General features: G+C 50.5%; 87 protein-coding genes and 2 tRNA genes (2 of these 89 cut by a window edge). 21 read left to right on the top strand and 68 right to left on the bottom strand.

Annotation, left to right across the window (positions count from 1 at the left end; genetic code table 11):
- From B7988_RS05280 to dxr, 3 genes are all read right to left on the bottom strand, one after another.
- On the bottom strand, positions 1-956 hold the 5' portion of the coding sequence (locus tag B7988_RS05280; RefSeq protein WP_088657097.1) for a glycoside hydrolase family 9 protein. It extends 880 nt beyond the left edge of the window; only the first 956 of its 1,836 coding nucleotides appear in the window; its start codon is at positions 954-956; its stop codon lies beyond the left edge, outside the window.
- 102 nt (positions 957-1,058) lie between these two features.
- Positions 1,059-2,327 carry an alpha/beta hydrolase gene (locus B7988_RS05275; RefSeq protein ID WP_249268858.1) on the bottom strand — a complete coding sequence of 423 codons (1,269 nt, stop codon included), beginning with the start codon at positions 2,325-2,327 and terminating at the stop codon, positions 1,059-1,061.
- Positions 2,328-2,431: 104 nt separating this feature from the next.
- Positions 2,432-3,580 carry a 1-deoxy-D-xylulose-5-phosphate reductoisomerase gene (dxr, locus tag B7988_RS05270; protein WP_088657096.1) on the bottom strand — a complete coding sequence of 383 codons (1,149 nt, stop codon included), beginning with the start codon at positions 3,578-3,580 and terminating at the stop codon, positions 2,432-2,434.
- 55 nt (positions 3,581-3,635) lie between these two features.
- Between dxr and B7988_RS05265 the strand changes: the two genes are divergently transcribed.
- Positions 3,636-4,106, top strand: a complete 471-nt coding sequence (locus tag B7988_RS05265) for a hypothetical protein (protein WP_088657095.1) — start codon at positions 3,636-3,638, stop codon at positions 4,104-4,106.
- A gap of 115 nt (positions 4,107-4,221) precedes the next feature.
- Here the strand turns inward: B7988_RS05265 and dacB are convergent, their stop codons facing one another.
- The 3 genes from dacB to aroA are packed head-to-tail and all read right to left on the bottom strand — an operon-like array spanning position 4,222 to position 9,299.
- Entirely contained in the window at positions 4,222-6,357 is a 2,136-nt protein-coding gene (dacB, locus tag B7988_RS05260; protein ID WP_088657094.1) for a D-alanyl-D-alanine carboxypeptidase/D-alanyl-D-alanine-endopeptidase, read from the bottom strand.
- A gap of 4 nt (positions 6,358-6,361) precedes the next feature.
- Positions 6,362-7,933, bottom strand: coding sequence for an extracellular solute-binding protein (locus B7988_RS05255; protein WP_088657093.1), 1,572 nt, complete (start codon positions 7,931-7,933; stop codon positions 6,362-6,364).
- Between the two features lie 34 nt (positions 7,934-7,967).
- Entirely contained in the window at positions 7,968-9,299 is a 1,332-nt protein-coding gene (aroA, locus tag B7988_RS05250; RefSeq protein WP_088657139.1) for a 3-phosphoshikimate 1-carboxyvinyltransferase, read from the bottom strand.
- 50 nt (positions 9,300-9,349) lie between these two features.
- Here aroA and B7988_RS05245 point away from each other — a divergent pair, with 50 nt between their 5' ends.
- On the top strand, positions 9,350-10,111 hold the full coding sequence (locus tag B7988_RS05245) for an acyl-ACP thioesterase domain-containing protein (RefSeq protein WP_088657092.1): 762 nt from the start codon (positions 9,350-9,352) through the stop codon (positions 10,109-10,111).
- 24 nt (positions 10,112-10,135) lie between these two features.
- Here B7988_RS05245 and B7988_RS05240 read toward each other — a convergent pair whose 3' ends face one another.
- Positions 10,136-10,969 carry a hypothetical protein gene (locus B7988_RS05240; RefSeq protein ID WP_141225566.1) on the bottom strand — a complete coding sequence of 278 codons (834 nt, stop codon included), beginning with the start codon at positions 10,967-10,969 and terminating at the stop codon, positions 10,136-10,138.
- A 382-nt stretch (positions 10,970-11,351) separates the two neighbouring features.
- Entirely contained in the window at positions 11,352-12,299 is a 948-nt protein-coding gene (locus B7988_RS05235) for an MBL fold metallo-hydrolase (protein WP_088657090.1), read from the bottom strand.
- Between the two features lie 130 nt (positions 12,300-12,429).
- Here B7988_RS05235 and B7988_RS05230 point away from each other — a divergent pair, with 130 nt between their 5' ends.
- Complete coding sequence (locus tag B7988_RS05230; protein WP_073056119.1) at positions 12,430-12,795, top strand: hypothetical protein; 366 nt, start codon at positions 12,430-12,432, stop codon at positions 12,793-12,795.
- Between the two features lie 81 nt (positions 12,796-12,876).
- Positions 12,877-12,950: transfer RNA gene (locus B7988_RS05225), tRNA-His, on the top strand.
- 62 nt (positions 12,951-13,012) lie between these two features.
- On the opposite strand, the gene B7988_RS05220 is transcribed toward B7988_RS05225, so the two are convergent.
- From B7988_RS05220 to B7988_RS05210, 3 genes are all read right to left on the bottom strand, one after another.
- Positions 13,013-14,617 (bottom strand): hypothetical protein, encoded by a 1,605-nt coding sequence (locus B7988_RS05220; protein ID WP_088657089.1) that lies wholly within the window; start codon positions 14,615-14,617, stop codon positions 13,013-13,015.
- Between the two features lie 220 nt (positions 14,618-14,837).
- Entirely contained in the window at positions 14,838-16,625 is a 1,788-nt protein-coding gene (locus B7988_RS05215; RefSeq protein WP_088657088.1) for a hypothetical protein, read from the bottom strand.
- A complete protein-coding gene (locus B7988_RS05210) occupies positions 16,615-17,478 on the bottom strand; it encodes a TIGR02147 family protein (RefSeq protein ID WP_073321308.1) in 864 nt (287 codons plus the stop codon). Before B7988_RS05210 ends, B7988_RS05215 begins: the two co-directional genes overlap by 11 nt.
- Positions 17,479-17,709: 231 nt before the next feature.
- On the opposite strand from B7988_RS05210, the gene B7988_RS05205 reads away from it, so the two are divergent.
- Positions 17,710-18,828, top strand: coding sequence for an ATP-binding protein (locus B7988_RS05205; protein WP_088657087.1), 1,119 nt, complete (start codon positions 17,710-17,712; stop codon positions 18,826-18,828).
- 45 nt (positions 18,829-18,873) lie between these two features.
- Here the strand turns inward: B7988_RS05205 and B7988_RS05200 are convergent, their stop codons facing one another.
- The 11 genes from B7988_RS05200 to B7988_RS05150 form a co-directional block, all read right to left on the bottom strand.
- Positions 18,874-21,084, bottom strand: coding sequence for a fibrobacter succinogenes major paralogous domain-containing protein (locus tag B7988_RS05200; RefSeq protein ID WP_170930535.1), 2,211 nt, complete (start codon positions 21,082-21,084; stop codon positions 18,874-18,876).
- Between the two features lie 17 nt (positions 21,085-21,101).
- Entirely contained in the window at positions 21,102-21,959 is an 858-nt protein-coding gene (locus B7988_RS05195) for a TIGR02147 family protein (protein ID WP_088657085.1), read from the bottom strand.
- 251 nt (positions 21,960-22,210) lie between these two features.
- On the bottom strand, positions 22,211-23,956 hold the full coding sequence (locus B7988_RS05190; protein WP_088657084.1) for an FISUMP domain-containing protein: 1,746 nt from the start codon (positions 23,954-23,956) through the stop codon (positions 22,211-22,213).
- A gap of 1 nt (position 23,957) precedes the next feature.
- Positions 23,958-24,812 (bottom strand): TIGR02147 family protein, encoded by an 855-nt coding sequence (locus B7988_RS05185; RefSeq protein WP_083564511.1) that lies wholly within the window; start codon positions 24,810-24,812, stop codon positions 23,958-23,960.
- 196 nt (positions 24,813-25,008) lie between these two features.
- A complete protein-coding gene (locus B7988_RS05180) occupies positions 25,009-30,900 on the bottom strand; it encodes a GLUG motif-containing protein (RefSeq protein WP_088657083.1) in 5,892 nt (1,963 codons plus the stop codon).
- Between the two features lie 161 nt (positions 30,901-31,061).
- On the bottom strand, positions 31,062-32,222 hold the full coding sequence (locus B7988_RS05175) for a sodium ion-translocating decarboxylase subunit beta (RefSeq protein ID WP_073056321.1): 1,161 nt from the start codon (positions 32,220-32,222) through the stop codon (positions 31,062-31,064).
- A gap of 13 nt (positions 32,223-32,235) precedes the next feature.
- A complete protein-coding gene (locus tag B7988_RS05170) occupies positions 32,236-32,595 on the bottom strand; it encodes an acetyl-CoA carboxylase biotin carboxyl carrier protein subunit (RefSeq protein ID WP_073056323.1) in 360 nt (119 codons plus the stop codon).
- 47 nt (positions 32,596-32,642) lie between these two features.
- Positions 32,643-33,491 carry a hypothetical protein gene (locus B7988_RS05165; protein ID WP_141225565.1) on the bottom strand — a complete coding sequence of 283 codons (849 nt, stop codon included), beginning with the start codon at positions 33,489-33,491 and terminating at the stop codon, positions 32,643-32,645.
- A 92-nt stretch (positions 33,492-33,583) separates the two neighbouring features.
- A complete protein-coding gene (locus tag B7988_RS05160; RefSeq protein WP_141225564.1) occupies positions 33,584-35,194 on the bottom strand; it encodes a histidine phosphatase family protein in 1,611 nt (536 codons plus the stop codon).
- Positions 35,195-35,201: 7 nt separating this feature from the next.
- Complete coding sequence (locus B7988_RS05155) at positions 35,202-37,595, bottom strand: histidine phosphatase family protein (protein WP_088657081.1); 2,394 nt, start codon at positions 37,593-37,595, stop codon at positions 35,202-35,204.
- Positions 37,596-37,735: 140 nt separating this feature from the next.
- A complete protein-coding gene (locus B7988_RS05150) occupies positions 37,736-39,223 on the bottom strand; it encodes an acetyl-CoA hydrolase/transferase C-terminal domain-containing protein (RefSeq protein WP_088657080.1) in 1,488 nt (495 codons plus the stop codon).
- A 113-nt stretch (positions 39,224-39,336) separates the two neighbouring features.
- On the opposite strand from B7988_RS05150, the gene B7988_RS05145 reads away from it, so the two are divergent.
- Positions 39,337-39,747 carry a GtrA family protein gene (locus B7988_RS05145; protein ID WP_088657079.1) on the top strand — a complete coding sequence of 137 codons (411 nt, stop codon included), beginning with the start codon at positions 39,337-39,339 and terminating at the stop codon, positions 39,745-39,747.
- A gap of 204 nt (positions 39,748-39,951) precedes the next feature.
- Here B7988_RS05145 and B7988_RS15390 read toward each other — a convergent pair whose 3' ends face one another.
- On the bottom strand, positions 39,952-42,318 hold the full coding sequence (locus tag B7988_RS15390) for an OmpA family protein (protein WP_088657078.1): 2,367 nt from the start codon (positions 42,316-42,318) through the stop codon (positions 39,952-39,954).
- A gap of 150 nt (positions 42,319-42,468) precedes the next feature.
- On the opposite strand from B7988_RS15390, the gene B7988_RS05135 reads away from it, so the two are divergent.
- The 4 genes from B7988_RS05135 (at position 42,469) to B7988_RS05120 (ending at position 48,620) form a co-directional block, all read left to right on the top strand.
- On the top strand, positions 42,469-43,218 hold the full coding sequence (locus B7988_RS05135) for an ABC transporter ATP-binding protein (RefSeq protein ID WP_170930534.1): 750 nt from the start codon (positions 42,469-42,471) through the stop codon (positions 43,216-43,218).
- 152 nt (positions 43,219-43,370) lie between these two features.
- Positions 43,371-44,576 (top strand): ABC transporter permease, encoded by a 1,206-nt coding sequence (locus B7988_RS05130; protein ID WP_073321347.1) that lies wholly within the window; start codon positions 43,371-43,373, stop codon positions 44,574-44,576.
- Positions 44,577-44,662: 86 nt separating this feature from the next.
- Entirely contained in the window at positions 44,663-47,860 is a 3,198-nt protein-coding gene (locus B7988_RS05125) for a glycoside hydrolase family 9 protein (protein WP_088657076.1), read from the top strand.
- Positions 47,861-47,990: 130 nt separating this feature from the next.
- A complete protein-coding gene (locus tag B7988_RS05120) occupies positions 47,991-48,620 on the top strand; it encodes a bifunctional 4-hydroxy-2-oxoglutarate aldolase/2-dehydro-3-deoxy-phosphogluconate aldolase (RefSeq protein WP_088657075.1) in 630 nt (209 codons plus the stop codon).
- Positions 48,621-48,860: 240 nt separating this feature from the next.
- Here the strand turns inward: B7988_RS05120 and B7988_RS05115 are convergent, their stop codons facing one another.
- On the bottom strand, positions 48,861-49,724 hold the full coding sequence (locus B7988_RS05115; RefSeq protein WP_073321755.1) for a diguanylate cyclase: 864 nt from the start codon (positions 49,722-49,724) through the stop codon (positions 48,861-48,863).
- A gap of 63 nt (positions 49,725-49,787) precedes the next feature.
- Positions 49,788-50,603 carry a menaquinone biosynthesis protein gene (locus B7988_RS05110; protein WP_088657074.1) on the bottom strand — a complete coding sequence of 272 codons (816 nt, stop codon included), beginning with the start codon at positions 50,601-50,603 and terminating at the stop codon, positions 49,788-49,790.
- Between the two features lie 86 nt (positions 50,604-50,689).
- On the opposite strand from B7988_RS05110, the gene B7988_RS05105 reads away from it, so the two are divergent.
- Positions 50,690-50,980: a hypothetical protein gene (locus B7988_RS05105; RefSeq protein WP_072798334.1), complete on the top strand. Its 291-nt coding sequence runs from the start codon at positions 50,690-50,692 to the stop codon at positions 50,978-50,980.
- A 35-nt stretch (positions 50,981-51,015) separates the two neighbouring features.
- A complete protein-coding gene (locus B7988_RS05100) occupies positions 51,016-52,089 on the top strand; it encodes a glycoside hydrolase family 5 protein (RefSeq protein ID WP_088657073.1) in 1,074 nt (357 codons plus the stop codon).
- A 144-nt stretch (positions 52,090-52,233) separates the two neighbouring features.
- Here B7988_RS05100 and B7988_RS05095 read toward each other — a convergent pair whose 3' ends face one another.
- The 8 genes from B7988_RS05095 to lptC form a co-directional block, all read right to left on the bottom strand.
- Positions 52,234-52,704 (bottom strand): TraR/DksA C4-type zinc finger protein, encoded by a 471-nt coding sequence (locus tag B7988_RS05095; RefSeq protein WP_073321360.1) that lies wholly within the window; start codon positions 52,702-52,704, stop codon positions 52,234-52,236.
- 84 nt (positions 52,705-52,788) lie between these two features.
- Positions 52,789-53,706, bottom strand: coding sequence for an MlaD family protein (locus B7988_RS05090; RefSeq protein WP_088657072.1), 918 nt, complete (start codon positions 53,704-53,706; stop codon positions 52,789-52,791).
- Complete coding sequence (gene hprK / locus B7988_RS05085) at positions 53,699-54,676, bottom strand: HPr(Ser) kinase/phosphatase (RefSeq protein ID WP_283160527.1); 978 nt, start codon at positions 54,674-54,676, stop codon at positions 53,699-53,701. Before hprK ends, B7988_RS05090 begins: the two co-directional genes overlap by 8 nt.
- A gap of 66 nt (positions 54,677-54,742) precedes the next feature.
- A complete protein-coding gene (raiA, locus tag B7988_RS05080) occupies positions 54,743-55,060 on the bottom strand; it encodes a ribosome-associated translation inhibitor RaiA (protein WP_072979834.1) in 318 nt (105 codons plus the stop codon).
- A gap of 178 nt (positions 55,061-55,238) precedes the next feature.
- Positions 55,239-56,864 carry an RNA polymerase factor sigma-54 gene (rpoN, locus tag B7988_RS05075; protein ID WP_073321369.1) on the bottom strand — a complete coding sequence of 542 codons (1,626 nt, stop codon included), beginning with the start codon at positions 56,862-56,864 and terminating at the stop codon, positions 55,239-55,241.
- Positions 56,865-56,866: 2 nt separating this feature from the next.
- On the bottom strand, positions 56,867-57,604 hold the full coding sequence (lptB, locus tag B7988_RS05070; RefSeq protein WP_088626871.1) for an LPS export ABC transporter ATP-binding protein: 738 nt from the start codon (positions 57,602-57,604) through the stop codon (positions 56,867-56,869).
- Between the two features lie 11 nt (positions 57,605-57,615).
- Entirely contained in the window at positions 57,616-58,905 is a 1,290-nt protein-coding gene (locus tag B7988_RS05065) for a hypothetical protein (RefSeq protein WP_073321375.1), read from the bottom strand.
- Positions 58,902-59,765, bottom strand: coding sequence for an LPS export ABC transporter periplasmic protein LptC (gene lptC, locus B7988_RS05060; protein WP_249268856.1), 864 nt, complete (start codon positions 59,763-59,765; stop codon positions 58,902-58,904). The genes B7988_RS05065 and lptC overlap by 4 nt, the downstream gene beginning before the upstream one ends.
- Positions 59,766-59,804: 39 nt before the next feature.
- On the opposite strand from lptC, the gene B7988_RS05055 reads away from it, so the two are divergent.
- Complete coding sequence (locus tag B7988_RS05055) at positions 59,805-61,823, top strand: alkaline phosphatase family protein (RefSeq protein ID WP_088657070.1); 2,019 nt, start codon at positions 59,805-59,807, stop codon at positions 61,821-61,823.
- Between the two features lie 157 nt (positions 61,824-61,980).
- Here B7988_RS05055 and B7988_RS05050 read toward each other — a convergent pair whose 3' ends face one another.
- From B7988_RS05050 to B7988_RS04980, 14 genes are all read right to left on the bottom strand, one after another.
- Complete coding sequence (locus B7988_RS05050) at positions 61,981-64,623, bottom strand: MMPL family transporter (protein ID WP_088657069.1); 2,643 nt, start codon at positions 64,621-64,623, stop codon at positions 61,981-61,983.
- Between the two features lie 25 nt (positions 64,624-64,648).
- Entirely contained in the window at positions 64,649-65,479 is an 831-nt protein-coding gene (locus B7988_RS05045; RefSeq protein WP_073321384.1) for a glycosyltransferase, read from the bottom strand.
- A gap of 6 nt (positions 65,480-65,485) precedes the next feature.
- Positions 65,486-66,922, bottom strand: coding sequence for a polysaccharide biosynthesis C-terminal domain-containing protein (locus B7988_RS05040; protein WP_088657068.1), 1,437 nt, complete (start codon positions 66,920-66,922; stop codon positions 65,486-65,488).
- A 36-nt stretch (positions 66,923-66,958) separates the two neighbouring features.
- Positions 66,959-68,977, bottom strand: a complete 2,019-nt coding sequence (locus B7988_RS05035) for a sulfatase-like hydrolase/transferase (RefSeq protein ID WP_249268855.1) — start codon at positions 68,975-68,977, stop codon at positions 66,959-66,961.
- A 47-nt stretch (positions 68,978-69,024) separates the two neighbouring features.
- Positions 69,025-70,188, bottom strand: a complete 1,164-nt coding sequence (locus B7988_RS05030) for a glycosyltransferase (protein WP_088657067.1) — start codon at positions 70,186-70,188, stop codon at positions 69,025-69,027.
- Positions 70,185-71,222, bottom strand: a complete 1,038-nt coding sequence (locus B7988_RS05025; protein WP_073056366.1) for a hypothetical protein — start codon at positions 71,220-71,222, stop codon at positions 70,185-70,187. The genes B7988_RS05030 and B7988_RS05025 overlap by 4 nt, the downstream gene beginning before the upstream one ends.
- Before the next feature lie 80 nt (positions 71,223-71,302).
- On the bottom strand, positions 71,303-71,644 hold the full coding sequence (locus B7988_RS05020) for a hypothetical protein (RefSeq protein WP_072798295.1): 342 nt from the start codon (positions 71,642-71,644) through the stop codon (positions 71,303-71,305).
- 282 nt (positions 71,645-71,926) lie between these two features.
- Positions 71,927-73,231 carry an ATP-binding protein gene (locus B7988_RS05015; protein WP_088657066.1) on the bottom strand — a complete coding sequence of 435 codons (1,305 nt, stop codon included), beginning with the start codon at positions 73,229-73,231 and terminating at the stop codon, positions 71,927-71,929.
- Between the two features lie 174 nt (positions 73,232-73,405).
- Positions 73,406-74,188, bottom strand: coding sequence for a hypothetical protein (locus tag B7988_RS05010; protein ID WP_088657065.1), 783 nt, complete (start codon positions 74,186-74,188; stop codon positions 73,406-73,408).
- Between the two features lie 276 nt (positions 74,189-74,464).
- Positions 74,465-76,873 carry an FISUMP domain-containing protein gene (locus B7988_RS05005; RefSeq protein ID WP_141225563.1) on the bottom strand — a complete coding sequence of 803 codons (2,409 nt, stop codon included), beginning with the start codon at positions 76,871-76,873 and terminating at the stop codon, positions 74,465-74,467.
- 20 nt (positions 76,874-76,893) lie between these two features.
- Positions 76,894-79,173 (bottom strand): hypothetical protein, encoded by a 2,280-nt coding sequence (locus tag B7988_RS14840; RefSeq protein ID WP_141225562.1) that lies wholly within the window; start codon positions 79,171-79,173, stop codon positions 76,894-76,896.
- Position 79,174: 1 nt separating this feature from the next.
- The gene (locus tag B7988_RS04990) at positions 79,175-79,831 is read right to left on the bottom strand and encodes a hypothetical protein (RefSeq protein WP_088657061.1); all 657 of its coding nucleotides are present in this window, start codon (positions 79,829-79,831) and stop codon (positions 79,175-79,177) included.
- Complete coding sequence (locus B7988_RS04985; RefSeq protein ID WP_088657060.1) at positions 79,821-80,657, bottom strand: TIGR02147 family protein; 837 nt, start codon at positions 80,655-80,657, stop codon at positions 79,821-79,823. Before B7988_RS04985 ends, B7988_RS04990 begins: the two co-directional genes overlap by 11 nt.
- A 211-nt stretch (positions 80,658-80,868) precedes the next feature.
- Positions 80,869-80,957, bottom strand: a tRNA-Ser gene (locus B7988_RS04980).
- 137 nt (positions 80,958-81,094) lie between these two features.
- Between B7988_RS04980 and B7988_RS04975 the strand changes: the two genes are divergently transcribed.
- Positions 81,095-84,352: a transglycosylase domain-containing protein gene (locus B7988_RS04975; protein ID WP_088657059.1), complete on the top strand. Its 3,258-nt coding sequence runs from the start codon at positions 81,095-81,097 to the stop codon at positions 84,350-84,352.
- Positions 84,353-84,400: 48 nt separating this feature from the next.
- The gene (locus B7988_RS04970; protein ID WP_088657058.1) at positions 84,401-85,612 is read left to right on the top strand and encodes a hypothetical protein; all 1,212 of its coding nucleotides are present in this window, start codon (positions 84,401-84,403) and stop codon (positions 85,610-85,612) included.
- Positions 85,613-85,687: 75 nt separating this feature from the next.
- Here the strand turns inward: B7988_RS04970 and B7988_RS04965 are convergent, their stop codons facing one another.
- The 7 genes from B7988_RS04965 to B7988_RS04935 form a co-directional block, all read right to left on the bottom strand.
- The gene (locus B7988_RS04965; protein ID WP_088657057.1) at positions 85,688-86,146 is read right to left on the bottom strand and encodes a hypothetical protein; all 459 of its coding nucleotides are present in this window, start codon (positions 86,144-86,146) and stop codon (positions 85,688-85,690) included.
- A 151-nt stretch (positions 86,147-86,297) separates the two neighbouring features.
- Entirely contained in the window at positions 86,298-87,449 is a 1,152-nt protein-coding gene (locus tag B7988_RS04960; protein ID WP_088657056.1) for a glycosyltransferase family 2 protein, read from the bottom strand.
- A complete protein-coding gene (locus tag B7988_RS04955; protein ID WP_249268854.1) occupies positions 87,446-87,943 on the bottom strand; it encodes a thioredoxin family protein in 498 nt (165 codons plus the stop codon). The genes B7988_RS04960 and B7988_RS04955 overlap by 4 nt, the downstream gene beginning before the upstream one ends.
- Positions 87,940-88,425, bottom strand: a complete 486-nt coding sequence (locus B7988_RS04950; protein ID WP_088657055.1) for a hypothetical protein — start codon at positions 88,423-88,425, stop codon at positions 87,940-87,942. The genes B7988_RS04955 and B7988_RS04950 overlap by 4 nt, the downstream gene beginning before the upstream one ends.
- 12 nt (positions 88,426-88,437) lie before the next feature.
- Positions 88,438-89,358 carry a signal recognition particle-docking protein FtsY gene (gene ftsY, locus B7988_RS04945; protein ID WP_088657054.1) on the bottom strand — a complete coding sequence of 307 codons (921 nt, stop codon included), beginning with the start codon at positions 89,356-89,358 and terminating at the stop codon, positions 88,438-88,440.
- A 21-nt stretch (positions 89,359-89,379) separates the two neighbouring features.
- The gene (locus B7988_RS04940) at positions 89,380-89,961 is read right to left on the bottom strand and encodes an ATP-dependent Clp protease proteolytic subunit (protein WP_088657053.1); all 582 of its coding nucleotides are present in this window, start codon (positions 89,959-89,961) and stop codon (positions 89,380-89,382) included.
- A 115-nt stretch (positions 89,962-90,076) separates the two neighbouring features.
- Positions 90,077-90,601, bottom strand: a complete 525-nt coding sequence (locus B7988_RS04935; RefSeq protein ID WP_141225561.1) for a hypothetical protein — start codon at positions 90,599-90,601, stop codon at positions 90,077-90,079.
- 220 nt (positions 90,602-90,821) lie between these two features.
- Between B7988_RS04935 and B7988_RS04930 the strand changes: the two genes are divergently transcribed.
- The 5 genes from B7988_RS04930 (at position 90,822) to B7988_RS04910 (ending at position 95,594) form a co-directional block, all read left to right on the top strand.
- Complete coding sequence (locus B7988_RS04930; RefSeq protein WP_088657051.1) at positions 90,822-91,118, top strand: type II toxin-antitoxin system RelE/ParE family toxin; 297 nt, start codon at positions 90,822-90,824, stop codon at positions 91,116-91,118.
- Positions 91,119-91,421 carry a hypothetical protein gene (locus B7988_RS04925; RefSeq protein WP_088657050.1) on the top strand — a complete coding sequence of 101 codons (303 nt, stop codon included), beginning with the start codon at positions 91,119-91,121 and terminating at the stop codon, positions 91,419-91,421.
- A 92-nt stretch (positions 91,422-91,513) separates the two neighbouring features.
- Positions 91,514-92,257, top strand: a complete 744-nt coding sequence (locus B7988_RS04920) for a lysophospholipid acyltransferase family protein (protein ID WP_088657049.1) — start codon at positions 91,514-91,516, stop codon at positions 92,255-92,257.
- Between the two features lies 1 nt (position 92,258).
- The gene (locus tag B7988_RS04915) at positions 92,259-94,658 is read left to right on the top strand and encodes an RNB domain-containing ribonuclease (protein WP_088657048.1); all 2,400 of its coding nucleotides are present in this window, start codon (positions 92,259-92,261) and stop codon (positions 94,656-94,658) included.
- Positions 94,659-94,661: 3 nt separating this feature from the next.
- Entirely contained in the window at positions 94,662-95,594 is a 933-nt protein-coding gene (locus B7988_RS04910; protein WP_212668292.1) for a hypothetical protein, read from the top strand.
- 66 nt (positions 95,595-95,660) lie between these two features.
- Here the strand turns inward: B7988_RS04910 and B7988_RS04905 are convergent, their stop codons facing one another.
- Genes B7988_RS04905 through rpmH form a run of 4 tightly spaced genes read right to left on the bottom strand, consistent with a single transcriptional unit; the run spans position 95,661 to position 98,285 of the window.
- Positions 95,661-97,529, bottom strand: coding sequence for a YidC/Oxa1 family insertase periplasmic-domain containing protein (locus B7988_RS04905; protein ID WP_088657047.1), 1,869 nt, complete (start codon positions 97,527-97,529; stop codon positions 95,661-95,663).
- Complete coding sequence (yidD, locus tag B7988_RS04900; RefSeq protein ID WP_073321444.1) at positions 97,526-97,783, bottom strand: membrane protein insertion efficiency factor YidD; 258 nt, start codon at positions 97,781-97,783, stop codon at positions 97,526-97,528. The genes B7988_RS04905 and yidD overlap by 4 nt, the downstream gene beginning before the upstream one ends.
- Positions 97,761-98,111, bottom strand: a complete 351-nt coding sequence (locus B7988_RS04895) for a ribonuclease P protein component (protein ID WP_249268853.1) — start codon at positions 98,109-98,111, stop codon at positions 97,761-97,763. Before B7988_RS04895 ends, yidD begins: the two co-directional genes overlap by 23 nt.
- Before the next feature lie 18 nt (positions 98,112-98,129).
- On the bottom strand, positions 98,130-98,285 hold the full coding sequence (gene rpmH / locus B7988_RS04890; protein WP_072979488.1) for a 50S ribosomal protein L34: 156 nt from the start codon (positions 98,283-98,285) through the stop codon (positions 98,130-98,132).
- 234 nt (positions 98,286-98,519) lie between these two features.
- On the opposite strand from rpmH, the gene B7988_RS15155 reads away from it, so the two are divergent.
- Positions 98,520-99,728 carry a hypothetical protein gene (locus B7988_RS15155; RefSeq protein WP_073321447.1) on the top strand — a complete coding sequence of 403 codons (1,209 nt, stop codon included), beginning with the start codon at positions 98,520-98,522 and terminating at the stop codon, positions 99,726-99,728.
- On the opposite strand, the gene B7988_RS04880 is transcribed toward B7988_RS15155, so the two are convergent.
- The 10 genes from B7988_RS04880 to B7988_RS04835 all read right to left on the bottom strand — a co-directional run.
- A complete protein-coding gene (locus B7988_RS04880) occupies positions 99,712-100,470 on the bottom strand; it encodes a methyltransferase domain-containing protein (protein ID WP_088657046.1) in 759 nt (252 codons plus the stop codon). The genes B7988_RS15155 and B7988_RS04880 overlap by 17 nt on opposite strands.
- 24 nt (positions 100,471-100,494) lie before the next feature.
- Positions 100,495-101,733 carry a hypothetical protein gene (locus B7988_RS04875; RefSeq protein WP_088657045.1) on the bottom strand — a complete coding sequence of 413 codons (1,239 nt, stop codon included), beginning with the start codon at positions 101,731-101,733 and terminating at the stop codon, positions 100,495-100,497.
- On the bottom strand, positions 101,733-102,596 hold the full coding sequence (locus B7988_RS04870; protein ID WP_233247946.1) for a TIGR02147 family protein: 864 nt from the start codon (positions 102,594-102,596) through the stop codon (positions 101,733-101,735). Before B7988_RS04870 ends, B7988_RS04875 begins: the two co-directional genes overlap by 1 nt.
- A gap of 193 nt (positions 102,597-102,789) precedes the next feature.
- Positions 102,790-104,757, bottom strand: a complete 1,968-nt coding sequence (locus B7988_RS04865; protein WP_088657044.1) for an AAA family ATPase — start codon at positions 104,755-104,757, stop codon at positions 102,790-102,792.
- Complete coding sequence (locus B7988_RS04860; protein ID WP_088657043.1) at positions 104,754-108,332, bottom strand: UvrD-helicase domain-containing protein; 3,579 nt, start codon at positions 108,330-108,332, stop codon at positions 104,754-104,756. The genes B7988_RS04865 and B7988_RS04860 overlap by 4 nt, the downstream gene beginning before the upstream one ends.
- Positions 108,319-111,843 (bottom strand): exodeoxyribonuclease V subunit gamma, encoded by a 3,525-nt coding sequence (locus tag B7988_RS04855; protein ID WP_088657042.1) that lies wholly within the window; start codon positions 111,841-111,843, stop codon positions 108,319-108,321. Before B7988_RS04855 ends, B7988_RS04860 begins: the two co-directional genes overlap by 14 nt.
- 23 nt (positions 111,844-111,866) lie before the next feature.
- Complete coding sequence (locus tag B7988_RS04850) at positions 111,867-112,883, bottom strand: hypothetical protein (protein WP_088657041.1); 1,017 nt, start codon at positions 112,881-112,883, stop codon at positions 111,867-111,869.
- Between the two features lie 93 nt (positions 112,884-112,976).
- Positions 112,977-114,143, bottom strand: a complete 1,167-nt coding sequence (locus B7988_RS04845; protein WP_088657040.1) for an HD domain-containing protein — start codon at positions 114,141-114,143, stop codon at positions 112,977-112,979.
- A 24-nt stretch (positions 114,144-114,167) separates the two neighbouring features.
- The gene (locus tag B7988_RS04840) at positions 114,168-115,079 is read right to left on the bottom strand and encodes an MBL fold metallo-hydrolase (protein WP_088657039.1); all 912 of its coding nucleotides are present in this window, start codon (positions 115,077-115,079) and stop codon (positions 114,168-114,170) included.
- Positions 115,080-115,105: 26 nt separating this feature from the next.
- Positions 115,106-115,343 carry the 3' end of an HD domain-containing phosphohydrolase gene (locus tag B7988_RS04835; protein WP_212668291.1) on the bottom strand. The gene runs 659 nt beyond the window's last position, so the window shows 238 of its 897 coding nt (coding positions 660-897); its start codon lies beyond the right edge, outside the window — the gene reads right to left on this strand; it ends in the stop codon at positions 115,106-115,108.

Genomic DNA, 115,343 nt, shown 5'->3' with positions numbered 1-115,343 from the left:
GCCACATCGGACGGGTTCTTGAAGGCCTTGTTGGAATTCTGCGCACCCCAGGCATAAGCCTTCTTGGCAGCTTCGAGGCACTTACTAGCATAAGTTGCATCGAACGGCTTGTACACACGGGCGGCTACAGCCATCACTGCGGCAAAGTCAAATGTGGCAGCAGTACCCTTGCCGATTACGTAAATCGGATCGATATCGTCTGCCGGCATCACGTCACCCGGGAATCCGAGAGAAGTCAGCTTATGGTAAACGCCACCATCAGAGGCCTGCATGGTAAGCATCCAGTCCAAGTTGTACTTGATTTCGGCGAGCAAATCCGGGAGAGTTCCGTCAGCCGGAATGTTCCACTTGAGCGTCTTGAAATATTCCGGGAAATGTTCGTACAACGAAAGGAGCGTGTAAGTGGTAATGCCCGAGTTCACAATGTAGCGACCGTAGTCACCGGCATCGTACCAGCCCTTGGACGAATTGATGGAACCGGATTCACCGGTAGAGCTATGGAGCTGCACGCTTGCATTGGTATGACCGGCGGCACGCTTCCACTGACCGGCGTAGGTTTCTTCCAAAGCCATGGAAGCACGCTGGTAGTAATACCACTTCAAAGAAGCCTTGGTGACATCTTCATAAGTGTTAGCGGCAATCTTGAGATCCTTACGAAGTTCCTGACCACCCACCTTAATGGAATAGGTGCCCGGAGTGTTCAAGTCCGAGATATCGACCAGCTGGACATTCTGACCGCTGGGTTCCCAATTCGAAGCCGCAGACGGAGTCACCTTCAAAACGGTCGCACCACTTGCGTCCACAATTTCAACATCGCCGTTACCGTCAGCCAGGGTAAATTCCTTAGCATCACCTACGCGGTAACCAATTTGGTTGATATATGCTGTAGCAGCAGAAGCCGCCGTCGTAAGAGAAAGTACGACAGCCGCATACTGTTTTAAGCCAAATTTCAACATCTCGGACTCCTTAATGATTATTATGCAACTACAAATATACCCCAAAAAAAGCGTAAGAGAGTTCTCTTACGCCAGAAATTGGACACAAGTGTACCCATTGTGTTATTTTTTCGCAAATTTGAGCCTTTTTTGTATTCCAGACGGGAATGTCACAACAACGGCATACGTCCCGGAAGGCAGCCAAGACAGGTCCAGGGTGCCGCGGAAGTCGCCCCGCCAGGTTACAGAGCCGTTCATGGAGACGATGGCGCAACGGTATTCGCCGCCATTCCCGAAGGCAACCAACTTGTTACCGACCAAGCCGACATGAGCCAGCAGTTTCCAGTTCGAAGGCAGACGAGTCTGCATGGAATCGTTATCCAAAGTATCGGTAACCGAGGTATCCGTTACGGAGGTATCTACCTTCGCCGTATCCAAAGGTTCGACAATCTGCGATTTTGCTTCACGAGCCGTATTGAAGAAACTGATCATTTTGTTCAAGTTTTCGTCGACATACATTTCGTTGCCGCCATGGGTTCCTCCCGACACCGAAACAAGTTCCGTCACGACATTATGCTTTTTCAGAGAATCATAAAGTTCCTGGCTTTGTTCCTTGTTTACAATTTGGTCCGATGTTCCATGGAACAAGATAATAGGCGGGTCGTCTTCGCTGGCATAGTACGGCGAACTGGCTACCATCCACTTATCCTTGTTGCCTTCGCGCTCGGCTCCGATAAAAGCACCTTCGTAAGTTCCGCTGCCCATGAAATTATTGATAGGATTCATGGTGTAAATATCGGTCGGGGGCGACCACAGCGACGCCGCATCGATACAGCTACTGAACTTGGTGAACTCCCCCAGGGAGCCCACCAAGTCCACCGTTACGGAACCGGACTTGCCTTCTTTCAAGCCACAGGTTGTAGCGACCAAACTGGAGAGATGTCCGCCCGACGAAAATCCGGACATAGCGATAAACGATGTATCGATTTTGTATTTCGCCGCATTACCACGAATAAAGCGCACTACGGCCTTAAGATCATGCAACTGCGCCGGGTAAATGGCATCGCTTGCAGAACGGTGATTCGGAGTCACCACCGCATAGCCTGCCTTCAGGAGCGCCGCGCAAATCGTATTCAAATCGGCAGAACCCTTGTAGTTGTTCATGCTCCAGGCGCTCCCGTAGGTATGGATTACCACCGGGTAACTATCCTTCTTCTCCTTCGGGAGGTAGATATCCATGTTGTGGAATCTCATGCCGTCGCCCGCGTAGTTCACGTCAGCGAACTTCTCGGAATACTCCATCTTGTCGTTACCCGACTGTTGTCCCCCAAAGCCCTGCGCAAACGCTGCAACTGCGACAGCGAGGCATGAAGCCGCAATAATTTTGTTCATACTCAATCCTTTCCAAACAGGCAGTAACGCCCATAAAATAATATAAATCAAAAAAGTCGCCCCATTCCGGAGCGACTCAAAATTCTGTTGTACAAGATTACAACTTACTTAATCAGGTCAAGCGTCAGGCGACGGGCTTCGGCGTCGGCTTCGAGCACCTGGTCGAGCGTCAGGTGACCCGTCACGTTCGGGGCACCGGCCATAATGGTTTCCACATGGCGCGGGATATCCGTAAACTTGAGGTTACCTTTGAGGAAGGTGTCAACGAGAACTTCGTTTGCAGCATTCATCATGGCAGGCACGATACCGCCGCGGCGGCCCGCTTCAAATGCCAAGGCAAGGCAGCGGAACTTGTTGAAGTCCGGTTCAAAGAAGGTCAGCTTCGCAAGCGTCGGCAGATCAATGCGCTTGGTATCGAGCGGCAGACGGTCGGGCCACGTGAGCGCCACCTGAATCGGAATGCGCATGTCGGGAGCACCGAGCTGGGCCATGAGGGAACCGTCGCGGAACTGCACCAGCGAATGCACCATGGACTGCGGGTGAACCACCACCTTGATCTGGTCGTACGGAATGTGGAAGAGGAAGTGAGCTTCCAAAACTTCGAGACCCTTGTTCATCATGGAAGCAGAGTCGATGGTAATCTTCTTGCCCATGCTCCACACCGGGTGATTCAAGGCATCGGCCACGGTGATGTTTTCAAACTTTTCAACGGGCCATTCGCGGAACGGGCCACCGGATGCCGTAATTTCGAGGAATTCCACTTCGTGTTCGCGCTTGCCGCCTTCGAGACACTGAAAGATAGCGCTGTGTTCGGAATCGATCGGCGTGATGAAGGACTTCGGATTTTCGGCAAGCTTGTCCCAAATGACGGGGCCTGCCATGACCATTGTTTCTTTGTTTGCAAGAGCCACATGCTTGCCGTGTTCAATAGCAGTAATCGTCGGGAGGCAACCTACGGCACCCATCAACGAGTTGATGATGATGTCGGCCTTCGGGTCGGCTGCGAGTTCGCAAAGGCCTTCCATGCCCACGAGCACCTTCATGCCGAGTACACTCTCGAGTTCCTTGGCGGCATTCGGGTCGAACATGCACACGCGTTCAACCTTGTACTTGCGCACGATTTCGGCAACTTTGGCCACACTGCTGTTGGCGGCAACGGCGTAAAGATTGAAGATATCGGAATGCTGATGAATGACATCGACGCTAGAAGTACCGATAGAACCGGTCGCACCGAGAAGAACTACGTTTTTCATTTTGAAGCCTCTTTTTTATACAGGTAAAAAGATAAAAAATATCTATAATTTAAACATGCTCGCAAACGAAGTTAACGCCCTGATTAAAAAGCTCTCCCCGTTCATGGAAGAGGATTCGGAAATTTTCCGCGAGCTCATGACGTTTTTCGGGCAAGGTTCCAAGATTGACGTTCACCACGGCGACCTCTCTAAATTCCTGGGTCACAAGCGCCTTTACCGCGTGATCCGTCTGAAAGGCGAAAGCTACAAGGACTGCGTTTACCAGCTGGTGGACAACTATCCAGAATCGATGGAAGCGCTCGGAATGCTGCGCTACTACAAGGCGCCAACAGGTCCCGTGCGCTGGGAAGAGGTAGAAGCCGCCGAAATTGCCATTGGCAAGGAACTCACCATGGCTGCCTACGGCTGGATGCCGGATGCATGGACTTTGTTCGAAAAGGAGCCGCAGGGTGATGAAGGCGGCGAGCACACTAACGCGGGCGAGCACGAACTCGTCGCGATTCTTGCGTTTGATTTAGGCGAATAATCGCGACTTATAAAAGGAGATGACTCCCCGTTGCCGAGGATCATATCCACTAAGCAGCAAAGCTGCAAGTGGCTATTGAGGTCAAGCCCGGCATGACAAAGAAAGAACACTCGACTTATTGCTTCAGGAATTCGAACAGCGTAATTCCCGGAAGCTTGCCCTTGCGGCTCACCAAGTAGTCTTTCAGCGAAAGTTCAACCACTTGCTTTTTCCACGCAGCATGGCGCAGCTTCGGGAGTTCCCCGTTGCGGAAAATCACGAAGCCCGTATGCGTCGCATCCAAGTCATTTGCACTTGCGACAAAGGCGACCCCCGTCACCATCAAAGGGCCGGCATAAGGTTTTGAAGCCATTTCTACCGCACGACTGTAAGGCAAGTAGCGCAAGTCCATCGGAGCATCCGGAGTTTCGTACTTGATCTTTTTCGCCTTGAAGAAATTCTGCTTGGGCATCGTGCGCTTTACGACCGTATCGCCCGGCACCTGCATCACGCGAGCAAACTTGCTATCGCTCACCCAGTCGGCCAGCAGGTAATGTTTGCGGTTCACGTAACCGATTTTACCGCCCTTGTAGCGGATCTTTTGGAGCGTATTGAAGATTTCGTTTTCGTTCGGCGACAAGGCCATCGCAAGAACATGTTCCAAATACGTCACGCAGTCGACCGAATCCATGTACACCAGCGGTTTGTTTTCGATAGAATCCAGATAGCTTTCGCCCATGGGGCCAAGTTTGTATGGGGTTCCCTTCATGAGGCGGGAGAAATATTCGAGCCTTGCGGTAAGTCCTGCCACATTTTGAGCACCGAGCCACATCTGTTTCATTTTCATGAACGAAGCGTAACTGTCATTCGCACGATAAACGAGACGGGTCCACAAAGTATCGAGCGCATCTTTGAGTTGCGCGTCAGGATTCTTGCCCGTTTCGTTCAAGTACATGGCCACCGCAAGGGTATCGCCATCGAGCGTATAAATGTAGCCTACCAGGCCGTGGACTTCGCCGATAAAGCCAGTCTTGAATCGAGTGAGCCAGGGGTACGGCAAATCAAGCATGCGCTTGCCGCCGGTACCGATTCCGGGGCCCGCAAAACTGTTGATGTAGTAGCTACCCTTGGGGTGGCGAGCCATCTTTGCAAGCAACTTGGTTTCAGTAGAAGGCTTCACCTTGTTCTTGGGCGAAAGTCCGCAACCGTCCCAGACTTCGAAGTCGGTAGAATCAATTCCCATTTCGGCAAGGAATTTCATTTCCATGGCGCGGCCGCTTTCAACGCTACCCACGCCCGTCTTTTGGGCGCCTAAATTGCGGAAGATCGTTTCGGCATGCAAGTTCTGGCTGCGTTGATTGATTTCGTCGAGAATGCTGAGGAACGGCGCCGCCGAATAAGTGTAAGAGGCAATCTGGATTCCCTCCTGCACATTGGGCTGCTCCTTGAAGGCAATTCCGCGTTCCTTGAGAGCGTGAATGAAGGCAGCCTTAAAGTACGCAATCGGGTTACGCACCGGGAGCACCAGCTGGCTAGAATCCACGCCGATACCGATGGCGCCACCAATCGTGATTTCGGGCTTTACAGAATCGAGCGCCCAAGTCCACTTGCGCTTTTTACCCGGAACCGTCACCATTTCATTTTTCAAAACGACATAGCCAACGTCAGGCACCACTTCGGCACGGGCCAGCTCGCCCACCTTTGTGCCCGGCTTAAAGCGAATCATGGTGCAGTTGTCGTTAAATCCGAGCGGAGCAATTTCGGCACCGTACCACGCATCATAAAAATTCTTGCGCCAGTGTTCAGCGCGCCACGGCCCCTTGTAATAGCTGGAATCCAAATTAATCTTGCCCGAAACGGAATCTATGCCCAAGGCATGAATGGAATCGGCCATTGCATACAGCATGTGGAACGGGTCTGCGTAATAGCGGCCCGAAAAATTCGGATCGCCCGCACCGCGGACATTGATAGAGCCGACAAAAGTCTTTTTGCGCACGCTACCGTTCAGAGAAACTTCGGTCTTGGGCGCGTAATCGAGCGGCAAGTAGTGAACCGCCGCCGCAGTCGTCAAAGTCTTGAGCGTACTTGCAGGCGTGAACTTTTCATCTCCGCGAATGTTACCTAATTCTTGGCCCGTTTTAATCGATCGTATCGAGAGTCCGTAACGGGCGCCAGGCACCACCGAATCCACGTACACCTGGAATGAATCCAATTGAAAATTGGCTAGAGCGACAGTTGTAAAGAATCCAATTAAGGCAAAAATATTTCGCATAATTCTAGCGCTTGCGGAACCGACGAATAGAGAACACCAACAATAGCACGACCGCAACAGCTCCCAAAGAAATCACCACAATAAGCCGCAAGCTAAATTCAGGCTGCACGCTGACCGAACCGAAACCCTTTTCGTACTTGATTTCTTCGACCGGGGTTTCCAAAGCCGCAAGAATACGGTGCTTTACAGCGGATTCCGTTTCGGGGTCTTTGTACCCCAAAATGCCATTGATTTTCTGGTGAGCATCAAACACGTGACTCGCAATTTCTTCGTTCACGGAAGAATCTTGCTTGAGCAATGTACTCGCAATGGCAGACACCATGCTGTTCACCGTCATTTCGATTTCGCTCCATTCCGGAATGTTCTGGCTACTACGGCCATGATTTTCGAGACCGTCAATCAAATGATTGTAGCGAGGATCCTGCATCCAGATTCGAATCAAGCTCTTGTCGGGCGGAATGAAGCCGCACTGTCTAGAATAGAAATCGATATTGTCTGCACGGAGCATGAACAGGAACAAGTCGCGGGCCTTTGCATGCTTGATCGGGTTGCTGTTCTTCGGGAGCGTCAAATGGCTTCCGCCCACAAACGAGAAATTGCCGTACGGGCCCTTGGGACCGGTCACCGTAATCAAGCCGTCTTTGGCGAGCGGGCTATCTCTCAAGCCGCCCATTTCCGTGTCGAATTCAATTTTGCGGATCAATTCGGACGTACCAAAAATCATCAACTGTTCGGAACGCACAAAGCGGTCTGCACTCTGGGCCGAATTTTCCTTGAGGTTGTACGGCGATACGTCATGGTCGCGCAACAATTTCAAATAAAAACAAAGTCCCACCAGCGTCAATGGGTCTGCTAGGGCACTGCGGTAACCGCTATCGACTTCTGCAACGAAGTCACCGCCGTAATTCCAGAGGAACGGAGACATCTGCTGATAGCCCGTCCAGTCGTCCTTCACGCCAAATTCAAACGGCACCACCTCAACATCTTGCCGGTTAGTCACCTTGGCTTCCGAAATGGCCCGGAGCACGCCAAAGAACTGCGGGTAAGTTTCGATTTCGGAATCATGCAGCCCCAGTTCCAACCAAATGCGTTCGTTCGCGAAGAATCCACGAATGTCGAGGAACCACGGAATCGAGTACACCAGAGTATCGCGACCGATATGGCCAGATTTCATGGCCTCCGGATAAAAGCGACTTGTATCGACAGCGTCTAACAATTCTGTGACAGGGTTAATCATGCCCGCCTTGGCAAAATACGGCACCCAGCTCGAGCCCAGCTGCAACACATCCGGAAAATCGGTCCCCGGGCCAGCTTCGGTTACCAAGACCTTGTTGAGTTCGGCGAAGGCGACTCCCCAATCCACGAATCGGATCTTGACCGGAGTTCCGCTTTGGCGCGTGTACTTTTTCATGAGTTTCTGGAGAGCGGCGCCAGCATTGATATCCTGGTCCATCACCCAAAGCACAAGCGTATCGGGAGGTGTCGGCATGGCCTTCAGTTCCGGCATAGCATGAGCAATCCCGCACAAGGCGAGTGTCATCACAAATAAAGCTATGCCGCAAATACGCTTCTTCATGGTTTTCTCTAAAATACTAATTCACCGTTGTCAGCTAGTGGGCAATTCTCAAAAAGTCTTCAAAGTAGCGCGGATACGTCTTATTAATGCAAGCCGGATCCATAATCTTGATCGGAACACCGCCCAAGGCGACCAAACTAAAGCACATGGCCATGCGGTGGTCATTGTAGGTTTCAATTGTTGCAGGCTGCAAGTGTTCCGGAGGCGTAATCGTAATGGAATCCGTCGTTTCGCGGACTTCGGCACCCACCTTGCGCAGTTCAGCCGCCATGGCCGCAATACGGTCGGTTTCCTTGACGCGCCAGCTGGCAATGCCCGTAATGGTCATGGGGGCGTCGGCGAACAGGGCGAGTACCGCAACCGTCATGGCCGCATCGGGAATCTCGATTGCGTTGAATTCGCCCAGGCTCTTGAGCTTGCCACCCGTGCCAGAGCATTCTGTCCAGTCGGGACCCATGGTAATGTTTGCGCCCATTTTCTTGAGCACGTCGACAAAAGCGATATCGCCCTGACGGCAATCGCTACCCACACCGAGCACGCGCACCTTGCCGCCCGCAATGGCGGCGGCAGCCAGCGGATAACTTGCAGAGCTTGCATCACCTTCGACCATGTAGTCGCCCGGAGTCTTGTACACACCCTTGGGCACATAAAATTCCTTCAGATCGGCATGTTTGACTTCGATACCGAACTGTTTCATGACATCGAGAGTCAAAAGAATGTACGGCGCCGAAATCAGTTCGCCTTCTACATGAATATGGAGCGGGGATTCTGCATAGGGGGCACAAATCAAAAGCGCCGTGAGGTACTGGCTAGAGATGTTCCCGCGGACAGAGACCGAGCCGCCCTTTAAACCGCGGGCGTTAATACATACCGGCGGGAAGCCTTCGGTTTCCATGTAGTCGATGTCGGCACCAAGCGAGCGAAGCGCTTCGACCAAGTCGCGAATCGGGCGTTCCTTCATGCGTTCTTCACCGCTCAGGTGGAACACGCCGCGACCGAGAGCCAGGGCCGCACACAAAGAGCGCATGGCCGTGCCCGCATTGCCCAGATAGAGACCTGTCACGTAGTTGTCGTTTTCCATCAGGACCGACGGAGCATCGATAGGAGCCCCGTTGCCTTCGATTACGGCTTCGGTAAAGTCGTCGGTCATTTCAGCCTTGACCCCGAGCGCCTTCAAGGCCTCGCCCATGTAGCGCGTATCGTCGCTTTTCAACAAGTTATGCAAACGGGTAGTACCTTCGGCCAAGGCAGACACCAAGAGCACTCGATTGGTAATGCTTTTGGAACCCGGCACGCGAAGTTCTCCGTTATAAGACGACAAAGCAGGAATCTGAATATGACTAGGGCGAATAAAGGGTGTATCCATGGTCATAAATTTATAAATTAAATAAGCTATTAGACTTTATGGAGCATTAAATGATGAGCGAAATCACAGAACTCAAATTCACCGTACGCTTTTCGGACTGCGACGAATATGGCAGACTCAAGCTTTCGCGCCTGTTCCAGTTTATGGAAGAGGCCGCCATCGCTGACGCCGAACGCGGCGGATTTGGCCTGTGGCGTATGATCAAGGCCGGCTACACCTCGGCCATTACGCGCATGAAGGTCCGCATCAATCACACTCCGCTCATGGGCGAAGACCTTCGCGTTTCCACCTGGATCAAAGAGATTTACAAAGACAAAGTTGTCTTGAAGGACTACGCCGTTGTCGACAGCCAGGGTCACGCCTTGGCCGAAGGCACGTCTTCTTGGATTCTGGTAAACTTGAAGACCGGCTTTGCAGAACCGCCGTCAAACAGTCCGTACCCCTTCCCCATCCAGCTTGAAAAGAGCGCCATGCCCGAAATGCTCTCGGTTTTGCCCATGGGCGAAGACCCGCAATTAGTTTATACGGAACATGCCCGCAACAGCGACCTAGATTTGAACCATCATGTAAACCACTGCCGCTACGTGGAATGGATTCTCGACTGCCTGAGCAAAGAAGAAATCAAGGAACGCGGCATCCGCTCGCTGCAGCTGAACTTTGTAAACCAGGTGCCGCTCGGCGCGAACGTAAACATTATCCGCTTCAAGGATACAAACCATCACGTCGTATTCTTCGGCATGAACGCCGACATGGAAAAGAGCCCCACCACCAACCGCTGCCACTTTCAGGCCCGCGTAGGTTTCAGGGAATAATTCCAGGGAACAACAAGCCCTAATTTAAAGCAAATACTGCATAGCAATCTTTTCAATTCTCGTTGCATCCAGCGGGATTTCAGAAGATTCCATTGACACGATCAAGTTTTTTCCTAGAAAATACCCATTGCCTTCAAAACAAGTCACCTTCCACGCCACCTGCGAAGAATAATCCGCATCATCCATCATCCCAAAATGTTCCCACACGAATTCCTGCCGCAAGCGAACATTTAAGCAAGTGAAATCAGGATATACCGTCATCGTATTGCGAGACGTTCCCTTTTTATGCCTAATGGCCAAGGGACATTCATACTTGTAAGGGATTTTCAGTCTATACAATGTATCCGCAATCATCGCCTCGGATTTCGAGCGCACCCGTTCGCCGCGAAGAGTCATAATTTCAGGGACATCATCCTCAATTTTTTTGCCCTCATATACACCGGCAAGCCATTGCGCAATATAAGTTTCATCTGACTCATATACAGGCGACACCAGTTTCTGACGGCCTTCGTGCATACAAGCGTACAGGTTTTCCAAATTCTGCAGTCGGAAACGATTCAAAAAGGAATCAATTAAAAGCCGCCACTTTTTCAATTCGGGCAAGGCCTTCTGGTCATATTCTTTTTGAGCAAGGGCTTTCGCCCGCCCAATTTCATTTACCGGGATATACTTTCCATGTACAGTTGTTCCCTTTGTTACATGAAACCACTGAACTTGATTTTTTCTTCTTGAAAGGCGAAGGCGACCCGCCGGAGCTTTCTTCAAAGCTTTTTCCTTTGCAGAAATCAACGATTGAAGTTGGTCCGCTGCCGTTTGAAGCACCGGCAGAACATTTGCGACACTCAAAATTTCATTCATTTGCATTTTCCTCTTTGAAATTACGAATCTATGGGGGTGAATACAGGCTAAATGAGCCACAAAGAGACATTTAACCCGTACAAATCCACGATTTTAAACAAATTCACGCTCTTTTTTCCGACGGCGTACAGGCCACGCAAGCGCAAACCACTCATTTAACCTGTACGCCAAGGCATTTTTAAGACATTTCATCCATTCTCCTTGCAATTTGTACAGGCCAAATGAGCATTCCACTCCTCCTTGGCCTGTACGCAGCCTCCTTTTTTACAACAACACCCCTCCCTAAGCGCGATTTGTACAGGCTAAAGAAACATTTCACATCTCTTTGGCCTGTACAACCACCATTTCGCCTTCATTTTACCACCATTTCGCCTTCCAGAGCCTAATTCTCCGGAACAAGCCCGACTCCTGGCCACATTTCAAAGCCGAAACTCCCGTGCAAGTCGGTGCGATACACCGCCGTTGAATCGCCTGTGACAAGCCGGAGCTTGTTGACCACCTCGTCTTTGGGGTGGCCATAGCGGTTGTTTTTACCGACCCCGATGCCTGCGTACCTGGGGGCCACCCGCGCGAGGAACAGAAGCCCGCTACTGCCCGCCGAGCCATGGTGCCCGACTTGCAGTAAGTCTGCAGACAAGTCGCGCGAGAGTTCCATCAAGCGGCTTTCGCCCGCGGTATCCAAGTCGCCTGTAAGCAAGAATGCGCTTTCACGCCCCGCCTGCGAACCGACCATAGAGCCCATGAGGACCACACTCGCCCGATTTTCGCCAAAGCGCCCGTAGCTTACAGGCCACAGGCATTCGAGCCTTAGCCCCTCGGCAAAGTACACCGTGTCGCCGCGTTCCAGCGTATCGACGGGAATCTTGTACCGCCGCGCCACCGTGTAAACGCTATCGCTCACAAAGCCCACCGCGGTGTCCAGCCCCACCAAAAGGCGCCCGACCTCGAGCCGCCCCGACTCGATTGCCGCGCCCATTTCCATAAACCCACCGCCGTGGTCCCGGTGAAAGTGGCTCACCAGCACCCAGTCGAGCGACTTGACGCCCCTCGACGCAAGCGTATCAGCAAGCCCCGCCGAATCGGGCCCGGAATCGTACAGGGCATATCGCCCCTCATGCTCCAGGAGCACCGCGAGCCCCTGCCCCACATCCAAAAACGTGATTCGCACGGGCACCGGCTCGCCGTCCCAGCCGCTCTCATAAGTGCAGCCCGACAGCAACAGGCTGAACAAGGCTCCCCAGCAGCAGGCACAGAGCAGAATCCACAGATAAACCCAACGATTCGTATTTTTTGGCACAGGATTTCTAGAAACGAGCATTTTATCGAACATACGACGACATCCTTTTTTGGAAAAGCCTCTCTTTCCTATACGCCAAAATCGGCAAAACTGTCTGATTTTACCCCCAAAAATGAAAAAGACGGCAAACTTTACTATATTTACCCTTAAACCGAGGTTTTTTATGCAATTACCCAAGTACAAAAAGAAAAAGCGTATCAAGCTGAAAGTCTGTCAGGAACCCGGCTGCGGCCGCGAATTCTGGGGCCACCCGATCGCCAAGTACTGCGAATTGCACCGCGACATCAAGCAGCGCCAGAAGCAGAAGAAGGACGTGGACAACATCGAGTCCAAGAACATCATCTTCCGCCACAACTACACGGAATCCATGGACCTCACCTTCAAGTGCTGCCTCGAAGGCTGCAACGAGATGTTCACTATCCGCGTGTTCCCGAAGCAGTACATTTACCCCCGTTTCTGCGAAGAACACCGCAACGATTTCAAGCGCGCAAACTACCTGCGTATCATTTCCAAACTGAAAAACGACTAAAAATCGGGCTTTTTCGTAAAAAATTGGACCGCCACCCTTGAAAATCGGGGTGGCTTTTTTATATTTGGGCTCACAATCATGGTGGGTGTAGCTCAATTGGTTAGAGTCCCAGATTGTGATTCTGGATGTTGTCGGTTCGAGTCCGGTCACCCACCCTTAAAAAACCTCGCTAGCAAACTAGCGAGGTTCTTTTTTTTAGTGAGGAGACAAAAGAGCTTTAGTCGTCTTCTTTCTTGGGCGGATTGTAGGGTATATCAAGCGCATTGAGCTTGATGTGGACACTTACATAAGCGATACGCTCTTCTTCATCCGGAGCCTCCCCAACAGTATATCGAATCATATATTCCGCAACAGCACTAATCTTATCCGAATCATACTCGTATGCTTCCCCTACACACGTCGTGTCTAGCCAGACTTCATAATGAACGTTCGGATATCGAGGATCGTCCCATTCATCGCCATCCCATATTCTAGCATCATTCCTCACTTTGGAACTCCCCAACCATTCTATGTCACTCATATTACTTTTGTCATCAAAATTATATTCTGCTTTAAAGGCATCTAGATCCATCAAGTATTCTTCTAAATTCGTTTCTTCATCTTCTCGATCAATTCCTTTGCAACATCCTTTATCCAAGGTTTCAGGAGTATTTTCTTCTAGAACATAATGGTAAACAAGGTCATGAAGTTCGTGCCATTCCTTCGGATGAGAATACTCCTTTGAAGATTCCTCATTTTCTGGGTTGGAGAATTTTTCGCCAAATGATTCTACATATTTTTCGAACTCGGGAACCGCTTCTACGTTTTTCCACCCGGCCACATTTTTGCGAATCGTTTCCAGTTGACCGTTTGCCTTGGCTGATTTAGCCCAGTTGGCAATTTTGGTTTTCATTTCGTTATCCCACTCACCCGTTTTAGCATAAGAATCCCCCAACGAGTCTATGCTATAAGTAAGATAAGCTTTCTTGTCTAAATTGGTCTGTGCCGACAAGAGCACACTTGCAGCCAAAAGTGCTGCGTTGCCCTCTCCAGGCTTAAGGATATCCAAATCAGCAAAATCACCGACATCGTCTTTAATATCAAACAGCGCAAGGATCTCCTTTTTCGCCAGAGCCCTTGCTTCTGCCACAGGCATTTTCTTTTCTTCCACAAGATACATTATGCGGTCGTATTCAAGCTGCGTAAACACGTTAATATTCACGGTGCTACGTTTTTCCAAATTAACAAAGGCGTGTAGTCGAATGTCTTTGTTCGACTTTTTCCCAGTATGTTCATCTAGATAATTGCCCCACACACTGATTTCAATACATGGAGAAATCGTGTTGAGATTTTCAAGATTATACACTCCATTTTCCACACTACCTTTATAAACATACCCATTGCTTGTTATTCTTAACGTTTTGCAATTAAGTTCCCTGTATTCGACTATAGATTCAACGAACGGGCCTTTCTGCGCTACGCCAGTTAAAGTCATATTCTTAATTGCATATTCTTCGACACTAGAAGAATCCGCTTTTTCGGAGCTTGAAGATTCCACCCTTGTTGTATCAGAAGATCCATTATTTTCCGAGCTTGAAGATATTGCGACTTCTTCAGAGCTCGAGGACTTCGCTTTTTTATCTTTGCTTGCAACCGAAGACGAAGAAGCGCCCTCGTCGCCACCGGATTCCACGTCCTCGATATATTCTTCCGAGTCTTCCCCGGCAACACTGCTGCTTTCGCTGGAGCAGCCCGTTACCACCAGAGACGTGCAGAGGTACATTGCCGAAACAGACAACAGGCCCGCGCCAAGAACTTCATACCATTTGTTTTTCTTTTTCATTTTCCCTTCTTTGTTGGAGTGTTTTTCACATCCCTCACACCTACAAATATAGGTAGATTTCAAGATGTTGGAACACAAAATTAGTGTTTTTCTTTAAATTTTACAGTTTTTATAGAAATTGCTAAAAATTTAATAAACTAGAATACAACGCAAGTATTCCAGGAATACAAAAAACCCTGCCATTTCTGGCAGGGCCGCTTTTTTTGAGAGTGAGGAGAAATTACTTTGTTATGTAGTAGCTGTATACATCCAGAATAAATCCATAACGTATTGTGCGCACACTACTTGTTTCCATTATCACTTCCGTCATCGGGTAAGCGACAACCGTATATACAAAATTCTTCAACCTTTTCGAGTAATAGTAAACACGAACCTTATCACCAATCCGAGAGATGTCCGCATCCACATCCGTATATGAATAGCCCCACAAGAATTCCATCAGGTCATTTCGGCTGTATTCAAAGTTGCGAACGGCTACGTACCCGTAAGTAGTATCCAGCCATTCCTCTCTAAATTTGGTCAGGCTGTCGGTCGCTTCTTGATCTTCGTCTGCCGCCAACACATAGTTTCTAAGAAGAGTATCCTCATATTCTTTAGTCGTGTGGCGGATTCTCCAATTGACGACAATGGTATCTTCATCGCAACGAAGGGCCAATCTTTCCACGCTGTTTCCTAACAAGTTTTCCAATTCCCAAGGAAAGTCTTCATCAGCGCAAGCCGCAGAATCCTTTACAGAAACAGGGTTCGACGGTTCTCGCTTGGTGGACCTTATGGAATCGATCATTCTGTAAATTGCAGGATCAATCGAATCATAAACCGAGGAATCTCTTTTTACGGAATCCTGTATATCCGTTTTCGAAGTATCCTCTACAAAAGAGCTCGAGGATCTAATCGTATCGCGCTCCAGGGAATCCGCCTTCGCGGAACTATCCGCCTTTGCAGAACTAGACAGCACCGTATCGGCAACGGCCCCGCTGCTGCTAGAAGTTACAACGCTGTCGCGCGAGTCCTGCTTACTGCTGCTCGATTGCTTCGTGGAGTCAATCTTAGGCTCGCTTTCGGAACTTGTAATGACGTCGCTGGAAGACGACTCTTCGACAGAAGACGAAGATTCATCGCTAGAAGAAGATTCTTCTTCGATCGAATCAGCCGGTTCTACAGCGGGAATGTACTTTTCGAATGCGGCCACATTCTCGCCGTCGTTCATGCTTTCGATATTCTTGCGAATGGAATCAAGCTTGCCGTCTGCGGCGACAGAGGCGGCCCATTCAGCAATTTCGGCCTTGGTCGTAGAATCTTTCCACTTGCCGCTTTCGGCAAAGGAATCGTCAAACTTGTCGAGGCGCTTTGCAAGTCCGTCCGCATCGGTGTCGCCCTGCATCATGACGCTTACCGCCAAGAGTGCGGCGTTACCGTCGCCCGACTCAAAGATATTCAGGTTTTCGAATTCTTCAAAGTCGCCCTTGATATCGAAGGCGGCAAGCACTTCGCTTTCGGCCTGGGTCTTTGCCTTGGCCAAGGACTTGTTCTTTTCTTTCACGAGGTGCATCACGCGTTCGTATGCCAGGTTCGTGAGCAAGTTGACGTTCACGTTATCGCGATCCTTGAGGTCGGTCAGCGCACGCAGCGTCAATTCATTCTTCGTCTTTTTGCCCGAGACTTCGTTCAAGTACTTACCCGAAACTTCAATAACCGCGCAAGACGCATCGAGAGCAACGCTATCGAAAGCAAAGTCGCCCTTGTCGCTCTTGATCGAACTTTCAAAAAACTGATCCGTAAATTCCAGCGTCTTACAGTCGACACCGCGCACCGTCACGGCAGTCCCCTTCAAGAACGGGCCCTTCTGGGCAACGCCCTCCACATCGGCCACAAAGCCGGCATCTTCCGAGACGCCGCCTGCAACGCCCTTGTCATCGGTACTGGAGCATGCAGCAAAGAGCGACATGCCTATAAATGCAGAAGCAAAGGCCAAGTTTTTCTTGGTCATCTTGCACAAGTTATTTTTCATTGTCTCCTTCCTTCTTAACTGAAGTCTTGCTTTCTTTTGCCAAAGGTTCACTCAGCGGGAACAGTTGCAAATTCAATCGGTAAACCTGTTCCGTCTCGTCGTCTTCCGAGGCAATCGCGATAATTCGGCGGCGGCAATCTGCGAGTTCCTTACGAATCCGTTCGTAAGATTTACGGGTGAGGCCCATGGTAAGGCCCGACATGTCGCGTTCCGAAAGCGGTAAATTGATTGCCTTTACGGCGAATTCGCCCATCTGGCGCTGCAAATCGCGGGCAGCCACAGGCACGGCGTCTACAGAGCCCATCGAAATCGCCTTGTCCGTCTGCTGGTAATTTCCGTTTTTGTCTTTTTTCAAGAGCTTTGCCCGCACCAAAAAGTCGAGCGTCTCCGTGACTTCGGCAGCGGTAATCGCAGGCTTTATCGCATGAGCCATTTCTAGCGGCTTTGCGCCGGGCATATTTGGCGCAAGTTCTCGCAGCACCACGTTTTTCCACGATTTAAAATAATTGAACTCTTCGACCCCTAGCACACGCACCTTGTGAGCATTCGCAAGCGCACAGCGTTCCTCGAACGCGGCTCGTTTCGCCTCGTCCCCCTTCGCATGCGCGTACGAAACCATCAGCACAAAGTACGTGTGTTCGAACCCCACCAACCCCATAGCACTCGCTACGGAACCTGCAGCCCCTACGCTCAGGTTTTTCTTCCCCTCGCAGACATACTTCAGATATACCGCCGACGAAAACCCCGCGTCTCGCGCAAAGTCTCGCCAGGTAAACGCCGAAGTACGCTTGCGTTCATCGTAGTAATCCTGGATGAACTTGCGGTAATCTGTGTATTCTATAATCTCCTTCATGGTTACAAATATAGACTAATTTCATTGTTTAGGAATACAAAACAACGAATTTTATCCATATTTTACCTTTTTTCACATTTTTATATAAATTTCACGAATATACAGAATACATCCCGTATTCTAAGAACACACAGTTCTGAGCGAGGCAACCCTAATTAAATCTTATTGACATTTCACTTTACTTTTGGTATATTACTAAAAGTAAAATACTAAAGGTATAATGAGGATATAATGATAAACCCGTTTTTGCTAGAACCCTACACATCAAAAGAACTGTTCTGCGACCGCGAACAGGAACTGAAAGATATAACATCGTTCCTAAAAAACGGCTCCAACGTGACACTCATTTCGCCAAGGCGTTACGGAAAAACAGGCCTCATTTTTAGAACATTCGACGACCTTCGCAAAAAAAAATTCATCTGCATATACGCCGATATTTTCTCGGCACAAAATCTGGATGACTTTATCAAGATATTATCCGAAGCCATCGTAAGCAACCTCGCAAGCGATTCGTTGATAAAAAAATTCTTCAACGCCCTCAAGAACGCAAGGCCCCTGCTCAGCTACGACCCCATTTCCGGGAGTCCGCAAGTCACGCTATCGTTCCAGACAGATTCGCAAAAACAGCCGACGTTAAAATCCATTTTCGACTTCCTCGAAAAGCAAGGAAAGCAAATCGTTTTTGCCATTGACGAATTCCAGCAAATTAGAGAATTTAAAGAAACAAACATCGAAGCCCTACTGCGGACGTATATCCAGCAGCTGCACCACGTGAAGTTTATTTTCAGCGGCAGCAAAAAGCATTTGATGGCCGACATGTTCGTGAACGCCAAGAAGCCATTCTACGAAAGTTCCAGGACCGTCTATATCGACCGAATCGATTTAGAAAAATACAAGGCGTTCATTACGGGACTCTTCAAAAAAGCCGGAAAATCCATTGACGAAGATGCCGTTGATTTTATTTTAGATTGGACAAAACGGCATACCTATTACACGCAATTTTTATGCAACCAGGTATTTGCAGATTCCGCAGCAAAAATTTCATTGGAAGACGTAAAAGCAACGGTTTCGAAAATCATGCGATTTGAGATTCCAAACTTCATTGAACGTCGCAATCTGATTACAGAAAAGCAGTGGAAATACCTTATCGCCGTCGCAAAAGAAGGCGAAGTCAAGAAACCGACCGCCGCAGACTTTCTGATAAAGTACAAAATCGGGAATGCGGCGACCGCAAAGAAAATCCTTACAGCCCTTGTCGAAAAGGAACTGTTGTTGGAACAAATCGATTTAAACGGGAAAAGTTACAGCGTGTACAACGTGTTCATGTCCCGCTGGATGGAATCGCTTTAAGCAGAAAAACCTCGCTAGCGTCCTAGCGAGGCTCTGTTACCAACATTACGATTTTGGCTTATAGTAAGTATGGACTTCTATGGAGTAGCCATACCTGAACACCGTCAAACTTTCTCCTGCCGAGACATTCGCCCCGACAAGGACCACAATTACGTATTTCGCCTTGGCGGTTTCCTTTTCATAATAATCGCGACGGACCTTCGAATCGCTTGTCGCCACCTCATGCATAAAGTAAATGCCGTCCCTCCCGTTATACGTCGCCTGGCCGATAGAATCCGACTTCACGTAGACAAACCCGTTTTCCTCGAGCACGCCCTTGAACTGATCCAGGCTATCCCTGGCATCATCCTCTAGAGAAACGGACACATACTGCGAATAATTCTTGCCGCTCGTATGCACGCTTTCCGTACCCGTTATATGGCGGACATACCAGAATGTCATGAGCGAGTCGTCATCCCATGCCCTGCGATCCTTATCCGAAACATAATCCTGGATAAAGCCTACTTCTTCCGGCAAGTCCTCCTCGTATCGCGGGGCATCAAAATCATAGCCGTTCCTTTTCCCGCCCTGTCCCTTGACGCAGCGGACAGAAACGGCATGGCTGATATGCGTCATATACACATTGGATCCGGAACCCCTGACGAAATGGATAGTCGAGGGTGTAATCGAAATATAGCTCAGCCAATCCGTCGTTTCTATCGAGGCCGTCCAGAATTCCGACGACGTTCCAAGCCCCGAAAATTCCTTGCCATTAAACACGCCCGCAGGGAGCACATTGAAGCCGAAGCGGTCCGAGGAATACGTCTTTTCGAGATAATCATCCCGGTAATACGCCTGCAAGGCATCCCCGGCACTTTCGCCTTCGCCATGGGCATCGGCATACGCAAACAACGTGTCCCATTCCGCGTGTTCCGGCACATGCCAGCCATCGGGGCATATTCCTTCACGGGGATGGAAATCGCTACGGAGCCTGCACCCGGAGAAGTTGTCACCACATCCCCTGTTCGAGGTATCCAGGGCAATTTTCCAGTTATAGAGGCGGCCATATTTTTCGCAATTCTTTTCGTCATTTTCGTAGCAGAGACTGCCTTCGGCGGCATAGTTCAGGTTTTCCGCCATCCATTCCTGCGACCCGAGCTTCACAGTCTTGTAGACACGACCATCGCGTGCATCCGTCAATTCACCGAAAACAGGTTCTCCCGAATCGATGGACGAGCTGCTAGGCGGATTTTCGGAACTGGACGACGAGTTCGGCGATTCCACAGAACTGGAAGATTTTGCATCATCGCCCGGAATCAGCCAGCGGCCGCCTTCACACACGAAGTACTCGTTATACATCTTACTCAACTTGTTCACGTTGCGCTTGGTTTCGTTTTCGCGCTTGTCGTTGCAGGCGCCTAGACCGTAGTTATTCCACCAGAAGTTCGTGACGTATTTTTCGAATGCGGGCACGGTATCGGCGTACTTCCAGTCTTCCACGTTCTTGCGCACCTTCGAAAGCGAGCCCTTCAGGTCAACATCGCAGGCCCAGTCCGCAATCGTGGTCTTCGCGTCGGCATCGTCCCAGCTGCCGCCTTCCGCAAGCGATATGCTGAACTCGCCCATGCGCTCGGTAAGCCCGGCCACGTCGGCATCACTCTGCATGAGCACGCTGATGGCAAGGAGCGCCGCGTTCCCGTCGCCCGTCTCAAAGATGTTCAAGTCTTCGGATTCCGCGAAGTCGCCCTCGATCCCGAACGTTGCGAGCACTTCCCTTTCGGCCTGTTCCTTCGCTTCGGCAATAGACTTCTTCTTCTCGGTCACGAGATACATCACGCGCTCGTATTCCAGGTGCGTGAGCAGGTTGATGTTCACGTGCTTTCTGTCCTTAAGATCGGTCAAGGCGCGGAGCGTCACCGGAGCTGCGGATTTCTTGCCCGAAATCTCGTCGCGGTAGTAGCCCGATGCTTCGAGAATCGCGTACTGCGATTCCAGATTGATGTCCTTGATGGCGAAGTCGCCCTTGTCGCTCTTGATGGTGCCCTTGAAGCTCTTGCCCGTCTGCTTGAGCGTGATACCGTCAAGTTCCTGCACGGTTACCGCAGAACCCGTGACGAACGGGCCCTTCTGCGACACGCCCGCCACTTCCCAGTCTGTGACGGCGACAATGCCCGCATCGCCCGAAGCACCGCCCGCAACGCCATTGTCGTCGGAACCCGTGTCCGAACAGCCCCAGAACATGGCGCCAATCGCAAGGCTCCCTATAATTTGATTCATTTTCATCATCATTTCCCTCATCTTCTCTGCCCCTTTTTTAAAACGGTTTCCTTTTCGGTTTTCAAATGTTCACTCAACGGGAACAACTGCACGTTCAGGCGGTAGACCTGTTCCGTTTCGTCTTCCTCTGTCGCAATCGCCACCACGCGGCGGTAATAATCTTCCGTCTCTTTCTTGATGCGTTCGTACGCGCGGCGCGTAAGCCCAAGCGTATAACCTGACATCATGCGCTCCGAAATCGGCAAGTCGATTGCCTTGACGGCAAACTCCCCCATCTGGCGCTGCAAATCGCGAGCCGCCAGCGGCACGGCCTCTACAGGCGCCATTTTAATCGTCTTGTCCGTTTGCTGGTAGTTTCCACTCCTGTCCTTCTTCAGGAGCTTCGCCTTCACCAAAAAATCGAGCGTCTCGGAAACTTCCGCCGCCGAAATTTTCGGCTTACAGGCATGCGCAATCTCGAGCGGTTTCGCCCCCGGCATGTGTGGCGCCAACTCACGGATTACGGAATTTTTCCAGGACTTGAAATACTTGAATTCTTCGTCCCCCAGCACGCGAACCTTGTGAGCATTCGCCAGCGCACAGCGTTCTTCAAAAGCGGCCTTTTTAGCTTCGTTGCTCTTTGCATGCGCGTACGAAACCATCAAGACAAAATATTCGTATTCAAAACCGACAAGCCCCATGGCATTTGCCACCGAGCCCGCCGAGCCGACGCTCAAATTCTTTTTCCCTTCGCAGACATACTTCAAGTAGACATCTGACGAAAAGCCCGCCTTCTGGGCGAACGCATGCCAAGAAAAAGCAGAGCAGCGTTTTCGTTCATCGTAGTAGTCCTGAATGAACTTACGATAATCAGTGTATTCTATGATCTCCTTCATGACTACAAATATAGATTCATTTGGTCTAAATAGAACATAAAATTAGCGTTTATAGCCAAATTTTACCAATTTCTATTAAATTCACAAAAATTAAGTATTTTTAGAACATGATTTCATATTCTAGGAACATGCCCTAGAACACAAAAAAAATCCTGCGGAACTTTCCGCAGGATTCTTCCCTAACCTCCCTCAGCCCGAACACTCCCGGGTCCAAATTTTGAGGGAATCAAATGTGTTTCACTTTGTCTGTCCTAGTTCTTCACGCAACGCACGTAAGCTTCTTTTAGCGGTTCTTCTTCAACACGATAATCGTAGGGAGAGACTTCCACATAATAGTCACCTATCGGCGTCGGAGTAAGATAACTTTCAATTTCTTCGCGTTCTTCTTCATCCTTAGCGACATCAAGCATCAGTTGATAGAAAGCCGCCTCATCTTCGTCAATCTCTCTCATATGGTAAGAACCTTGCTTGTAAGAATGGTAATAGACTTCCAAGTACACCGTATCCACCGGCATAAGGTTAAAATCAAACTTGTTGTAGTACACGCCAATCAAATCTTTTCCAAAGGCGGCATCTATATCGGAAGTTCTCCAGTTTTCGTTAAGCAAGTTTTTAACGTCGCCGACATAATCCACCAAGGCTCTCCAATCCTCGGTACTGGACACATGCCAACCTTCAGGACAGACTCCCTGGTGAGTTTCACCGATCAAACTGTCGTCAACGACATCCGTCATGTACTTGTTATCAATTTGCATGGCTTCCGTCCAAGTATAGAGACCATCAGATTCATACTTGAGTTCTTCGGCCATCCATTCATACTTTTTCCCTTCGTATTCAAAGCTCACGGTCTTGTACTTATGTCCGTCGCGCGGGTCGGTCATAGTTCCCGTTTTGTGATCAACCGGAATCTTGAGAGAATCGATATATCCCTTTGTCTGCAAATCCCAATAATACCCATTGCAAAGGAAATAGCCCGATTCAAGATGATCACCGTCAATATCGATAGCCTTATCGAACTTTCTGTATTCGCCCCAAAGGTCGGCAGTACAGAGTTCAAGGTCCATGTAATTCAGGAACACCAGAATGCCAAAGTCGTATTCGCTTTTCAAGAAACGGATACTGATATCATCCGGATTAGCCTCGTCCTTTCTCTTGATATCATCTTCGTCTACATCCATCATGTTGCTCCATTCTTTGGCAGAGCTATAGCCTTCGCCAGCAAGGAACTGCATGATCGAATCCGCGAGAACGCCGTCGTCTGCGAAATCATTGGCATATCCGTCAATGTATTCTTGCAACTTGGAGCAATCGAGATCATCTACGGCATTATACCAGTCGCGCCAAGCATTCCATTCCGGCTGCTCGTCGATGATTCGGCTGATATTGTAGAGAGTTCTATCACCATCTGTTGAATTGTAGATGTTCAAGTCTTCTGCAGAAGATATATCGATCTTGACACCGAATGCGCCGAGGACTTCCTTTGCAGCCTGTTTCTTGGCTTCGGCGAAAGACTTGCCCTCTTTGACCAAATTCAGGACACGCTTGTATTCAAAATGAGTCAAGAGGTTGATGTTTACCGTTTCGCGTTTTTCCAAATCAGATACGGCATCGAGACGCATCGGGCAGCTAGATGCCTCACCCGTGTATTCACGCTCATAGTGACCCTCTACAGAAAGAAGCGCGTACTGGCTTTCCAAATCGATATTGTCAAACTTGAAATCGCCCTTGTCGCTGACAGTCTTGGTGGTAAATTCCCTGCCTGTAGGTTCAAAACTTCCGTCTTTCGAAGTTTCCCTAAGGGTCACTTCAGAACCCTTTACAAAAGGACCCTTCTGCGACACGCCGGCAATCTTCTTGTCCGAAATGGCGATAATGCCTTCCGCTTCTTCGCTCGTACCAGCGGACTTCGAGTCCACATTGGAGCATGCCGTGAGCAACGCGCCCAAAGCAAGCGCCAAGACAAGCCCCGTTTTCTTCTCGTCAAGAAAGTGAATCATTTCAAGCTCCTTTACCCAAATCAGTCGGGTCACAATTTAAATTTTCAGATAGCGGGAAAAGCTGCATGTTCAAGCGGCAAACTTTTTCCACCTTTTTGTCAGCCGAGACAATCGACACAATGCGTTTGCGGCACTCCGTGAGTTCCTCGATGACCTTCTCGTAGCTTTCGGCAGTCATGCCCATGGTAACGCCGCTAAAGTGGCGTTCCGAAATAGGCAACTTGTCCAAAGCCTCGAGCGCGAATTCGCCCATCTGGCGCAGCAACGAATGCACCGCCACCGAGACAACCTTCAGGCGCCCCGTGGTGAGAGAACGATTCGTCTGCTGGTAATGGCCCTTCGCATCCACAGTCAAGAATCCCGCATTCAAAAGGAAACGCAAACTGTTGCTCACGTCGGCAGCCGATATAGGCAGCCTGCAAGCCTTCGCGATTTCGTGCGGTTTTGCGCCCGGCATGGCAACCGCCAGCTCACGAACCACGGAATGCTTCCAGGTTTCGTAGAACGTGTACATTTCACTGCCGAGAATTTTCACATGGTGTGCCGAACTCAATGCTTCCATTTCTTCGAAACACTTTTTCTTTTCCCGGTCCGTCTTTGCGCTTTCGTATCGAACCATCAAGACGAAGTAGTCGAACTCAAACCCCAGCAACCCCATTGCCAAGGCCGTCTTCTTTGCTCCTTCCTCCCGAAGCCTTGTCTTGCCATCGCAAACAAGCTTCAAGTATGAACCCGATGCGAAACCAGCAATCTTTGCAAACTCGCGCCAGGTAAACGCCGACGTGCGCTTGCGTTCGCGGTAGTAGTCGAGTACGTACTCGCGATAGTCTTTGTATTCAATAACTGATTTCATCATGACTATAAGATAGATTTATGCGGGCGGCCGTGCAACATTTTTGTTAAAACAAAAATGGCGAATTTTAGCAAATTTCGACAGTTTTAAAATCAATCTAAAGAAATTTCAATTTCATAAAACAAAATAGATCCATCTATAAAACAAAAAGGCCCCCGCATTTTGCGAGAGCCTTCAATTCTCTTTCAAAGGTTGCGCTTTATTTTTTCAGCAGCATTACCTTGTCTGTCACACGGCCATTCACCTGCAGCACACCGATATAGCGACCGCGAACGACACCCTCGGCAGCGACAGTTTCGAAATACTCACCCGCTGCACGGCGTCCCAGGTCAAAGGCCTTCACGACGCGGCCCTGCATATCCATGAGCAAGAACTTTACCGCACCCGCGTCAGGAATTCCGAAGTGGACAGCCACATGAGCGTCGCGGAACGCAGCACCGAGCGAATGCATCACCACGACATTGCGAACGCGGGCACCCGTCGTTTTTTCAATGGTGAGTTCAACGCTGGCTGTCCTGCTCCAGAGCGTATCGCCCACGATAGCAACACCGACTCGGAAATCGACAACATACTCGCCACCAGCATTCTTGCCCAGTTTTTCAAGCGAATCGAGCAGAGCCTTGCTCGCGGAATCCACTTCAATAACCAAGGCATACGAAGTATCCGCCACGATTGCCCCCTTGAGCAACTCTCCGACGACATGCTTTGCCGTAATACCGCCCTTGCCGTAATTCAGGCTAACCTTGCCCACATACGGAACATTGGGCATTTCACGTAGCATCGGGTAACTTTCGCCTTCCTTGATATACCATATCGTATTGAAATTGAAGCCATCGAACGATTCCCGTTTACGCATTTCCGCATCAGAAAGTTCTTTCTTGTCACCGGCATTATTCATAGCCGAGCCAACCGCATAAGAAACCAAGACATCGGCTTCATTCCATCCAACAAGGAGCCCCTCAATCGGAGTCGTGTCATTCGAAAAGACTCTCTTCACTTTTCCTAGCGCGTAGGAATTTCGCACCAAGTTGTAGTTTCCTCCAACAAAGGCTCCCGCCGAATCACCGCCTTCTATATTGCCAAGCGCAAAGCATCGGTTGATATCACCATAATTCTCCGCAATAAAGCCGGCCTGAGTCGTCATCTGGTCCCTAAATTTTTCACCCGTGACATACACATTGCCCGTGGCGAAACTCCTTGTAATGGTTCCATAATTGAACTCGCCAAATCCAGCTCCTCTAAAGACACTTTCTTCGGCATCAATATATACATCACCTGTTGCATAGCACATATCAATTTCGGAACTGCCCCACATATCCAAAATAAAGCCAGATCCATTATGGACAGTTCCACTTGCATGGCAATTTCTTATTCCATTCGTAGATAAATAGCCTACAAAACCGGCACCATTCGTAACGTCACCTTCAGCATAGCAATCCCAAATCACGGCCGTAGTCGACCCGACAAAACCGCTACCATTTTTGACGTTTCCTGTCGCATGGCAATCATGGATACGCACATAACTTGTTCCACCAATGAATCCGCCAACAGAGTTTTCATCGGAAAAATTAAGTCCAACCTTGTTGGAGTCAAACTCCGTTCCCGTCACATTTCCTGTCGCGTAGGAATACGAAATCGTATCACCCAGATGATCCCTGCCATAGCCTATCAAGCCACCCACAAACTGCCTACCAGTAACATCTACAGAAGCATGCAAATTCGAAAGATTTCCCGAGTAGTTGTAGCCAAGCAAGCCTCCTACATACTGGTCACCCTCAACACGCCCTGAGACCCCCAAATTCTTAAGGTCCGTCATGGCATTATACCCAATAAGCCCGCCAACATAGGAGCCCTTCGACACAATATTCACAGAAGCGGAACAAGCTGCCAATTCCCCATAATTTTTCGAGACAACGCCTCCAGAATACTTTCCACCAATAGTCATCTTGGCATTCACAAGCACATTTTCGATAACAGCTCCTTCATTATTTTGAATAACGGCGCCGGCGCCACCTTGAAGGCTTGTCACTTCAACATCAACGCGAGCGTTCTTGATGGAGCCCTTATTCAAGAACACCAACCCAGCATTTTCGCCTTTATAGCTCGATTCAAGCCCAAGAACACTACCTTCAAAAGAACTGTTTTCGATTTTACCGTAATTGTTATAAACGAGGCCAACCGCACTTCCTTCAGCCTTCAACGAACCTTTAACAGAAACATTCCTTACCAAGCCAAGAGAGCCGATAGCAATCGATGCAAGGTGTTTGGAAGATCCCGTAAAGTCTGTCAGAGTCAAGCTGTCTATTACAGCAGATTCACCCAATGAATCAACCAAGGCCGTATAGTTTGCATTGTAATCTATGCGAAGACCCTTGATGGAATGACCACCGCCATGAATTTTTCCGGTAAACACCCCCGAATCATCCATTTCAAATCTGCCATCGGTTACAATATTTGACGGAACCGACCATACTTTGCAAATCGGCTTGAATCCGTAGCCCTTACCGTATCGAAGGACCTCATTCTTGGATACAGAAGCATCGATATCATTTTTCAGGCGATACACTGCAGAAAGTTTATACTTTCCAAAACCGATTGACTTCAGGTCCCCATATGTTTTAATCAAGAACGGATCGCTTTCAGTTCCGGAACCCGCCATACGCAACATTGAAGAATCACGATAGAGATCCGGAGTAGTCTTAACGCCAATCCATTTCAAATAGGGGTAGCTCGTATCTGCGGCAATTTGCCAAGTGTTTTTGAAATCCCAGTTCTTGTAATTTTCGGGATTGACCATCTGTTGCGTTGTGCGAAGATTGCCCGCAGCAGTCACGTTCACGCCCCAGAACAAGCTGTCGTAATACACCGAGGTAAATGTCGAAGCAGAGGCTTCGCCAGCCAAGCCACCCAATTTAGAAGTGGCCTTGATATCGCCCGCGGCATAAGAATTGCTCACCGCAGCAGACTTTGCCAAGCCGAAAAGACCGCCGACATCCGACTTGCCCGACACCGTATCCATAGAATAGCAGTCAGAAACTGTAGCCTTATTTATCGAGCCTGCAATACCCCCGACAAACTCATTACCTGCAACAGAGCCCTTCGATGCGCTATGCGCAATGGAGCCCGAAGTCTTGGAACCGACAATGCTACCTACATAATCATTGGCAGCAATGTTTCCGGCCACGTAGATGCTATCCAAGGTAGCTCCGGCATCTTCACCTGCAATGACACCCACATGGTCCTTTCCGCGAATGTTAACCGATTCCACAACCAAACCCGAAACCTTGGCTGTTGACGCAAGCGAGCCGAACAAACCGACATTGTCTTCTGATTCGCGGGAAATCCACAAATACGAAATCTTCTTCTTGTTGCCGATAAATACGCCTTTGAAGTTTTGTATCGGTTCAAAGCCCTTACAGATCGTGCCATCGCCATTGCAGGATTCCCTACGGGAGTCACTCGCATCAATATTTGACGTCAGCATATAGTAAAGGTCTGTCGTGTATTCATATTTTCCGATATATTTCAAATCATGGTAACTGCTAATCTTATAGGGGCGCATTTCTGTGCCAGCGCCGGCAAGCACATTAACAGAGCCGTCATCTATAAGCGTTCCCGGCAAAATCGGGTCCATACCCTTGAAGTACGGGTAAGAAACGCCTTCCTGAATATTCCAAACTGATTCAAAGTCAAACCCTTCATATGTATTCTTCATCAACATTTCGGCAGTGGTTCTGCCTTCTTCACTAGAATGTCCTGTAATAGTGCTGTCGAAGTAGCAATTCGACAGCGTATTCAAGTGAGGGTACCCCACCAAGCCCTTGACATCGTTTCGACCTTTGAGAAGGCTTGCCGAATACACATTTTTGATAAACGAGAGCGAGCCCGTATAGTAACCAACGGCCCCACCAACATCTTCAAAACCTTTAACAACATTGACCGAGAACGCGTTCGTGATCATTGAACCCGTGGAGCCGATCAAGCCGCCCACTTCTTCTTCACCCTTCACTTTACCCGTGGTACCTACAATATTGATTTCGCTTCCGCCGGCCTTACCGATTAAGCCGCCCACATTCATTGATCCTTGAATATCACCATCAAGCGAGACCACGTTTTCTACAAGGGAATAGTTCACAGCACCAGCCAAGGCGCCAACATACCAATCACCAACTATCTTCATATTCAAAAGCTTTAAATTTTTAATGACCGCTTTTTCCGCATAGCCGAACAAGCCGGAAAAATCTCGATAGGTACTACCAATCTGCATATTCTTGATGGTGTGATTTTTACCATCAAACGAGCCAGAGAACACATGGACACTATCGCCAATGGGTTTAAAATCGGAGCCCAAGCCATTGATATCGGCCGTCAGTTCGTAATTTCCTGCCAACGGATAGGCGGGATCATAACCAATCTTCTTAAGTTCATCAAGAGTCGAAATTTCAATCTTATTCGGTACGGCCACGTAACTCGATGTCCCCCAAATGGTATCACTACCATTCATCATACCGATTCGGTAACCATAATAAAGAGAATCCTTCGAATCATTCGTCTTTATCCAATCAAGCCATTCGCCCACCAGTTTGCCATTTACTTCTAAGAGCGAGGCCACCTTCGGAGACTCTTGCCATTTTGCCACAGCAGTCGGAGTTGCAATCGGAACAAGCGCTTTTGTCACATGCGGAGTGACAGTCAAATAGGGGAAAGACTTGCCTTCGTCAATACTCCAATAATGGACCAATCCATCTGTTGCTCGATAGCACCAGCCACTATCCAAAACAATTCCATCGCAAGGGTCCTTTTGGATATATTCATATTCCTTGTAGCCTAGAGTATCCCAACCCGAAAAAGACGAGAAAGTCATCATTTGGGACGTCGTAAGTCCTATGCCGCCAGCACTCGTGTCGAGCCCCGAAATTTCGGTATCCCAGTAAGAATATTCCGTCTCTCCATAATTATTACCGACAAGGCCTCCAACAGTGATGCCTCCATGAACAATACTTGCCGTGTAGCTGTTTTCTATATATTCCGAATTTTCACCCACCAAGCCGCCAACAGCACTATCACCTTTTACATTACCTATCGCATAGACATTTCTCAGCGTATCATCGTTTGATCCAGCAACACCACCAACATTCCACAATCCTTCTACATTTCCTATAAAATAAGACTGTTCAATTTTGCCCGAATTTTCACCGACAATTCCACCGATATCAGACTCAAGTTTACCAAGGTGCGAATGCATCAGGTCCATCATCGAAACACACTCTAAAACATAGCCCCTGTCAGATGATCCGACGATACCGCCAACGCTCGCCGCTTCGCCAACAATCGTTCCTCTCGAAAAAGCACTCCTAACGAAGCTGGAATTTTCTATGTAGCCAACAATTCCACCGATATCATAACCTGTAGCCTTGATATTCACCGAAGCAGAAACACTAAGGATATTTCCATTAGATTGTCCAACAAGCCCACCGACATGCTTATCGCCAACGACTTCACCTTGGAACGATGCATTTTTCAGGACCGAGCTCCCATAAATTCTACCAGCAATACCACCCACATTAAGTTGGCCTTGAACAAAGCCGTTAGTCACATGCACATTTTCAATAGAACCATGAAGCAATGCCACAACACCGCCCACATATCTCGATTGAGAAACGCGTCCCGTTACATTAAGGCGTTCAAATTTCAGATTAGCAATTTTTCCATCCAAAACCGAAATAAAGCCTATATCGTCTTCGCAAGGAAGCCAAATATTCAAATCGCTAATTGTGTGGTTTCGCCCATCGATATTGCCCTTAAAATAAGTGCTGCCAGAGGCATCCTTATTCTTACCGATTGTGATAAAGCCATTGCAGGAGCCCCCATCACACATCTCATGGGCGGAAGCCGAGGCATCGATGTCCTTTGCCAAAGCATAATCCGAAGAATACAGATAGGCGCCTGTACCTATCGCCTTCAAGTCTTCATAGTCTTCAATCAGGAAGGGTTTTTCTGCAGAACCGTCACCCACCATGGTGCCTTTTGCGGCAAAAGACTGAATCGCAAACAACGACAATACGGCCGAAACAACAAACCTAAATTTCATAATTCTCCTCGCTTATTTTAACAAAAATATACATTAATCCCGCCCGTAATACAATGCCCTATAAAAAGGAACCCCCGGCGATTGCCGAGGGTTTCCCTTATATTCAGTTTTAGATCCTTCGACTTCGGCGCTACGCGCCTCCGCTCAGGATGACACTCAGACTACGAGAGCCTGGAAATCATGTAACCGGCGCAGACTGCGGTACCAATCACGCCTGCCACGTTCGGGCCCATGGCGTGCATCAAGAGGAAGTTCTGCGGGTCATACTTGGCACCTTCCACCTGGGAAACACGGGCGGCCATCGGCACGGCGGACACGCCAGCAGAACCGATGAGCGGGTTCACAGGGTTGTTGGGAGTGCACTTATTCATGATCTTGGCAAGGAAGAGGCCTGCTGCGGTCGAGAAACCGAAGGCCACCACACCCATAGCGATAATCATGAGAGTCTGCGGACGGAGGAAAATGTCGGCAGACATCGTGAGACCCACGGAAGTACCGAGGAAGATAGTCACGATATTCATGAGTTCGTTAGAGGAGGTCTTCACCAGGCGTTCGACAACACCGGCTTCCTTGAAGATGTTACCGAGCATGAGCATGATGATAAGAGCAGAAGCATCGGGCACCACGAGGATGCACACGATCATCACCATCACGGCAAACACGATGCGTTCAGCCTTGGACACCTTGCGGAGCGCCTTCATACGGATCTTGCGTTCCTTGTCGTTGGTCATGAGACGCATGATAGGCGGCTGAATCAGCGGAACGAGGGCCATGTAAGTGTAAGCTGCCACGGCAATAGGTCCGATGAGGTGCTTTGCTAGTTTGTTTGCAGTAAAGATGGAGGTCGGACCGTCGGCACCGCCGATGATACCGATAGAGGCTGCTTCACCGAGAGTAAAGCCACCGAATGCCACGGCGCAGAACATGGTCGCAAACACGCCGAACTGAGCGCCACCGCCGAGGAGCAGTGTACGCGGGTTAGCGATAAGCGGTCCGAAGTCCGTCATGGCACCCACGCCCAAGAAGATGATGGGCGGGAAGAGTTCCAGGTGGATACCCTGGCTGATGTAGTAATAGAGACCGGCCGTCGGGGTAAACATACCTTCGATGCTCCAGCCACCATCGTAGAATCCCGCACTCGGGATGTTCACCGCCAGTGCGCCGAGCGAAATCGGCAAGAGCAGCAGCGGCTCGTACTTTTTGACAATCGCCAAGTACATCAGGACGAAACTCACGATCCACATCACGATCATCGAAGGGGTGACGTATGCGAATCCGGTGTCGCCTGCGAACTCAACGACCGAATTTAAAAGAGAACTCATTTATCTGTACCTCTTAGGCGATGGTCATGAGAGTCTGGCCGTCGACGACAGTGTCGGTTTCCTTGACGGCAATGGAGTTCACGGTGCCGGCGCACGGAGCGACGACCGGGTTTTCCATCTTGAGAGCTTCGATGATAGCCACTTCCTGGTTGGCGGTAACGGTGTCGCCGACCTTGACCTTCAGTTTGAACACGGAGCCAGCGAGCGGGCTCTTGACTTCGGTACCACCGGCAACAGCAGGAGCGGCGGCAGGAGCCGGAGCGGCAGCGGGAGCTGCAGCAGGAGCGGCGGCAACGGCGGCATTGGAATCAAGAACTTCTACTTCGACATCGTAGGTCTTGCCTTCGAAACTGATACGGACGGTTTTCTTCATTTTGATATTTCCTGGCTTAAAAGCCTGTTGAGTTTTAAAAGTTTACCTTACTTGACGATCGTCCAAGCAGGAGAGTTGATGTTTCTGTAAGCAGTCACGCGGCAGGGCTGACCGATAGCCTGGGTCGCCGCTGCGGTCACGAGGGCGAGGAACTGGTCGTTGCTCATGCCCGGGTGTTCTTCGAGGGCTGCCACGGCGGCAATGCCGAGGAAAGCCTGGAGCTGCTTGTTGGTGAAGCCCGGATGGACGCTCTTTGCGTTCGGATCCCAGTCGCAGTGGGCAGGACCGATGGTCTTGGGTGCTGCAGCGGCGGGAGCGGCGGCCGGGGCAGCCTTAACTGCAGGTGCCGGAGCCTTGTCCTTGTTGAGGCCGAGCTTGGCCATGATGAAGTTCATGAGGTAGCAGAGCACCGTGAGGCCCACGATAACCACCATCACCACGATAAGACCGGTTGCCTGGAATTCGATCAGGGAGCCGATACCGAAGGTGTCGGAGTCGCCCTTACAGCCCTGTTCGGTCGAAAATTCGCCCTTGCAGTAGGTCGAGCCCAGCTTGGCCTTGGCGATGGGCAACACCTTGTGGCCGCCGGCGTTTTCGATAGAATCGCGAACGTCGCGTGCAAGAACTGCCTGATCGTAGGTCTTATAGAGAACCGAATGGTTACCAGAGTGGGTTTCCACGATCTTGTAAACCATATCGTCATTCATACCCGGCATAGAAAGCTGCTCCTGAACCTGGGCGGCATCGGAGGGGAGCATGAGTCCGAGCTGTTCGTCGAACTTGCCCTTCACCTTTGCTGCAGGTTGCGGTGCAACGAGAGCCGGCTGCTGCACATCCTGGGCCGGAGCGGCGGGAGCCACCTGAGCTTCGGGTGCATTGGTCTGTGTTTCGTTCATATTGGATTCAATCCATTCTTTTGGGTTTCTGTTTTGTAAAAATCAGCGGTGAAAATTTAGAAAAAGCGGCGCTTGGTTAGTGCCGCCGAAAGCTACATCACCCCGGTTTCGAGGCCTTTTACGGGGATATAGCGTATGGAACCGTCCGGAGAGATAATCATGGCCACGCCGGCCATGTAATTCACCCATTTCCATTTTTCGTAAAAGCGCACATTCGCGTGCCCGTTCGTTACATAGGCAAGCAGCGGGACAACAAGATAGTCGTGCGTAACCAGGAAGTTCACCCGCTTCATTTTGCCCAAATTCGCCAAAATTTCATTCTGCAGCAATTCTTCGCTTCGCATTTCCAAATCATAGAACACATCCGGGTAAGCCCCTAAAAAGGCATACTTGGAACACACGACCCAGCCGCCGCCATCGGAGTTCGAATAGCTTTCAAATTTCAAGCTGTCTTTCATGTACCAGTCGCCATCGAGCCCGGCAAGCACTTCCAAATCGTATTTCGACTGACCATAACCCGCGGCTATGTTTTCGCAGGTTTCCAGGGTGCGGGTATAGCCCGAATAGCCGAAGTAGAACTTTTCCTGATTCACGGCAGCAAGGCGCTTTCCCAAATCCTGGGCGTACTTTTTTCCGTTGTCAGTCAAGTGGCCCTTTGCGCCTGTCTCGCCGGTGCGTTCACTGTGGCGGATAATGAACACGGCCTTTTCGTCGGCAGCCAAGTTCGCATAGACTTCGACCAAGTCGGTAAAGCCGTCGGCCTCTTGCGGGGTAGCAAGTCGCCAGGCGCCTGTATCGAAAATGTAATAGTTGTCATGGATGACGCGGCCTTCGCGGATTTCCTTGTCGTATTCGCCCGGGCCAAAGCCTACCGTATCTTTTTCCATGGGTTGCGCAAGGCGCCACTGGAATCCATTCGCGTCGCAAATAAAGCGCACCGACGAATGGTCCGACGTTTCATAATCATTTGCAAAATAAGCGCTCTGGCCCTGGTTCACATGAACGACCGTTCCTGCATTTGCATCGGTGCAAGGTTCAAAGGCGTAAGCAAGCGGAATAAAGCCACGCATGTAGCGTTCGAAATTCGGCACGTTCCCACCGTAGGCCGACGTTACGTTGTTCCGAATTTCGCCGTAGCGCCAGTTGCTATCGAGCCCCACAATCCAGTCGGCGACCTGGATTTTCCAGTTAGGGTCATTCCATACGCCATCGCCCTTCAGGTCTTCGCCCAAAGTGCCGATAAAGTTTTGCGATTCTTCTTTACTCAAGCGGTTCTGCACCATCGCCGCAATGGCAAGCAACACCGCATTGGAATCCATCGCATACTGCAGAGAATCCACCCCGAAGGCCGCAAGCGTTTCGTACTTCGCACGTTCCACGGCAGAATCTAACGGAACATGGTTCATCAAGTGCTGATCCACACGGGGGCGCGCCAAAAGATCCACTATATGGGCCACCTTGACGGAATCCGTCGAATCGGCGACGGCGATACGTTCTTCTAGAATTTCAAAGGTATATAGCGGTGCATAAATCGGTTCAAGCACCTGGACCGCCTGGGTATCGGGCTTTACCTCTGCTGGGTCCCCGTTTGCAGATTCGCCACCATTTGCGACACCGCCATTATTTTCTGCACTGCATCCAAACAAGAACAGGGCTGCTGCCAGGGCAGCACCCAAACATTCCACACACCATTTTTTTCTCATACGCGACCTACATCGTCATGGTTCCGGAATCTAGTCCCCTCACCGGAACATAACGAATGGTTCCGTCTTTCCCCATGATGATTGCAAGGCCCGCAAGGTAGTTGATCCATTGCTTGGTATCAAAGTAGCGCAGGTTCACCTTCTTGTCGGTGAAGTACGCCGTCAGCGGAACCACAAACATGTCGTGCGAAATGAATACACCCACTTTTTTCACGTTCGCAAATTCAGGCTTGATAATTTCGGTAATAAAGTTTTCGCTGTAATTTTGAAGGTCGTAGAACGCATCAGAGTACGAGCCCTTGTACGCATATTCAGAAGCCACGACCCAGCCGCCGCCATTGTTGCTCTTGTACTGTTCGAGTTTGCTGTTGTCCTTCACGTACCATTCGCCATCAAGCGCTTCAATCGTATTTTCAGAATAGCTAGCCCCGGCGCCCTTAGCAATATTTTCGCAGGTTTCCATGCTTCGAGTGTAGGTCGAGTTTGCAAAATAAATGTCTTCGCCCTTCAGCTTGGCGCCCACATCCTGCGACTGGGTCTTACCGTCATCGGTCAAATGCCCCTTCTTGCCGGTATCGTCGCTACGCTTGGCATGGCGCAAGAAGAAGATGACCTTTTCGCCCGGCTGCAGGCTCTTGTACACGTCTTCGAGATCTTCGAATTCCTGGATGTCATCACTTGTAGCGACACGCCACTTCTTGGTTGCGTCATCGTAGACATAATACTTTTCTTTATCGACACGGCCGTTCTTGATTTGGCCCGGGTATTCGCCCTTGCCATAGCCGTAGGTGTCTTTTTCGACAGCGGTAGCGGCGCGCCATTCATGCGTTTGGGCATCGCAAATAAAGCGAACCGTCGGGCCAGGCTGATCGTAGCCGCCACCGCAAAAATAGGCACTCAAGCTGTTCGTAATGCACTTGACCGTATCGGCATTCTGCGCATTGCAATCGCCAAAGTTATAGGCCCTGGACCAGAAGCGCTTCAAGTGCTTTTCAAAGGCCGGCACCTCGCCCATATTCCAGCTGGCAATGTTGTTGCGAATCGTCGCGTAAGAACCGCTGGTATCGAGCACCATGAGCCAGTCGGCAAGGTCTGCCTTGGCGTTGTTGTCGTCCCAGTTGCCGTTACCCTTAATGCGGTCAGCAATGCCTGCGGCATAAGAAGTCATCTCGGAGCCCGAGCCCTTGCGCTGCATCATGATAGAAATAGCAAGCAAGGCGCCACTGTATTCGTCGCCGTCAAAGAGTCCAATATCTTCGGCAGAGCGGCCATCGGTCGTAAGCTGCTGTTGCTGCTGGCCAAAGCCCCAACCGCCGCCAAAGCCGCCACCGGTGCTGCCGGAGCCGGAAGACTTGTCCCACTGGATTTCGAAACTCGAAAGAATTTCACGCAGCGCCTGAGCCTTGACCTTACGGATCGGCTGGTTGTTGCCGCTGTTTTCTACAAGCTTGAGCACGCGACCCGCTTCCATGTGGGTCAGAATATTCACATTCACCGTATCTTTTTCAGTCACGTCGACCACGGCTTCGAGTGTCACCGGCTTGGGAGAAAGTCCGCCCGTCAGTTCACTGCGGTAATAACCGTTCGCCTTCACGCGCAAATAGGGCGACACGTAGTCTACGCTATCAAAGCTGTAGTTGCCATCGCCATTCAAAATACAAGTCTTGTGGGTACGCTTGGAATCAGCCAAATGTTGCGTACTGTCAAGCTCAATCAGCTTAATGGATGTACCGTAGCGGAACGGCCCTTTTTCGGCGACACCCACCAAGTGTGCGCCCACTATACGCGGTTCAGCCGTATCGACAGCGGCCGTATTAACGGAGTTACCTCCGCCAAAGTTTCCCCAAGGCGAGGTGCTTCCGCCCGTACTCGAGCCCTTGTCGTCTTCATCTTCTACACCCGTGTACATCTTGCCATCGCGGCAAGAAATACCCGTACTCTGGGAGACTTCTTCAGAAGGAACCCACTCACCCGCTAGGCAGAAATACAGAATATTTTCGCTCTTGACCAAGAAGGATTCACCCTCGCTCTGGGCGGTACATTCCGGCAAGGCTTCTACATCGACCACGGCTGTGGTGTCTTCAATAACCGGTTCTTCAACACCAATAACCGGACCCGTCGAGGAACTTGATGTCGTTGATCCGGGTTCGCCCGGCTTATCCGGGTCTGCAGCACTCGAAATCGGACGGCCTAAGGAATCTTTCTGGACAACGCCACTGGAACGCTTTTCCCAGCGGGAACCGCTTGAGCGGCCTCTATGCCCATCGCCATCGTCATCACCGTATTCGTCTCCAATTTCGTCAGGGTCAACTTCCTCGTTCGAAGAAGACGAACTACCGGAACACGCCTGCATAGAGAAGGCGAACCAAGCAGAGATTATAATCCAAAACAGGCGATTCATTCGTCGATCCTAAAAACTATTCGCAATATAACAAGAAACTACTTTCTTTTCAACGAAAAAGCCAATAGAATCTGCCAATCGCCCCCACCAGCGCAGGGGCAATGAGTAGAATCACACAAAAACGGAAAAAATGGAACTTTTTAGCGCATTTTCCCGGTTTCGAGGAACCTCGAATGCATTTCGAAAGCCCTTTCCAAGGCCAGGGGCATGTGTAAACCCTTCGCATGTTTCAGGCTATATTCCAAGAAATCGGTGAGCGGTTCGCGGAAATCCGGGTGCGCGCAATTCTTGATAATCAAGCGGGCGCGTTCTTCGGCAGCAAGCCCACGCAAGTCGGCAAGTCCCTGTTCCGTCACGAAAATCATGGTATCGTGATCCGTCTGGTCCACATGGCTCACGTAAGGCACAATCGAACTGATGGCGCCGTCCTTGGCAACCGAGGGCGTCAAGAAAATGCCAAGGTAACAGTTGCGGGCAAAGTCTGCCGCGCCACCGATTCCGTTCATCATGGCAGAACCTGTAACAAGGCTGCTGTTCACGTTACCGAAGATGTCTGCTTCGAGCGCCGTATTCATGGAAATCACGCCCACGCGACGAATCACGTCGGGGCTGTTGCTCACTTCTTGCTGGCGAAGTACCAAATGCTTTTTCCATTCGGCAGCGTTTTCCACAAATTCTTTCTGCGCGTTTTCAGACAAAGTAAGAGCCGTGCCCGAAGCGACGCCGAGTTTGCCCTTCTTTAAAAGCGGGAACACAGCTTCTTGAATGACTTCGGTATAAAGGTCGATTGTTCCAAGGCGACTATCGTCGGACATGGCGCTAAGGACGGCGTTTGCCACCTTGCCTACGCCGCTCTGGAAGGCCATTCCCTTGGGGAGGCGGCCCATGCTTTCTTCATGGCAAATAAAATCCAAAATGCGTTCGCCGATGTTTCTGGAGACGGCATCCGGTTCCACGAATGGATTCACTTCGTCGAGGCGAGATGTTTCGACAACGGCAATCACCTTGCTCGGGTCAATTTTCACGAATTCAGAACCCACACGGTCGCCGGCGCTATAGATGGGGAGCGGTTTTGCATGCGGCGGAAGTTCCGGGAGCGCGGTATCGTGAATTCCCATGAAGGAATCTCCCAAGCGCGTATTCAATTCCAGAATGATCTTGGGAGCCATCTCAAGGTAGGTCACCGAGTTTCCGCCCGAGGTCGAAAGGCATACGCGACCGTCGCTCAATATGGCCGAGACTTCGATGATCGCGACCGTCGGCGCAGGCACAGCGCCTGTACGCACCAGGTAGCCCATCTTGCCGAGGTGGGCATCGATATACTTGATTTGACCCGCGTTAATCGCCTTGCGCAAGCTCGGATTGCTCTGGTAAGGCATTCTAAGCGACACCGCCTGCGCCCGGGCTAAAGCCCCGTCGCAGCTGTCGCCGGTCGACGCTCCCGAGAAGAGCGTCACCTTAAAAGGCTTGCCCTCGGCATGCAACTTTTCGGCACGTGCAGCCAAAGCCGTCGGAACCTCTTTGGGGTAACCCGCCAAAGTAAAACCGGACACTCCCAACACATCACCATCGTTAATCATTGCCGCGGCATCGGCTGCCGAGCACTTTTTAGAATCAAACCAATTCATACGATAAAATTAGATAAAAAGACATCTTAGTTCAGAATTCGGAATTCAGAATTCAGAGATTTTATCATTTCCGAATTCCGAAATCCGAAATCCGAATTGTATATTTCCCCCACGTGAAGCATTTTATCAAATACAACTTGATTGGCGTCATGAACACGCTCATTACCCTCGCCTCGGTCTGGATAATGCACCAGATGCTCGACTGGAACCTGGAACTTTCGAATTTTCTCGGATTCATTTTCGGCGCCATCAACAGCTACTTGATGAACCGCATCTGGAATTTCAAGAGCCATAACAAAAAACGCACCGAAGTCATCCGATTCATTATCGTGTTCCTTGCGGCCTACGCCTTGAACTTTGTCACGCTCGAAGCCTCCGTCTACGTTTTGAACACCGCCTGGTGCAAACCGTTTACCGACTTCATTTCGCAATTCATGAAACCCGGCTTTTTTGCAAACATTGTCGCGAACGGCGTGTACGTGATTGCAAGCTTTACGCTGTATAAGAAGTGGGTGTTTAGGTAATTCTGAATTCGGAATTCAGAGTTCGGAGTTGAGATAATTCAGAATTCGGAGTTCAGAGTTCGGAGTTGAAGGAAGTTACTAGTTCTGAGTTACTAGGAAATTTCAACTTTCATTTCTAGCAACTCGGAACTTAGAACTAAAAAACGCTCGCTAATAGCGAGCGTTTTTTGCAGCTAAGCTGCAGTAACTTTTCAAGATTTCCGATTAGAACGGTACGAGTTCGACACGGCGGTTCTTGGAGCGGCCCTTCTTCGTCTTGTTGTCGGCGATCGGCTTGTCGGAGCCGAAGCCCACGGCGCGAACGCGGTCAGAAGAAATACCGTTCTGGATGAAGTAATCCACCACCACCTGGGCACGATCCTGAGAAATCTGCTTGTTGGTTTCTTCGGAGCCCGTATTGTCGGTATGACCCTGGACTTCGATGTTAGCGGTGCTGAACTTCTTCATGAGCTTCACGATGTTGTTCAGGGTCTTGTAACTTGCCTTGGTGAGCTTCTTGGAGCCACTCTGGAAGTTAATGCCCTTCTTCAACTGTTCCAAGTCTTCAGCCTTGTTGAGCGGGCAACCCTTCTTGTCGATACGCACGCCTTCGAGGGTGTTCGGGCACTTATCGAGGAAGTCAGCCACGCCGTCCTTGTCGCTGTCGACCGGGCAGCCAGCGGTGTCAACGGCAGCACCCTTCGGAGTATCCGGGCACTTGTCAAGACCGTCGTAAACACCATCCTTGTCAGCGTCAGCAGCGCAACCCAGAGAATCAACAGGCACGCCCTGCTGAGTATTCGGGCACTGGTCAATACCATCAGGCACGCCGTCCTTGTCGAAGTCGAGCGGGCAACCGGTATTGTCAACATTCAAGCCGGCCTTCGTATCCGGGCACTTGTCGAGAGCGTCAGGCACGCCATCCTTGTCGGCGTCAGCCGGGCAACCCGTAGAATCAACAGCCACGCCCTGCTTGGTGTTCGGGCACTGGTCCTTGGCATCCGGAATACCGTCGCCATCGAAGTCGCCTTCGCAACCTTCAGCATTCACCTGGGCCCCTTCGCTGGTGTTCGGGCACTTGTCCATAGCATCGGGTACGCCATCCTTGTCGGCGTCAGCCGGGCAGCCGAGGGTGTCAACAGCGAGGCCAGCAGCAGTGTTCGGGCACTTGTCGAATGCGTCGGCAACGCCGTCCTTGTCAGCATCAGCCGGGCAACCCGTTTCGTCGACCGGAAGACCCGCAGGCGTATTTTCGCACTTGTCGAGACCGTCGTACACGCCGTCCTTGTCGGTATCCTGCGGGCAACCGACAGAGTCAGTCTTCACGCCTTCGGCGGTGTTCGGGCACTTGTCGAGAGCATCAGGAACGCCATCCTTGTCGAAGTCCGGTTCGCAACCGAGAGAATCAACGCTTGCGCCACCGCGAGTGTTCGGGCACTTGTCAAGGCCGTCAAAAATGCCATCCTTGTCGGAATCCTGCGGGCAACCGAGGCTATCAACCACTGCGCCGGCCGGAGTCTTTTCGCACTGGTCCTTGGCATCAGGTACGCCATCGCCATCGCCGTCGGTCTGCACATCCTTGACGTTGCCGCCAAAGCGCCAGGTGAGGGCTGCAGTCACAGCGACAGTCGGGGTCGGAGCATAGCCGTAGCTAACCGGGCCAGTCGTGTTGTCGTGATGGATGGTGTGTTCCTTGACATTCTTCATTTCTTCGTCAATGTCGTAACCGAGGTTAGCAAGAGTGCGGAAGGCAATGTCTGCACCCAAAGCGAAGTCGATGTGCCACGGCAGGTGGAAACGGAAACCTGGAGTCAGGAGCATCGGGTCGTCCATCGGGTCGCGACGGTATGAACCTTCTTCGATACGCATTTCGCCGGAGTATTCAACGAAGATGTCCATCCAGTCGGTCGGCATCACGTTCAAGCCCGTGCCATAAACCAAGGTATTGGTTCCCTTGTCGGCATAAACGAAGCTTGCATGGGTGTTCCACAAGACCGGTACACCAAGTGCGCCGAAGTTCAAGGAGAGCACCACGGTTCCAGCATAGTTAAATCCACCAGAGGTATACGGGTTGGTATTGCCACCGTCGTCATTCAAGTACCAGGCATGACGCGGACGGACGCCCACGTTTTCATCACCGGTCGGGAAATAGACATCACCCTGGATAGCGAGGCCAAAGAAGCTCTTGGAGTCACCAATGAGGCCGGCCTTCAACCAAACGTTCAGGTCGCCACGGCTAGCTTTCCAGAGATCGCCTTCGCCATCGCCCTTCAAGTTGGCATGGTCATAGTACAGCGGGAGAGCCACACCGAGGTCGATGAAATCCTTCAGACCAATTGCAGCGTGAACATTACCGCTAAGAGAACCTGCATTCCTATGGAACAAGCGTTCCTGCGAACCCTGATTGACCACGCCGCCACGGGACTGGGACCAAGAGTCCGTAGAGATATCGCCGCCCGTACCGAGTTCGATACCCCACTGACCCAACGTGTAAGCGTTGTGTTGATGTATACCGGAAGTTCCACCCTGAAGCCCGGACTGGGCAAAGGCAAGACCGCCAGCGACTAGTGACAAAGCAATGATTTTTTTCATTGTATCCCTCGCATGTCTTTATTACATTTTGTCCTCAATGTAGTATTTTTGCTATAGCAGGGCCCAATGTGACGCCGCTCACACCCGAAAACGCGTACAAAATTTGCGCAATGCAACCAAAAGTTTATATTAGGCATCAAAATAGCGCTTATGAACCCGATTTTATCCATACAAAATATCCGCCGTGACTTTAAAATGGGCGAAGAAACGGTCCACGCGCTGCGTGGAGTTTCTTTTGACATCTATCCCGGTGAATTCGTGACCATCATGGGTACCAGCGGTTCGGGCAAGTCGACCATGCTGAACATTCTGGGTTGCATGGACAAACCGACCTCCGGACAGTACATTCTGGACGGGGAACACACCGAAAAACTGAAGCGCGATGCCCTCGCCCGCATCCGCAGCCAGAAACTTGGATTCGTGTTCCAGAGTTACAACTTGCTCAGCCGTACCACGGCCATCGAAAACGTAGAACTCCCGCTTTTGTACAATTCCAAAATTTCGGCAGCGGAACGCCACCGCCGCGCTATCGAGGCATTAAAGATGGTCGGACTCGAAAGCCGCATGAACCATTTGCCCAACCAGCTTTCGGGCGGCCAGCAACAGCGAGTCGCCATCGCCCGCGCGCTCGTAAATGACCCAGTGATTATCCTCGCCGACGAAGCCACCGGAAACCTGGACACGCGCACCAGTTACGAAATCATGATGATTTTCCAGGAGCTGAACCGCCAAGGAAAAACCATCGCCTTCGTGACGCATGAACCCGACATCGCGACCTTTAGCGGGCGCACCATTACACTACGCGACGGCCTCCTTAAAAAAGACGTCAAGAACGAAACCGTGCAAGACGCCAAAGCCGCCTTCGAAGCGCTCCCTCCCCCGGAGAAGTTTGAGGAATGAGGTCGCACCTACGGTGCTTTGAGCAACGAGGTCGCGCTTTGCGCTCTGAGCATTTCAAAAAAGAGCCCCATACCTCAAAGGGAGCGTAGCGACCGACCTCACACCTCATACCTAACCACTTCCTACTGTCTACTTCTAACTTCCTACTGTCTATGTCCCCACTAACTCTCATAAAAATTTCCCTCCGCGCCTTGTTGCGTAACCGCATGCGCACCTTCCTTTCGGTGCTCGGCATCGTGATCGGTGTCGCGGCAGTCATCACCATGGTCGCCATGGGCGAAGGTTCCAAAAAATCGATCAAGGAACAGATGACCGCCATGGGCACGAACGCCATCATCATCATGCCGAACCGCGACCGTCGCGGCGGCGTGCAGATGGAATCCACCGAATCGCTCGAAGAAGCCGACGTCATCGCTATCCGCGAAAACGCCACCTACATTAACGGAGTCTCGCCCATGATAACCGTAGGCGGGCAGGCCATTGTAGGCAACAACAACTCCCCCACGGCCTTGAGCGGCGTATCGGCCGACTACCTGAAAATCCGCAACTACGAAATCGAAGACGGCGTCATGTTCGACGACCAGGCAGACCGCATGGCCAAAGTCTGCGTGATTGGCCAAACTGTCGTGAAAAACCTGTTCCCCGAAGGCGACCCCATCGGCAAAACTATCCGCTACAAGAGCATTCCGCTCAAGGTCATCGGTACCCTAAAGGCGAAAGGCTCCGGCGATTTCGGGCAAGACAACGACGACGTGATTTTTACGCCCTACCAAACGGTGATGAAGCGGTTCAACGCCACCACGAACATCCGCCAGATTTACGCGAATTCTATTGGCGAGGGCTACGCGGCGCAAGCCACCGAAGAAATCATGGGAATCTTGAAAGAACGCCGCAGCTGGACAAAGCCCACCGACCCCTTCCGCGTTTTTACCCAAGAAGAAATGATCCAGATGGTCACCAGTACCTCGGACATGCTCTCGCTGGTGCTGACCGCGATTGCAGGAATTAGTTTGTTTGTAGGCGGTATCGGCATCATGAACATTATGTATGTGTCCGTGACCGAACGCACCAAGGAAATCGGCCTGCGTATGGCTATCGGTGCACGCGGCCGCGACATTCTGTTGCAGTTCCTTTTTGAATCGGTCATCATCAGCCTGCTTGGCGGCGCCATCGGGATCGCCCTTGGCATTGCCGCTTCCGAGACGGTCAAGATTGCCATGAACTGGCCCATGAGCGTGTCCATCACGAGCGTTATCGTGAGCTTTGGCGTATGTTTTGCTACTGGCGTGTTCTTTGGATGGTACCCGGCCCGTAAGGCTAGTCGCCTGGACCCCATCGAAGCGCTACGATTCGAATAATATGTAATACAGGTCACAAAAAACTTACATTTTGCTTGCAAAAAAACGAGGGATGCTATATTTCTTCCGTATAACCGGAGAATGATATGCATCTTAAAAAGTCGACAGGGGTTATAGCCTCTACCTTGGCCGCTCTTTCTGCATCTGCAGCTTTTGCCGCTACCACGCCATACGACCTGATTCGCCCGACCTGGCCCTTGAGCTGGGACGCGAAGGTGTTCGAAAACTTTGACACGACGGTCACCAAGAAGATTGGCGTTCTGAATATTCCCGCAACGCCCGCAAGCTTTAAGGCGGGGGCGATGATGCCCGACACCCTGGACCAGGCCTACTTTGATGCCATCAACACCAAGATTTCGCCGATCCGCGTGAACCAGGCGGGCTACCTCAAGAGCGACACGGAACGCCAGTTCTACTTCGTAGGCAGCAAGGCAACTGAATTCGAAATCGTGGATGCAGACGGCAAGTCGCTCAGCACCAAGATAACCGGAACATTCACCGCAACCGAAACGGCCACCAAGAGCGACTGGACCATTATTGCTGGTACAGATGCCGCTACAAACGACCTGAAGCGTTACAAGGTCGAAATCACCGGACCTGAAGGCAATATCTTTGTCGGCAAAATCCCGCAGAACGTACCTACCGAAAAGCGCCTGCGCATCAAGGTCGGTGACGAAATCTCTAGCACCTTCATTGTGAGCGACGACGTTTACACCATGGCAAAGGACGCCACGCTCAAGTTCTTTGGAATCCAGCGCAGCGGCAACTCCGAATCCTGGTTCCATGGTCCGAGCCATACCAAAGACGGCGGCGGCGCGATTACTACGGCAGGAGATACTACCTCTTCCTTTGACGCATCTAGGGCAGGTTCCCTTGCTGGTGGCTGGTACGATTGCGGCGATCACCTGAAGGAATCGCAGACCATGGCGTACGCCTTCATGACCCTTGCCGTGATGCATGCTACCAACCCCGGTAAAGACGTGGACCACTACGATTACAATCAGGGTGAATTCGTGAAGACCGACGGCGTGCCCGATGTCTTGCGCGAGGCCAAGCATGGTGCTGACTTCTTCCTGAAAGCGTACGAATTTGCAAAGGGCGTCGTTGACGACATGCCCGTTTCCGTGGGCAGCTTCGGCAGTGATCACGGCTGGTGGGGACGCCCCGAAGCTCAGGATTACGTGAATGCCAAACATCGCGGAGGTCCTACCGAACGCACGGTCCGACTTGGCGAACTCGGCTCCAACATCTCGAGTGATATTGCCGCGGGTCTCGCCATTCTCTCCAAGGACTACGCCAAGTACGACAAGAAATTTGCAGACAGTTGCTTGGTGGTTGCCGAAAAGATGTACGCCTTTGCCAAGGACTTGGCCCAAGGCAAGACTTTCAAGAACAACAAGGCTTTCTTCGATACTCCCGCCTACAACAACAACCACGAATACCTTGATGACTTGGCACTTGCCTCGGTGGCCCTCCTTTACGCTACAGGCAAGAAGGATTACGCCGACGATATGATCCGCACGACGGAACTTTTCAAAGGTCAACGAATCATCGACGGCGCAGGCTTCTTTGGTGGCGGTTGGTTCGCTGCCGATGCGAGTGGCATGCTTAAAAACCCAAAGAACACCAACTGGGCAAACGCCCATAGTTTCGCGCTGTACGCTCTGTACAAGTTAATTCTTGCCGACAAGACCAAGGCGACATCTGAATATGGACTTACCGAAGATGAACGTCTCGCGGCCATCGAAGACTGCCTTGCCGACATGATTGCCAACCTTGGCGATGTAAGCGGCACAGGGACCGGTTCCATCGTTCTTCCCAAAGGGGACATCAGCTGGACACAAAACACCGTCAGCTACAATCCCACTTGGTACACCATGTTTACCGACCAGAAATGGAATTTCAACCATTATCAAGCCGGAAACATCTTTGAAGTTTTGGCATACGCCGACGTGGCCGCCGATATCGAAAAGCAGGGCGTCACGCTTCCGGCCATGGCAAGTACGGGCCTCAAGGCAAGCGAAATGCGCCAGCTCGGCATCAACCAGCTGAACTACATGCTCGGCGTGAATCCGTGGGACGTTTCGTTTGTGTACGGCATTGGTGACAAGAACGATGCCCACCCGCATCACCGTGCTTCTAACCCCGAAGGTAAGAACACTCCGGGTTTTAACTACAAGTATGCTTGCCCCGTAGGAGCCCTTTTTGGTGGGACTGTTCCTGGCGATTCAAGCTCGTTGGTTCCGGAAAACGAAACGAGTTGGAAAGACTGGGAAAAATCAGAAACTTGCCTTTATTCCTCCGCAACACTTCTTTCGGCCCTTACCTTTGTAAGCAACGGCGGCAACGACTACTACGAAAAGAAGTGCGACAACTGCAAGACCACGGAAACCTCGCCCTTCTCCAACGAAGTTTACGCAACGGCATACCATTATTTCTGGACCGACAGCACGGATTATTTCAGCATCAACTTCTATAACGAAACCCTTGAAGATGCTGACAGCGTTGTGGCCTACATTTACTTTGATGCAACCGAAGAAGATGTTGACGCTTGCGGAGCTATGTTCCTTGTTGACATCTGTCGAGCATACGACATGGACATGGGAGGATTCGACAAGCCTTGTTCTGACGCAACAACAACAATGACAAAGAACATGAGTACACCGAAAAAGGTCGACGACACCTACAACAAAGACAAAAAGACCTACATCTGGGAGCAGGCCATCAGCATCGGCACCATCAGCCTTGGCGGCAGGCTTCGTCTTGACATCGGAATTTCTTCTGGAACCAAGGTCGATGGCAAATGCGAAGAACTTCTCACGCCCTCCAAGGTCAAGGTCACTGACAGTTGGAGCTTTACCGCGCACTCCGAATCCAAGGATGCTCCCGCCTACGACGGCGTTCCCGAATGGGACAAGGATCAGGGCGATATTCAGCAGGCACCTCAAGATCCGTACATCGTTATCCGCAGCAAGGGCAAACTCCTGTGGGGTTACGGTCCGGGCAACACCACCAGCGACCGCGTAGGCTTTGTTGCGCCGAAGACAACCATTGCCAAGGCTCGCATGCAGGTGAACAAGAGCAAGCTCTATGTGCTAGCAAGTGCACAGGGCTCCAAGACCGTGAAGATCTTTGACATGCTCGGCAACCAGCTGATGGCCCAGGACTTCTACGGAACCCGCACCGAAGTGAACCTCGCCAAGCTTCCGCACCGCGGCGCCCTGATTGCAAGAGTCGTACAAAACGGCAAGACGCTTGCAACCCAAAGCATCAAGGTGAAATAATTCGGAGTTCGGAACTAAAAGAATCAGCGCCCGAAAGGGCGCTTTTCTTTTACATTTTTTTACAGTCTACTTCCTACTGTCTACTTCCTACCGTCTACTGTCTACTGCCTACTTTTACTATACTATAGGCATGGAACTGCTAGAATTTTTAAAACCGATGCCGGTCGTGGGCATTCTCCGCGACATTCCCCAAGGCGCCGAAGAAGCATGCGTCAAAACCGCCGTTGAATGCGGACTCAAGGCGATCGAAGTCACCATGAACACCGCAAGCGCCGAATCGATTATTGCAGCCCTCAAGGCCGCGGCAAAGCCTCACGGCATTGCCGTAGGTGCAGGCACAGTCCGCCACGGCAGCGACCTTGAAAAAGCAATTGGTGCAGGCGCCGAATTTATCGTGACGCCCAATACGCGCAACGAAATCATCCGCCTGTCTGCCACGGCTCGCATCCCGATTATTCCGGGCGCATTGACACCCACCGAAGTGCAAAAGGCATACGACCTTGGCGCCACCGCCGTAAAGATTTTCCCGGTGAACTGCGTGGGCGGGCCCGAATACATCAAGGCTCTCCGCGGGCCGTTCCGCGACATCCCGCTCATGGCATGCGGCGGCGTGAACCCGGAGAACGCCGCAAGCTACCTGAAGGCCGGCGCAAACCTGCTTTCGTTCGGCGCAAGCATTTACGACCCGAAGCTAATGGCCGCAGGCGACTGGGCAACCATTGCCGAACGCCTGAAGAAACTTCTGAAGTCCATTCAATAGCTGATGCTGAACCAAGTTCAGCATGACTCAGGCACGAAAATCAAACAACAAAAAAATCCTGCTTTTAAGCAGGATTTTTTTAGATCCTTCGACTCGTTTCACTCTCCCCAAAGAGGATAACTCAACTTGAGAACTAAAGTTCTTAGTTTCGTATAGCTCAGGATGACACTCATACAATGTGGGATGTGTAATGTGTGATGTTTAATTACTCATTTCACATTTCTCATCTCACATCACTCATCACTTCTTACGCATTTCCTGTTTCATCTTGTACATGGAAACGTCGGCGCTGTGCAGCATGTCGTCGACTTCCTTGTAGTCTTCGCTGGAATGGGCAACGCCGTAAGCGAAGGACGCCTGCTTATCGACAATCTTGATTTCGGAAACAATCTTCTCCATGCGTTCTGCACAAACGAATGCACCCTTTACATCTGTTTCGGGGCAAATGACCATGAATTCGTCGCCGCCCATTCTAAAGAGTTGGTCAGTTTCACGCAAGATATCCTTGATTGATGTCGAGACAGAGCGCAAAAGCAAGTCACCCGCCTGATGCCCATAGCGGTCGTTCGTTTCCTTCAGGCCATTCAAGTCAAAATAAATGATGGCGAACTGGGTTCCATAACGCTTGGAGCGCGAGAACCATTCGCGCAGCGAGAACATACCATGACGGCGGTTAAAGCAACCCGTCATGTCGTCGGTCAAAGAAATATCGCGGAGGTTGCGCAACGATCGGGCCAAGCGAATATGCACATTCACGCGGGCAAGCAGGATTTCGGCAATGGCACTCTTGCTCACAAAGTCCGACGCGCCCGCCTGGAAGCCCTTAGTCACGCTGTCGGAATCTTCACGGTTCGTAAGGAAGATTACCGGCAGATCATCGAGAGCATGGCGTTGGCGAATACGCAGGCAGACATCGAAGCCGTTCATCTTCGGCATGTTGATGTCCAAGAGTACCAAGTCCACCTTGTTTTCGCTCAAGTAATCCAGAGCGTCTTTTCCGGAATTGCAGCATTCAACGCTATAGCCGACACGTTGCAAGAGATCCTTGGTCTTGTCCAGGATATCTTCATTGTCGTCAACAACAAGAATTTTTTCTTCAACCATAGAAAAACCTCCCATTAAACAACCTTGGGATTCCCTTAAATTAATATTGTTTTTTGACTTTGTCTACAAAAACTCTAGGGTTGGCACCCGTTTAATAAGTCCCAAGGCGGCCGCATGCTCAAAAAACAGCGAAAGCGAGCGTTTGCGTTCATCGGTAAAGCTGTAATCCAGCGCCGAATAGTAGTTTTCTACGACCGTCCGCGGCAAATCGACGGGGTACCGGGCAAGCCAGCGGTCAAGGCATTTCGAAGGGTTCTCGCGAAACAGTCCAATGCTTTCGCGAGTCGCCTGCAGGTAGCGGAGTAAAGTTTGTTCTAAACCAGGTTCGAGAGCGCTCTTTGCAATAATCCATGCGCCAAAGACAAACGGCACGTGTTGCCAGTCCTGCCAAAGCGCGCCCAGGTCGTAATCGTAAGCAAAGCGGTGGCGTTCGTTTTCTTCGAGCGCCTGGTCACCAATCAGCAAGCACGCGTCATCGCTTGCGGCGTAAGGCGCGGACTTGTATTCGGGCGAAAGACCTAACCGCTCTTGCAGCAAGATTTTGAGCAGGTTGATAGACGTCATGCTTTGCGCCGTAAGGCACACCGACTTGTGCGAAAGTTCTTCGATCGGCACCTTCGAAAACAGCTTCACGGAACGCACTTCAAAGGAACATGAAGTACAAATATCAGGAGCAAGCACAAAGGCTCCCGGCTTTTGCGCAAACGTAATCGACGACGCCGGAGACAAATGGATTGACCCATTCTTAAGCCCTGCACAATGCGCACTCGGAGGGCCATCCACAAATTCCACGTCGCTAAATTCGGACTCTCGTCCAAGGAAGTCATGAAAAAACGGCGCACAGACCAAAAAAGGGATTCGTCCAACTCGTAAAGCCATGTAAAAAAGTTAATTTTTCACCACGACCTACAACAGGGTCGAAAAATAAAATAACCAAAGAATAACCGAAAAATGGCTAAGGTATAATGGCTGTATTTCATGTAAAGAAGACCTCGCTCGGCGACGACCAGACGTCTCTGGTGTTCAAGGGCAAGATTGTTGAAGGCCCAATTAGCAAGGGCATGACTGTGGAAATCCCCGTCACACAAGAGGCGGTGGTAAGAATGAAGATTTTTGATGTCGTCCTGTTCGAAAAGCAGAAGGACGAATCGAAGAAGGTCGGCCTGGTTGTTGATTTCAAGGATCTTCCGGATGACATGGAAGTGATCATGAGCTTGAACATCGCCGAAGAAGACCTGACAATTGTTAACGAGTAAGGCAATTCAGCCTTTTCGCACACAGGGATGATACAATGATCAATGAAAGACTGCGGGGAGTGAATTTGGGTGGATGGTTCAGTCAGGTAGACTGCATCCAGGAAAAAGATCCCGTAGGGTTTCCCGGGATCATTGAACACATCAAGACATTCCTTGGGGACAGCGATTTCAAGCGCATCCGCGGTGCGGGGTTCAACCACGTGCGCCTGCCGGTGGACTACTTCAACTTGTTCGACGAAGGAACGATCAAGCCTAAAGAAGAAGTTTTCGCTCTGCTGGACAAGGCCATCAAGAACATTCTGGCAAATGACCTGTACGTGATTCTTGACCTGCACAAGTGCCCGGGCCACGACTTTCACCTCGGCTCTTACCAGGAGCAGCCATTCTTTGTAAGTGCCGATGCCCGCAAGGATACCGCCAAGGTCTGGTCGTTTATGGCCGAACGTTACAGCGGCGAGTCCCGCGTGATGATGGAGCTCCTGAACGAGCCCGCTGCGGCCGACTCCCTGGTTTGGGACAAAGTAAAAGACGAAATTTTCTGGGCAATCCGCAAGCACGCTCCCAAGAACACGATCGTGGTCGGCAGCAACAAGTGGAACAGCGCCCACGAATTCAAGTACCTGACCCCGATGGACGACGACAACGCCATCTACAGCTTTCATACCTACACCCCGGTGACATTCACGCACCAGGGTGCCGCCTGGATCAACGACCCGTTCTTCAAGATTGAACGCCCGTGGCCAGGCGACTACGCCGCTCCCGAGGCCGGTGCCACCACCCGCCTCAACGTGGAATTCGGCAAGTGGGACAAGGCCCGCCTGCAAGAAAGCATCCAGAACGCACTCGACTTCCGCGCAAAGTACGACCTGCCCGTCGCCTGCAATGAATTCGGCGTATACGTGCAAGTCGCACGCAAATACCAGCTCGCCTGGATGCGTGACTTCATGGAAATTCTGCGCGATGCAGACGTGGGCTACAGCTACTGGAACTACAAGAACCTGGACTTCGGCATCGTATCGAAAGGCGAATCGCTGCACCAGAACTTAAAGCAGTACGACAACGCCGACCGCCTCGACAGCGAACTCATGGAACTGCTGGCCAGAGGATAATTCGGAGTTCGGAATTAAGAATTCGGAATTAATCGCAACTCATCAAGCTAGAAATAGATCTCACATAAAAAATCCCGACGCAAACGTCGGGATTCTTTTGATTTATAAACTCCGAAATCCGAACTCAGAATTCTGAATTTACCGCTACTTTCCGGCGGTGCGCTTCTGCATTTCGCGGCGCTGGGCTTCGGCAAGCATACGAGCCATTTCAAGACGGCTGTCTTCCTTTTCCTTACGCTTGGTTTCTTCCTTGCAGTTCACGCACTTGGTGGCCGTAGGCACGGCAATCAGGCGGGCCTTCGGAATCAGTTCGCCGCAAACCTTGCAAATACCGAAAGTTCCCTTCTTGATGCGCTTGAGTGCTTCTTCGAGGTAAACCAGATACTTGCCTTCGCGGGCTGCCAAGGAGAAGTTCGTTTCGAGAGCGTTATAGTCGGTTGCTAGGTCGGCACTGTTCGATTCGCCACCTTCACCCGCCTGCGCCTGATTCTTGAACGTTTCGGTCTTGTCAAAATCGGTCTGCGCCGTTACAATCTGCCTACGTTTTTCAATCAACATATCCTCAAAAAACTTGAGGTCAGCATCGCTCATTTTTACAGGTTTCTTTTCAGCCATGGTTTTCTCCTTGGTTGCGATTATACTCGTTTGTACCGATAAAGTGATAAATAACTTTTTTTTCGCGAAAAGGGTAAACTTTTTTTAGAAAATATCAATATTAATATTCAAACCGCTCTTTTTGATGTCATTCAGCAGGGCATCGACGTCCTGAAGCAGCTTATCCAACCCCTTGTTGAACGGGGAATCCAGACCAATAATCAAACCGGCGGTATTGTCGTCTTGCGTAAGTTTGCCCAAAACGGAGGCAGACTGTTCCTTGAGGGCCTTGACCGTTTCCAGCAGTTTGCGGGTACGGTCGACCAGGCTTCCCAGGTCGTGAACCTTGGCAGCACCGGTTTGGGCAATAGCCTCCAGGGCCGCCTGGGCATTACCCAGGCTGTGATCGCATTCATCCAGGAGCGAATCGACCTGAGTTTTCCAGCTGTTCACGTTCACCTTGGTCTTGCGGACAACGTTCTTGGCCTTTTTGGAAACGCGATCCAGCTGTTCGCCGGCCTGGCCGTTCGAAAGAGAATCCATGACCGAGCGGGCAGAATCCTTCAGTTCGGCAAGGTCCGCCATAATGGCGCCCACCTTTTTGCCAAAACCGCTCATACCCTGATCAAAATGACCAATCAGCGTATCTCCCTGGTGAACAAGTTCCTTGGAATCGCCCGTAAGCACGCACATTTCGCGTTCACCCATCAGGCCTGCGGTAATCAGGCGGAACTCGGAGTTCTTGGGAATGATTGTTTCCGCAAGGACTTCGACCGTCACAAAGACAGCATCGTCGGTCAGCTGCACCTTGGTAATCTGGCCGCACGGAATACCGCGCACCTTAACCAAGTTCCCCGGAGAAAGCGTACCGATAGCATCGTAAGACACCACGAAGGTATAACGTTCATGGAACGGACTAGACGGATGGAAAAAGAACCATGCCGCAGAACATGACGCCACGATAATGGCGAACACGATAAACGGAAAAAGGTTCTCTTTAATGCGTCTTGTGACCCTATTCATAGTAAGACCAGTTTTGATTGTCGAAATCTAACAAATCATCGACATACTCACCCTTGGCCTTGGCCTTAATCTTTTGCATTAGGGACTCATTGAAGTCCTGAGCCACGTTCTGACCGTTATATTTCATCAAGGTATTCATGGCAATGACCTCGGAAATCACGGTCAGGTTCTTGCCAGGAGCCACAGGAATCACGACTTTGGGGATTCTGACCCCCATGACCTCTTCTTCCTGCTCGTTCAAGCCTGTGCGGTCGTAACCGCCGTCGCGCTGCCATTGCTGCAGTTCTACGATGGTTTCGATCTTTTTTGCCTTGCGGATGGCATGAATACCGAACATGGAGCGGATATCGAGGATGCCCACGCCGCGGATTTCCATGTGGTGCTTGATCAAGGGGTCCGGACGTCCGATAATGGCACGGCCCACGTTACTGATGTGGACCACGTCGTCGGCCACCATGCGGTGTCCGCTTTCCACGAGGTCCAGTACGCATTCGGACTTACCCACGTTGCTGTCGCCCACATAAAGCATACCGACGCCATAGACGTCGACCAGGCTTCCGTGAATAATGGCATGTGGAGCAAAGAATTCTTCAAGAATACGCTGGGCGATCTTGTTGAATTCATACGTGTGAAGCGTGGTCGAGAACAGCGGGATGTTCAAGCGGTCACACATGGCCTTGAGTTCGGGGTGCGGCATCTGCGAATGCGTTACCACCCACATCGGGGCCTTGAATACAGACAAATTCTCAAAGACTTTCGCACGGCCTTCGGGGCCAATCGATTCCAAGTAGTTCCATTCCGTGTGCCCGACTACCTGGATCTGCTGCGAACTGTAAACCTTGGTGTAACCTGCCATGGCAAGGCCTGGGCGGTGAATACCGCTTTCGGCAATAGGGGCGTCCAAAGCAGATTCCGGAGAATGGCAGGCCATTTGCAGGTCCCTGCCGTAATGCAAAAAAAAGTCCCGCACCAGGAGACGTTCCCGGTGCAGGATCTTTATGTCTTTTAATCTAGACTCAGCCACGATTGCAACCGGTTATACAACTTCGGAAACAGGCTGGGCACGGTGATCGTTCTGCTTGTCGTTTGCCTTCTTGAGCTGCACCTTGATGCGTTCAAGGGTTACATCAACTGCCTTGCCCATGTTTTCTTCGTCGGCGGAGGCTACAACCTGGGAGCCGGTAATGTTCACAGTAATTTCGCAATGGCGCTGATGTTCAACTTCATGGTCAAGGATAACGGAGGCACTGGTGATATTCGGATAGAATCGAGCTAATTTGTCCATTTCTTCTTGAATACGATCCTGGAGTCCGGCAGAAGCATTAAAGTGACGAGCAGAGAACTGAATATCCATAATATTAACCTCCTTAAAAAGGGTTTTCGTATGTATTGCAGAGCTTTTTGCTCTACGTCTAGAGTATATACATCTTTTTTTGTTCAAAAACAAAGGGTTTTTCAAAAATTTTCAAAAAAAGTTATTCCAAATTGGAATAATGGCCGAAAATTCGGCTTTTTGGAGCTAAAACCGCCTATTATATAAGTTTTTTGCGTTTGCTGGCGGGCAATAAATGCAGCTCTTCTTCGCGGTATTTTGCCACCGTACGGCGCGCTACCTTGATTCCCTGTTCCATCAGTTTGTCTGCAATGGCCTGGTCCGAAAGAGGCTTCTTCTTGTCCTCTTCGTCCACGAGTTTTTTGATGGCATCCAGGATGGTTGCGGAGCTGAGTTCTTCGCCATCGGGCGAGGAATCTTGCTTGACACCCGAAGTAAAGAACTGCTTGAGTTCGAAAATGCCGTAGGGCGTGTCGACATACTTGCCGTTGACCGAGCGGTTCACGGTACTCACGTCGCGCTTGATGTCGTCGGCAATGTCCTGCTGCACCATGGGCTTAAGGAATGCCGGGCCCTTGGTGAAAAAATCCTTTTGGCGTTTGAAAATCGCCCGCATCACGAGTTCCATAGTCGTGTAGCGGTTATCGAGCGCCTTGATAAATTCCACCGCCTTAAAGAGGTGCGTGCGCACGTATTCCTTATCGGACTTGGAGGCACCCTTGTCGTCGAGAATCGCCTTGTAAGTCTGGTTTACGCGCAAGCGTTTTTGCATCGAAGAACGCACGGATTCGACTTCCATGCGACCATGCTTGTCGATTACCTTGAGATCGGCGGCAACGGTCTGCACGCGAGAATTTGAAAGTTGGAAACCCGGATGCGGGTTGAGTTTTGCAAAGCTTGCAACGGCACGCTGCACGTCTTCGGTCGAAACGCCCAAGGACTTTCCGATTTTTGCATAACGGAGCGCAAGCAAATCGTCGTAGCATTCTTCGAGAATCTTGATGCCGAGCGGCGGAAATTGCGGGAGCGCATAAGCCTGAATCAAAAAACATTCACGCTGGTTACGGGCGCCAATACCGCGCGGGTTAAAGCCCTGCAGCACATGCACCGCCTCGCGCACCGGCAAGGAACATTCCTCTAGCGGGACTTCGTTACGGAGCATGGATTCAATTTCGTTGATGTAAGGGTCGCTCGACAAGCGCACCGGAGCCACCTCGGCAGATACTTCTTGCAAAAAGCCGTTTTCGTCGAGAGAATCGATCAGGTATTCCACCAGCGAACGGAATTTCTTTTCGGAGCAATTGCTTTGTGCAAGCTGTTCCAGCTGTTCGCGGGTGCCCGACCAAAGCGAAAGCTGGTCGCGCAACTGGTCTTGCAGGCTTTTGCCACGATCTTTAATGGGGCGGTCCCATTCGTCATCGGAATCGTTACCCACATTCAAGTCCTTGAAAGGCGCATCTTCGTTCATGGAGCCGTCTTTCAAGTACTGTTCGTAATTGATATCGTTGCTGCCGTCCAAAAGGCTGCTGTCGCCCATGGCGCTGTCTTCGAGGCTAGAATAGTCGCCCGAATCGTAGTCGTCGAAATCGTCTTTGACTTCGCGCAGTTCGGCTCCGGAATCCGGAAGTTCGTCTTCGTGGACTTCGCGCTCTTCCATCGGGGCGGCATCGTCCAATTCCAGAAGCGGATTGCTTTCGAGTTCTTCTTTGATGGCGGTATCGAGTTCCAGGGAATTCTTCTGCAGAATGGTTACAAATTGCCTCAGCTGGGGCGAAAGATTTTGCTCCAGCCGCTGGTTTGTACCTATTTGCAGTCCGATATCCATATTTATCCTAAACTGAAGGAATCGCCCAAGTAAATGCGGCGGGCTTCGGGGTCGTTCGCCAAATATTCCGAAGAACCTTCGGTCAGCACCTGGCTCTTGTACATAATATAGGCGCGGTCAGTAATCGAAAGCGTTTCACGCACGTTGTGGTCGGTAATGAGAACGCCCATGCCGCGTTCCTTAAGGCCCGAAATAATGGACTGGATGTCGGCCACGGCAATCGGGTCAATGCCTGCAAACGGTTCGTCGAGCAGCAAAAACGAGGGGTCGCTTGCGAGGGCGCGAGCAATTTCCAGACGGCGGCGTTCACCGCCCGAGCAGCTCATGGACTTGGTTTTGCGAATATGCGTAATCTTGAATTCTTCAAGCAATTCTTCGAGGCGGCGCTTACGTTCGGAACGCTTCATGTTCTGCGTTTCAAGAATTGCCATAATGTTGTCTTCGACGCTGAGCTTGCGGAAAATCGAAGCTTCTTGCGGCAAGTAACCGATGCCGAGGCGCGCGCGCTTGTACATAGGCTTGTCCGTCATCTCGATGTCATCGAGGAAAATGTGTCCGGACTCCGGGCGTACCATGCCCACGATCATGTAGAACGAAGTCGTCTTGCCGGCACCGTTAGGGCCGAGGAGTCCGACAATTTCGCCCTGCGACACGCGAATGGACACGTCGCTCACCACTTGGCGACCGCCATAGACCTTTCTCAGGTGTTCCGTGCGTATGGTACTAACAAGATTCTTCATACTCTCCCAATTTACAAATCTTTCGGCGGTGCGATTGCCTTTTCACGGGCTTTTCGCATTATATCCAATTTGCTTTTTAAGTTACCGGCTTTTTTATTATCGTCGGATTCGTTCTTTTTGTCAATATCCTTATTTGCCGCCTTTGCAGCCTCAGCCTCTCTCTTGAGGCGTTCCGTCTTTTCCATGTCAATGTAGCGACCGCTTGCCATGGTTGCGCTGCCCAAGAGTTTAAGCGACTTGACCGCGTTCTTTTGAGCGTCGAACAGAATGTGAATGGTATCGCCGGCGGCTTCGTTCTTGCCCGAAACGGAGCGGTCCTTTTTCACGTAGAAATACGTACTCTGAGCCTTGCCCGACACCACCGCCTTGTCCATCTTCCCTTGATTGAAATACAGGTCTAGGCGATCGCCGTCCATCAAGTTGCGGTAATCCTTGAGGTCTGTTTCGTAGAAGAATCCGCGGGCGTTCAGATTCACGTAAAGGCGCTCGATTTTGTCGTTATTGAATTGCGCGTAAAGGGTATCGCCAAAAGCTTCGGTCACACTGCCGGGGGCGCCCCGCTTGGGATCTTCTTGCTGCACGCCGTGGGCATTGCGAATCACGAGTGCCGACTTGAGAGACTTGCCCGCAGAATCCAGCACCAAGAAAATGGAATCGCCCGTAAGGTGGTAATTCTTCATGTCGCAAGTCGGGTGGCCCTTCATGCTGAGCCAGTTGTTCTTGCGGTCGAAATAGCCCGTATCGCAAGTGACGACCATGTCGTTCTGCGTGACCTTTACCGAATCAAAAGCTTGAGCGAAGGAATCTTTCTTGTTGTAGATAATGCGCTTGGCCGAAATCGTCACCGTATCGATTTTGCCGCTTTTCATTTTTTCGTACTGGTAAAGCTTGGGCTTTTGCGGCATGGTAAGGATTTCGTTTTCGCGGTCATATTCCAGATATTCGCCCGTGAACAGGTAGGAGTTTGCCGAGTCGCCGGCGTGTACATCGCTCGAAGCGGTCGCGATTCCGACTTTTTTGCGGTACAAGCCGTTTACTGCCTTAATGTAGCCCGAAGGGTGCGTAAAGAGGAAGCCGCCGTTGCACTGCACGCTTTCGTCATTCTTGTTCCAGAAGGCGCGCTGGGTGCGGAACTGGATGCTGTCGTGAATGAAATGCACTCGCCCTTGCAGCAAGAGCGTTCCGCGCTTGCGGGCGACAGCAAGGCTGTCGGCATGTTTCATGATCAAGGGCGAAGTCTGCGCAGCGGCACTTGTCGCAAGCAGTGCGGCAAGCAACAGAGGTAAAAGGCGCAAAATCATTCGGCATCCCTCTGCTTTGCTTTGGCGCGTTCACCCCGGTTCTTGATCTTTTTGAACAAGTCCATTTCCATCTTGGTAGCGGCCTTTGTGGCCGCCTTCTTCAAAGAATCCGATTCTGCAGGCTTTTCAGCAGGCTGCGTCGCCGAACTCGAAGCAGGAGCCGTGCTAGGAGCAGACTTTGCAGCAGGCGCAGAATTTATAGGAGAATTCGTCGGAGTAGGAGCCGCCTGAGTTGGAGTGAGCGCGGGATTTGCCGCCTCCACGCTGTCGCGGGTTTCGATTTCTTTGGCCTGGTTCTTGTCTTCTTCTTTTAAACGGCGGGCTGCATCTTGAAAGATGCCTGTCACGTCCGAAAGAATGCGCCAGTTGTCCATGTGAGCGTCGCTCACAAAGCCGCGGCCCTGTAACACGTCGCCTTCTTCACTCACCACGCGTACGTAGCTTTCGGTGGTCACCTGGTTGTCTCCCTTGTTCCAAATCAAGGAGTCCGAGCGCACCGAGGCGCCCTTAGGCGTAAGGGCGTAAACATGGCCGTAGGCATACACGTAAGTAAACTTCAAATCCATGCGGCCAGAATCAGCTCGCAAAAAAGCAGTACGTTCTCCGAGAGAATCGTAAATATCTACCAGCACCGGGCGCACAAACACGACTTCCTTGTCGCTCCAGCGTTCCAAATAGGCTGTTTTGAGTTTCCAGGCCAGCACACCCTTGTCGTAACTATCCATGAGGGTGGTGTCAGTAAAAAGCATTTCGGGGCGCTCTACCTGCAGCCAGGGCTTTTCTTCTTCAATTTCTTCGCAAGCGGTCACAATGAGACCGGTCAGCAATAAAGGTATCAACGCCCACTTTTGAAGAATCATAGGCCAAATATACATAATTTGATTTTCTATTTTAAACACATGAAACTTACTATTCTCGGCTTTTTGAAGAAAGTGGCGGCAAGCGTTGCCCCCTTTCAGAAACTGGTGCTGATTTCACTTGCGGCGTGGGTCACTCATATTATCTTGCGCGTGCTGCTTTTATTCCGCAGCAACCCCTACGGATTCCCGTTTGTAAGTAAGCCGGACTGGTTCATTTTCCATGCGGTGTGCATCGATTTTCTGTGGATTGTGAACGCCCTTGTGGTGTTCCTGATTCTGGGCGACATTGTTTACCGCATTACAGCCGGCAAGGAGACACTCAAAGCAGTCGTCGTGAAAATCACCACTGTACTCTATGCCGTTTTTCACACTGCGATTCTGCTTTTGACCTTGCTCGACAACGAAACCCAGCGTTTCCTGGGCGGCCACCTGACTTTTGGACTTGTCGACACCTATAAAGACACTTCGTCCATCATTGTTTTCTACGATTACGTAGCGAACGATTTGTCCGTACCGTACTTGCAGTTTGTAGTGCTCGCGCTCATGCTCCCGCTGACTTACGGCGTTTACAGATTACTTTGCAAGTGGTACCGCCCCAGTGACGGATTCTACGTCAAGAAATCCGTAATTGCGATGATTATTTTCTACATCGCCTCTTACCTGTTCGTTTACTTTATCTGGACTGGAAACGCCCGCATGACAAAGCTCCGTCCGGTTGTTTCGCTAATCTATAATGACTTGTTTGTTGCAAAGAAAATCGTTGGCCTCACAGATGCCGAGCTTGGCAATTACCGCACCGCTTACCAGAACTTGTGGCAAAAAATCGAAGGCGATTCCGATTGGGAATTCTCTGACGCCAAAGAGGGCAACGGACTCCCGCTTTACCGTGTGCCGAGTGCAGAACTCCTGAACAGCGAAAAGCTCAAGGCCCAGCGCGAAATGCAGCCCAACTTTATCCTGGTACTCATGGAATCGCAGCGCGGTTGGAATACCGGCTACATGAATCCGCAACTCCAGCCCTCGCCCACGCCGTTCATGGATTCGCTCGCCGCCCATTCCCACGTGTGGATGCGCATGCATACCAGCGGCGTGCCGACCACGGGCGGCGTGCTTTCGACGCACATCGGCATTCCGCACCATTCCAGACTCGCGCAGGCAACAGACCTTGCCCACGTAACGCTCCCGAGCTTTGTGCAGGTACTGACCGAAAACGGCTACAGCACACATTACATGTCTGCCGCCGACCCCGCCTGGGATAATCTGGGCGTTTGGATGTCCAAGTGGTACACCGCCGAACATTATAACCGCGAACGTGAAGACGACTCCACCTTTATTGACCATGCGATCGAATACGTGCGCGACACCCTTTCTAAAGAAGGCAAGCCCTTCCTTGCCACACTCATGACGCGTTCCAACCATTACCCGTTCAACTTTGCCGCGGGCATGACCGACGAGCAAAAGAACCGTCCGTTGCAGGAACGCATCAACGTGACCATGAATTACGCCGACAGGCAAATCGCCCGATTCTTCCATTCGATCGAAAACGAGGAATGGTACAAGAACACCTACGTGATTATCATGGCGGACCACGGATTCCCCCTGGGTGAAAACGGCGTTTCTACCATGAACGGCGGCGGTTTTTCGAACGTGAGCTGGATTCCGTTCTTTATTCACGGGAAGGGGCTTGACGCCGTCCGTGACACCACAACCGCAGCGCAGATTGACATCGCGCCCACGGTGCTTGAACTTGCGGGATTTGCCGTGCCGAATATATTTATGGGACATAACTTGCTGCGCGAACATATGGCCGATTCCGTGCCGGAACCACTCGCAGGCCTTTCGCTCGGAGCCTATTCCGGCTACGCCGCCATCGGGCTTGACGGTTACCGCTTTATCGCGAAGTACCCCGCCCAGGACGAGACGCACATCTTTGCCGACGGCGACCTGCGTCAAGAAAACGAACTCACCGGCAAGCTGCAAAACGAAGAAGGCCGCTTGTCAGCGACCCTCGATACATTGCTCAAGATTTCGGATTACTCGCTCGAACGCGGGCTTTAAATTCTAAACGCGATGCCGCAGGACCGAAGCTGTACAATTAGTACAGCGAGAGTCCGAGAAAATCTATGAGGCGAGTGCAGCGCAAGCATATTTATATGGTTGCATTGCCGAGCCGATTAGATTTCTGCAAGGATGTTATGCGAAGCTTATAGCGAGGCTATTTTTTCTTGAGCCAGGTGCCGCACAAATACATCGTAAAGATGATGCTCGTAATGAGGAACATCGCGATGCTGATGCATGCGAGGTCGCCGATGCCCTTCAGGCCGCGGTGCGTCGTGAACAGGAACCCGACAAAGCCCGCGATGGTCGTGGTGGAACTTGCCATCACGTTACGGCCGGTGGTATCCATCAACTGACGGAGCGTCAGGTTCTTGTCACTCATCCACGAGGTAATCATGTGAATCGTGGAGTCGATTCCGATACCGAGCGCCATCGGGATAACGATCACGTTGTAGATGCTTATCTTCCCGAACTCGAACAAGTCCGTCAGGAAGCCGAGCAGCCCGAGGGTCAAAAGCGTACCCATACCGAACGACACGCAACCCGCGAGGAAGAGTTTCGGTTTGCGGAACGATATCACGAGCGTACCGAAAATCACGAGAATAATCACCAGCGCAAGCCTGAAGCTATCCTGCTTTACTGAATCAATCACGTCAGAGAGAATGAACTGCGAGGAGAACGTGCGCAGGTCTTCGCCGTCGAAATTCCAGTGGCCGTAACGTTCCTGGAAGCGATGCAGGGCGTGGGCGTCCCAGCTCGGGAAGTCACCATAGATAAAGCCAATCTTGCCGTAGCTGCCGTCCTTTTCACGCAACAGGTCGAGTGTCCAGCTCGGGACATCTTCGGCGGTAAACGTATTCTCGACGGCAGAAAGCTTGCGGAGGTTCGCAACGTTCACGGAATCCTCGCCCTCGGCGCGGTCAAACACGCGGGCTTCGGCAAGGTCGCGAATTTCTTCGATAATTTCAAGACGCTGCTTCTGCGAATCCTGTGGCGGCACAAAGCTCTTGAGCGTAAGGAAACTGCCGAGTGTGGAATCGTGCTCCACATGGAGGCGCACCATCAGCGTGTCATAAAGTTTGTCGAGCTGTTCGGGCTTGCTTCCCATCACGGCGGCCGGTGTCGACGTTACCGCCTTACCTGTAGCACGCGTCACCTTCGTAGAAATCTTGTTCTTCGAGGCCGATACGTTCGTCGAGACGCGACGCAGGTTACGGAGGTTGTGTTCGAAGTCCACATCCTGTGCAAACCAAATGGAAACTGCACCAAGCGCAAAGCTCGCAAAGGCCACATACTTGAAGAACTTGAGGATTTTCGCCTCGTCCCAGGACTTGGGCAAAAGGGAATTTTCCGGAGCCTTCGGGATACCACCCATGCACTTGATAAACACCGGGAGTACGAGCACCGAGGTAAGCATACTGAACAGCACGCCCATCGAGGCTACCACGCCGAACTCATAGAACCCGCGGAAGTGCGCGGCAAGGAGCGTGAGGAAAGCCGCAATCGTCGTGAAGCTTGCGAGCACGAAAGGCTTGAGCATCTTCCTCTGGGCATGTTCCAGCACTTCTTCGAGGGTCGCGTACTTGTGCAGCAACTTCTGCGAAGTGCCCAAAATGTGAATCGAGTAGTCGATACCGATGCCCAAAATGATGGAGGCGACAAACACCGTGAACGGATTCAACTTTCCGTAGAAGAGGGCAGTAAACGCAAGCGTCGGGAGGCAGGCGTACAGCACCGATGCCGTCACGAGAATCGGGCCCTTCACGCTCCTGAAGAAGAAGATGGTGAGGAAGATGATGAGCACCAGGCTGATGCCGAACGAGAAGATGGAATCGTTCGCGACCTCGTCCACTTCCTTGAGGCCTTCGTAAGTGCCTTCCACCGTAAAGCGGGTCGGCACCGGGTACGTCTTGCCGCCGAAATAAGCGAGCAGGGAATCGGTGCGGGCCAAGATATGCGTCACGAACTCATAGTCGGTAGAGGGCTTGATGAGCTTTGCGTTCACCACGCCGTTATAGAGAATCTTGCCAGTGCTGTCGGGGCGCGGGGAACCGACCAGGCGGTTCTTGAGTTCAGAAGGAATCGTCGACTTGGAATCCCATTCCACTTCTTCGTTCGAGGCGGCCTTCGCATCGATTGTGTCGCCCTTGGATTTCTTGAAGAATGCGTCAAAGGCACTCACCGCTTCGTCAGGGAGACCCAATTCCTGCGGCAAGTTTTCATCAAACCACACGCGTTTCTTTTTCGCGGGAGCATTTTCTGCAGACGCGGCGCTGTCAACCCCTGCGCTTGTCGAATCAGTCGAGGCGTCGCTCAGCAAATCTACAACAAGCGGACCGTTCTTGCGGCCAATTTCCAGTTGCAAGTCTTCCAGATTGTCGCGGATATTTTCCAAATGCTTTACCGGCAAGTAAAGCAATGCATTGTCCTTGAAGAACTGGTTGTCGTTATCGACCTGTGTAGAAACGAAATCTCCCTGCCAGTTCTTGTGGATGTAATCGGCAATGGAATCCTGCAAGGCCACCACCAAGTTCAAGTCTTCGCTCTGGATTGCGATCATGAACTTGTCGGTGGAACCGAAACGCTGGTACGATTCCTCAAGCGCCTTCACGCTCGGCGTGCCCTCGGGCAGCAGGTGCGAAAGGTCGGCATCTAGCTTAAGGCCCGGCTTAAACAAGATGGGAATGGCAAAAAGTAGCGCCAAAATCAGGTAAAAGGCAAGAGCCTTGTACTGGTGCTTACAAATGAGGGGGATGTACCAATTAGAAAATCTTTCGGGAATCGTCTTTTTTGTAGCCATATCAGGATTTCAATAAAAAGGTGTATTAGAATTCTATTGCTTTTTTAGATTCGTAACTATTCAAGACATCATCAATCGTCTGCTTGGGCTTGAAAGACTTTTGGATGATAATCGGCAAGCGCCTAAAGAAGCGCCCGATTCTGTGGGACAGCGGTCGCCAGCTTCCGCTGGTAACATGAATGGCCACGGGTTTGTAATCGACATCGTCGCAACTGGGCAAGAATATCTTGCTCGGGTAAATGGCCATATCGTCTTTCAAGTTCTGCATCTGGTTCTTATAGACAAAGCCAAAGTCCATTGCCATGTGCGCATAAACAAACGGAGCGATATTTTCGATATTCAGTTTACCGTTCGGCAAAACGAATTTCTGATTTTCGTAGTACGACATGCACTTCTTTAAGAACGGGTGATTCGCTTCGCCACCGAAAATAGCAGCCTGGAAAGCAAGGCCCGGCAAAGGAATTTCGTCCTTGTTCTTTTTGGTGCCGTCTTCGTTCAACTTTTTCCAAGATTTATTTCTCTTGAAATGAGTCGTAAACTCGATATTCGTAAAGTAGCGGTGGTCGAGGAACCTGTCAAAACTCTGGTACAGGTAAACATCGCTGTCCAAGTAGATACCGCCCTCTGTTGAAATCGCATAAAGGCGAATGTAGTCGCTTGCGAAAGCCCACTTACGGAGTTCAACCGCTTCGCGGACGAACGGAACGTTCTTGATAATCTGTTCGCACTTGGCCATGTCCCAATGGATAATTTCGTAATCCGGACAATGACGTTTCCAGCTTTCAATACACAGCTGAGGAAGCTTCGGCAGCGGATCGTTAGAAAGCCAAATGTAATGAATTTTCTTGGGAATCATAGTCTTTTACTTTTTGTTTGAAATAGCGCTTGCAGAAAAATACTTCTTTACGAGTTTCCAGTAAAGGCCAAGCAGGCCCACAATCACCAAATATGCGACAACTTTTTGCCATAACACCATGGGCAACTTCCCTGTATTCACGGCAATATAGAACGCAACCAGGGCCACAATCCAAAGCACCTGCGAAATAAGCTTGGACGAATAAAGCCTAAAGCCCATTTTGTAAAGGTAACCGTTATTGACGATTGCAGAGAACAGCGTAGAGCTCAACATGGCAAGCGCCGCCCCCACAAGGCCGAATCTCGGAATCAACAGATAGCCCATCCCAAGCGTCAAGCCAAGGGAAATCGTATCCATAATCAACGTGTAAAGGCTTTTGCCCATACCCTTCAAAACAAGTACGGAAAGTCCGCCAAATCCGGTACCCAAGTGCACCAAGAGCAAAATACCCAAAGCTTCGGGCTGCACGATAAAGTCCTTACCCGCAATGCTCAGGATTTCGCTCGGGAACAAGACGATAAAGAAACCGATCAAAAGTTGGATCAGCGTCACCATGAACACGCAATAGCTATAGACGAATTTCAAGTCCGTGCTCAAGCGCTGTTTTTCCATGCCGGCAACAACCGGGGTCAAAATCGGTGTAAAGCCCACATGAATCGTCTGGAGAGCATTCGAAATCGTCACCATGATACCGAAGGCGCCCGCCTTTTCGGGACCAAGGAACAGCATGACCATCCAGAGGGCAGAACGAATCAAGAACGAAGCGACGAATTCACCAAAGCCCAGCGGAAGCGAATACTTCAAAAGAACCATGGGCACACGCAAGGCCGGGTGAAGCGGCATGTCGGGGAACTGACGGCGCACCAGCACAAAATGCACAATGAATCCAGCCATCTGGCCTACAAACAAGCCCAACGGAAGCGCATGGGGAATATCCAGGAAGTGTAGCGCAATCGACACACCCGGGGCAAGCGTTACCGTAAGGAAGGAATTTACGAACACGGCGTTTTGTGGACGGCGATTGCCTTCGGAAGCTGTGCTAAAGACGAATGTGCCCACGTAGAACAAAAGCGAAATACCATACCAAGGCAGTTCCTTGGAAATATAAGGCGTAAAGGAACCCACAAAAATCACGAGCGAGCAGAAAAGCGCAATCAGAGCCGACACCCAAAAGGAATTCATGATGCCGTCATAAGCCGGGCGGCCATTCAGCTTGTTTTGCGGGAGGTACCAATACAGGCCCTTATCGAGCCCAAGCGTTGCCGAGTGGGCAATGGTCAAGAGAAGCGTTTGCGCAGAGACAAAAATGCCAAATTCAGCGGCGCCAAAAACACGCGCCATCAAAAAAGTCAAAAGCGGGCCGCAAACCTTGAGAATCGCCCCCACCACGTTGATAATCACAGCCTTCTTTAAAAACTTGCTGTCTGCTTCCAGATTACTCATAATTACTCGCAATATAGAAAATTGGGACCTAATTTACTAAGGCATCATAATATCATTTCGCAGCACAGAGCGCACGGCTTTTGCAGCACCCACCGCTTTCTTTTTCCACGCAAGATCATTTGCATCGGTCGTGATTGCATAAGGGCTTTCGCCGCCGACACCTGCTCGGTAAACATCTTCGTTTTCGAGGCCGCCCGTAAGCACATGGTCACGGAAGCCCAAGTAGTACGCGTTTTGCGAGAAGAACACCGACGGTTGACTTGCAGGGCGTTCCTGCGCGAGCAAGTCATAACCCCAGAAATGGTTCGGTTCACGCACCTGCGCAAGATCAAAAATCGTCGGGCCCAAATCGAGCTGCGATGCCACATCTTCGCGAACGGTAAGTCCGTTAAACAAGGCGGAATCTGCCGAGAAAATTCCGATAAAGATCTGCGATGCCGAAAGGCCAAGCGGTTGCGGCACCCTGTAATCGATAGAATCTACAGGGGTGTCGTGGTCGCCCAAGACAATGACTACCGTATTCTTGAAATCGGGACGCTTGGAAAGCGAATCGAAGAATCGGCCGAGTTGCTTGTCGGTATAGCGAACGGCATTGCGGTAACGAACCATGGCGTCGTCAGGCTTTTCAGCAAAATCACTGGGATAGCCGTAGAACGGTATGTGCGACGCAATGGTGTTGAAAGAAATCTGCCAAGGTTTATCGGTCGGCATTTTGGCAAGCACATCGATAGCGAGGCTTGCACCCAAGCTGTCGGCAGTGCCTTCACTTTTTTCTTCACCAATCAAATGCCAATCTTTTTCGAAGAACTTTTCGATAAAGGGCAGCGTATGGTCAAAAATCGGGTTCGAAACCGTTGCATACGCGCGCTGATAGTTTGTCAAAAATTCAGGCCAGCCCTTGAACTTGTTTGCAGCATAAAAACTCGGCACATCGCGGTTCGGGTGCGAGGGGAACCCCATGTATGTCGCCATTGTACCGCGTACCGTGGGGTAACCTCCGCTAAAGGCATGCTTGAACCAGAGACCGCCACCCAGCGAATTGCCGGCGGAATCTTTTTCATAGTAGCCGCCGTTTGCAAGTTTCCAGATATTCGGCGCCACAGTCGTATCGCCTTCGAGCATCTTGTTAAAGATACGGCCCTTGAACGACTCGCCCATAATGAACACGATGTTGTAAGGCTTTTTCGCCTTGTATTCGTGCGTGGGAGCGTTCCGGTACATCGGAAGTTCAAGGGAATTCTTGCGACCTGCCGCAAAATCCTTCGGCAAGAAGGCATCCAAATCACTCACCAGCTCTTCGGTGATTTTGGCGTTGTCGTGAATGAATTCGAAAGTTTCAACCGCGGCAATGTGCAGAATCGGCGCCGTCAGCGTGTGCTTGCCGAGCGTAAAGCGCATGTCCACTTTCGTGTGCGTCACGGGGATTTCGATCCAGCCGCGAGTGCCCGTAAGGAACAGCACGAGCGGCACAAGCGAGAGAGCCATGCCAATGGCGAACATCGCTCCCGGAATTTTACGGGAGGCGCTCTTCCAGGCGCCACCCTGATTGCTAAGCACGAGCGTACGGCGCTGTTTACGGAGCCTAAGCGAGTAGACGGTTACAAATGCAATTGCGCCCGCAAGGCAGAGGACTACCATCGTTACCCAAAGTACCGTCCCGAGCATGTCGCCACCGAGAGTCGAAACCGTCGTGGCATCGGTGATGTTTGAAATATGGAAATACGTGCGCAAGAAAGAGAAAGAAAGACGCTGGTGCGAAAAGCGGAAAACATCGTAGTCCGCTACCGCGGCAAAAAAGTAGAGCCCGTAAAAAAACGCAAGACCGCGTGGAGCGCGCGCAAAGCCGAAGAGGCCCGCCATGGCAAGCACCGCACCGAAAGCCATAAAAATCTGCCAGAGAGTCTTGCCTTCGAACATTTCGGACATCGAAAGACCCAAGGGATCGGGCAAGCTATAGAAGAAAATCAACAGTACGCTCTGCACCACCAGGGCCACAAGCGCCATCGCAAGGTAGGGATTTTTCAGAAGGTTCTTCAATTTATTAAGCAGGCTCATCTTTACAAACAAAGGAGATCCCGGCACAAGGCCGGGAGGACATTGGGTTAACGCTTTAAAATAAAATCAATGGTATGTTCAAGGTCTTCATTCTGGCGGGTATGCACTTCAAGATAGCGCTCGGGCGCGCGGGCCGCATACTCGTCGTAAATCTTGGAATCGAGCAATTGCACCAGGCGGTTCTTGATTTCGCTCACGGAATACGGGTCGAAGTACAGCACCGCATCGCCGCAGACTTCGGGAATCGATGTCGTACCGCTTGCCGCCACAGGCACGCCGTAGCGCATGGACTGCACCGGCGGGTAGCCAAAGCCCTCGTTCAGGCTCGGGAATACAAAAGCGTAGGCGTTCTGGTGCAAGAATTCCAGTTCCCTGTTTTCGACATAGCCGAGAAGCACAAAGCGGTCCTTGTGCTTGAGGTGGCGCAGGTAGGCACGCGCATTCGTAGCGCCGGTAATGACCATCTTGAAATCAAACGGTTTGCCCTGCGACTGGTACATTCCGACCAGTTCATCAAAAGCCTTGGCCGCACGCAGGTTATTCTTTTCCCAGCGGGCGCCACTCGTGAGCAAGAAATACTTTTTCGCAGCCACTCCCGGCGGCAAAAATCCTTCGGGTTCGTATGCCGTCATGGGGCTGTAAAATACCGGAATTTCCAAATCCAGAAGTTCCGGGAAGAACGACTTGATCGAGGCGCGGCTGTGTTCGCTCACTGTAATGGTACGGGCTTTGCCTTCGGCCATGCGGGCCGCGAGCGCCTGGTACTTGGGCTTGTAGAAGTACTTTTTCCAACTTTCGCGGTAGCGTACCAAAGCTTCGAATTTTTGTCCGAGTTTCTTGGCGAAACCGACGCCCGCCCAGCTGTACTGCATTTCAAGCGCACGCACACCGTGCCAGGTAAACACGAAATCCCTCACATTAATATCCCACTTTTTTTCGAGCGAATAAAGCGGGGTGTAAAAGGTGTCAATCTGGTTTTCGTCGATAATCTGCTGCGGCGTTTTTTCGTTAATGTCGAACAGCGGAATGTTCTGTGTTTTGCAGGCATCGAGAATCATCGGATCCAGGTACTTGCGGCTATCGTAGGCGCAGCTGAATTGTACGCCGCGCTTGACCAGCGCCCAGAAAATCACTTCGCCGTAAGAGCCACCGCCGTGGAACTTGGCGCTGTGAATCGGCTGTACCGCGACCAGATTAAAAAGCAGGTTCACTTGCGGCCCCCGCGATTATCCTTCCCGAGAAGCGTTCCCAAAATTCTCAGCGGGAACACGAGGAACGGCATCTTCTTATAAATCCAGGCGAGCGATTTGGCGAAGGCGTAGCTGCGGATAATGTAGGCGCCCGCCGCCCCCACCTTACGGGTCTGGAATTCAAATTCTTCCTTGGCGTGAGCAATCACATCGTCGTAGTACTCATTAATCGTAATGCTCTTGTCGGCGTTGACCTTCACCGGAATGTTCTTCAGGTTCGTGTAGAAGTCCTTGCGCAAAATCTTGGGCAGGAACAAATCCATGCTGGCAGGCACCTTGTGGCCGCGGGTATCGATGATTCGCGAACCGAAGAAGTGCAGCACCTTCGCCGTGGGCAAGAAGCGGTTACCGTAAGCCAGCTGGCAGTTCCAGCCGCCGGGCATTTTTTGCGTGATGTAGTTGAACTTGAAGTTTGTCTCGGCGAGGCTTGCCATGTCGTAGGGGAAATTCTTGGACACGCAATAGAGCCAGAGTTCGTGCCAAGTCTCAAAAAATTTGCGGGCTTCGGGAGTGTCAGCAGCAAACATCACGCCCCCGTTAAAGATTTCGTCGTTTAGAATCGGCGAGAAGCCCATCATCTTCGCGTTGTTCAAGACCTTCTTGCGGTTGATGGCCTTCGAGAGGTTCGTGTGGAAGTCAAGTACCGCGTAAATGCCGCCCTTCCATTCCTCGGGAATCGAGAGGTCGCCCACAATCGCGATGTCGGAATCCATGTACAGAAAATCGCCGTCGACCACATTGCGCATGACCGTCTTGAGGTAGCGGGAACGCAGCATGGGCGTAAACTTTTCGTCGAGGGTCAGTACCTTGAGTTCGTCCACCGCGTCTTTAAGGACCGCACGCGGGCCAGTGAGAGTCGCCGCCGTCTTGTCGTCGGTCAAGAGCGTCACAAAGGCGCCCGGGTTATGCACACGCAAAGAGGCAATCGCCACCAGCGTCTGTTCGCAGAAAAAATCCTTCGGGGAACTCGTCAGAACAAAAAGGTACTTTGTCATGGGTCAAATATACCTTTATTATAAGAAAAACTCCGATTCCCTTGCCGGAAATCGGATAAATTGCAAAAACAAGAGGTTAATTAGCCTGCCTGGGCGGCTTCGAGCTTGCTGATTTCGCCGGCCTGCTTGTCGCAGACGTTCTTCAAGTTGTTGATTTCGGCGTCTTTCTTTGCAAGCTGGTCCTTAAGATCTTCGCACTGGGCAGCGTAAGTCTGCTTGGCTTCGGTCTGGGTCTTGAGATCGTTCAGCAAGCTGTCGGCAGAGTTGCGCAGGCTCTGGACGGTGTCCTCGGCATCCTTGAGCGCGGCATCGTTGTCGCAAGAATCATCTTCGTCGTCGCACATGGCCTTGAGTTTTTTAGAGGCGGCAATAGCAGCAACAGCGCCCAAGGCAAGACCAGCAAAAAAACTTGATGCTTTCATTTTTAAGCTCCTTGAAAAATCTTTTCCTATAATATCCATTCTGAAAATAGAAAAATCAAGTAAAAAAAGACCCAAAGGGGTCTTTTTTTCGGATTTTTTTGAGATTATAGCGAATATTTGGCACAGATTCGCATAATTTAAGAGTTATTCATCAATTCAGAGCACTATATATGAATTTCATAAAACAGATTATATGTTTTTCATAAAAAACAGGCTAAATTTTGAAAAAAACGTGTTTATGATAGAAAGGACAATTTAACAACACACCTCATCCTTTCAAAATTAACGGATCGTCCAAAGCAGATAAAGCGGCAAACTTACCGTTGAGCATCCTTCGCAATCATTTACAGCGAGGTTCTTGAGCGAAAGTTTGTAGCCCTTTGCCGGCGCAAATTTCTTGCAGAACTGCTTATAGCTCTTCGCCTGCGTGTTTGTCGCCGCCTTGACTTCGACAGGTACCACTTTCCCGTCATTCTCAAAGAGAAAATCAAGTTCCGCGCTGTTTCCCGAGCGCCAATAATACGGGTTCTTTTGCATACAGAGCAGTTCGTTCAAAACATAGTTTTCTGTAACAGCACCCTTGTTCGTATTGGGTGTGTCGTCCATCAAAATGTCCTTGTAGCCCAGCGAAAGTCTGCGACCCAACAGACCGATGTCCGAAAGGTACACCTTGAAATTCGTCGCATCCGAATTTGCAGACAAGGGAACCTCCGCATTCTGCACAAGTTCAACCAAATGAATAAGCCCGGCATTCTTGAGCCACTGTAATGCGGCCTCCAGCTCGTGCGCCCTTTTGCCGTCCTTTACATGTGAAAACATGAACTTGTTGTTTTCCTTGGCAAGTTGCTTGGGCACAGAATCCCATATCATACGGATTTTTTCAATTTCATTTATAGGAGCATGCTTCGAGAAATCGTCCGCATAGTCCGCAAGAATTTCATCCTGGATTTTTCCCACGGTTTCAAAGTTCTTGGAGGTTGCATACTCGTTTACCGCTTCGGGCATCCCTCCAACAACAAGATATTCTTTCAGCAGGCGTTCCATGGGTTTTGCATAGACTTCGGGAAGCGTTCGATCGGTAGGCCATTTGGCAAAAAGTTCGATGTATTTTTCTTCACCACAAGCAGTCAAAAATTCCCTGAAATTCATCGGATACATTTGCATGCGGTTAACTTTCCCGACAGGGAACGAGATATTTTCGCGGCGGAGTGCAACGCCGAGCAAAGACCCCGCACATGTCACATGGAGTTCCCGCTTGTTTTCGCAGAAATACTTCAAGGAAGTGATTGCTCGCGGAGCTTCCTGAATTTCATCAAAAATCAGAAGCGTCTTGCCAGCCTCAATTTTGCTTTGCGTAAGCAGTTCAAGTTCCCGGACAATCCTCTCTACATCAAAGTCGTAATCGAAAATGGCAGCGAACTTGGCGCTGGACTCAAAGTTGATATAGCATACATTATCGAAGTATTTTGCTCCGAATTCCTTTAAGGTATGGGTCTTGCCGCATTGGCGGACGCCCGTCAGAAGCAGGGGTTTCCGGCGTTTACTGTTTTTCCAGGTGACCAAATCTTTCAAAAATTCGCGTTCCATGCCTTTAATATACAAAAGTCATAGGACTTTTGCAACTGCAATTACATTTTTCATAGGACTTTTTGTGTTAAACTTGCATTTTTGGCACGAAAACACAGTCCGGACATATTCCTGCCCCAATTTCCAGAACTCTAGTGCACCTGGATTTACAACGATCTCTTGGAGGGATTCAACTTACTGTTGAGCAACCCATTTAAACACAATTTCACTAATATTGTACTCTTCAGAATCATAGTTAAATTGATAAGACAACGAATAAGACTGATTTTCGTATACCACAGAACAAGCCACATTTTCTCTTACTCCTGCAGGACCTGTAACGGAGCAAGCCCATCCATCGGCTTCTAAATTCATTCGCAACGAACGAGATGATGTTTCAAACACATCAAACGATTTTGCATAGACATAGCCATTCTCATTTATTTCTTTACAAACATTATATCCTTCAAACAAATCTGCGGGTAAAAGAACAGGACAAGCCGATGTTACGTAATAAGACATCAGATCCTTTTTTGATGAAAAATTTCCAACAAAGATTCCCGTGTTATAAGTGAACAACAAGGTGTCATTAAAATAAACAGACGAATTATTGTCTAGTTTTTTCCTTACATAACGGTAAGATTCCTGAACAAGTTCTTCTTTTTCATACCCTGCCGCAATCAACAGCGTGTCAAACCTCAACAATTCATCCAAAGCAATCTGTTGGCTCACTTCGCATCCACCGCCAAAAGTCGGCTGCCAAGCGAGAGAAGACGCAGGAAGCTTCTGAGTTGCCAAATCACATTTTGAAGCGTTTGAAACCTGCGAATTATCAAAAGGATCATTCGGGTTCTGTGGCAAATTTGCACAAGATGCATCTGCACAAGGCTGCGTCGCTCCCCCGCCAGAACTGGACGATTCAGAGCAAGCCATCAAAGAGGCCAATGCCACGCTAAGTGCAACAAACATTTTTTTCATAGTTAGCTCCTTGTATTTTAAAGCATTGTTATTTATAAGTTACAACTGACTTTCTATAAATTCCTTGACTGCAGGATTTGATGTTATTGCAAATTGAAAGCGAATACCACAAAAATGTCAAGGCGTTACCGAATAAAGTCGTCTTTACAGTCTATTGATGATTTAGAAGAGCGCTAAACGAGCCTTCATGGCCTCCGCATTCACGGAAGCCGAGAAATAAATTCACAAAATGGTTTGTCTGACAGCAGTCTTATTATTTGGGGTAAAATTTGCGAATCAATTCTTTACGCAACGGATACTAAGTCTAGCATCTTTCCCTTGTACATCCGAATCATAAATATCTAAATAATCTATATGGACTTGTTTTGCTTTTGTCGCATCGCTAGCATCCTCGTTTGCGGTCCAGAACATTGTGATACTCCAGCTTTCCCATGAATTTCCATGTTGGACGTCATACGAACTTCTATAGCCAACCGGCAATAACGTAAATCCCAATTCATCTGTTCCATTTGTATGGTTGCTATTATTTTCGTATGCCCAACCTGTTTTGGCATAAAGTTTTTTGCGATCCTTTCCCGCATAATCAAACAGGTCATACCATTCCGTAATAGTCGGGATATGCCATCCTTCTGGGCAAATTCCCTGATGATTCTTACTTGCTATAAGTCCCTCGATATCTCTTGTTGCAAGGCTTTGGTAATCACTAGAAATGTTCATTGCAGCAGTCCATGTATACGCCCTTCCACCGACCTCGCATTTTTTGGCAGTAGAGGGATTACCAGGACATTGAGAATTCCTTTTCAAGTTTTCTTTATATTTTTCATCAGTACTATCTGCAAAATTCAAGTTTTCTGCCATCCAGGTAACGCCATCTATAACCGTAGTTCTGTAAACCTTTCCGTCTCTCTCATCAGTCATAGTTCCGTATTCAAAATCGGGATTAAAGCGGTATTCCTTGGGGACAAGCCAGGTCCAATCATTGGTCATGTCAACCCATTTACCAGTTGACGCACAATAGTAGCTAATGGTATCAACAACAGAGCCTTTGATGATTTTTCCCGTTTCATTACAAGTCGTATCGTTATTTAGGTTTTTCTCGTATGAAGTCGCAAACCGCCAAAAAACAGATTTAGAGGAATCACGACAAATAAAACGACTGTAAGTATTTTTGTAGTAGAGTTTGCTGTACGGATTGGTTACCGCAGCAATTTCGCCAGCACGCTCTTTAGTGCAGGTCCCTATACCATATTCTCGCCTCCAGAAATTACCCAGAAAAGCAGACTTATAGGGGGCTGCATAAGATGAGGAAGTTACAGATGTTTTAAACGTCGTCTGGGAAAGTATCGACCCCGCCCTTGCAAAATCTGCCATTTTGGCTTTTATACTATCGCTCCACTCTCCATCTTTTTCAAAATCGTCTGCGACTTCATCAATTAGTTTTTGCAAAGCAGAGGCACTATTGGTCAGTCCATTGAACAAAAGCGTTACATTGTATAAAACCGTGTCGGCTGCCGTTTTGGGAACGATATCCTGTGGTTCTGTAAAGGTTCCTTCTAAGCCTAAAGACTTAATCCATTCATTATTCGCCTGTTCTCTTGCCGACGGAAAATCAAGACCGTTCTTTACCAAATAGGCGATTCGCTTTGATTGGATATGTGTAAACAAGTTGACCCTTGCAATGTACTCTACCCTTTTGTTTATTGTATTTCTGTCCAAATAAGTTGCATCGACTATGGCATTAAGCGTCAAGGAATCTGTCGTCGTCTTTTGGGAATCCAATTCAAAAACTTTTCCCCGACATTCTATCTGCATATAAATTGACTGTTGTCCGATTGTGTCTGACTCCGAATAATACTTGTTGCCAAAGACACCTATATAACTGGTACTATTGACATTTGTCGATTGATGCTGAACTCCCGTTTTATTAAGAGACGCATTCAGTTCATGAACAACGACCTTCGGGGCAATAAGATACTGCGTACCCGTGGCAAGCACAGCATCTCTAATAGAGAATGTACTTGAGTCCACTTCAGCAGATGACATCGTTTCACTAGAAGATTCAGGGGCAAACGAAGAACTAGACTCCGTTGCAGAACTCTGCACTTGACTAGATGAAGACAAACTAGATGAACTTGGACTAGTATTCGAAGATGAACTAGACTTGGCTTTTTCGCAGTTATCCAGATTCAACACATAAGTAATACCATCATCACACAGGTACATTTTTTCGCTGCTGCTTGAATTTTCTGTTTCATTGTCAGAACTGGATGAAGCCGGAACATCGCTAGAACTGGAGACAACTTGGACCTCGCTTGAACTTGAATTCGTCACACGGCTGGAACTTGATGCGACCGACTTTTCACTAGAACTGGATTCAACAGATTTTTCGCTAGAACTAGAGGTTACTTGAACTTCGCTAGAACTAGAGACTACCTGAACTTCGCTTGAGGAACTGGACGAAACTATTTCAACCCATTTACCATCGGAACATTCTCTGAAGTTTTCGCTGTCTGCCGGCTTGATAACGAGACCTTCGTTAGATGAATCGCAAGGAATTTCGGTCCCCTTGGAATCATTTGCGTTATCGTTCGCATTACTCGCAGAATCATCGCCGCAAGCGAAAAAGCACACTGCCATGCTCACGGAAAAAATGAGAGATGCGATATTTTCTTTCTGAAATTTCATTGAATACTCCTTTTAGTAAATTATCGAAGCATTACCATTTGGCATGCACCATTTGCACGGACAATGTAGCTGCCGGGTGTTTGCATAGTAATCGCTGTCGCGCCTGTCGCCGAGAGCGGCTTCGCAACAACCAAGTGACCGAGCGCATCGAAGATGCGGACATTCCCGCCCTGAGTATTGGAGAGCGTAATCGTCATGCCGTTTACCGCAAGATTGAATGTTTTTTGCGGGGGTGCCATCACGAAATTCGACTTCTCCGACGAACTGCTATTTGCCTTTGACGACGAAGATTTTGCCGAGGACGAAGACTTCGCTTCGCTTGAAGAAGATTCCTGCTTTGCAGAAGAACTACTCGGCACAACGCTAGACGAGCTCTGTTTTTCAGAAGAACTCGAAGGCGGAGCCACAGAACTGCTGCTGGATTCTTCGCTACTGCTCAGAATGACGTCAGAAGAAGAACTGCTAGCCGGAATTTGCGACGAACTGGATTCTGTCGCAGAACTACTAGACACAACAGGCGCGGAACTCGAAGACGATTCCGCACCGGAACTACTTGACTGCGAACTGCTGGACAGCCCATACTTAGAGTAGAATTCTTCGCATGTTCCCTCACTTACAAGGATCGGATAATTGCCTTCGCAATATTGCCAGAGGCCACTATCGTCATCGAGACCAGCATTCGTGTTCAGCGTTTCTACAAATGCGGGCGATTGCATGACCGCAGTGGTTTTGCCGGAGACATTAAGCACCAAACTTGATACATTCTCATAAAAACCCCCTATCGAATCGTCATTCAAAATATCTTTGTCATAATAAACATTATAAACCTCTCCCGTCTTTCCATTCGAATGTATTATGCCCGCATAACATTTTCCATCGGTCAACAGTTTCTCCCCTACAATTTTAATAACGCCATAAACATTTCTAATTTTACCCAAATTTTGCGCACAAATTGTTCCAACTTGATTCGAATAACTTATTTTGGAAAAACGAGGCATATTCAACTCTACATGGCTATCAAAAATTAGGCCATTTTCATTAACTGCACTTACCGCTCCAAAAAGAAAGTGTCCATTATCATATGAAGAAGGCAAATATTTTTCTAAACTCATGTATGAAAAAGATTGTTCAATGACAGCATCCCTTGACGTTGTCCCAGCGGAACGACCTGCAATTCCGCCGAAATAATAATACGGGTAAGAATCGTCTGAGCTATTCAAAGCATTTAATTTAAGATATGAACCGCTTGCTTTAATTTTCCCCTGATTGTCTCCGACCAGCCCTCCTATATAAACGTTCACATTTGAATGAGGAATATTACTACATCGAGGACCAGGAACCTTAGGTAGATTAACTCCCAAGATTGTATCAATAGAAAAGAAAGCCGAACTTTGCAATATAGTTCCTGTTGACAAATTCTTTCCCGCAATACCGCCCAAATTGCCAGTTCCATTTGTTGTATACATATATCCAGTTTTAGCCACACCATTTTCTACATATGTGCACTCTGTTCTTGTAGAATAGTTATACTCCATTCTTCCTATAGACACGTTAGCCTCACACGCTTCTATCGTACCGGAATTTTCATTCGCTATTCCGCCCCACTTTGATGTCCCAAAAGCAGATGAGCTGTTTATATTCCCTTTTGAGTTTGAAATAAGACCTGAATTAACAACTACGACGCCACCTTTTGTATTAACGCAAAATCCTATATTTCCTTTGTTATTATAAGCAATTTTACCTGTTCCGTGATTACTACAATTCGTTATATCACCATCATTAAATTCTGCAACCCCATAAGACAGTTTTCCAAATAAATTAATTTTATTCATAGATCCTTTATTGACCCGAACTACAGATATCAATTTGACATTTCGAAAAGTTATATTTCTCACCTCAGAATTACTCGTATAAATCAAATAAGAACCATTCATTCCATATATCGCAAAATTTTTTCCATCGAAAACACCCGAAAAAACATTCAAACTATCCCCTATTGTTGGAAATGATAATGACGAAGTGAGCGTAGTGTCATCCATAAAATGGATGTCATTTCCAAGTATCGCATTTATCTTATTTTCCCCTTTTTCATTCACCTGATACGCAAACCACGCCAGTTCACTTGGGTTTGTGATAACGTAATATTCAACGCCATCAATTTCCTTGGAAGACGGTTTTGAAGTAGAACCATCCCAGTCTTCGGCAAAAGCCGTGCTGAATAGCCCTGCCAGCAGGCAGAGGATGATTGTCTTGAAAGCCGAGAAACGGCATAGACGGGTGATTACACATGTAGTAGTCATTTTACTTACCCTCCATACATTTGTTTTTCATTTTTTCGGCAGCCTTGTCCAAAATACTGTCGGCGCTTTCTGTCAAATGACCGATGAACGTTGAACATGTCACGTGCAATTCGGTATCCTTGCAGGTTCCTATATGGCGATACAAAGTTCCGCCGCCTTTTTCACAAGTATTTGCAAAATCAGAAATTTCTTTTTCGCAGCGGGATTCGGAAACAGTATTATATTCCATTTTCAGATGGGACGTAACGCCGCTGTCATCTGCAGTCAAGAAGAACGTCCATAAAATAGATACTTCATTATATTCCGCATTCAGCACTCCGTATTCCGAGCGATAGATATTGATGATGCAATTGGATAACGGATTATCCCATTCATAATAGAAATATTTTTCATGTTCGCCGCTGAACCTAATTTCGAACCAGAACCTGGTAGTATCCCTTTCATAATCGTCAATATCTGCCGGTATGCCATCAACAAAGTTCTTGACAGAATCAACTTGATGTTCTAGAATCAACTTTTCATCCGCAGAAATTTCTGCCACAGAATTATCATCTACAGTTGCACCCGCCGTAGATTTTTCGGAACATGCGGCAAGTCCCAACAAGGCGCCGCACAAAGCAAGCCAAAGCGCAACATTTCCAAGCATCTTACTTTTCATCGTCTGCACCTTCTATTTTCTGAGTCAACGGGAACAGTTGCAAATTCAGGCGCAACACTCGATCCACCTTGTCGTCATTCGCAATGATTTCTAGAACCTGATTACGGCACCGTTTCAAGGTTTCGACAATTTTTTCAAAGGCACCATCCGAAACACCCATGGTAACCCCCGCAACATAACGTTCATCCGCAGCAAAGCGGTCAAGTGCATCTACCGCAAAGGTGGCCATTTGCCTATTCATGGAACGCACGGCCAAAGACATCGACTGCGTGTCGCCACCCAGCAGCTTATCTGTCTGCGAATAATTGCCGTCATCCGTCTTTTTAAGAATTCCCGCACGGACCTGGAAGTTGATGGAGTCCCTTACCTCTTTCGCAGAAACTTCATGAACGCACTTGCCTGCGATTTCTTTTGGCATAGCCCCCGGCATGGCAGGCGCCAATTCACGCACTACCGGGTGCACCCAAGAGTCGTAATACTTGTATGCATCAACACCGATGAGGTTTACTTTACTGGCCTTTGCGATTGACTGCATTTCGGCATAAGCGAAACGTTTCTTGTCATCGGTCTTCGCCTGCGCAAACATCACCAAACTGAAGAAGTACTCTCGCTCGATACCGATAAAATTAAACGCATCAGCCACCTTGACGGTCGCTTTCTTTCCGAGATTTGCCTTACCCTCGCAAACCTGTTTCATGAACACTGGCGAAGCAAACCCAGCCATTTTCGAATAATCACGCCACGAAAATACCGAAGTACGCTTTTTCCAGTCGTAAAAGTCCTGTAGATAACGACGAAAATCTTGATATTGCAAGATAGGAGCCATAGGTGTAAATCTATACAACCTCAGCTTCGGCGTCAATATTTTTTGATACAAAAAGTGATTTTTTGCACATTTAAGCAAGGTTTTTAGGGTAGTTTTTCAAATTTCAAAAATTTGAATACGCTTTGAATACACCTAAAGGAGCTTATTCGTGACCACCCCAGACTTTAAGAAAGCAAAAGACCCCCTGGATTGCTCCAGAGGGTCTTTGCAGCGGGAAGAGCGAGATTCGAACTCGCGATAGGATTAAGTCCTATACGTCCTTAGCAGGGACGCGCCTTCGGCCAGCTCGGCCATCTTCCCATCTTGGGGACACAAATTTTAGATAAAATTCGGTAATTTTTCAAGGGTAAAGACGCAAAAATGGCAAATTTAGCCCCATAATGGCACTTTTTTTTACATTACATGGAGCAAAAAAACAAATTTTCTAAATTTTATACATGCGTCTCTTCTCCAAATTGTTCAAAATCGTGGCCGCTTTTGCATTAGTCGGCCTCATTTGTTGCATTCCCGCCTATATCGTCGTATTCAAGATACTCCCGACCCAGGATCCGGACAACCAGTTCAACCGTTCCACCATTCTGCAGGTGCTTTCGGGCGAAACTCGAGTCTATTATAATGACGGTGAAGAACTTTTGGGCGCCTTCTTTGACGCAAACCACCGCGTGTACGTGCCCTACGGCGACATTCCGGCCAATATCGTAAACGCCTTGATTGCCGCCGAAGACGCCGGCTACTGGACGCACTCCGGATTCAGCATTTACGGCTTTACCCGCGCCATGATTTCGAACCTCAAGAGTGGCCACATGCGTCAGGGGGGGTCAACCCTTACCCAACAGGCTGTGAAAAACATTTTCGGTCGCGAAGAACGAAGCATCAAGGAAAAGGGCAAGGAGCTCATTAACGCGCTCCGCATGGAAAAGCACTTTAGCAAAGAAGACATTCTGGAATTCTACCTGAACCAGTTCCACGTTTCGGGCACCGGCAAGGGTGTCGCCATTGCGGCCCAGTACTTCTTTAACAAGGAACTCAAGGACCTGACGCTTGCCGAATGCGCCTTTATTGCAGGCTCGGTAAAGGGCCCGTTCAACTACGACCCGTTTATTCAACGTAGCGCCGAACGTCGCGAAAAAGCACTCGCCCGCGGCAAGGAACGCCTGGAATACGTGCTTGGCCGCATGGTCGAAGAGAACTACATTTCTGAAGAAGAAATGAGCGAAGCGCTGGCCAAGCCGCTGGAATTCAACCACGGCAACTTCCGCTTTAGCGTGAGCACCATGCTTGAACGCATCGAAGAAAAACTGGACGGCGAATTCTTCCAGAAAAAGTTTGAAGCCGAAGGTATCGAAGACTGGCGCAAGGCACAGCTTTCGATTACGACGACCATTGACGCCCGCAGCCAGGACGCCGCAAAGACCGCTTTGCAGGCAAACATCAGCGGACTCCAGATGCAGCTCGGTGGCTTTGTGCTCCCGAAGGCCCAGTTCGCAAACCGCGCCCAAACCGCACGCAAGGGCGACTACCTGTACGGCACCGTCGACAGCATCATGGTCGACGAACAGGGTGGCCTCAAGGCATTGACGCTCAGCTTCGGCCAGCTCAAGGGCATGGTTTCTGAAGCATCGGTCAAGGACTTCGCGAAAAAGGCCGGCGGCGACGTGAACAAGATTTTGGCCCCGCAGCTCAAGAAGGGAGCAATCCTCTTGGTGAGCATCATGGACGATAAGCTTGTAGACGGCTTTGCCCCTTGCCAGATTGAAACGGAACCTGTACTGCAAGGCGCCCTGTTCGCTATCCAGAACGGCAACGTAATCGCAAGCCAGGGCGGTTTCCACAACACCGGATTCGACCGTAGCTTTAAAGCTGTGCGCCAGCTGGGTTCTAGCTGGAAACCAATTCTTTATGCACTCGCCCTCAAGTACCACTGGAATTACCTGGACATGCTTGAAAACGACTTCAACGTTTTCCAGTTCACCAATCAGTTCTATTTTCCGCGTCCGGACCACAAGAACAAGGGTGACGTCGTAAGTATCGCCTGGTCTGCAACACGTTCTGAAAACATTGCAAGTATTTGGCTTTTGGAACACTTGCTCGACAAGCTTTCGCTCGAAGAATTCAACGACATCGCCGCCGTGAACGACATGGCACGCCACGAAGACGAAGATACCAAGAAGTTCTTTGAACGCCTGCGTGACAAGTACGGCCTGATTTTGAAAGAAGATACCAAGCGCGAAATCGAATTCACCAAGGCCCGCGACGCTCTTGCCGAACGCTACAGGCTCGAAGGTAAAGACGCCAAGGCGCTCGACGTGCTGAACCTGCGCTACGGAACCTTTAACGATATCGCCGTGAAGCAGTCCAAGAAAGATGCGAAGACTCTCGGATTCATCAAGCACAACTACAAGCGCTATTCCGAAATCTTGCGCGAACGCCAGGCACAAGAACTGGACCCGTCGATTGTGCTCCCGCCACTGGATTCCGTGGTATTGCTCAACCACTTTACACTCGCCGATATGAAGCGCCTTTCGACCATGATCGAACCGGTGGACAGCGAAGTGGATTACCTGGATGCCGAACACCTGCGTTACTGGCCCGATTACAGACGCTCCTTGGCCTTTGCCGAATACGCACGTTTTGCCAAGGAAATCGGTATTCACCAGAAATTGCAGAAAGTGTTCAGTATGCCGCTCGGCGTGAACGACATTACGCTCGCCGAAATTTCTACCGCCTACCAGACGCTTTTAACCGGCAAGGTGTTCAAGTGCCTGGACGGCGACTGGACCGATCCGTGCTTCATCAAGGAAATCAAGAACCGCGACGGCAAGGTGATTTTCAAGAACAAGACCGAAAGCAAGGTAGTGCTTGGCGACACGATTACCTCGCAGGTAGCAGTGATGCTGCATTCCGTGTTCGTAAACGGTACGGCACGCAGCCAGTACACGCACATTACGGTGACCTCGCCGGATAAAGCCATTACGCTGCGCTACCCCGCCCTCGGTAAGACCGGTACCACCAACGATTACCGCAACGTGGCGTTCCTCGGCGCGCTCCCGACTTACGTGAACGAGAAGAACGGCATTTCTACTGATTCCGTGATTGCTATCGGCAGCTACGTGGGCTTTGACGACAACAAGCCGCTGAAATCGGGCCGCACGCGTATTGCAGGCGCGAGCGGCGGCCTTCCGCAGTGGGCTGACTTTGCGAAGAAAGAAATCGATATTTTGGGGCTGCCAGAAAAGATTGACTTCCTCGATATTTCGATGCTTGCCGCGGGCGAAGTTCCGCTGGTACTCCCGAATGAACGCGGCCAACTGACGGTTGACCCGATGACCGGAAGCATTATCGCAGGCGGTAGCGCCGAACAAGGTCGCCCGCTCCCGTGGATTGAGGTTCCGGGATTCACACCGCCGCAAGTACACGCCGCAGCTGCAGAAACCGCCGCCGAAAACGGAATCATGGTCAGTTTGCCCATGCCGGCCGCAGCACCCGCCGCCACCGCAGATTCTGCCAATGCAGCCGGCGCCACCCCGAGTGCTCCTGCCGAAGGCACTACCTCGGAAGGCGCCGCAGTGGCCGTGCCCGCACAGCCCGCACAACCGGCCCAGCCGAAGGCTGCCGCCATGCCCAAGGACGATGACTGGGATTTGCCTGAAGGCTTTGACAGCAAGAGCGCTTTCGTGCCTATCGAAGCGGATTGATAGTTAGCAGTTAGTAGTCGGCAAAACTTAGCGAAAGAAGAAAATAAAATGAGAATCAAGTTTTTTAGTTTGTTATCAGCAAGTGCTTTTGCACTGACGGCTTGCGTGGGCAATGCACCCGCTCCCGAAACAGAACCGACTAACGTTTCTGCAAACGCTTCTTCTGAGCAAGAGCAGCCCAGCACGCTGTCAAGCGACACGTCGCATCTGAACACGCAGGAACCGGGCTCCCCATCGGGCGCGATTTTCAATTCGCAGGCTCTCGACGGCTACCGCCTGGCCACCCCGGAAAACATTCCGACGGCACCGGAACACGAACCCGCAGCTAGCAATAGCAAAACGGCAGTCGCGATCGCAGACCCCTACACCGCAATCCCCGCGATTGTCCAGAGCATTTTTGATTACGCCAACACCTTGTACAACGCCGGCTACACCGATTCTGCAAGCGCTTACCTGGAACGTTTCCGTGTAATCAAGCCCTTATGGGAACAATGGGAATCTAAAGCCGATTCCATGTTGAACGAATTCGGAAAGATTCGAGCCGAAAAGGCGAAGGCTTACGAGCCGATGGTATTCCAGATTCAAAACATGAACCGTGCAAATTCCGACTACGACCTTGTAGCAGAAACCGCCGATAGTTTGATTGCTCTTGCTCCGGGCGATTCGCTGACCCAGTGGGCAAAGGCGCAGAAGGGGGTTGCCTACAAGAATACGCTCTCCAAGGCAAAGAAAGAATACGCCGCCATCAAGGACCTAGCCGACAACCAGGCGCAATTTGCCGAAGCAGAAAAGCAGGCTCTCACGTTCCAGATGCGTTACCGCGACTTTGAAAACGACCTCCATATTCAGGCGCTCATCGACCACATTCGCGAACTGGCACAAGCAAACGATGCCGAAGCCACCAAATACTGGGAATCTCATGACCCGGCACAGGCTCTTGCCAAAGCCGACACGCTCTTGCAAAAAGAAAAATTCGGCGAAGCCAAGGAGCTTTTGAACAAACTTAAATCCAGCAAGCTCCGCAAAGAGGCGAACGAACTTTATACAAAACTTGCAGACAACTTCTGCACCAAGCAACGCAAGACAACGAGTCAGATATTCGCCAAGGCCCAAAAGCAAAAAGATGCGGCCAAGAAGAAAAAGCTGTTGAACGAAGCAATCGCCCCGCTGGACAAGTGCCTGACAGAATATCCGGACAATCCGCAGAAGCAGAAAGTCGAAGAGAACAAGAAGTTTCTGGAAACGGAATTAGGAAAGTAAATCAGATGTGGGATGTGGGATGTGGGATGTGAAATGAGTAATTACACATTTCACATCAGTCATTGCACATTGTTTTTACAATTCTACTAATATGCCGGCTTGCACGTAGGCGTAGCCTTTGCCTTCGTGATCAAGGAACTGGTAGCCGCCCATCAACATAATTGACGAATAGTCGCCGTTCTTGATGTCAAAGCCGCCGCCGGCGCGCCAGAACATCTGATGGTTCGAGCCAAAGAGATAGCCCCAGTCACCGGTTGCTACCGGGAGCGCCGTGCTACCGATGGGCAAGCGAACCCACACACTGCCCGAAACCGGAATCAAGCTCACGTTGTCGATTTCTTGATAGCCCGAGCCGATGCCGAAAAAGAGCATCTGGTCAATGGGATACCAAAAGTGACCGAAAACGTTCAAGTTGAACTTGCCGATTTCGCTCACATGATTGACGACACCACCCTGCACATCCATGGTAAAGGCACTTGCCGGTACCGCGGCAAACGCAAAAGCAAACAGAATAGATGTCAGAAACTTTTTCATATCTACAATATAACTTAAAATTCACTAAAGATTCTTCGACTTCATTGCACTACTACCCAAAGGGCATAACTCAACTTGAGAACTAAAGTTCTTAGTTTCGTATAGCTCAGAATGACACTTCTAACCGACTACTGTCTACTTCCTACTAAAATCACTCATCGCTGCGGGTTTCGCGGGCCCAACCGCCGCTCTTTTCAGGCTTGAAGGCCATAAAGAAACCTTTAAGCATGGCGTAGTTCATCGAGAGGAAGTAGTAGCCGCTCGGCACAATCTTGAAACCGGCCACCAACAGCGAAAGCGTCATCACGCCAAAGAAAATCTGGTAGAAGAGTCCGCTCGTGAGCAGGCAAGCGTTGGCGACAAACAGCAAAATCAAGATGTGCGGCGAGAACCAGCGTAGAATCTTGTGCGAGAAGAACAAGTAAGCAAGCAACGGGTGCAGCGGATTCAACAGCGGCAAGTAAGAGAACAAGAAATTAAAATTCGCGCGGCCGATACGCACCTTGCGGCGGAATTCACCGCTAGACTCCTTAGACGTCTGTTCAGTGCCGATAGCGCTTGTCACGAACGTGCAGTAATAGCCTTTTTCAAGAACCTTTGTCGTCACAAAGAAGTCATCCATGACGCTCTTCTTGACCGGCAGTTCCGTATACAGTTCGCGGCGTATTGCATAGAGGGCGCCGTTACCGCCGATCAGCATGTCAAGAATGCCTTCGAACTTTTTGATTTCGGATTCCAAATCCCAGTAAGAGCTTTCGCCGCGACCCAGCGTAGAACCGCTCTTGTCCGACAGAATCAAGTGACCGCATGCGCAACCGATTTTCTTGTCCTGGAACGGAATCACGAGCTTGCGCACTACATTCGGGAAGAACATCGTGTTTGCATCGCAGAAGAGTAAGATGTCGTTCTTTGCAATTTTGTTCAGGCGGTTCAGCATGGCGGCCTTGCCCGCATTCTTGGGCGCCTTGACCAGCGTAATTCCCTTGTCGGCATAGCGGGCAACGATTTCGGCGGTCTTGTCGGCAGAGCCGTCATCACCGATCAAGACTTCAAGTTTGTCCTTGGGGTAATCGAGTTCCAGAATGTTCTGGATTTTGCGTTCAATTACAGCCTCTTCGTTGTAGGCCGAAATCAGAATCGACACCGTTGGCAGTTCAACGTCACCTTGTTCCGGAGACTTGCGACGCTTGAAGATTTCACTCACGAACGGGAGCGTCATCGGGAACAGCAGGTAGCAATGCACCAGCAAGAAAATCATCAGCCAAAAGACAATCTGCGCGTAAAAAAGGATTTGTTCATTCATCGAGCCATCCACTCCTTTTCTTTTTCAAGGAACTGGTACAGCATGTATTGCAGTTCTTGCGGCGACATAGAGTCAGTCACCGTCAAAATGCTCATTCCCTTCGGGGCAACAAGCACAAAAGCCGGAAGCGCGTTCAGTTCCCATACATCAAAATAACAACGTTGCACCGTTTTCTTTTGACCATCGCACATGATGGTATCTTGTGAATCGGCATTGAGCTTAACGGCATAAAAACGCGTGTTCAAAAGCGAGGCCACCGTGGGGTCGCTGTACACGTTCGCATCCATCACGCGGCAGGGAATGCACCAGTCCGCATACAAATCCACAAAAATCAGCTTCGGCCCCGTCTTCGCCTTTTCAAGCGCTTCATTGTAGCCCATCCAATGTACCATGGATTTTTTAGCAGCCTTCTTGGCAGGCACCGCATCGTTCAGAGGGGCAGCAAAAGTAACCGACACGCAAAGTGCTACAAGCATCAACAAGCGAAAAATCAATGTACACCTCCCTTGTGGGCGGGCATCTGGTTTTGCGGCGCCGGAATCTTCGGCAGGCGCGCCTTTGGACCATTACCCTTTTGAAGAGCCTCTTTTGCATCTACTGTCGCGGCCTGCGGAGGTGTCAGCAGAGAATCGATGCGGGCGTTTACCGCCTTCTGGAACGGCACCCACTGGCGCTCGTCATTCAGGATTTCGTCGGTTTTGGCGAGGAACTGTTCGCGGGTATAGCCCGCCGCCTTCAAAGCGTCTTGGCGCACCAGGCGACCCATCGGAGAATCCTTGCCATAAGTAATTTCGGCCACGCGCAGTTCGACAAACAAGTCTACGAACTTCTGGTCGACCGAAACTTCGCCGCTACAGCCGAAGAGACTTCCACAAAGCGCAAAAGAAATCAAAACGTAAAGGAGATGCCGGGACAAGCCCGGCATGACATGATCGGGGGCCACTATGATGTTTGCTTCTTTTTCGCTAAACTTCATAAGGTCCCGTTACTATTCCTTTTCTTCCAGAGCGTTTTCGAAAAGGCCTTCCACGTATTCGGCCTTGCTGAAAGGCACCAGCTGGTCAATGCGTTCGCCCATGCCAATCCAGCGGATAGGAATCTGGAGCGAGCTTGCAATCGAAAGCACTGCGCCGCCACGGGCCGTACCGTCGAGCTTGGTCACCACGAGGCCGGTGAGCGGGAAACTCTGGTTGAAAATCTTCGTCTGGTTGATGGTGTTCTGTCCGGTGTTGCCGTCGATTACAAGCCACATGTCGTGCGGCATGTCGGGGTTTACCTTCTTGATCACGCGGACAATCTTCTTGAGTTCTTCCATCAAGTAGTCCTTGTTGTGCAGACGGCCGGCGGTATCGATAAGGACCACGTCGCAGCCGCGGGCCACCGCCGCGTTGCAGGCGTCGAACGCCACTGCCGCGGGGTCACTTCCTTCCTGGTGCTTCACGAATTCGGCACCACTACGCTCGGCCCAAGTTTCAAGCTGGTCGATGGCTGCAGCGCGGAACGTGTCGCAGGCCGCAATCATCACCTTCTTGCCTTCGTCTTTAAGGCGTGCGGCAAGCTTACCGATTGTAGTCGTTTTGCCGGCGCCGTTCACGCCAATCACAAGCACCACATGCGGCTTACCCTTGAGCTCGAACGGCGGCGGGTCCTTCAAGAGGCGTTCCGCTTCGCTTCGCATAATGCCAAGCACCTGTTCGGTCGTGAGCGACTTGCCCAGCGCCTGTTCACGAAGCGCATCGGTCAACAGAAACGCCGCTTCGACACCCACGTCGGCCTTGATCAAGTGTTCTTCGAGTTCCTCAAGAGTGTCGTCTGTAATTTTGCCTGCACCGACAATACCCTTGAGTTCGCCCATCAAGGCGTCGCGGGTCTTGGCAAGGCCACTCTTAATGGCAGAAAAAAGTCCCATTCGAAAATTTCCGTAAAATCGTTAAACGATGCTTTCGACCTTGTCGACCAGGCCGTAGGCCTTGGCCTCTTCGGCACTCATAAAGTTGTCGCGTTCCGTGTCGCGGTCGATTTCTTCCATGGTGTGGCCAGACGTTTCGGCGAGAATCTTGCCCGTAATGTTGCGGATGCGCAGCATTTCTTCGGCCTGAATCTGGATGTCGCTTGCCGGGGCGACAATTTCACCGTGAATCAGCGGCTGGTGAATCATGATGCGGGCATTGGGCCACGCATAACGCTTGCCCTTTGCTCCCGAAGTCAAAAGTACCGCACCCATGGATGCTGCCTGACCGCAGCAAACCGTGACCACGTCGCTCTGGATAGCGTTCATGCAGTCGTAAATGGCAAGGCCACTGGAAATCACGCCACCCGGGCTGTTGATGAAGAAATAGATATCGTCGTGATTCAAGGAATCCAGGTATAAAAGTTCCTTCACAATACGTTCGGCGATTTCGTCATCGACACCGCCCCACAAGAAAATTTTGCGCTTGGAGGCAAGGAATTCTTCAGCCTTCTTCATGATCTCGGAAGGGGCGTTCTCTTTCTTTTCGTTGCAATCTGCCATAATAAATCCTTTTTGTTCGGGTACAATTTAGAAAATTCAATATATTATCGTCTTTTCATACCCATTTGTAAAGCAAGGATTTTAAAGGATTTGCTTATGATTCCGGCACAGCGCCCTATTTTACGGCCTTGAAGGTTTCGGGATAAAGCTCTTTTGCAGACTGCATCACCGCTTGGCGCGTGGAATCATGCTCGTCGCATTTCAGATTAAATCGATCGTTTTCGACTATGTCGAATTCAATCTTGCCGATAGCCGTCGCCTTGTCTTTTTCCACCTTCCATGGAGAACAATAATAACCAGTGTATCGTTCAGGGTCGGCATTTAAAGGAGTTTGGATCAACTCACGCAAAAATGTTTCGTAATGAAAAAGCAGCGTCCTAAACGAATAGGTACTGTCTTCCAAGAACAGCGAATACAAATGTGTTCCCTTTTTAAGAATCAGTTTTTTATTCGACCTTGCGGCACCATCATCAATAAAAACAGAGGCAGAATCTCTACCCTTCAGCGTGATTTCGACAAACGCAATGCCGTAATCTTGCGGAATGTCCGAAGAGTCCGTCCACACGATAGGCACGAATAACGCGCACCCCGCCAAGAACAAAAGACTGGACAGAAAAAGCAATAAAACTTTCATTCGCATACAAATTTTCCTCTTTGTCTAAGGTAAAGATAATAAAAAACGCTATTCGGGTAAAATTCTTTTTTCCGCAAAAACAAGGGGCAAAAGTAGACACTTTGGCTCGTTTTGGCGTGTATATAAAGAGGAGGTCATAAAAAACAAAAGGACAATATGAATACGAAAAATAACTCGCAAAACTTGAATACGTTGACAAATTCAAACTCTTTACCTATATTCTAATATGAAGTTCATTGTAGAAAAGTTGCCTGCCGCCGCTGCCGAAATTAACGCCTTGGAGCAATCTCAGAAAGAACTTCTGAACAAGGAGTACGAAACAATTGAAAAACAGGGACTAGAATATGTTCGTGTAAGACCACTTCAAAAAGAAATTTTTGAAATCAAGTCGAATGAACTACGGTCTTTGTTTAAGTACAAGGCAGGAGCGATTATTGTAATTGGAGTTGTCTTCGTAAAAAAGACACAAAAAACTCCGAAAGAAAAGATTAAACTCGCCATAAAGCGATTGAAGGAGGTTTAGATGCCGTATGTTTATGTGAAAGATTCCGAAGGATTCGTATTCAAGAAAAAAGAATCGGATGTCGCTGCAGATGAAAAGATTATCTCGGAAAAAGAATATCTGAAAAAATCGGGCATTGCCCTTTACGAAAAAAAGTTCGGGCACGGCGGTGCGCGCGAAAACGCGGGCAGAAAAACGAAATTCGCCTCTCCGCTGAAATTTCAGATTCGAGTCACAAAAGAGGAAAAGGAATTTCTTGCATTCGCAAGGAGCAACAAGCTCAATTTCGCAACTTTGATGAACCTTGCCGCGAAACTAGATTAACGCCGCTTACAAGCATATTTTTTTCAGTTTTATGTTCCACTGCCCATAAAAAATATACATTATGGGTGTAAACCCTTATTTTTAGGACACTTATGGCATTTATTCGTGCAATTTTCTACTACTTGTTCATTGGAGTAGGGCTTTTCGTTGTCGGTCTTCCGTTCATGTTTTACAAGGGCGTGCTTTGCAGGCGCTGGGCAGACAGCACCCGCATATGCATCCCGTTTTTCCAGGTTTTGTTCAAGTTGTCGGGAATCAAGGTCGAAATCGAAGGCAAGGAGAACATTCCGGACCACAAGAAGTTCGTGCTCATAGCCAACCACCAGAGTTTTTTGGACATCAACGTGATTTGGCCCTCGATTACCATGACCTCGTTCATTGCGAAGGCGGAACTCTGGAAGATTCCCGTGTTCGGCTGGGTCTTGACTAAAATCGGCTGCATTCCGGTGCACAGGAACCCGCGCAAGAACCTGGGCATGGGCGCTGTCGTGAAAAAGCGCCTCGAAGACAACGTGACCATTTCGGTGTTCCCCGAAGGCCACCGCAGCAACGACGGGCACATGCTCCCGTTCCAGAACGGAATTTTCCGCATGGCCAAGGAAAACAAGTTTCCGCTCCTGCCGGTGACGCTTGTGGATACGGGCAAGCGGCTTTCCAAGACCAAGTGGGCAATGACCCCGGGTGTCGTGAAGATTGTGGTGCACCCGCTCCAGACACCCGAAAGCTTTGAGAACAAATCCGCCACGCAGCTGCGCGACGAGATTCACAACATGATTTCTTCGGCGCTGCCCTACAGACAGGCCGACGCCGCCACCGCGGCAAACAAGGAGGCCTAATATGGCTCAGCATTTACCTAGCGAAGAACAGATTATTGCCATTTTGCGTGACGAACCGATGGTCGGTAGCCGCCTGCGTAGCGCACTCGGGCTGCCCAAAAAGCAGAAGATGGCCTTTAAGCAGATGCTCGCCGACATGGTGGACCGCGGGCTTTTGAAGCGTACCAGCCACAAGGAATACCAGCTGGGCGATGGCGAAACTGTCGAAGAAAAGCGCGAAAAGCGCGTGAAGAAGATTGCGGAACAGTACCCCGAAGACAACCGCCGCCTGGGCGCACGTAGCCGCCGCCAGACGGGCAAGGAAAACGAGACCCGCGTAAAACGCGGAATACTCCACCAGACGGGCGAAGAAGAATGGGAAGTGCACGAACTCGAAACCGGCAAGGTGTACGAGATGTGCCACCGCAGGCAGGCCCCGGGCAAGGAAGGCGAAACCATCAGCTTTACGCTGTACCCGCACCCGAAACTCAAGCATAGCTACCTCGCAAAGGTCGACCGCACTGCCGAAGCGATGAATATCAGCTGGGACGAAGTCAAGACCAAGTTCATGGAAGACGCGAACTTGCCCAAAGACTTTAGCCCCGCCATCAAGAAATATGTGGACGGCGTCAAGGAGCCGTGCGGCAAGGACTTCAAGGGCCGCGTGGATTACAGGCAGCTCACGATTCTCTGTATCGACCCCGATGGCGCCATGGACCATGACGACGCCATTAGCGTGGAACGCACCCCCAAGGGCTACAGGCTGGGCGTGCACATTGCCGACGTGAGCTACTACGTCCCCGAAGGGAGCGAACTCGATGAAGAGGCTCTGGAAAGGAGCTACACGCAGTACCTGCCGTGGACCGCCGTGCCGATGCTCCCGGATAAGCTTTCGAGCAATGTTTGCAGCCTGCACCAGGGTGTGGACCGTTGCGCATTCACCTGCATGATGGAACTCGACAAGCACGCGAACGTGCTCAGCTGGGATTTCCACCGCAGTATCGTGAAGATTACCAAGTCCATTACCTACGAGCAGGCAATGGAAATGATGAAGAACGGCGACGACGACATCAAGGCGCTCGCCGAGGTGACCGCACTCTTGAAGCAGAACCGCACCAAGGACGGCCTGCTGGAATTTCAGAGCACCGAATTCGGCTGCAAGTTCAACGAAAAGGGCGAACCGGAAAAGATTTACCCGCGCGTAACCGACGAATCAAATTCGTGGGTGGAAGAATGCATGCTCATCGCAAACAACTGCTGCGCAAAGGAACTCAAGAAGCGCAAGCTCCAGGGCATTTACCGTATCCACGAAGCGCCTGACACCAAGGACATCATGGAACTGTACTACATGTACCCGGACCTGTTCAAGGATTCTCCGGTGATGTTGCGCGACCTGGGCAAGCCCCGCAGCGGCGACACGAACCTGAACCCGACGGCATTCAAGCTGTACGAACATTTGGTGAAACGCGCCCAAGGCGACGAGACGCTCACGAACCGCATTCTGCGCAGCATGCAGAAGGCGCATTACGACAGCAACAGCTTCGGCCACTTTGCGCTGAACTGGCAGGACTATGCGCACTTTACGAGCCCGATTCGCCGTTACGCCGACTTGTGGTGCCACCGTGAACTCGCGCGCAAGGGCAAGGAAATTACCGCCGAACGCAAGAACAGCGTCATTGAAGTGTGCGACCTGATTTCGGCAAATGAAGTCAAGAACCAGAAAATCGAACGCATCGCCATCAAGGTGTGCAGCTGCTGGATTTTGAAGAGCCACATTGGCGACGACTTCGAGGCAACCGTCACGGGCATCGAAGAATGGGGAATCTACGTTTCTATCGCAGACCCGATTGCTGAAGGCCTGGTGCGTTTCCGCGATATTGCCGGTGACGACTTCTACGTATTCAACCCTGATCAGGGTCTCGCTTTTGGCAAGAAGAGCGGGCGTACGTTCCGGCGCGGCGACAAGGTGCTGGTGCGCCTTTTGCGGGTAGACCCGCTGCGCGGTCAGGCGGACTTCAGCATTATCGAAAAACTCTCTAGCGAACCGAAGAAGCGCCGCCGTCAGGGTGAATCGCGCGACGTTCATGAACGCGCTGACCGCGCCGCCGCGGCGGAAGCCCTCGGCTACGTGAGCCAGCCCGACGATGACTTCGACGACGATGTTCCGGAATTCGTTTCGGCGCACAGCCACATGAACCGTGGCGGTCGCGGAAAATCACGCGGCGGCAGGTTCGATTCCGACGCCCCGAGTTTCGAACGTTCTGGCCGCAGTTCTCGCGGCAAGGGCGGAAGTTCTCGTGGTGGCGACCGAAACAGCCGCGATGACCGCGAAGGATTCCATGTTGCAAGCAAGCCGCGTAGGGGCGGCTCCCGCAAGGGTGCCGGTCGCAGCCAAAGCCGCGGACGCGGCGGCAGAAGGTAATTTATGTCTAGTAACGGCAAGGTCATTCTCTACGCCAGCTACCAGACCGGGGAAATTCTCCCCGGGTATGTACGGTTTGCGCTAAAGCATCTCGCCGAGACTGACTTTACCGTCGTACTGCTCACGAACAAGCGTCCGCTTTCGGCAGAAACGTTAGCGTTTATCGAAGACAACGGAATCAAGCTTTACCTGACCGAAAATCACGGATTCGATTTCGGCATGTGGCGCAGGTTCCTGAAAGATGTTGCCAACAGCCGTAGCAGCCTCGTGGAATTCAACAGCATCACTCGCCTGCTGCTCGTAAACGATTCTATCGTCTACTTCCAGAACAACTTTGCCGACTTTATCCGCCGCGCCGAAGCGAGCACCGCCGACGTGGTATCGCTTACGCAAAACGACGAAGTTCGCCCGCACCTGCAATCGTTCTTCTTGTACCTAAAGCAAGAAGCCCTCGGAGCATTCTACCTGCACCTGCTTGAAACGCCCGAACAAGACACGTTCTATGACGTGGTGCACCGCCTCGAAATCGGCATGGCGAATGTATTCGACGAAGCCGAAATCAGGACTGCATCGCTATACAACACGCATTTACGAGCCCTGTTCGCCTACCCCGAGCTGATTGCACAAGGCGGCGGATTCATCAAGCGCAAGCTCTTGCAGCATCGTTTCAGCTTTAAAGAGAAAGCCCATTTTATTCGTCAAAAGGCCTACAACGCCTTGAACGCCGACTACCACAAGATGATTCTGGACGCAGGACTTGCTCCCGACTTTAAAGAAGAATGGCTCCCGAAACCTGTTGGCAATTCTACAAGCCAGGCATTAGACAAACTTTGGCAGAACGCATTCGACAAAGTCGGCTGGCCCGTGCTCCGCACCGCCATTAAAACAAAATACAAGATTCTCGGCAAGCCGCTTGACGGCGACGAGTACAAATAAATTTTGTTACTATGCAAAAGCTCCCGAAAAAATCGGGAGCCTTTCCAATATAAATCTTGAGAGCTATTACTTCACGATTTCAGCGTCGACGACCTTCTTGCCATTCACGGTCTTCGGGCCGTTATTGCCGTTGTCGCGGCGGATGATCTTGTACTGAATGATGCTCCAGAAGTTGGACACGATCCAGTAGAGCACAAGGCCAGACGGCATCACCGCGCTGAAGAGGAACATCATGGCCGGCATCATCCAAGTCATCATCTTAGCCTGGGCAGGGTCCATGGCGCCGTTGCCGCTCATGGTTACCTTGGTCTGGAAGTAGGTAGTGACCACCATGATCCACGGGAGGAGAGCGAGGCCATCGGGCATGAGGAACGGAATGCTGAAGCCGTGGAAGATCACGTCGCTACGGCTGAGGTCGGTAATCCAGAGGAAGGCCGGCATGCCGCGGAGTTCGACGGCGCGACCGAGCACGAAGAAAAGGCCCATGAAAATCGGCATCTGGATAATCATCGGGAGGCAGCCGCCGGTGCAGCTGGCGAGCGGGTTCACGCCGTTCTTGGCGTAGAGTTCCATGATGGCGGCCTGCTTCTTCTGCGGATCGCTACGGTACTTCACGTTGATCTCGTCGAGCTGCGGCTTGAGCTTGCTCATGGCAGAAGTCGACTTGAGCTGCTTGATGGTGAACGGGGTCGTAATGCCGCGCACGATGAAGGTCACGAGGATAATGGCGACGCCGTAGTTCGGAATGATGGAGTAGAAGAACTTGAGCAGCTTGAGGAGCATGGCGCAAATCCACACGAACCAGACGCTGGAACCGGGGAACCACTTGGAACCGGTCACGATAATCTTTTCGTAGCCCTGGCCGAGCGATTCGACTTCGGCCCATTCCAGCGGGAGCACCATAAAGTTGTAGGCAACGGAATCGCCGCGCACGGCGTCTGCAATGGAGAGGCTGTAGGTACCCGGATCCGGGTTGCCCTCGGTAGCCAGGTTGATGTGCTTGGCCTTGACCTGGGCGGGCACCGGAGAATCGAACTGCACCGACATGGCCACGTACTTACGGCGCATGCCGACCCAGTAGTAGTTGGCGTTGTCGAAGGTCATGGCATCGTTGAATGTTTCGCGTTCGGTAATTTCGTTGTTCTTGAAAATCACTTCGCTAAAGAAATAGCTGGTACCGCCGAAGCTCTTGCCCTTCGGGAATTCTTCGGTTTCACGCATGCCGCCCTTCCAGGAGAGCTCGTACTTGTCGACGCGGAAACCCTTGAACTTGTTCACCTGACGGACTGCGACGCCGGCCTTGGTGAAACCGTAGCTACGAACCAGCTGGTTGCCGTTAGCATCGGTAAAGACGAACTGCACCGTGGTATCGTTTTCGACATTGATCCATTCCGGAGCGTCTACATTGAACATAACTTCGGAAAGGTCGGCACCGCCGAGGTTCAGGTCGAGGGCGCCGAGCGCGGTATCTTGAATGAGTTCGGGGAAATGGTTTGCGGAATCCGGCAGGGCCTTGACGATAACGCTCTGGACCTTGCCGCCCTTGTTAGAAAGGGTCATGATGAACTTGTCGGTTTCGACCGTGACCGTGCGCGGTGCAATCACCTTCGGGGCTTCGACGGCGGCAGAGGAAGAATCGCTTGTAACGACACTTGATGTATCTCCCGCTGCCTTCAATTCCGAATTCTGAATTCCGGATTCCGAATTTCCAAGAACTGGGGCAGCCTTGATCTCGGCAGTTGCGCCGGGGAGCACGAGCCCGCTTGCGGACGGAGATTCGGCAGAATCGGCGACCTGGGCGGCGGCTTCCTTCGCTGCAGCCTGCTTTGCGAGCTTGGCCTTTTCGGCAGCTTCGTTGTTTGCGCTCGTCATGGAGAACCACCAAATCATGATGGCTGCGATAAGGACTGATCCGATAAGAGTATTCTTGTTCATCTCTTTTCCTTTTTGGGCGGGACCGGGTCATAGCCGCCCTTGCAAAACGGGTTGCATCTTAAAATTCTATAAACCGCAAGAAAGAAACCTTTGAACACGCCATGCACCTGGATTGCTTCAATCGCGTACTGTGAGCATGTCGGCTGGAACCTGCATACCCCGTGAAAAAAATAGGGGTGAATCAACTGGTACAGCCGGATAGGCACAATCAAGGCGCCTTTCAGGACTTCGTTAACCTTGTGCGTCCAAGCCATCGGTCCATTCCATCTTCTTGAAGACCTTGAGCGCCGATTCGCGCATGCGCGCCGAGGACATGACCTCGGAATTGTCGCTCACGATAATCATCGCCCACACGGGCTTTGCGATATGGGGAACCCTTTCAAAAAACAGGGGCCGCAGTAATCTACGGCACTTGTTGCGGTAAACAGCGTTACCGTTCTTCTTTTTTGCCAAAAAGCAAAAACGACAAAAACCGTCCGGGCTTTCTATCCAACGCATCGTGAAAGACGGCGTGCGGATGAACTTCCCATGGACGGCTACTTGCCGATAAGCTGGCTGGTTAGGCAGCCTATAGGAGCGCAACGAGGCTATGAGCCAATCCTACTTTTTGTAGATGGTGTCGCTCACGGTGAGGCGCTTGCGACCCTTGGCGCGACGACGGCTCAGAACAGCACGACCCCAACGGTCTTCCATGCGGGCACGGAAACCATGCTTGTTGGCGCGCTTACGATTATGAGGCTGGAATGTTCTTTTCATTGTAGTAACCTTTATTAAAAGTCAAATTTTTTGAGTCTCAAAATTAGAAAAATTCCTAGATAAATCAAGGGGTCGGAGGGCCGTGTAAGCAAGTTTTACGGACATTTTTACGATTTTCCCGCAGACGATTCAACTTATCAACAATCTATCAACATCTATTTTGAAGACTCCCGCCCGACGCCCGCACAACCAGGTCGGGGCGGCATTCGAAAAAAAATTATATTTCCAACCGCTATGAAGAAGAAAACACTACTTGCAATTTCTCTTTCGGTGGCCACCCTGATCGTCGGATGCGCCAGGGGGCTCAACCCGAGAGACCCCGATGTCTACAGAAACAAGACCGGTATTATCGGCGTGTTCCGCCAGACCGCCTTCTACTGCGAAGACGTGATGCCTCAGTACATGACACTTGGCTCCCAGAAGATCGTGGTGAAACCGGGCTGGAGCCACGAACAAGACAACCTGTTCATTAGCGAAATGAAGCCGGGTATTGCCCCGCTGTACAAGTACGAATACTCTTGCGGCGTCGACGAGACCAAGCTCTCGCTTGACACCACCGACAACGGCAAGAAACCCTTCCCCTACGCCGTGAAGATTCCGGACAAGGGCTTCTGCAAGATCGTGATTTCGTTCCTCGAAAACGACAACCTGTTCTCGCACAACGACGACCTTTTGAGTGAATCCTTCGAAAAGAACGAAGTGGCCGCCGGTTACCCGAACATTCCTTACTGCGACGTGATCGACACCAAGGGTAACGTGGTAACCTTCATGAACCGCGACTCGCTTTACCGCGAAGAGTACAAGGCCGCCCGCGAAAATTCCAAGAAACTGGGTACTGACGACATTTACCCGCTGGTTACCATCGAAGAAGGTTCCGACATGGCAAGCATGAGCGGCGACAACACCCAGGTCATTCTCGTCACATGGCACAACAATCCGGACCGTTTCAAGGATGGCGAATTGACCACCCTGAAAGACGGCGAAGTGCTTTGGGCCTACACCGACAAGGAATTCCTGAAATGGTTCCGCGAAAACAACGACAAGGTGGACAACTGGGATATCCGTTTGAAGCAGCTCTTGGGTAAGTCTCCCGAATCGGACAACAGGTACTTTACCGTGTTCTGGGTAAGGGTAACCGACGTATTCCGCCCGGCATACTTCCCCGAAATCAATAGCAACATGATGAATACGACCTTCACGAACACGCTCGAAGAAGACACGACGGCTAACGCCATGTGGTTCAAGAACTGGTTCGACAAGGAAAGCGCATCGCGCAACAGGGACGCCGGTCCGTGGACTCGCCTGGGTTATACTTACGACTGGGGCAATCCGAACAGCAAGTACGGTCTTTCGGAATTCATCGTGAAGGAAGGCGCCGAAATCGAAGTGAAGTTCACGCGCAAGAACCGCGCATTCCTCACGTGGCTTAAGGACAGACTCTAACCAGCGTCCTGTATAATTCCTGGCCGGCGGTTTGATACTTGCGTTCGAAGGCGGTTTCAGGATTTTCTGGATTAAACGCCGCGCACTCGACATCAAGATTTAGCGAAAGGCAGTCGCCTGCAATGCAGGCGGCTTCTTTGTATTCGCGGGCATAGATTTCCCAATTCGTGCGAAGTTCCGTGACTGGGCTCAGGCGCATGAGTACCGGAAAAATCGGGTGCAAATGAAAGCGCCGAGTAGCCTCGCTTTCCTTGGGCCAGGGGTTCGGGTAATAGAGCGCATGGTGCAGGACATTCCACTCGCCCGCCTGCACGCGATCGAGCGCGAGGCGCCAGAAATCCAACAGTTCCGCACGCACCCAGAAGGCATTCGCCGGAACATCGCAGGAGGCACCCGCCGAAACTTCGAGCTGCCGCTCGTTGCCGGCTTTTGAGAGCCGCACCGCCGACTTGTCGATTCCTATGACCGGGACATTCGGGAATTTCCTTGCCAGGTGCAGAGTGCTTTCGCCGGTACCGCAGCCGGAATCCAGCACAAGATCCAAGCGCCCTGTAGCCTTAGACCCATAAAAAGAGCACACGAAATCCGAGGCCATTTCAAACGCTTCGCGGGTATGGTCCGCGACCGGACGCAAAAAAGTCGTGGCAGCGTACTTGCGCACCACGGCTTCTAAATTCTTGTAGATGTCTTCTTGGTTTGATTTTACCGAATGAACTACGTTACCATTGGATTGCTTCGTCACTCCGTTCCTCGCAATGACGTATAACTATTTCTCCCAAATGGAGAGGCGATCGCCACCGATCAGTTCGACATCGTCGAGCCAGACTTCTGCGTAGCCGTCGATCGTCTTGAAATCCCACGCCAACTGGTTCACGCACTTGAAGGCGGCCTTGTCGGCCGGCAGCGGCACGCTCACTCGCACCCATACGCTATCAAGGCCGTATTCGGACTGGATCAATTTCTGGTGGTCCGGTTTCAGATTGGAATCAATGATGTTAAACACCACGGAACCGATACCCTTGATGCGGAAGGCGACGGAATCCACCGACGAGATGTCATTGCAAAGGGCCTTGTCGCTCTTGCCCAGTTCGACACCCATGGTTGCCCAGGGCCAATGAGCGACTCCGGTAGAATCCTTGACGATATCGCCGAAGTGGGCCGCCACGTGAGCAGAGATGTTTCCGTCTTCGTTCGCAAGCGTAAAGAGATGGTTTTCGCCGATAATGAAGTCGGGGGTCACGTTGTCGGCAAAGTCAAAATACCACCAACCACCATCGTAGGTACGTGCCGGCATAAAGCGGTTCTGGTAGTTGGAATCCTGGAAGTCTTCGAGCAACAGGGCTCGGCTTTCGTCAGCGAACGTGCCGGACACAGTGCTTTCGCCTGCGAGGACCTTCAAGTAAGTGCTGCTGGTATCGACGTCTTCGACATCGGGAATGAACACCAGGCTGAGCACGCCTTCGGGCAGGGAATCCAGCGTGAAGTTGCCGTCTTTTACCTTGGCGGAATGTTCCAGGCCGCGAACCTTGACAACACCCTTCAGGGACTTGTCGCCCACGCTACCCGAAACGGTTGCGGTTTTCTTGAGTCGGTCCTTACCGAGGTCGACACTTGCACCGTTCACCTGGACCGGAATCTGCAAGGCTTCGCCAGCGAGTTTCGCTTCGAGCGTGTAGTCGCCGTCTTCAACGCCTTCGATAGTCACATTGCCGTCCTTGTCAGCTTCGGCAGAATAAGCCTTTTCGTCGCCGAGAGCTTCGCTGTCCATGAGACGGACCTTGGCGAGAGCCGCCGGAGACTTTTCGGCTGTCAAAATCTGTGCGGTAATTGCGTTACCCGCTTCGGTACCGCTCGGGCCACCGCCGGCTGTTTTGGTTTCGCCACATGCAACAAGACCAAGCCCGAAAGAAAGGGCAAGGATCGAGGTCACGGCGAACTTAGCCATATTTGCGGGAGTATCCTTCAACACATCCCAAAAATAGAAATTTTCGTTGAGGTTGCGCATTACACCCCCTTGTTTTGCGGAGCGGCTCCGGTATCAGGGTCGTCCACTTTATCAGACAAAGGGAACATCGCAATATTCAAAGCATACACACGGTCGGCGCGTTCGCTCTTGCGGGCAAACTGCAACAGACCTCTACGGAATTCTTCGATACGGTGGCGGATTTCAGGCAGGTCGGATTCGTCGGCAGTAAACACCACAGACGAAATATCGCGTTCTTCGGGTTTGTGACGGTCGATCGATTCTTGCGCAAGTTCGATCGTATGCCTGTGGAAGTCGCGAACCGCCTGGCTCTTGACTTCGCCGCCGGTACTGATAATCTGGTCGGTAATGTTCCAACCGCCGTTGCCATCGGGCACCACAAGGCCAAGCTGCTTTAAAATGCCGAGTGCGGAGCGTGCTTCGTCCTGCGAAATGGCAGGATTCAAACTCTTGCCGAGCTTGCCGATATCGCTAGTGTCCTTGGTAATGCCAATCAGGGCGCGGAGTGCGGCGCATGCCCAGCTGCCGAAATACGAAAGTTCCGGCGTAGACAAGATTCGGGTCTCCATGGAGCGCAGTTCCATGAGCCGGTAGTACAGTTCCGAAAGGGTCTGCTTGGCCTTGGTCTTGTTGAAACGGTATAAAGTCTTGAAGTATTCGGCACGGCGGTCATCGAGTCCGCAAATGCGAATGAACGCCGGGAGCGTGCCCTCGTTCAAATGGCCCTCTTTCTGGAATACGCGAACAAGCCAGGCCGGGTCGACGCCGGTCTTCTGGCCAAGATAGCGGTACGAGGTGAAGGGGCTGCCTTTCTTGGTTTCGACAAACCAATCCTTCAGGAACTCGCGGTATTCCAAATAGTCTAATACTTCGGGCATAGCCATAATTTACCCAAATATAGATAGAAAATGTTTACAATCCGTTGAGAGTTATAAAGTTCCGTTGCTTTTTTTACAACAGCAATTCTCAACACCTCAAAAGCCCCCAAAATGCGATTTTTAGGAAAATCGCGGAATTTCTCTAATTTCAAGGATTTTGGCAGCGAAAACAGGCCACCGCGAGCAAAAACACCGAGTCTTACAGCTCGATACCCGTGTCGCGTTCGATGACCGTCTCGCAGGCCGCCTTGAATGTCTCGGGGGTAGCGACGATGGAGAGCGACTGCTTTTTGGTGCGGGTGATGCCCGTATACAAGATTTGCCGATTCAAAAGCGGATGCCCCTTGCGCGTCGGCAGGAACATCATAACATTCGGGTAGCCGGACCCCTGCGATTTGTGGATGGTGATGGCAAAAGAGGGCTCCAGGCAATCTTCTGCGAAATACGAAAGCGGGTAGAAGACGAATTTGGACTGCTTTTTAAGCATTAAGAAGTACTGCTCATGGCGATTCGATTTAACCACGATCCCCGTGTCGCCATTATACAACTTAAATTCATTCTGGTTGCGATTGAAAATCAGGATTTGCCCTACGAACCGTGTTGACGAATTTGGGGTGAGCGTTTCGGCGACAATCTGGTTCAGCGTTTCGACACCGCGGTTGCCGCGCCTTTCTGCCGAAAGGATTCTCGCCTGGTTCGCCGCATCCCAAAGTTTTTCGCAAATGGACCGCTGTTCGGGCGTCACGCATTCCGAAGGAATATCCGGATCGACTTTTTCTGCAAGGTCCATAAGCGGGGCGTAGAATTTCAGGCTCCACTTGCGGACCAGATTTTCGACGGCGCGGAGTTCCTCCCGACGAGAAAGCGTTTGACCTTGGTCGAGGTCTATCAGGTGAACGCTATCGCGTTCTTCCCAATAAGTCGCGCGAGCATTAAAGGGGGCGGCCTCGAAAGCGACTTCTTCGCCGCGCTGGATTTTACCCGCCAGCACGCCGATTCTAGACTCGTCGTTGAATCGGTTGGAACGAATCAGCTTGACGACGAAATTGTAGTCGAATTCCAGAATGTTGCCGAGTACGGCGCCTGCATCAACCGAGGGCAACTGATTCGGATCGCCCAAAATGAACAGTTTGAAGTTTCCGCTGGGCGGGAGCGCCTGCAAAAAAGCGGCAAATAACGAAACGTCAATCATGCTCGCTTCGTCGATGATGTAAATCGCCTTTTCGGGAAGCGGATTGCCGGAATTGAAAGTGAAACCGCCCTTCGCAACGCTGTATTTCAAAAGCCTATGCAAGGTATAGCTCGATGCCTTGGCGAGCTTTTCTACAAAACGGGGATTTTCGTCGCAGGCCGCCGTCGAAATTTCATGCAAGGTATCGTCCATACTTTCGGCGAGGCGGTCAGCCGCCTTACCGCTCGGAGCAGCCATGTACAAATCCCAATTCAAGTAGTCCGCATCGCTTGCAAAAAGTTTCCAGAGCAAGAATCCGATAACGGTCGTCTTTCCGGTGCCGGGCCCGCCCGTGACAATCAAATTCTGCGATACACCGCGAGCGATGACTTCGGCCTGACGGTCATCGAAATGAATCGGCGAACCTTCACGGAGCAACCCCTGTACAAAATCCTTGGCCAGTTGCACGGCGGCGCCATCAAGCAAAGATTCCTTGAAGAAGCCCGACTTGAAAATGTTTTCGATGTGGTTCTTGTCTTCGAGATGCTTCGCCGAAATCAGATAGTCGCATCGGGGCGTTTGCTGTAAGCGCAACGGCGTCGCATTGTCACCTATAATTTGCGTGTACTTGCCCGCGGCAATATCTCGCACCCCACTCATGATAAGCGGTTTGAATGTATCTGCGGCCAGGTATGGTTCCGTACGCTTGAAGCTTTTTAAGGCGTCGCGGCTTTCCGCCTGAACCACGAGACCGTTCCACTTCTGTTCCCATTTAGCATAGAGCCTTTCGGCATCGAGAGGAATGCGGGTGTTGCCGTCTTCCAATAAGGAGAGGTAAATGAGCAGAACCTTTTGCGCCTCGAAAGACAGTTGCGGTTTCTGTTGCAATGCGCAGAGCAGATTCAGCATCTTTTCGGCGATGGGAGAAATCCCGCGCATTTCACGAAGCAGGGAGAAGTATTCCGCGACCGAACCATTGACGTTTACAACACTCATGCGGACTCCTTCGTGCTACGCTTCATCAGGGCAGCGACATTGCGGTAGCTCTTTTCAAGGTCACTGTAGCTCTTCCATGTTTGGCAATAAATGCCGTTGCAGGTCCCGGCGTTAGTGCCGCGGGCAAGTGCATAGTAGATGCCGCCGAAATGCTTTTCAAAAATCTGCGGTTCGTCTTCTCCATAAAATTGTTTAAGCCACTTAATCAGCAAATAACTGTAAAGTACGCGCTGGATAGAATATTCCTCTTCGATCTTTTGCGAAAGGGCGTCCTTGTCGCTGTAATCGGCATCGTCCATCACGTCAGATTTCCAGTCCAGAATCGAATAGTAATCTTCGCCGTCGTCGCCCTTGCGGACAAACATCAAGTCGATAAATCCTTTGCACAGGCAATTCATCCAAGACGATTCTTCGCCGTGGCTATCTAGATGAAACCCCATTTCGGCACGGCGCGTAGCGGCAGGCAAATCCTTGAGGCGGAATGTTTTTCCGGTAGCAATGCTCCCGTGAATTTCGGGGAGTTCCGCATTCATGGTATTCCAGATAAAGCCCGCCGTCAAGTCGTTCCATTCGGGGTGTTCCTGAATATGAATCGAATTGCCTTGATAAGTTTCGACGATCAGATTGCGCAGGGTTGCGTCTTCGCGAGCCGCATTTTCGTCAGGCAAATTTCCGACGGTTTCAAAATCCAGATTTTCAAAAACCTTGTGCAAGGCATCGCCCAAATTCGCGCCGCGGGGATAATTCGCGACACCTGCGACAGGTGCATTCTTGTCGTAATTTGCGCAGGGTTGCACCAACGCAGATGCATCATCTATCAAGATGCTGTTAGTTCCGCTGCCCGCCTCGATAAAGTCTTCACGGTTTGCGCGATTCCCATCGACAGAAATTTCTCCGTTGTCGTAAAAATCTTCGCGATTTTCAAGCACGCGCTTTTTAGAAGCCAGGCTTGAATAGGAATACTGGTAAATGCAGGCGTCATTCACCTTGTTCTGCAACGATTCGAAATCGGGCAATCTGCTATCGTCGGGCTTTTCATTTTTTGCGTTGCGCAAAATCTGGGCTACTATTTTTTTAAGTTGCGAAGCGCTTGCCGTCGCATAGGAATCAGCATGAGAATCGTCCTGACAGGTGCGCGCAAAATCCGTTTCGGAAAGTCGCGCAATGGCATTCGCCAAGAAGGCAAAAGGTTTATTCGGCTTAACCGTTTTATCATCATCTTCGAACCAGATTTTATACTGCGGAACAATCATCAATGATTCAGCGCGGGTATATGCCACGTAAATGAGCCTGCGCCATTCCGCATGGTTCTCTCTTTTACTCGTCTCGCTAGAAACTCCGGCATCAAAGCCGATGTATTTTTGCCCTTCGTAATCGAAAGAGAACGGTTCACGTTCCTTGCGGTAATTATCCCCACGAAGCCCGCCAGTAATAATCGCAATCGGGAAAGCGAGGCCCTTAGAAGCGTGGATTGTCATGAGGTTCACGGCATCAAAATCGCTCCCCTTCGCGACTAGGTTTCCATCGGCGTCATCGACATCTTCCGAAGAATTCGCAAGCCCTTGCAGGTGCTTGATAACTTCTTCCAGCGAGACCTGATTATTGTACAGGTAGTCAAAAATGTAAGTCCCGATTTGCTTGACTTTCGCCAACTGCTGCAACGTTGCGGGCGTACTCAGATACTTGTCGATTTCCGTTTCCTGATAAATGCTTTCCTGAAGTTCCGCCCAGCGGCCTTTCGCCACCAACTGACGCCAACCAACAAAAAGCTTCATGATGTCGCCAGTCGGATAAATGAACGATTCATCCTCAACGCGTTCCAGGGGAACCCTGAAAAAGTCTGTAATCAAGGCCTCGTTCAGGAACTTGCGATTCCAACTGGAAAAATCCGGGGCATCCAAAGCTTTCAACAGCGAAATCCAATGGGCGCATTCCTTGCCGTAAAAAAGATTCGTATCCTTGTAGCGGGTATAAGGAATACCCACCTGCGCCATGGCGCTTTCCAAGGCAGTCATCTCGCTTCGGGTACGTGAAAGAATGGCAAAATCCGAGAAGCGCACATTCCGCAGTTCTTTTTTGTCCTTGTCGAAAACCCGCAGCGATGTCTTGGAAAAATCACCTGCACTGGGAGCACAACATTCGACGATTTTACGCACCGCGAATTCTGCAAACTCGTATTCGTCCGACACGTTCGAAATCCACAAGGGTGCCGTCTTTTCGCCATTCAAAACAGGAGGCTGCTTTTTCAACTTGTCCACCGGGACATCCGATTTCGAGAAGTCGCCATTTTCAAGGAAATCGCCCTGGAACAGTTCGTTGCAGGCCTCGATGATATCGTCGCTGGAACGGTAGTTTGTCGAAAGCCTGCGCCCATTCTTCTCGCCGATTTCGGCAATGGCGTGGCGATAAACACCCACATCGGCCCCTTGGAACGAAAAGATAGACTGCTTCGGATCGCCCACGACGACGATGTTGTTATCAGGGGACTCCAAGAAAATCGTCTTGAAGATATCCCACTGTAACTGGTTCGTATCCTGGAATTCGTCGATGATGGCGTAGCGATACGTTTCGCGCAGTTTCTGCACCAGTTCGCCGCTACCATTTAAAACCGATTCGTGGACATCATTGATCATGTCGCTGAACGACTGCGCTTTGCCTTCGCGCTTTTCTTTTTGCCAAAGTTCCACTAGGTCTTTCACATGGTCGAAAATGAATTTCTGGAACACCTCTAGGGCGGCCTTCTGCAAATCCATATCCTTGAGGTCAAAGAAAAAATCGACCGCCGCATTCAATTCGTCGCTTTCCCAGACGCCTCGCCATTTTTTCGTAAACGTCCTCGGGAAAAGCTTATCGTCACCCTTGTAAGCCTTTATGGCAGCGATAAAATCCGACAGTTTTAGAATATTCGTTTTCGTCTTGAGGACTTCTTCGTAAGTTTCGCCCTTGTTCTTGAGCAATACATTCCACGCGTTACGCGCTCCAGGAGCCCACTGCAAAATTCCTTCAAGAGTGCTGTAGTCGGGTTCAAATTTTTTTGCCTCGCGATTCTGCAACATAAACTTGGCCGCATTCACAAAATTCTTGACGAACAAGTTCATCTTGAATTTCGAAGAATTCAGCATGTTCATGAATTCCGTTTCGAAAGACCACTTATCACGAATCAGTCGCTGAATCAAGGTTTCGATGCCGTCGTCCGAAACGACTTCCAAGTTAAAGGAAGAACCCGCCTCGTAAGCAAAATCGTGCAACACCTTCTGGCAAAAGGAATGGATGGTAAAAATCGGTGCCGTATGGATATTCTGCAAGGCTTCGCGGTAGCATTCCAGATTTTCTTCGGCGAGGCAGTCTTCCATCTTTTGGCGGATACGGTCGCGAAGTTCACCGGTCGCCTTGTCGGTGTAAGTGACAATCAAAATTTTCGAAAGCGGAATACCTGCGCGGCCATTTTCGCCACGCACCAGTTTTGCCACCAACTGCTGGATGGTGTATGTCTTGCCCGTTCCTGCCGAAGCATCGATATAGAGGTTATTGCCGAGATGAAAATCATCAATGTTAAAAAGCTTAATCTGGGTCATCGACGGTCCCTCCTATCACATCGGAAGTCCACAAATCGGGAGTCAATTCCTTGAGGTCCTGACATTCCTTGTTCCAGAGATCCATAAAGTATTTTTCGGGGAACCCGCTGACCTTCTTGATATCGAACAACTTGGCGCCTGCGAAATATTTCCAAGGCGAATGGTTTTCGTCATTGAACGCCTTGATGTAATCGTCGTAAGATTCAACTTTGTTTTCGGACACCATGTCAATCGGGAGAACCTTGCTGTAGCGTTCCCACTTTCCGCTCGTATCCATCTGCACCGCAAACATTTTGCGGTAAATCTTTTCAAGCAGCTGTTCCGCTTCGACGGGAGTCCGCCGGACAGGCTTCGCTTGCCATATCTTTTTGGAATAGCAGTCGATGAAAATTTCAGGAACAGGTTCGTTTTTCTGCCCCGCCTCGCAAATGAGTGCAAGCGCCTGGACATAACCCGTCAAAAAATGGTACTGGTGGATTTCAACACCCGCCGTATCAATCAGGTGAATGCACCTGTCGTTCTGCACATACAGGGGAATAGTCCCTAGCAGTGTCCAGCCATTCATCTTGAGTTCGACGGTCTTTCGGCCATACCGAAAATCAGGCTTACGATACAAACCGGCAATCAAGTTGGCCCAGCACTTTGTTTCATCAAGGATGTCATTCCAGATGCGTTCGCTGAAAGCCCCCTTGGGCAAAAGCCCCTTGGAAAGGGCATAAGTGCGGATGTCATCCCATGTGGTCAAATGATCGTTTTCAAAGACACCCAACATTTGGGCAAGCAGCATGCGGCGCAAAATCGTCTCTTGCAACTTGTCAACAAGGACAGGCTCGAATTCCGTCTTTTCGGGGTCTTCCTTTTCGTCTTCGATTTGCATCATCTGGCCGACGCGGAACACGAAAGGATCCTTGAGAAACTCCTTGAACTGATAGACACTCACCTGTTCGGGGAGGCGCGGGTCTTCGCCATTTTCGGGGTCGGGTGTAAAGTTGACCACATCGCGGTCATTGCCGAATTCCAGATGCGCCTTCTTATTACGAATCTCGCGCTGGGTAAATAGCATTTCCCACGGGCGCGTTTCATCCAGCGGGATATTGTCGTCGGGCCACAAGTTCTTGAGAGTCGAAACATCCGTCACGCCAGCAGCCTTCGCCGCATTCCTCAGGAATCCGCGAATGTCGTTAACAATCGACGACGGGTAAAAGTCCTCGTCTTTTTGCAGGTCCTTATTCACATAGCTTATGAAGAATCCCTCGGCAGTACTCATGAGCTGGCAGAGGAAAGCGTAGCGGTTCCTGCTAACGACCGAATCGTCGCCAGGCCAGGGGCGGCATGACTTGCGCAAGTCAAGCGTATTCGTATTCCGTACCCCCGGAAAGTTCGCCGCATCGGCACCCATAAAGAACAGGTACTTTGTCGGAACAATGCGGTTCGGCGCGAATTTCATGAAAGTAAGACCGTTAATAAACAGGTTTCCGCAACTGTATTCCGAACCACGTGCCGCATACATCAGAGTCTGCGAAATAATCTTGAACGAAATCGCCTCGCTACCGGCAAGGTACTGGTATTCCAAATTTTCACGTGCCGAAGTAACCGCGTGGTAAATGACGCTTTCGCCCGCAAGTTCCTTGGGAGGGTTCCCCATGCAAAGCCAGGAATCCAAAAACTGATAAATGGCCGAAAGGTCCGAATCCACGTTCATCCAATTTTCAAGCGAATCAATGGCATCTACAAATCGGTAAAGTGAACTGCTGTCAGAGCTGCTGATATCGCTGTAGGGCTGAATTTCGCCAGAATCGGTTTCTACGCCGCCATAAGAAAAACGTGAAAGCAAAAGCCGCCGGGTCGCCGTCACCCAGGATTCTTCGCGACGGGTTTCGCCGTTGTCGTCGACGATGCGGTCGCGGTAAACATTCATATTCGACGCCCAGGATTCCCAATTGGAAACTTCGTCAGCATGAATCCTGCGGACATTTTGCACCACGGGGTTACGCACCAGGGCAAAAAAGTCGGGCCTCGAAAGCGTTTCCTTTTCGTGAATCGCAAAAAGAATCGAAAGCGCATTCGCCGTCAGTGAATCGCGGGCGGCAGAATCGACAATGTTAAACGGAACATGGAACCCATCACGGGTCTGATCAAACACCTGAAAAATCGCCGTACGGTAATCGTCGATATTCGGGGAAACCACGAGGATATCGGCAATCGTCGCTTTCGGGTTTCCGAAGACATCTTTTTCTGAAAGCAACTTGCAAATGCGGGAATGGAGCGCTTCCACTTCGCGAATTTTCGAAGGCGCCGTTGTCACGCCGAAAGAAGCGTCTTTTTCAAACGGAATCTTATCGAGGACATCCGTATTTTCGCAGAAGACATTCTTACGATGGGCCACCATCCACTGCACCTGATGCAGCAGGGTGTCGCAAGGCATTTCCTTATTACGGTCGACAATGGAATCGCCATCGAATATAAAGTTGTAATCGGTTGCGATACTCCAGAGCTTGATGTTGTCGCGACCTGCCTTGCCCCAATAGCGCAAAAGCTCGTTTTCGTCTTCGTCTATCGATTCGCTTTCGTCGGCAGGATCTGCCGCAAGACGCGGGAGCGCAAGTTTCATGCTTTCGAGTGGTTTCTGCCTGCCGCTGCAATCTTCCCAGAACGCCATGCAGGGGTTTTGAATATAGGCGTAAATTTCGTGCTGGTTTGCAAACTCCTGCAAGATGACGCGGTAGAACTGCCCCATGCCCGAAAGGCCAAAAATAAAGATCGGGAGATCGCTATCGTAATTGAATTTGACCTTGCCGTTTTCAGTTTTGCAGGCTTCGTACAAATACGGAAGCGTCAGGTAGGTGACATTTTCGCCACTCTTTTCGGCAGACTTTTCAAACACCTGCGTCAAGAGCGATTTTCCCTTGTCACCAGCATGGAACAAGGCCGAATAAAGTTTTCGCTGCCATTTCTCGTTTGCAGCGACCGAACCGTCGCGCGTGATAAAGAAATCACGCAAGTTTCCCTGTTTCCAGCAGTCCAAAATTCCCTTGGCACTGTCGCCGGTTTCGGAATCCGAAATAAAACCACTCGGGCGGCTCGTTTCGTATTCCAAAAAGAGCCCCGCCATCACGTTCGCAAAATCGAAAAGCCGGTTTTCGTCAATCACACCGTCGCTTTCGAGATATGCCTTGACGCTTTCGCCCAAAAGCTGGTAATTAAGCTTTCCGTCCGTTTCTTGCTGCAAGTATGCAATTATGACGTTTGCAAGCATGTCGGAAGAAAGCTTTTTAAGGCGGCCGTTTTCGCCCACCAAAATACCGAAAAGGAACCTGTCGATGGTACTCTTGTTCAGGTTTGCAAGCACCCCTTTCTTTTGCACCCAGCGCAGGCGGAACCACTGTTCCAGTTTCGGGTCCGGGAAAATGACAATCGGAGCCTCGAAAGGATTTTTCCAACACCGAGAAATCTCGTCGATCATTTCGTCGGCGAGATTTTCGAGGTTCAATGCAAATTTCAGGTGCAACATAACTGCAATCTAAAAAATATCCGCTAGAATTTCAGCCGAACAATAATAGCATTCTCGAAATAGTCGGGATTACCGCCGATGCGCCAAAGCGAAGATTCGTAGCTGTACAAGTTCGGACGCGCATGGCGAAGAATGGCTGCACCCGTCGACCGCAGATACCCCGCCTTGCATTTGCTGCGGGCCCCCTTCAGCACCGATTCCAAATCGTCGATAAATACACTGACGGCATTGTGGTCATGTGGATTGTAAGGTTCTGCCTGCACCTTCACCTTGAGCGATTCAAAAATTTCGCTACGTTTCTTGCCTGCCTTTTCAGGATCGTCCGCAAAATGGAATCCTGTCGCTGCCCCAGAAATCTTTTCGAATTTTTCGATGCTATCGACCCAGGGGTGATTTGCCGCCCCCACGATTCCCATGGTGAAATTGAACTTGCGATTTCCGTCACCCTTGAAATAGCGAATGAACATACCCTCTGCCGTTTCCTTGCTGGGTTCCGGTTTCAGGGCCTCGCGAGCAGCCGCATAAAGAATCGTCGCCGTATCGGTTTCGCCAGTAGAAACAGGTGCATCATTCGCATAAATTTGCAAGAAGTTTCCATCGCCATGGAATCCCCCGTAGATCCAGGCAAAAAGCGACTCGGGAGCCACTGGCTTCAAGATATGCAGCAGAATCGGCGTAAAGTTTGCAAACACCATCGAACGCCTATGCAAAAGTTCCGCCACCAAAAGACTATCGCGCATCTCAACCGCAAGCAACAGCGCCCCGACATGCAACAAGAAGGAATACTGGTTTGCATCCAGGTTCTCGATGTCTACGGGAATGTACACCGAAATCTCTGCCTGCAATGCTTCGGGCAAGTAGGTATACCACGAAGGCGTAAAATAGGCACTTCCCTCGACGCACTGCATGCGCGAAAGTTCATCGGCCGAAGGCGTTGCAGCTCCAGCATAATCCAAGATTCCGGTTTCGCTGCGGGTAAAGGCGAAAGCATTCACCGCCTTGGATGTTTTGATACTGACGTAAAAGATATCATTTGCCATTGTAGGCCTCCTTGTTGAAGGTTACAATGTAAATATAGATTTAAATAGTGTCATAAAATGACACTTTGTAATTTTACGCAAAAAAAGCTAAAATTAGGCAAAATTAATCCCGAATGACTTGGGGATTACGATTTCCTTGTAGGCGTTCATCAGATAGTCATCGGTCATGCCGGAGACATAGTCGGCGACAACGCGCGGCTTGGGAGTCGACTCTTTATATTCGGCGCTCATGGAACTGAACCAGTGATTGATGCCGGTGACTTTTTTGTCGGAGCCGAGTTCTTCGAGGCATTCGGCAAGAACAGCCCGGAACATCGTCTTGATTTTTGTGTCTTGCGTTGACTTTTTCGGGTTCAGGTAGATGTTCTTGTAATTCCAATCTTTCAGGCGGTTCAGAGCGTCAAAAACAGCCGGAGAGAAACTGAGCGTTTCCTTGTCGATGCTATTGTTGACCAGGTCCTTAATCAGCGTGTCAACGATGGTGCTATTCTTATCACCAAGCACTTCCGTGACTTCGCGGGGCAGGCTTTCGCGATTCACCAGCTTCAAGATGATGGCATCTTCGATATCGCGGCCAACATACGCAATCACGTCCGAGATGCGCATGACGCAGCCTTCGAGCGTCATCGGCACCATATCTTTCGATTTAAAAGTTCCCTTGAGGCTTTCGCGGTATTCCGCCAGCAACTTTTCCGGAGTCTTGCTACGGTCGCAGCCGTATTCATTCTTCAAGATTTCGCCGTTGTGGCAGATAATTCCGTCAAGCACTTGTGCGGTAAGGTTCAGGCCTTTTCCGTAGACTTCGAGGTCGTGGAACAAGCGGAAACTTTGAACATTATGTTCGAAAATTCCTTCACCCTGTTCCTGCAAAAATGCCGAAATGATTCGCTCGCCGTCATGACCGAAAGGCGTGTGGCCGACATCGTGTCCTAGCGAGATTGCTTCGATCAAGTCTTCGTTCAAGTTCAAAAAACGCCCGATAGTCCTTGCAATCTTCGCCACCAGCTGCACGTGCAGCACGCGGTGCGTAATGTGGTCATTTTCGACCAGGTAAAAGACCTGCGTCTTGTCGATGTAGCGGCTGTAGCAATAAGAATGAATAATCTTGTCGGAATCGTGGAAAAAATTCGGGCGGAGATCTTCTGAAGCCTCGTGAAAACGAATCGCCTGTGCAGACTTGCAAGCGTAAGGCGCAAGCGAGTTCTCTTTACTGTTCAACCGAGCTTCTATCCGCTCCCTTGTTTCAGCATTCCATTGCATAGGTAAATCCTTGTCCGCGCAGAACTATTCCGCAAATCCCGGCGGCGGCAGGTGCATGCCGGCCATGGTAAGTTTATTGTCGCGGGCGTATTGCATTAGGCGCTTGCGACTCTCGATGGATTTTTCCTTATCCATGTCATAGTTGGAATTGATTTCGGGGTGATCCTTCTGCAACGCATAACCATGCATCAAGTCGCCGATTACGAGCAGGTTCGAAATCTGGAAGGCGATGTGGCCAGGAGTATGGCCCACGGCATCGAGCGCGAGCACTCCATGCGGCAAGCTGTCGCCGAAAGCGAACAGATGGAGCTTATCCTTGTAGATTCCCATCACCGCTTTCTGCAAGTCGTTTTTCGGAATATCGTTCATCCAAGCGTCATATTCCACTTTGCCTGCGTATACCGTAGCGTTATTGAAAACCTTCACGTCCTTACCGGCAGAATCTTTTGTAACCATGCCTGCAATATGGTCCACATGGAAATGCGTCAAGTAAATCAAATCGATTTTGTCAGGAGTTACGTCCAAAGCGGCGAGGCGATCCAAAGTCTGACCACCGAAGGCGCCGAGGCCCGCATCAAACAAGATGTTCTTGCCATCGATCTGCAGCAGGAACGTGCTCACCGAGGCGGGAATGCCGTCGGGCAAGTTCAAACTTGCAAACAGCGAATCGCTCGCGTCGCTAAAGAGGCTGCGGGGGTTTAGCTTTTCGCCCTGATTGTCCTGAATCCAGGTGACTTTCGCTCCGTTCGCAAGCGTGATAGTCTTTGCCACCTGAACAACATTCGCCGTTTCTGCAGGAGCCGCATTTTCTGCCGATTCCGCAGCAGGCTTTGCCTGTTCAGCATTTTTTTCGGCAACTTGGTTTTTGGTGTCGCTGCAGCCGAAAGCGACAAATGACGCCATCAAGGCAAAGAGAGGGAGAAAACGCTTTTTCATAAGGACTCCTGTTTAAAGCCATGTTGTTAATATTTCACTTGTTCAGGAATGCACTTGATCAGTTTTTCACGCGGAATCGTGAGGAAATACTTCACGAGTTCCGCATCCAGCTGAGTTCCCGCCACATCCTTGATAATCTGGATGGCATCTTCGTGCGTCTTGGGCGCCTTATAGGAACGGCGCATCGTAATGGCAGAATAGGTGTCTGCAATTGAAATAATTCTTGCCGGCAGCGGAATCTGGTCACCGGGTTGGTCATAATAA

The sequence above is a fragment of the Fibrobacter sp. UWB1 genome (assembly GCF_002210325.1).
GTDB lineage: Bacteria > Fibrobacterota > Fibrobacteria > Fibrobacterales > Fibrobacteraceae > Fibrobacter.
The sequence above is the reverse complement of the archived record's forward strand: the minus strand, read 5'-3'. Positions and strand labels throughout refer to the sequence as shown.

Coding starts and splice junctions, on each gene's coding strand:
- B7988_RS04975 (WP_088657059.1), top strand. CDS start 81,095: ATGCGTCTCTTCTCCAAATTGTTCAAAATCGTGGCCGCTTTTGCATTA.
- B7988_RS04960 (WP_088657056.1), bottom strand. CDS start 87,449: ATGAATGAACAAATCCTTTTTTACGCGCAGATTGTCTTTTGGCTGATG.
- B7988_RS05020 (WP_072798295.1), bottom strand. CDS start 71,644: ATGAAAGCATCAAGTTTTTTTGCTGGTCTTGCCTTGGGCGCTGTTGCT.
- B7988_RS15390 (WP_088657078.1), bottom strand. CDS start 42,318: ATGAAAAAAATCATTGCTTTGTCACTAGTCGCTGGCGGTCTTGCCTTT.
- B7988_RS05165 (WP_141225565.1), bottom strand. CDS start 33,491: ATGAACGAAACACAGACCAATGCACCCGAAGCTCAGGTGGCTCCCGCC.
- B7988_RS05255 (WP_088657093.1), bottom strand. CDS start 7,933: ATGAAGAAGCGTATTTGCGGCATAGCTTTATTTGTGATGACACTCGCC.
- B7988_RS05035 (WP_249268855.1), bottom strand. CDS start 68,977: ATGAGCCTGCTTAATAAATTGAAGAACCTTCTGAAAAATCCCTACCTT.
- B7988_RS05125 (WP_088657076.1), top strand. CDS start 44,663: ATGCATCTTAAAAAGTCGACAGGGGTTATAGCCTCTACCTTGGCCGCT.
- B7988_RS05115 (WP_073321755.1), bottom strand. CDS start 49,724: ATGGTTGAAGAAAAAATTCTTGTTGTTGACGACAATGAAGATATCCTG.
- B7988_RS05090 (WP_088657072.1), bottom strand. CDS start 53,706: ATGAATAGGGTCACAAGACGCATTAAAGAGAACCTTTTTCCGTTTATC.
- aroA (WP_088657139.1), bottom strand. CDS start 9,299: ATGGATACACCCTTTATTCGCCCTAGTCATATTCAGATTCCTGCTTTG.
- B7988_RS05230 (WP_073056119.1), top strand. CDS start 12,430: ATGCAATTACCCAAGTACAAAAAGAAAAAGCGTATCAAGCTGAAAGTC.
- B7988_RS04915 (WP_088657048.1), top strand. CDS start 92,259: ATGGCTCAGCATTTACCTAGCGAAGAACAGATTATTGCCATTTTGCGT.
- B7988_RS05150 (WP_088657080.1), bottom strand. CDS start 39,223: ATGAATTGGTTTGATTCTAAAAAGTGCTCGGCAGCCGATGCCGCGGCA.
- B7988_RS05025 (WP_073056366.1), bottom strand. CDS start 71,222: ATGACAAAGTACCTTTTTGTTCTGACGAGTTCCCCGAAGGATTTTTTC.
- B7988_RS04985 (WP_088657060.1), bottom strand. CDS start 80,657: ATGGCTCCTATCTTGCAATATCAAGATTTTCGTCGTTATCTACAGGAC.
- B7988_RS05190 (WP_088657084.1), bottom strand. CDS start 23,956: ATGATTCACTTTCTTGACGAGAAGAAAACGGGGCTTGTCTTGGCGCTT.
- B7988_RS05185 (WP_083564511.1), bottom strand. CDS start 24,812: ATGATGAAATCAGTTATTGAATACAAAGACTATCGCGAGTACGTACTC.
- ftsY (WP_088657054.1), bottom strand. CDS start 89,358: ATGGGACTTTTTTCTGCCATTAAGAGTGGCCTTGCCAAGACCCGCGAC.
- B7988_RS04935 (WP_141225561.1), bottom strand. CDS start 90,601: ATGCGAATGAAAGTTTTATTGCTTTTTCTGTCCAGTCTTTTGTTCTTG.
- B7988_RS05110 (WP_088657074.1), bottom strand. CDS start 50,603: ATGGCTTTACGAGTTGGACGAATCCCTTTTTTGGTCTGTGCGCCGTTT.
- B7988_RS05055 (WP_088657070.1), top strand. CDS start 59,805: ATGAAACTTACTATTCTCGGCTTTTTGAAGAAAGTGGCGGCAAGCGTT.
- B7988_RS05010 (WP_088657065.1), bottom strand. CDS start 74,188: ATGAAAAAAATGTTTGTTGCACTTAGCGTGGCATTGGCCTCTTTGATG.
- B7988_RS15155 (WP_073321447.1), top strand. CDS start 98,520: ATGAAGAAGAAAACACTACTTGCAATTTCTCTTTCGGTGGCCACCCTG.
- B7988_RS04940 (WP_088657053.1), bottom strand. CDS start 89,961: ATGGCAGATTGCAACGAAAAGAAAGAGAACGCCCCTTCCGAGATCATG.
- B7988_RS04845 (WP_088657040.1), bottom strand. CDS start 114,143: ATGCAATGGAATGCTGAAACAAGGGAGCGGATAGAAGCTCGGTTGAAC.
- B7988_RS05175 (WP_073056321.1), bottom strand. CDS start 32,222: ATGAGTTCTCTTTTAAATTCGGTCGTTGAGTTCGCAGGCGACACCGGA.
- B7988_RS05050 (WP_088657069.1), bottom strand. CDS start 64,623: ATGGCTACAAAAAAGACGATTCCCGAAAGATTTTCTAATTGGTACATC.
- B7988_RS04910 (WP_212668292.1), top strand. CDS start 94,662: ATGTCTAGTAACGGCAAGGTCATTCTCTACGCCAGCTACCAGACCGGG.
- B7988_RS05205 (WP_088657087.1), top strand. CDS start 17,710: ATGATAAACCCGTTTTTGCTAGAACCCTACACATCAAAAGAACTGTTC.
- yidD (WP_073321444.1), bottom strand. CDS start 97,783: ATGGCTTGGACGCACAAGGTTAACGAAGTCCTGAAAGGCGCCTTGATT.
- B7988_RS05180 (WP_088657083.1), bottom strand. CDS start 30,900: ATGAAATTTAGGTTTGTTGTTTCGGCCGTATTGTCGTTGTTTGCGATT.
- B7988_RS05245 (WP_088657092.1), top strand. CDS start 9,350: ATGATGAGCGAAATCACAGAACTCAAATTCACCGTACGCTTTTCGGAC.
- B7988_RS04855 (WP_088657042.1), bottom strand. CDS start 111,843: ATGTTGCACCTGAAATTTGCATTGAACCTCGAAAATCTCGCCGACGAA.
- B7988_RS05235 (WP_088657090.1), bottom strand. CDS start 12,299: ATGTTCGATAAAATGCTCGTTTCTAGAAATCCTGTGCCAAAAAATACG.
- B7988_RS04860 (WP_088657043.1), bottom strand. CDS start 108,332: ATGACCCAGATTAAGCTTTTTAACATTGATGATTTTCATCTCGGCAAT.
- B7988_RS04850 (WP_088657041.1), bottom strand. CDS start 112,883: ATGGCAAATGATATCTTTTACGTCAGTATCAAAACATCCAAGGCGGTG.
- dacB (WP_088657094.1), bottom strand. CDS start 6,357: ATGCGAAATATTTTTGCCTTAATTGGATTCTTTACAACTGTCGCTCTA.
- B7988_RS04840 (WP_088657039.1), bottom strand. CDS start 115,079: ATGAAAAAGCGTTTTCTCCCTCTCTTTGCCTTGATGGCGTCATTTGTC.
- B7988_RS05155 (WP_088657081.1), bottom strand. CDS start 37,595: ATGAATCGCCTGTTTTGGATTATAATCTCTGCTTGGTTCGCCTTCTCT.
- rpoN (WP_073321369.1), bottom strand. CDS start 56,864: ATGGATATCGGACTGCAAATAGGTACAAACCAGCGGCTGGAGCAAAAT.
- dxr (WP_088657096.1), bottom strand. CDS start 3,580: ATGAAAAACGTAGTTCTTCTCGGTGCGACCGGTTCTATCGGTACTTCT.
- B7988_RS04865 (WP_088657044.1), bottom strand. CDS start 104,757: ATGAGTGTTGTAAACGTCAATGGTTCGGTCGCGGAATACTTCTCCCTG.
- B7988_RS05095 (WP_073321360.1), bottom strand. CDS start 52,704: ATGGCTGAAAAGAAACCTGTAAAAATGAGCGATGCTGACCTCAAGTTT.
- B7988_RS04990 (WP_088657061.1), bottom strand. CDS start 79,831: ATGAAAAGTAAGATGCTTGGAAATGTTGCGCTTTGGCTTGCTTTGTGC.
- B7988_RS04965 (WP_088657057.1), bottom strand. CDS start 86,146: ATGAAAAAGTTTCTGACATCTATTCTGTTTGCTTTTGCGTTTGCCGCG.
- B7988_RS05220 (WP_088657089.1), bottom strand. CDS start 14,617: ATGAAAAAGAAAAACAAATGGTATGAAGTTCTTGGCGCGGGCCTGTTG.
- B7988_RS05265 (WP_088657095.1), top strand. CDS start 3,636: ATGCTCGCAAACGAAGTTAACGCCCTGATTAAAAAGCTCTCCCCGTTC.
- B7988_RS04920 (WP_088657049.1), top strand. CDS start 91,514: ATGGCATTTATTCGTGCAATTTTCTACTACTTGTTCATTGGAGTAGGG.
- B7988_RS04925 (WP_088657050.1), top strand. CDS start 91,119: ATGCCGTATGTTTATGTGAAAGATTCCGAAGGATTCGTATTCAAGAAA.
- B7988_RS05275 (WP_249268858.1), bottom strand. CDS start 2,327: ATGAACAAAATTATTGCGGCTTCATGCCTCGCTGTCGCAGTTGCAGCG.
- lptB (WP_088626871.1), bottom strand. CDS start 57,604: ATGAAGAATCTTGTTAGTACCATACGCACGGAACACCTGAGAAAGGTC.
- lptC (WP_249268856.1), bottom strand. CDS start 59,765: ATGATTCTTCAAAAGTGGGCGTTGATACCTTTATTGCTGACCGGTCTC.
- B7988_RS05065 (WP_073321375.1), bottom strand. CDS start 58,905: ATGATTTTGCGCCTTTTACCTCTGTTGCTTGCCGCACTGCTTGCGACA.
- rpmH (WP_072979488.1), bottom strand. CDS start 98,285: ATGAAAAGAACATTCCAGCCTCATAATCGTAAGCGCGCCAACAAGCAT.
- B7988_RS14840 (WP_141225562.1), bottom strand. CDS start 79,173: ATGACTACTACATGTGTAATCACCCGTCTATGCCGTTTCTCGGCTTTC.
- B7988_RS04950 (WP_088657055.1), bottom strand. CDS start 88,425: ATGAAGTTTAGCGAAAAAGAAGCAAACATCATAGTGGCCCCCGATCAT.
- B7988_RS05040 (WP_088657068.1), bottom strand. CDS start 66,922: ATGAGTAATCTGGAAGCAGACAGCAAGTTTTTAAAGAAGGCTGTGATT.
- B7988_RS05210 (WP_073321308.1), bottom strand. CDS start 17,478: ATGAAGGAGATTATAGAATACACAGATTACCGCAAGTTCATCCAGGAT.
- B7988_RS05045 (WP_073321384.1), bottom strand. CDS start 65,479: ATGATTCCCAAGAAAATTCATTACATTTGGCTTTCTAACGATCCGCTG.
- B7988_RS05135 (WP_170930534.1), top strand. CDS start 42,469: ATGAACCCGATTTTATCCATACAAAATATCCGCCGTGACTTTAAAATG.
- B7988_RS04970 (WP_088657058.1), top strand. CDS start 84,401: ATGAGAATCAAGTTTTTTAGTTTGTTATCAGCAAGTGCTTTTGCACTG.
- B7988_RS04930 (WP_088657051.1), top strand. CDS start 90,822: ATGAAGTTCATTGTAGAAAAGTTGCCTGCCGCCGCTGCCGAAATTAAC.
- B7988_RS05015 (WP_088657066.1), bottom strand. CDS start 73,231: ATGGAACGCGAATTTTTGAAAGATTTGGTCACCTGGAAAAACAGTAAA.
- B7988_RS04905 (WP_088657047.1), bottom strand. CDS start 97,529: ATGAACAAGAATACTCTTATCGGATCAGTCCTTATCGCAGCCATCATG.
- B7988_RS05105 (WP_072798334.1), top strand. CDS start 50,690: ATGGCTGTATTTCATGTAAAGAAGACCTCGCTCGGCGACGACCAGACG.
- B7988_RS05100 (WP_088657073.1), top strand. CDS start 51,016: ATGATCAATGAAAGACTGCGGGGAGTGAATTTGGGTGGATGGTTCAGT.
- B7988_RS04870 (WP_233247946.1), bottom strand. CDS start 102,596: ATGGCTATGCCCGAAGTATTAGACTATTTGGAATACCGCGAGTTCCTG.
- B7988_RS05120 (WP_088657075.1), top strand. CDS start 47,991: ATGGAACTGCTAGAATTTTTAAAACCGATGCCGGTCGTGGGCATTCTC.
- raiA (WP_072979834.1), bottom strand. CDS start 55,060: ATGGATATTCAGTTCTCTGCTCGTCACTTTAATGCTTCTGCCGGACTC.
- B7988_RS05240 (WP_141225566.1), bottom strand. CDS start 10,969: ATGAATGAAATTTTGAGTGTCGCAAATGTTCTGCCGGTGCTTCAAACG.
- B7988_RS05215 (WP_088657088.1), bottom strand. CDS start 16,625: ATGAAAAATAACTTGTGCAAGATGACCAAGAAAAACTTGGCCTTTGCT.
- B7988_RS05170 (WP_073056323.1), bottom strand. CDS start 32,595: ATGAAGAAAACCGTCCGTATCAGTTTCGAAGGCAAGACCTACGATGTC.
- B7988_RS05200 (WP_170930535.1), bottom strand. CDS start 21,084: ATGAATCAAATTATAGGGAGCCTTGCGATTGGCGCCATGTTCTGGGGC.
- B7988_RS05005 (WP_141225563.1), bottom strand. CDS start 76,873: ATGAAATTTCAGAAAGAAAATATCGCATCTCTCATTTTTTCCGTGAGC.
- B7988_RS05160 (WP_141225564.1), bottom strand. CDS start 35,194: ATGAGAAAAAAATGGTGTGTGGAATGTTTGGGTGCTGCCCTGGCAGCA.
- B7988_RS04875 (WP_088657045.1), bottom strand. CDS start 101,733: ATGCGCAACCTCAACGAAAATTTCTATTTTTGGGATGTGTTGAAGGAT.
- B7988_RS05130 (WP_073321347.1), top strand. CDS start 43,371: ATGTCCCCACTAACTCTCATAAAAATTTCCCTCCGCGCCTTGTTGCGT.
- B7988_RS05195 (WP_088657085.1), bottom strand. CDS start 21,959: ATGAAGGAGATCATAGAATACACTGATTATCGTAAGTTCATTCAGGAC.